We start from the raw sequence: 115,343 nt of genomic DNA on the forward strand, positions 1-115,343 counted from the left end.
CCCGCTCATCCTGCTCCTGGTCGATGCGGGCCAGCTGGACCATCAGCGCGGTGGCAGCAATGGCCAGTTGGTGGCGGTCCGGCTGCGCCGGACCCTGATCTGCTGGTGCCAGAAAAAGCTGTTTCAGCTTCTCAATCATCGGGTTGGGTATCTCGCTGTCTTCAGTACGTTAGCTTCAAGCGGCGTTCGCCAGCCGGCGGACTCGGCTTTCCAGTTCCACCTGGTCGACGGCAAAGCGACGGATGCCATCGGCCAGCTTTTCGGTGGCCATGGCGTCTTCATTGGATTCCCAGCGGAATCGGGCCTCGGTCATCGGCGTCGGGGTGTCGGTGCTGCTCGCCTGCTCCGGGGAAAGATGCCGGGCGAGGTTGCCCTGGTCATCCTGCAGCGATTGCAGCAGCGCCGGGCTGATGGTGAGCCGGTCGCACCCGGCGAGCATCTCGATCTCGCCCGTGTTGCGGAAACTGGCGCCCATCACCACGGTGTTGTAATCGTGGGTCTTGAAGTAGTTGTAGATCCGGGTGACCGAGCGCACCCCGGGGTCGTCCTCCGGGGCGAAGGTATCCTGATCGCTGTTGGCCAGGTGCCAGTCGAGAATGCGGCCGACGAACGGTGAGATCAGGTGCGCGCCAGCGTCAGCACAGGCTGCGGCCTGGGCGAAGGAGAACAGCAGCGTGAGGTTACAGCGAATACCTTCCTTCTCAAGTTGCTCGGCGGCGCGAATACCTTCCCAGGTGGAGGCGATCTTGATCAGCACGCGGCTGGTGTCGATGCCCCGTTGATCGTACAGCTCGACCAGCCGGCGGGCGCGGGCCAGAGTGGCGTCGGTATCGAACGACAGCCGGGCATCCACTTCGGTGGACACCACGCCAGGAATCAGCTGCAGGATCTTCTCACCCGCCATCACCGCCAGCAGGTCGGTGGCATAGCCCAGCTGTTCGGCGTTGCTCCCTGCCAGCCCGCGGGCGCCATTGATGGCAGCATCGAGCATCGGACGATAGGCGTCGGAGGAGGCCGCTTTAAGCAGCAGGGAGGGGTTGGTGGTGGCATCCTGGGGGCGCCACTGGGCGATGGCCTCGAGGTCACCGGTATCGGCCACCACCGTAGTCATGGTCTTGAGCTGGTCAAGCTTGCTGGTCATTCGTTCTGTCATCCTGATCCGTTGCGTTCGCAGATGGGTTGTTACGGAAGGCACCCCGGAACAGCGGAAATCCGCGGCACACGCCTGAGCCTTACAATAACCGGGCAGTTTGACAGGAACAAGAACTATGCCATGGCGCGACCGGACGGGACACTAGGCTGGGGCCGCTTCCTCGGTCGCCTGTTCCGGTACCATCGCCAGGGCCTGTTCGACCACTTCAAGACCGGCTCCGGGGCGATGGGCATTCTCACTGATGTGGCGACGGAAGCGTCGACCGCCGGGTTGGCCGTGGAATAGCCCAAGCAGGTGACGGGTCATGTGGCCCAGATAGACCCCGCGGGCCAGCTCCGATTCGATGAACGGAAACATTGCCCGCAGGGCGTCATGACGTGAGGTGACCGCCGGTGTGTCACCAAAGAAACCCTGATCGACACCCGCCAGCAGCCAGGGGTTGTGGTAGGCCTCGCGCCCCAGCATCACGCCATCCGTGTGAGCTAGGTGCTGGTGGCATTCATCAAAGGTCTTGATGCCACCGTTGATGATGATCTCCAGGTCCGGGTACTTCTCCTTGAGACCATACACCCAGTCGTATTTCAGCGGCGGGACTTCCCGATTTTCCTTGGGGCTCAGGCCATCGAGGATGGCGATGCGGGCGTGGGCAATAAAGGTACGGCAGCCGGCATCCGCGACCTTCTCGACAAATTCACACAGCTCTTCCCAGGACTCTCGGCCATCTATACCGATCCGGTGCTTGACGGTCACCGGCAGGTTCGTGGCTTCAATCATCGCTCGCACGCCGTCTGCAACCTTGTCGGGATGCCCCATCAAACAGGCACCGATCATGTTGTTCTGCACCCGGTCACTGGGGCAGCCAACATTCAGGTTCACCTCATCAAACCCGAACCGCTCCGCCAGCGCCGCGCAGTGGGCCAGCTCCCGGGCATCGCTGCCACCGAGCTGCAGGGCCAGAGGGTATTCCGCTTCGTTGTGCCTCAGAAAGCGTTCAGTATCACCATGAATCAACGCCCCGGTGGTCACCATCTCAGTGTAAAGCAGCGTATGCCGGCTGAGCATCCGCGCCAGGTACCGATAGTGCGAGGTCGTCCAGTCCATCATTGGAGCGACGCAAAACCGCCGAGAGGGCTCGGCGCCTGCTGTGGCGTGGCTTGTGGCTGAACTATCAGCTGCTCTTTTTAACTCGTTATCGGTCATTTACTGCCCAATTTTCCGTTCTAAAAACATCAGTGCTCCGATCATCCTTCAGTTGGAGGGCTGGGAGGACTGTGGCAACCATTAACTCTCGAATCATGACGAATAGCTCCAGACCCTATCGCAAACAGACTGACGTCCGGCGAAGAGGGGCTCTAGTTTATCAGGAAACATGGCGTTTCGGCTGTAGAGCGTTGGCGCAAGGGTAGGCTGCTCCTTAACCCAAGATTGTGATGGCCCTAGCACACCATGACTCCAGTAGTCCAATGCCGGTACGGCCAGGTTAGAACGCCTTGTGGCTACGGAACTTTGGCAAACCATCGGGTTAGAAACCCATGAGTAACCTTTACCGACGCTTCACCAGAATCCTTCCCAAAAAGCCAACGGACAAAGGCCGAGTGATCGCAGTACACAGTGACGGCGTCACGGTCGAGCTGGTGATCGGCGACCACCAGCGGGTAAGGGGCGCCGCTGTTGAATGGATTTACCCAGGAGGTTTGATAGGGGAGCAGGTCGTTAACTACACCGACCACCCACATTGAGATTGGCCCAGATCCATCCCTGGTAGCCACACCACTCGTTAGTTGTCGCGTTCGGCTAGACATCCATGCTGTCAGCCAGTGAGCCGGTACGTTCTGTGTTCGTGGCTCAGGGGGCATTCTACTGATGGGATAGACTCCATTCATAAGAGAGTGACTTGTGTTGCTGTAAGTGATATCGCACAAGCTCTCTATATTGTAGCCATAGAGTACAGTTGCGATAGAAAAAGTAAAATCTAACAAGAACGGTGGATTTACAGAGAATTGGCTTTAGGTCTATAATCTCGCGCACAATTGACAGAGTACTTTCACCAATGGACTGGGGTTAGTAAGACAAGGAAGTTTATGAAATCGCTCAAACTCCCCTCCTTGTATGACCACCAAAGCCCCTGTGTTGAGAATCATAAGGATATTTTGTGTCTACAGCACTTGCGCAGTCGTTGATAGCGAGTTTTTCTGCTAGTAAAGAAGCCGGGGTTTTCAGAAAATTAAGTAAGCCGCTTCTTGTATCAAATCTCAGAGAGAGATGCGAAGAACCTTGGCGAATATACCAGAACAAAACTAGCCTTTGCGGGCCAGCTGCATTTCTGTTTGTTATTGCAAAAAAAGATCCGGAAATATACGTAAAGTATATTATAGATCTCTACCAGACGGGTAGCGCTTCCATTAACGAGTTAAAAGTCGTTGCAGGCCAGGGCTGTAGAGACTACAACCCCATAGTAAAGAATGAAGGCGGCCAGTTTAGGGCCATTTCACCAGCCGACTGGGTCGGTTTGGCAAGCCTCAGAGATTCCGAAAATTCGTTGTTTAACTACGACCACCACTCCGATGAATTCGCTGGTATTACCCTTCCCAGTAATTTGGCATCTTGGTTTAGGAGAGCTGGTTATAACTCAATTGAGAACAGAACCAACGTAGTTTTCGACAAAGGTTTGTCCAACCTCCTTGAAGCCAACAGAAAATATGTTGCAGGACATGAAGTATGTCTCTTTGTAGGGGCTAAGATCCTTTTGGGGATGCCTAAGGGGAAAGCGCCGGCAGACCACTGGGTAGTGATGACATCCCAAATCCAAGTGAATACTGATGCTGATCTTGAGTGCTACCCACCGGAGAGATTGGAAAATCTGGGCGATAGTATTTACGATATGAAAATATATTTTAAGGTCTACACTTGGGGGGAAGGATCGCGCTCCGTTAACTTAGCGAATAGAAGTCTAACCGTTTCTCAATTTCTGGATTATTACTATGGTTATGTCGCAGTCCAAAAATAAAGTATTGGCGGTTCTTTTTTTATTTTTCTTAGCGATTAGTGGGTGCAAAAGCGTTCCAGCTAAGGATCTTTCCTATAAGGTTTTTTTTCATGAAAAAACTTCAGAGGCGCCCACCAGTCATCTGATTTTTAACCATGATGGAAGTCGTCTTCTAAGTGCGCCCCAATACGATACTGTGTCCTTACTAAAAAGCGAGTCTGGGGAGGTGCTAAGCAATCTTAAATTTCAAGACCTTATTTCCGGGCTGATGTTTCTGGATACAGGCGAGATCTTCATTGCAAAATCTAAAGGAAGCATTGAGCTTTGGGACGCTGAACTTTCAAATGTCATAAAATCTCATGATTTTGATGAGTTTGGACGGTACGCTATTATCCATCGAGGCGGTCGATGGGGATTTTATGGTAACCGGTTCTTTTCTTGGGCTGATTCTATTGGCCTAGAAATGGAGCTTGCCATCATTAATGAGGGTCTTTTGACGTTTTTTGGTTCTGAGTATGCTGTTGCTGTCGGTGAACATGACGGTAAGATCGTTACCATTGACCTGGCTGATATGTCCCTAGCTGAATGGAGGGCGCCTGAAAGGCTGATCACTGGTGATCCAAGGTTGCTCAGTCAAACGCTGATCATGATGACAAAAGACGATCATCTTTACGCTTTTGATATAAAGAGCCAGAAAGTTCTTTACGATTTCTCTTTTTTCTTTAGCTCTCCCATATTTATCATGGCCCCTCCCCATGGCGACTGGTTTGCTGCGATGTACGAGTCCGAAGTCGTATTTTACAATGCAGAAACCGGCGAGAAACGGTTTAGCCTCCCTCTCGATTTTCCGTGGAGTGGTGTGACCTCCTCCGATAGAGAGAAGTTATTTATTGGCTCAGAGTTGGGCAGCCTATATGTGGTCGACGTGGCTACACAAAGCGTAGCGGTTGCCAAGCTTTTTGATCAATCAGCCGTTGGTGCAATGACATGGCATGAAGAAACCAATCGCCTGGCGATAGGTACTCGTGAAGGTGAGACCATGGTGATTGAGCTGGAGACGGAGTAAAAAGGCTTAGGAGTCCACAGCAGCCCATTGCCGCACCCGGTCTTCTGGAGCGATGGCCGATCTGTCAGCTGGATGACACCTCTAAAGGATGCGAGGAACAGCACATTGAACAAGGATCGACGTTGTTCTGGCCGCCCGGGCCATCGGGTATCCTCTGTCAGTTGGGCAAAAGGGAAGACTTGACCCCGAAGCTGTACAATATCAACGAACGCGTTCTAATTGCTGTTATTTTATTAAATAAACAAGGAGAGTATTGAATGGTAAATGGTATAGCCCCACAAGTGAGGCCCGCTAATATTGACCAGTTAATCGCTACGATTCAACGAGAGTTCCCAACGGCTGGCATTAGAATAACGGGGCGCGCACGCACTATACGACGCCAAGCCGAATTAATGGCACAGAGAATCCGTGCCAATAGGCAAGAATTTCTTGGTACATACCGAAGAACACAGCACATAACGGAAATGAACCAGTGGTTCCAAGCCAATAGTGGAGCTACATTGCAAAAAACAGTTGCCGAGTTCGAAGCTATAATCAATAGAGCGCGCTCCCGGGGGGCTTTGGTTTCAAATCATTTATCAAACACTGCGAGAGATATTAGCTGGCCTATAGGAACTCCGCAGCAATTAAATTCAATTGAGGCTCGTATTCAAGCGCTAGGCGCTTCTGTTATAAGGGAGCCGAATGCGGCTGGGGGGAGGCACTGGCATGTTGATTGGTAAGTCACGCGTACTACTGTTGATTGTTTTCTTCTTTGCTGGCTGCAAAACAACACAGACCGAAACATTGTCACGAAAACCAAATGAGGCTTGGTGGGTTTCTGAAACGTTTACGCCTAGTGAAGCTAATATTAAAGGAATTCCTGTAACGCAAATAATGCCTGATTGGAAGCTTGCATTATTGGTAAATGAAGATTATTTGGAGGAAAGGTTGTCGGAATCTCAATTCAGAGATATCCAAAAGTCAAAATTGAAATTCGATTTGCAGATAAACTTAGATGACACGGCAAATGAAGAAACAGTAGTTGTTGGCGTTTACGAAGCATCATCCGGTGAGAAAGGAAAATTCATAGCAATATTTCGCGATTCTAAGTTTATAAAGTTATTTTCAGATGCGGGGGATGCTGGGTATAGCTCAATTTTTTTAGAGGGAAATCAGATTCGGTGGTATAAGTGCATGGAATGCGGTGATTTTGATTCAATATTATGGACAGGCTCTGATTATGTGCTGCAATAAATATAACAAGTGACTACGGCGTCAACTGAACCAATCCCCCAATAGAATCGAAGGAAAATAGATTCCTCCCAAAAACCCAAGGGCTGCCACCACCCAGTGGCAGCCCGCTCAACTCCAGATGCTTCAACGGCGCAACGATGCTCCAGTAGCTCCAGAGTAGGCTCGCGGAGTGAGTGGGGCGCCCGGTTGGTACCGGCGCACCTAGTGCGTGAGCCTGTCTGGCATACCCCTACATGATGGCCTTCTGAGACCGCCCCTTACCGCCAAACAGGGTAGGGGGCGAAACCGTGCGGGTTGGCGAACCGGGAATAGGACCGGCAGCCCCGAAGGCCTCTCACACGGCCCGCTTCATAACACCGATCGTGCCTTGTTCTCACCATCCCTCACGCCCCCAACTTCCAAACTCTGTGAACGCCCTTGCCACACGGCGCAGAGCCATATAGCTTTTACCGAACACAACGTCATGAAGCACCGGAGGTTGGTCCTTGACTCGCCAGCAGGCCATTGCCGACCATGGCGACACTGTAGTGGTTCACGGATTCCGGAGCGATGACCGATCTAACACCGGATGCCCCCTCGAAAGGATGTGAGGAACAGCAAGTTGAACCTGGATCGCCTTCTCCCACCCGTTGTTCTGGCCGACCTGGTCATTGGGTATCCACTGTCAGTTGGGCAAAAGGCAAGACCTGATCCCGAAGCTACTCTAAAGGCCAGATAGACCACCATGAAACTGACAACCAAGAGATTCATTCTCCGGGATTTTAGTGACAATGACCTTCCGGAGTTCCTGGCATACCACGCTGATCCGCGCTTAAGGGAACTGTACGGCCCTGGAGAAAACACGCCAGAGCATGCCGCCGAACTTGTTCAGTTATTTAAAGCATGGGCCGCAGAGGAGCCCAGGCAGAATTACCAGCTCGCTATCATTCGGCTGGATGGCCCGTTAGTTGGCTGTGCCGGGCTTCGAATGAAGGATGCCGCTCCAGGCGAAGCCGAGCTTGGTATTGAGCTGGCGCCTGAATACTGGGGCCAGTTCGGTTATGCCGTTGAGATCATGAAGTGCCTGGTGGATTATGGCTTCAGTAATTTTGGCCTGGCCCAGATCATTGGTAGCACCGTCAGTGAGAACACAAAAATCGCTCGGTTGGCGAGCGCATTTGGCGCAACCGCGATAGAGCGTGACACTCCTGCGTGGATGGCAGCGAAAGGGTGGCGGCAGATCGAATGGCAAATCTCCCGATCGAAATGGAGTGAACGGCCTTCTAACGGGCGACTGTAATACTCCCAGGCCCCACCACCACCGGCCTTCACCAAAACCCCGGCGCCCCTCCCGGCACACACACCAGCATCTCTCACACCCCCCAATTCTCAAACTCTGTTGCACGCCCTTGCCACGCCACGCAGAGCCATATAGTGAGGTGGACCCAGCTGAGTTAACTAATAACTGTTTACAATGTTCTGTCGGCGGTCACGAAGGTTTGCCACTTCGGCTTCCAATGACCGGATGTCGTCCTGATAGCGTTGTCGCAGCACCTCCGCTTCCTTCGCCAGACTGTTCTCCCAGGTCGCCCCTGCGAGGTTGTTGTTGGCGTAGGCTTTTTCTCGTTGCCACCGGGCCAATGCAGCATCTCGATTCCGTCTGAGGTCTTCTATCTCGTCCTGTATTCTGGAGATGCGTCGATCAATCTGGGAAACCTCGCGCTCTCGTCCGCGTTGCTCTACGAAGGCCTCGCCAGCCTCAGTGCTTAAGCTTCCACCCACCATGGGTGTCGATCTAACCTCAACCTCCCGGGCATCGTCACCGCAGGGACGATCAGAGAACGTGAGTTGGCCATTCACCTTGCATTGGTACACGGCGCCATAAGATTGTAGTGAGAGGGCTGTAAGGGATATGAGGAGTAAAGTCCGTTTCATTGTTCCACCATTGAATTAGCGTACTGAAATCATTCTTCTATTTTCAGTAGCAACCTATTGCGCCTCAACGATTAAGTAAAGATCGAAACGTAACATACTGGAAAATATTCGCTTTCGGTGACGGTTTGGGTCGCTCGTCAAGGGGCGTTCAAGTTCATTCGAAATGAGCCCTGATGACCGGTATCGTATCGAAACGCTGGCGATGAGTTCATACGGGACCGTGGTCAGGCCTACCTGTCCAGCAGCTCAGCTACGGTCTGGGCAACTGAGCTAGCAGGCACGTTTCGGCTATGCGTTCGAGAACGATCCCCGATTTCCCCGGCAGGTGATATTCTTAATTACCCCAAAGAGCGGCCAGCCCCGAGGATTGTAGCCTTGACCGGATCACCGGTTGGCCTGGTATAAGAAAACACGGAACGAATACGAGGTCTCGCTTCAGTTGGTGAATTATGAAAATAACAAGGTGGTTGTTGATTTTTAGCTCATTGGTTTTGGCGTTACTGCTTTATGTTGCATTTTCAATTTACCTTTACTCATCGAAATCGTCCGGCATGAGTGCTGATGCTGCCATTGTTCTCGGTGCTGCCGTCTGGAATGGAAAACCATCCCCGGTATTTCAGGAAAGAATTAATCATGCAATAAAGCTATACCAATCCGGGCAGGTCAAGAAAGTGGTGTTTACGGGCGGGGTTGGAGTTGGCGACAAAAAGTCTGAAGCTCAAGCGGCGAAAGAGTATGCGGTAAGCCACGGGGTGCCTGCTCGAGATATCCTGCTTGAGGATAGATCAACGATCACACAGGAAAACCTGGCATTCTCATCGCCGTTACTGGCCGCCAATGGCCTTTCTGTGGTTTTGATTGTGAGCGACCCTCTTCACATGAAGCGCGCAATGACAATGGCTGATGATCTTGGCCTCAATGCCTTGCCGTCACCTACGGAGACAAGCCGGTATCAGTCCTATAGCTCAAGAGGCAATATGTTGTTTTCAGAGACGTATTTCTACATTGGCTATAAGCTCAGGCATTTTTAGCTTCAGACGAAGTCCGAGCTGGTAGCCAAGCAAGCGTATGCGGATGGTGACTATGAAGAAGTGGCTTTTGCTGATCGCAGTCTCGTTTTTTATGCCAGGCATTGCGTTCTGTTCGGTAGGTTTTTCGTCTTTACTGGATGCCTCTGATTACGCTCGCCCTCTTCTGCTCTCGATATGGTATCCATCTGAAGCCGATCAGCTTGATGTTGTTGGAGGAAATGCCGTATTTCGGGGGGAGTACGCTGCGCTTGATGGCCCGCTGGTTGGGAGACACCCTCTCATCGTGATCTCTCATGGTGGCTTGCGATCTACCAATGATTCTGGAGCGTGGCTTGGTGCTGCTTTGGCGAAAGCGGGCTTCATCGCTATTGAGGTTAATGCGCCACGTCCGGAAACCCCGGTAGTCGCCGTGAACGAAATATGGCAGCGTCCGCGCGATGTAAGTCGTGCCCTCAGTGCGATTCTGGACAGTCCAGTCTGGGCGGAGCATGTTGATCAGAAAAAGGTTTTCGTTGTTGGTTTTGCCCTTGGCGGAACAGCGGCCTTGTCGGTTGCGGGCGCTGAATTAGACGCAGGAAGCTATTATCAATCCTGTGCTGATGCCGGCCCGGTAGGGGCGGATTGTACATGGTACGCTTCCCATAACGTCGCGTTGAACCAGCTTGATCAGGACGGCTTTGATAAGCCCGGGCACGACGATCGCTTTGCATCTGCGGTATCGATTGACCCCGAGTATCTGGAGGCGTTTTCGCAAGGCAGCGGACCACCGTTAATTCCAACGCTGTTGATCTCTCTGGGCAGCGAAGAACGCAAGACGAGCAACCTGCCGCTTGTTGAGAATGACCTGATCGACAAGGCGACCCGCTCGGATGGGTTTGCCGTGTGCACCGACAGAGGACCTCACATCTTGCTTGAGGAGGAAGGCGATGCTGCTCTGTGTGGCGTGTCTCCAGAGGTTCGTGCTCGCACTCACACACAGATCGTCAATAAGATTTTATCTTTTCTGGCCCGTAGCCTGTGATGGTGGCCATTCAATCGGATATGTTGGTTAACACAAACAAAAATCAGGGAGAGCGAAGTGACCACAAAACATCAAGGGGCCTGTCTTTGCGGGGATGTCCGGTTTGAGCTGGAAGGCGACTTCCAGTCGTTCTATCTCTGCTACTGCCAGTGGTGCCAGAAAGACACCGGTTCTGCCCACGCTGCCAATCTGTTCGCCGCGGCATCGGTACTGACCTGGGTCTCTGGCCGCGACCGCGTCAGGACCTACCGGCACGCCAGCACCCGACATGCCCGGAGCTTTTGTCAGAACTGCGGATCAGCCGTGCCCACGGTTGCCGAGGAACTGGGATTAGTGGTGGTGCCTGCGGGCTCTCTTGATGGTGCGGTCCCGATTGCAGCAACCGCCCGATTGTTTGTCTCCCGGCGGCCGGAGTGGTGTCAGCAACTCGAGGCGGTGCGGGGTTTTGACGCCTTGCCGGAGTAGGCGTTCTGCAGATGCCAGCGGCTGACCCTGCGGAGCCGTTGGCTCCCGCCTCGAGGCTTGATTTGAATCAAGAATGGTTGCGGTAGCAGTCTGTGCAATGGCGAATCGTTGTTATGCTTTATTGAGGGAGTCTTTAAACCGTTCTTCTCTGAGTCTGCTGTCCACACGGGGTGGCGTTGTGCAGTCACACAGGCGCATGGCGACATTCTGGAGGTGCATATGCACGCCCACCGCAGACGTTCCTCACAAGGCCAGTTTGCGCTGAAAGTAACTGGGCTGATGGTGATTGCCGCGCTGTCTTTTGCGATTCCCCTTCTGTTCATTTGAGGAAGCTCCTTGAGCCTCCTTAATTCCCTGTTAAGGTCCAACGGTTTAAGCTAACCCTCTGTTCACCCATCACTGGCTGCCATGAGAATACTGATTGTCGAGGACGACCGGGATCTGGCGTTGGCCATGTCCGAGTATCTGGAGTTGCATCGTATTGAATGTGATTTTGCCTACAACGGCACCAGTGCGATCAATCTGGCTTTGCAGGGAGGGTATGACAGTCTGATTCTCGACAACATGCTGCCCCGGGTGACGGGAATTGAGGTGTGTCGGCAGTTGCGGGCTCAAGGGGTGGATACACCGATCCTGATGTTGACCGCCTGCGATACCGATGCCGACCAGCTGGAGGGCTTCGGTGCCGGTCTCGACGATTACGTGACCAAGCCCTGTGCCATGCCGCTGTTGCTGGCACGATTGAAGGCCCTTTATCGGCGCCAGCATCCGGAGCGGGACCGTCTACAGATTGCAGACCTGACCATCTACCCCCGGGAGCATCGCGCCAGCCGTGGTGGCTACCCTCTCAAGCTGGCGCCGACCAGTTGGCGCATTCTGTTGTTGCTGGCCCGTCGATCGCCGGCGGTGGTGTCAAAGGCCGAGATCGCTCAGCATGTCTGGCCGGATGATGAGGTGGAGGAGGGCACGCTCAATGTGCACCTGCACCAGCTTCGCAAGATCGTTGACAAACCGTTTGAGCGTCCCTTGATCCAGACTCACGTCGGTGTCGGTCTGGCGCTGACGGCGGAGGCGCCATGACCGGCTCCGAACGGCCAGTACCGGCGGTTCGAAGCCTGGCCGCCCAGTCCCGCCGTCAGTTGATCTACCTGGCTTTGGTGATTTTTATCAGCCTGATCGCGCTGGTGGTCACCTTCAGCTTCTATCAGGTGGGCCAGGCCAGCAAGAGTTATATGCGCTCCGAGGCACTGGTTCTGGAGCGGGCCCTGGAAGAAAACCCCGATTACACCTTACCTCGAACCCCCTCATTCAGTGCCTATCGAACCTGGGAAAGCATTCCGCCGGAGATTCGCGGGCTGTTCTCGCCGAACCGGATTCAGCCGTCGGAGCCGATAGAAATCCTGCGCCGGAACCGCGAGGGCGTTCGTGAGTATGGCGCCCTGGTGTACTCGAACGAGCGGCAAACCGGTGGCATCTATCTGATCGAGTTTGAGCCTGCGGACAAGATTGACGCACTGATCACCGACCTGTTCCGTCAGACCCTGATCGATGCAGGGCTGATTGCCGGATTGTTCATGCTGGGCCTGTTTGTGGTGATCTCCTGGCTGTTCAGCAACGCCCTGAAGCCACTCAATTTGCTCGTGGAGTGGTCGGCCCGAATCAAGCAGGACCCGGACGCCGGGGCGGACGCCCGTTTCGCCATCAGCGAACTCAACGAGATTGCCCAGCATCTATTGTCGACCCTTGCGCAGTTGCGGGCCAACAACGAGCGGGAGCAGCAGTTCCTGCGGCACGCCAGCCATGAACTGCGAACGCCGCTGGCGATCATCCAGGCCTCCCTGGATACCCTGGCGGTTCGCACCGCCACCGATGATCCGGGCTATCCCGCCCTGGAACGAGCCCGTCGCGCCAGCGCCAATATGCTGCTGCTGTCCGAGGCGCTGTTGTGGCTGGCCCGGCAGTCATCCAGACCGGCCACCCGGTCTCCGGTGAATCCGGCAGCCCTGTGTGAGGGGCTGATGGCAGACATGCGCTATCTGATCGAGCATAAGCCGATTGAGGTAGAGCTCCATAATCAGGCCGATGTCATTAACATTGAAACGGACCTGTTCCGGATCGTGCTGGCAAATCTGATCCGCAATGCCTTTCAACACGCGGCGGCTGGCACCATCACCCTGTCGGTCACCACCACGTCTGTGACCATCGTAAACCCGGTGGAGCGTGACAGCGTGCCCGCGGATGCCTGCTTTGGGCTGGGGTTGCAGCTGGTGGAGCGTATTGCCGACAAGCTCAGCTGGCAGTTCTCATTCGTTCAACAGGACGCCCAGGCCAAGGCCACCCTGTGCTGGGCAGAGCATATGCCTTAAGGCCCTCTTAATAGCCACTGTCTGACAATAGCTCCAGAGACATCGACTGAATCTGGAGCAACCAAATTGAAGACTCTTTCTGCCTCGACTCTTGCGTTCTCCCTCCTGACTACCCATTCCATCGCCAGCCTTGCCGACTCGCAGGAGGACAGCGGCGAGCTGGCGGTTGGCATTATTGGTTTCAGTGAGCCGTCCATTTACACCGGTGGTGAGCGAAGCGACAACCTGCTGCCATACCTGGCGTGGGAATCGGACAACTGGTTTTTTCGCGACTACACCCTGGGCAGCTACCTGGCGGGAGGTGACAGCTGGTACCTGTCCGCAGCGCTGGGCTATGACGTTTTCGGCGATGTGAACCGCGGCGACAGCCCGCAGCTGAAAGACATGAAGGAACTGGACCCGGTCTACAGCGCGGTGTTCAGTGCCGGCCTGTTCGGCTCGTTGGGCTACCTGAACCTGAGTTATTGGCAGGACATCTCCGACAACCATCGGGGCGGGTCGACGGTATTGCGCTACAGCCTGCCGCTGGAGGCACAGCGATGGACGATAGAGCCCCACCTGTCAGTCACCTATGCCGGCAGTCAGGCAGCCAGGTACTACCTGGGGGTTGAGGCCGACGAAGCCAGGGCCGGACGCCCCGAGTATCGTCCGGATCAGGCCCACCACTACCGGGCCGGCATCAACGTCAGCCGCCTGTTTGGCCGTTCCCACCGGGTGCTGTTTGACCTGAGTCATCGCCGCTTCTCAGGCGAAATTGAGGACAGCCCGATTGTGGACCGCAATACCACCTGGGCCGTCAGCGCCGGGTATGTGTATGAGTTCTAGCATCCGACGTGGCGCCCGCTGGCTGACGCTGATGGCGGCCGTTGCTGTGCTCATCGCCGTGATTATGCTGCTTGGCGCGGTGGAGGATACCGCCGATGTGACACAGGCCGGGGCGGTATCGACTCCCCCGGTGGTGACCGTAGAGCCGCTATCCGTGGGTGACCACCAGGCACGGGTTGAGGTGCTTGCGGAGGTAAAGCCGCGCTGGAATGCTGACCTGAACGCCGAAGTGGGTGGCCTGGTGGTCAAGGTCGACGACCGCGCCCTGGCGGGCAATCGCGTTCAGCAGGGAGACCCGCTGGCGGTGATCGAAGACACCCGTTATCAAGCCGAGCTTGCGGAGGCCGAGCAGCTCTTCCGTGAGGCTCAATTGGCCGCGGAACAGGCGGAGTACGCCAGCCGGGTCGCCCGCAGGCAGTTCAGCCGCGCCGGTGAGCAGCCGCCCAACGACCTGGCACTGCAGTTACCCCAGCTGGACATCGCCAAGGCGGCGGTCGACGCTGCCCAGGCCCGCCTCAACCTGGCCCGGCGCCAATTGCGCCAGACCGTAATACGGGCGCCCTACAGCGGCTATGTGATCCGTCGCTACGTCAGCCCGGGCCAGATGGTGATGACCGGTGATCCGGTGGCCAATCTGATTGGTGATCGCCACCAGGACATCGAAGTGCGTCTGAGCCGGGCCCAGTGGCAGTTGCTGGCCCAGCCCCTGGCGGGGCAGTCGGTGGCGATTCTGGATGACCAGGGCGAGCAGCTGGGCAAGGCCGTGGTGCGACAGGCCGGTGGCTACCTGGATGAGATAACCCGGCAGTACGTTGTACATCTGTCTGATCTGGTGCTTGAGCAGGACGAGTCCCGGGTACTGGTGGGCGATCTGGTGACCGTTCGTTTTGATGGTCGCGTGGTGAGCAACTCCCTCAGCATTCCAGCCACCGCGTTAACGGCGGAAGGGGCATTCTGGTGGGTTGAGGGGGATGACATCCTGGCCAAGAGCCCGGCCAGTGTGGTCGCCCGTCTGGAGGACCGGGTGCTGGTGCAGGCGCCAGAGGCGAGGGCGCAATGGCAGGTGGTGGCCTTGCCGATGGCCTCTTACTTGCCGGGCCAGCGGGTCCGGCCCCGTGTCAGGGAGGTACGGTAATGCACGCACTGACAGGCTGGTTCCTGCGTAACCCGGTTGCCGCCAATCTGTTGATGGCGTTCATTCTGTTCATGGGGCTGGTGACCCTGGGGACTATGCGGATTGAGGGCTTTCCCCGTATCGAACCGGACAGCATCGTGATCACCACCGAATTTCCGGGGGCGCCGCCGGAGCAGGTCGACGCCCTGGTCAGCCAGAAGATCGAAACCGCCCTGGAGGGGCTGGAGGGCGTGCGCAGCCTGTCGTCGGTGTCAGAGGCGGGGCTGTCCACCATCACCGTTCGGCGGGCCGGTGGGCAGGACCTGGACAAGTTACTGGACCGGGTTCGCCTGCGCATGGACGGGGGGATTGATCTGCCGGCCAGGACAAAGCGGCCGAAGATTGATGCCAGCGGGTTCGACTATCCGGCGCTGTACATCAACCTCTATGGCAACACTGACCAAAACACCCTCCACGAACTGTCCAAACGATTGAAACAGGCGCTGTTGGTGGAACCCGAGCTGTCCCGGCTCACCGTGTGGGGGTTGCAGGAGCGCGAACTGCGCATCGAGGTGGATTACCAGAAGCTCCAGCGCCTCGATCTGTCCGTTGCGGATGTGATGGAGCGTATCCGTGCCAGTTCACTGGAATTCCAGGCCGGCTCACTGCGTACCCGGGGCGGGCAGATCTACATCAAGGCGGCGGACCAGGCGACTTATGCGCCGGATTATGGCGCCATTGCCATCGTCTCCGGGGACAATGGCGATTTGGTATCGCTGGCGGATGTTGGCGTGGTGCGGGACGGTTTTGTCGAGGGCGACGAACTGTTCCGCTTCAACGGTCAGCCCACGGTGGGCATGGAAGTGCTGGTTGGCCACCGGGAGAACCTGTTGCGGATCTCCGAAGTCACCCATCGGGTTGTTGAGGCGTATCGTCGCCAGCTGCCAGCGGGCATCGAAGTCAGCATCTGGGGCAACAGCGCCGATTACATCGCCGACCGGCTGGCGCTGTTGACCGACAATGGTCTTCAGGGACTGTTGCTGGTGTTGCTGATCCTGGCTCTGTTCCTGAACGTCAAACTGGCGTTCTGGGTGGCGATGGGGATTCCGGTATCGGTGTTGGGGGCGATTGCCGTGGCCGGCACCGACTGGGTCGATTACTCCCTCAATGACATCACCACCTTTGGTTTCATCATCGCCCTCGGCATCCTGGTGGATGACGCGGTGGTGGTGGGGGAGAGCGTGTTCGAGCAGCGGCGGCTGGATCGGCGGCATCCGTTGATCGCCACCGAAGCCGGCGTGGCGCGGGTGGCGGTGGCCACGGTGTTCGGCGTACTCACCACGGTGGCCGCGTTCTTCCCGATGCTGATCCTCGACAATCCGCTGGGCAAGGTGCTGGCGGGGTTTTCGGGCGTGGTAATCCTGGCTTTGCTGTTTTCCCTGGTGGAAAGCAAGTTGATTCTGCCGGTTCATCTGGCTGGCATTGATCTTGACCGCGCGCCATCCGGACGAGTGGCCCGTGCCTGGGGTGCCCTGCAGCGGCTTGCCCAGGGTGGCCTGGTGGCGGTGCGGGATCACCTCTATGTGCCGGTGCTGGCATTGGCGGTGCGTCACCGCTACGCCGCCCTGGTGCTGTTTGTGGCGGTTGCGGTGTTGGTGTTGGGGCTGACCATGAAGGGACAGGTGAGGACGGTCTTCTTTCCCGAGGTGCCCGGTCAGGTCATCAGCATCAACCTGGAAATGGACCCCAGGGCCCCGTTTGAGCTGACCAGGAACAATGTGGAGCAGATCCGCCAGGCCGGTGAGGTGGTGAATGGGCGTCTCCAGAAGCAGTATGGGCTGGCCGTTGCGCCAATACGCACCGTGTTTGAAGCCATTATCGGTCCCGAATCGGCCCAGCTCTACGCCGAGCTGACGCCGGTGTCCGAGCGCCCGGGGGTTGACCCGCAGCGCATCATCCAGCAGTGGCGACAACAGCTTGGCACCTTGGAAGGGCGTACCGAGCTCTCCTTCAGTGGTGCCGAAGAGGTGGGTGGCGGCTTCCAGATCAAACTGGCCAGCCATGATCCGGTGGCGCTGGCCTCGGCCAGCAAGGCTCTCAGGCGCCATCTGGAGAGCCTGGATGGCGTCCACAACCCCCGGGACTCGATGGTGGAGGGGCAACGAGAGCTGAGAGTGCGGCTTCGTCCCGCGGCCAGAAGTCTGGGGTTTGACCAGCAGAGCCTGGCGGTGCAGCTCGGTTACGCCTTTGGCGGCGCGGAGGTGCAGAAGCTCCAGCGTGGTGACACCGAGCTGAATGTGGTGGTGGTGCGTCGTTCCGGGCAGCGCAACAGCATTGACGACCTGATGAGCAGCTACATCCGCAGTCACGATGGCCAGTGGGTCATGCTGTCGGCGATTGCCGAGATCGAGTCGGTGTTGCAGCCCACCCGGATGGCGCGGGAGAACCGCAAGCAGGTCAATCGGGTATACGCGACCATTGATCGTAACGTGGTGGCGCCGGAGGAAGTCGCCCAGAGCGTCATGACCCAGCTGGTGCCCGAGCTGCGCCAGGCCCATCCGGACCTTGAGGTCACCCTGGCCGGTGGGCTGGAGGAGATGGGTGAACTCCAAGGTGGCCTGAAGAAGGCGCTCTGGCTGGCGGTGGTGCTGATCTACGTGTTGATGGCGGTGCCCCTGAAGTCCTATGGCCAGCCGTTCATTATTCTCGCCATCATTCCGTTCGGGTTTGTGGGCGCCATTCTCGGCCACCTCTATCTGGGGCTGGCGCTGTCGCTGCTCTCCCTGTTCGGCATGCTGGCCCTGGCCGGTGTGGTGGTCAACGACAGCCTGGTGCTGCTGAGTCGCTACAACGACCTGGTGGCAGATGGCATCGCACCCGCCGAGGCGATTCAACAGGCAGCCACCAGCCGTTTCCGCGCCATTTTCCTGACCACGGCGACCACGGTGATCGGGCTGGTGCCGCTGCTGTCGGAAACCTCCGAGCAGGCCCAGTATCTCAAACCCGCGGCTGCGTCCCTGGCCTTTGGTGAGCTGTTCTCGACGGTGTTGATGCTGTTCCTGGTGCCGGTGCTGATCGCCATAGCCCAGGACCTGCCGGCGCGCCGTCACCCTGCAGCCATGTCCCACAACCAACCGGAGTTGCCATGTCGACCCGCATCGTCACCACCCACGAACCCATGACTGTCCGTTGCAAGTGGCGGCTGGGATCGGCCCTGGCCCTGATTCTGCTGGGGCTGGCCATGGTCATACTGCTTGCCGGTGAGGAGAGCTTTGTGCGCCAGGACATCCGTTTTGAACACGACGGCAATCAGCTGCAGGGCGTGCTGGTGATGCCAAGAGGCGATACCGCGCCCAGAGCCTGCATGGTGTTTGTCCACGGTTCGGGAAACATCCCCCGTGATGCCTATGGCTACTATGCGCCGCTGTGGCGGCTGTTTGCCCGGCAAGGCTGGTGTTCGCTGGCCTGGGACAAACCGGGGGTCGGTGATTCATCCGGCGACTGGCGACACCAGTCCATGGCTGATCGGGCTGCGGAAGTGTCCGCTGCAATTGATTTCCTGCGGGAAAGCCGCGGTCTCGGGAAAGGGCCGGTGGGGTTGATCGGGTTCAGTCAGGCGGGATGGGTGCTGCCCAAGGTCGCCAATCAGCGGGATGACGTTGCCTTTGTGATCTCGGTGTCCGGTGCCGTCAACTGGATGGCGCAATCCCGCTATTCCGGCCGCCAGCGTCGCCTCGCCGAAGGCCTGAATGCGGCACAGATCGCGATTGAGGAAGCCGCGTCTGCCCGCGTTGACACTCTGATCCAAAGCGGAGCCCCATACTCGGAGTACCTGGCGCTGGTTGCTGGGGAGCCTGACCAGGAGCCCATGAGCGAAGCCTTCTGGGGGTTTGCCCAGCGTAACTGGAGTGCCGATGTGCGTGATGACCTGCACCGGCTCCGGGTGCCCATGCTGGCGCTGTTCGGTTCCCACGATGCCTACGTTGATCCGGTGGCCAGTTCTGAGGCCTACCGTCAGGCCCTGGCGCGCTCGCAGGCGCCGTTCTTCGAGATCGCCATTATCGACGGCGCCGATCACAGCCTGATGCCGACCAATGAAGTAAAGCCGGCGCACGAGGGCATGGCCGCGTGGTGGCTGTTGCTGAAAATCTGGTTTGGTGGCGATGACCTCTACGCCGACGGCATGAAGGCGCGGTTGGAGCAATGGCTTGGCCGGTTCCCGGAACCACCGGCCGACGCAATGGTCCGGGGTGAGTCGAGATGAAGGTGGCGCTGGTGCTGGCTGGTCTGGTGTGCCTGTTGATCGGGGGCTTTCTGTATCTGGAGTACCGGGCGCTCAGTCTCCCGGAGCTGCCTCCGGTGGTTGATGCCAGGGTAAGCGATACCGAAAGACTTCAGTATCTGGATGAGTGGGTCGATCAGTTGGCGGAGGCCGGCAAGTTCAATGGTGCGATACTGATCGCATCCAACGGTCGCGTGGTGTTCGAGCGTTATGTGGGGGCTGCCGATTTGACTGGTCGCCCGATCACGGCAGAGACCGTGTTTAACCTGGCATCCGTATCAAAACAGTTCACTGCCTTTGCGGTATTGCTTCTGGCCCATGAGGGTCGCCTGTTCCCTGATGATTCGCTGGGCAAGCACATTCCCGAGCTTGCGAGCGTTGGCCGAATCACCCTGAATCACCTGTTAACCCATACCTCCGGTTTGCCGGATTACGCGCTTGACAAGGACCTTGCTGAGCGGATGGAAAGCAGTGGCAGCGTGCTCACTCCGGCGGCGCTGATCGGATGGTTGCAGCAGCCTGAGCAGGCTCCGGTGTTCTCTCCAGAGGCTCATGAGAACTACTCCAACACCAATTACGTATTGCTGGCGGAGGTGATCGCCCGGGTTACCGGCCAATCGTTTGCCGATTTCATGCAGACCCGGCTGTTTGACCCGCTGGGTATGGAGCGCACCGCGGTCGTCAACCGGTTGCGCAATTCCCATCGGTTTGAAAACAGGGCGTATGGATTCCGTAAGCAGTACTTTTATGTCGGTAAGAACACGCCCTACGATCTCAATGCAATGGATGGGACCGCCGGTGATGGCAATATCTACGCGACTGCTCGCGACCTGGTTACCTGGGACGCATCGCTACGGGCAGGGACCCTGTTGCCTGTTGAGGTCTACCACCAGGCCTATCAACCGGTTCGATTGAGTAACGGTGATGTGGTCACGGAGTCTGTGCTTGGCAACACATTGCAGCCGGGCCTGGGTTGGAATGTCCAGGATTTCCCGGTGGTGACTTCCTATGGGCGTTGGCAGGGTTTCTCCAATTTTTACTGGCGGGACCTGGAAACGGGGCGGGTGCTGGTGTTGCTGACAAATTCCGGATTTTTCCTTCGAACCGCACTGATTGGCGAGAGGCTGGTGGAGATCGTGGAATCCGTGGAAGGGTCTGGAGTGATAACACCGTAACCAGCCTGCGGTTGGCAACGCCCTCCTATTGCGAATTCGTTCTTGCGGGTATACGATCCATATATAATTTATATATGGAGTATATGTCTTGGGTATCATCAAGATCTCAGACCAGCTTCACGAGGAACTGCGCAAGGCCAGCTCGGTAATGTCCCGTTCCATCAATGCCCAGGCGGAGTTCTGGATCAAGGTGGGGATGCTCGCGGAGCTCAATCCCACCCTGTCGTTCAATGACATCATCCGCCAGCAGCTGAAGAAAGAGAATGTCGCTGTCGAGGGGCTGCTGGATGAGTAAGGTGATCATCAAGTCGGCGGAAGAGCAGGCATTGATGCGCCAGGCCGGGCAGTTGTTGACCCAGGTTTTCGACATGCTGGACGGCATCGTCAAACCCGGCATCACCACCATGGCGATCAACGATGCCGTGGAACGTTTCATCGTAGACGAGCTGAAGGCCAGGCCCGCCAGCAAGGGGCAGTATGGCTATCGTTATGTGCTGAATGTCTCCGTCAACGATGTGGTGTGCCATGGCATGCCCAGCGTGCGTTACCGCCTGAAGAAGACAGACATCATCAACCTTGATATCACCCTGGAGAAGAACGGGTTTATCTCGGATTCCAGTAAGATGTATGTCATGCCTGAGGCACCGGTTGCCGCCAGGAAGCTGGTCAAAACCACCTATGAGGCCATGTGGCAGGGGATCGGGGCGGTACGTCCCGGTGCCCGGTTGGGGGATGTCGGGGCTGCCATTCAGGCCTGCGCCGAGACTGCCGGCTACAGCATCGTGAAAGACTACTGTGGTCACGGGATTGGCCGCGATATGCACGAGGCACCCCAGGTCCTTCACTACGGCAGACCGGGGACGGGGCTGGAACTGAAACCCGGGATGATCTTCACCATTGAGCCGATGATCAACCGCGGTGGCCCCCAGGTGAAAACCCTCAAGGATGGCTGGACCGTGGTAACGCGGGACCGCTCACTGTCCGCCCAGTGGGAGCACACCATTCTGGTGACCGACACCGGTTATGAGGTGCTGACGTTGCGTTTTGACGAACAGCTTCGGGAGGGTTGATTATGGCTGTGCTACCCATTCTCACCCTGCCGGATAGCCGGTTGCGTCGTCCGGCCCGGCCAGTGACTTCGTTTTCCGATGCCGCCACTTTGGTCCGCGATATGCTGGACACCCTCTACGCCACAACCAACGGCATCGGTCTGGCCGCGGCCCAGGTGGGCCGGCCGGAGGCGGTTGTGGTGATCGACATATCGGCCAATCGCGATCAGCCACTGGTGCTGCTCAACCCTGAGATTACCCACACGCAGGGGCAGCGGGTCGACCAGGAAGGTTGCCTGTCGGTTCCGGACTACACCGCCGAGGTCACCCGTTACGAGACCATAGGGCTCGCCGCGTATGATCTGGAAGGCCAGCGCCGGGAGTGGGTGGAATCCGGATTTCTGGCCACGGTGGTCCAGCATGAGCTTGATCATCTTCAAGGGCGTCTGTTTATCGACCATCTCCCGCCAGTGAAACGTCGACTGGCTCAAAAAAAGCTCGCCAAACAGGGTAGACGGGCGAAGGGGGCCTTGGCATAGTCCTGCCAGAATTGCCTGCATTCCGGTGAGCCGGATGACATCAGGCGACAAGGCGTTGACAGCATAGGCACAGGGAAGGTGGCAAAATGAAAACCATTGGTTTGCTCGGTGGCATGAGTTGGGAGTCCACTCAGAGCTACTATCGGCTGCTCAATGAGGGCGTTCGCGACGCCTTGGGTGGTCTGCATTCCGCCCGCCTTGCCCTGTTCAGTGTCGACTTTGCTGAAATCGAGCGTCTCCAGCATCTGGGAGACTGGGCGGCCACGGCGGAGATTCTTTCGGCGGCCGCGCAATCGGTTCAGGCGGCCGGCGCTGACTTTCTGCTGATCTGCACCAACACCATGCATAAGGTCGCGCCACAGATTCAGGCGCAGCTCTCCATCCCCATACTTCACCTGGCCGACGCCACCGCCCTGGCATTGAAGCAGGACGGCATCCAGCGGGTGGGGCTTCTGGGCACCCGATTCACCATGGAACAGAGTTTCTATCGCGACCGGCTGGTGGCTCAGGGCATTGAGGTTCTGACCCCGGACGACGCCGGGCGGGACCAGGTGCACCGCATCATCTATCAGGAACTCTGCCAGGGGCAGATCCTGGTCAGTTCCCGTGAGCGCTACTGCGATCAGGTGGCCGCGCTGGTTGCTGAGGGGGCCGAGGCCATGGTGCTTGGCTGTACCGAAATTGGCTTGTTGCTGCGCCCACAGGACGTTGCCACGCCGCTGTACGATACGACCGTTATTCATGCCCGCGAAGCGGTGTCGGTGGCGTTGGGCCGTAGTCCTTTGCCGGACTTTGTTGTCTAGCCGGCCTTTCCCGTTATCCCTACAACAACGATTTTCTTAATTACACCAAGGAGTTGCCATGAAGTGCCCCAAGTGTCGAACGGTTGACCTGAGCCCGACCAAACTTGAGGACGGCCTGCCCGCCATGGGCTGTCCCCAGTGTGAGGGGGCGGCGCTGTCGATTCTGTATTACCGCGAATGGGCCGAGAGGAACCAGCCCGTAGCGACTGATGCCGTACCAGACAGCGATGTGGTGGAGGACAGTGATACCCGTACCGCCATGGCCTGTCCCAAATGCAGCCGTTTGATGACCAAGTTTGCCATCACCGGATCGTTGCGCAATCGCATCGACCTGTGCGGGTCCTGCGATGAGGCCTGGCTCGATCATGGCGAATGGGGCGTTCTCAAGACCCTGGAACTGGCTAACCGGCTTCCCAAGGTGTTCACCGAGCAGTGGCAGCGCAAGGTTCGCACCGAGAAGCGTGAGGCCGCCCGCATGGAGCGTTTGCAGGACCAGGTAGGTGAGGGCGATGCCGCCCGGGCTGAAGAGGTGCGCAACTGGCTGAAGTCTCACCCCCGGCGTGGAGTGATTTTGCAGTTCCTGTCGGCGGAGTAGAGACGAAGTCGCCAAAGTAACAAAAAGCTACACATCTAATAGTAATGATAATCGGTTATATTTGTGTCCCGATAATTTTCCCGCGACATCCCGGAAAGCCTTCAATACCGGGCCCTGCGCTCAGCGGCTGCAGGGCCAAAGGCCTCCAAGTGGCGTCATTTCACCTGCAATTGTCGCAAAAACTTAACACTTTGTTCTGAAAATCAACTTGTTCCAAAGATGGACAGAGTTTAATCTTCGCAGTCTCCCCGGGCAGGGCTGTCCAGGGACAAGAAAAGCGTAATCAAAACTGAACTATAGGGACATCTCTATGACAGCTGAGCAAGTTTCCGATAAGAAGATTCTGCCCGCGTTTCTCATGTGCTTTTTCCTCGGTATGTTTGGGATTCACCGATTCTATGTCGGGAAAATTGGCACTGGCATTCTGCAGATTGTGACGCTCGGTGGGTTGGGCATCTGGGCCCTGATCGACTGGATCATGCTGATGTGTGGCGCGTTTACCGACAAGCAAGGCAACAAGCTGACCGAATGGACTTGAAGCACTGATTCGATGGATGAGGCCGCTGTTCTGCGAGGGAACTGGCGGCCTTGTTCTTTTCAGGGATGAAGCCAACCCAGCACAGGTACTGTGAGCATGACTACCGATTCTCCTCAACCCTCTTCCACCACTCCTCCGCCTACGGCAGCGCAATCCACGGCGATCCCGCGGGAAGAGATTCCCCGTAATGAGCCGGTGCTGTTTTCCGGTCAGGCCGGTGAGTTCTTCGGCATCTGGTTCGTCAACAACATCCTGACCTGGATGACCCTGGGTATTTACTCGGCCTGGGCCAAGGTGCGGACTCTGCAGTATTTCTACGGCAACACCGAGGTGGCCGGCGGGCGGTTTGCGTTTACTGCCAAGCCGTTGCAGATTCTCAAAAGCCGCATTATCGCCTTCGGTCTGCTGGTGATTTTCCTGTTTGCCGAGAACAGCCCGGCAACCTGGGCGCTCTACCTCTACCTCGGCTTTGTGGTCACCTACCTGGTGCTGGCGCCGGTGCTGACGGTACTGGTGATGTCGTTCCAGCTGCGCTATTCGGCGTGGCGGGGCATTCCGTTCCGGTTCAACAAGGACTACCGCGGGGCGTATCGGGTGTACCTGCCGCCGCTGTTGCTGATGCTGTTGGTTGGCGGCAGCTTCATGGCGCCTTTCTTCCAGGATGAGATTGCCGCCGCGTTCTCCGGTGACACCGCACCAATTGAAGTGGCTCAGGAACCCGTCTGGGTGGGTCCGGATCTGCCCAAGAACAAGGACGGCCAACTGAAGTCCGCACCTGGCATGAGTTGCGACGAGTACCACCCGAACAAGGTTCCGACGAAGTGCTCGGGCGAAGCGGGTGTGGGTGAGCAGGTATTTGAGGATCTGACCCCCTACCAGTTCATTCCCGCTGGAGTCTTCCTGCTGATTTTGCTGCTTGGAATGCCGTACTTTGATTTTATCAACCAACGATTCCTGGCACGGAACATCCGCTTTGGTGTGGCGGAGGTGACCTACACCGGCCAGGCCAGGGACTATTACCGCATCTACTGGCTCTGGCTGCTGGCATCGGCGTTGTTGGTGACGGCCTGGATCGCTAACGCCGCCTGGGGGGCTGGCAACGCTGGCTTCATCGCGCTGGTGATAGCGACCATCCTGTACTTTCCGCTGACCAAGGCGTACCTCAAGAGTCGCCGCTACAACCTGCTGTTTGGTAAATGTTCGATCGACAACGGCAAGTTCCAGCTCAAGGCGGACGTGCCGTTCCTGCGGCTGGCGTTCGTGCTGATCACCAATACCCTGGCGGTGACGTTCACGTTTGGCCTGATGACGGCCTGGGCCAAGGTGCGCACCGCAAGGGTGATCCTCGATAGCATGTCTCTTGACGTTAATGCGCCGATGGACCAGTTCCTGGCGGCTCAGGAAGAGAAACAGTCTGCGCTGGCGGAAGAAATGGCAGACGTGTTCGATATCGACGTGGCGTTCTGAGCCGATGCCATCGATCACTGGTACCTACTACGACGGCCAGAGTTCCCGGCCTTACCCCACCAGCCTGGAGGTCAACGAGGAGGGCTTTGCCCGGCTGGCGGGTGTGGACCGGGAGCTGGTGCACTTCGGCGAGCTGGATGTGCCATCCCGGGTCGGCAATACCCCCCGTTGTGTCGGCTGGCCTGGCGGTGGCGTGTTTGAGACCACCGATCACGCCACCCTGGATGGTTGGGTGACCCGTTTTGGCACTAGGGGGCGGGATCACATCCTGCATAAGCTGGAGCGTAACCTCTGGGTCATCCTGCCATTGCTGGCGGTTACTGCACTGGTGGTGTACCTGATGGTGACCCGGGCAATTCCCTGGGGGGCGGAGGTAGTGGCTCATCAGCTCTCCGCCGAGTGGTCCGAGGAACTGGGAGAATCGGTGCTCGATCGACTGGATGCGTACTATCTCAACCCGACCACCACCAGCAAGTCGGAGCGTCAGCGTTATGAGCAGTTGCTGAATGAATACGTTCCGGCCGACAGCGACTTCACTTACACCCTGCATTTCCGGGACGGTGGGCTGATTGGTCCTAATGCCTTCGCGCTGCCGAACGGTTCCCTGATTCTGACTGACCAGTTGATTGAGCTGGCCGATTCGGAAGAGGAGGTGCTGTCGGTATTGCTCCATGAGATTGGTCACGTCGAACACCGCCACTCGCTGCGGGGGTTGTTGGAGAGTACCGGCGTGGCGGTGATGTTCACGCTGATGACCGGCGATGCCGAGTTCGTGCAGGAATTTGTCGTGGCCATTCCGCCACTGCTGCTGCAGGCCCAGTTCTCCCGCGACCATGAGTGGGAAGCGGATGGCTATGCCCTGGAGCGGATGCAGGAGGCAGGCCTGGACCCGGGTGCCTTTGCCAGCATGATGGCCAAGCTGGCAAATGTGGCTGAGGAGCAGGACGGTGATGTCTCCGACGAAACGGCGCCTGACGACCGTGAGGTTGCCAAGGACGATGAGTCAACAGAGAAGAATCATTTGCTGGACTACCTTTCGACGCACCCGCCCAGCGAAGACCGTATTCGGCGCTTCCGTGAGGCCTCCCAGCCATGATCGATATCCGTACCTCCCGTCTGCGGCTACGTGAGCTTGTGCCCGAGGATATAGACCCTTTGGCCGACATGTTGGCGGACCCGGAGGTGATGCGGTTTTCCGTAGGTGGGGTCCGTGATCGGGCGGGTACGCAGCAGTTCCTCGACTGGTGCCGGGACTGCTACCGCGATGTCGGCGTTGGCCCCTGGGCGCTGGAGCTTGCGGATACCGGCGACTTTGTCGGTTTCTGCGGCGTGGGCCCTGAAACCGTCGCTGACCGTGAGGAAATCAACCTTGGCTATCGATTGGCGAGACGTTACTGGGGTCGGGGGTTGGCGACAGAGTCAGTCCGCGCGGTGCTGTCGGAGGCGTTTGAGCAACGTCGGTATGACTCGGTGATTGCCATTGTCGAGCCAGACCATGTGGCCTCGATCCGGGTGATCGAGAAAGCCGGCTTTGGTCCGGGCCGGGAGGCCGATTTCAGCGGCCATCGGGTGCGGTTGTTCCGACTCTATCGAGAGCGATGGTGTGATCTGACAGACACTGACAGGGCGATCTGAGTCACGCTCTGGCGCACGGCGGCTGCGGGATCGTTAGGGTTACGACAGAATCAGGTTCTGTAAATCGATCCCCGGAGGCCCATCATGGACGAACGACTTCACGCACTCTCAGACCTGGGTGTGCGTTACCCCATCATGCAGGCCGGTATGCCCGGCGCCGGCAATGTGCGCCTGGCGGCGGCCGTGGCCCGGGCCGGCGGTATTGGCACCCTGGGCCTGCAGGACCTTTCCACCTGGGAGCAAAGCCTCAGCCTGCTGCGACAGCAGGCGGTGGGTCACCCGTTCAATGCCAACCTGTTGTTGCCCTACACCCGCAAGGGTCACGTCGAAGCGGTATTGCGGCAGCACTGTCCTATAGTGACGCTGTTCTGGGGCGCTGCCAAACCCTACCTTCGTCAGCTCCAGCCGGCCGGCTGCTTTGTGTTCCAGCAGGTGGGCTCTCTGAGTGAAGCTGAGAGGGCACTGGAGGCAGGCGTTAACGGATTGATCGTCCAGGGCTGTGAGGCTGGCGGTCATGTGCGGGGTAAGGAGCCTCTGGTCGACCTGTTGCCGGCAGTTCGTGACCTCGCGGGCGAGGTGCCCTGCTTCGCGGCGGGTGGTCTCTACGGTGCTGATGAAGTGACGAAAGCGCGTGCACTGGGTGCTGATGGCGTGTCGACCGGCTCCCGCTTTCTGATGACCCGTGAGAGCGGCGCCCACCCGGCCTACCAGCAGCGACTGGTGGACGCCACCGAAACCATTCGGACCACCCTGTTTGGTTTGGGGTGGGCCACGCCCCATCGGGTGGTGCCCAATGCGGCCACCGAGCGCTGGTGCGATGCTCGGGGCGACGTACCGGGGTGGCTGGATGCCATTAATCGGGCGTTCGGCTTTACCCGTCGCCTGCTACCGTTCAAGGCCGAAGCGGCGATGAGCCAGCGGGCTCACCGCCCGCTGTTTACCAATGCGGTGATGGACGACAGTCTGCCGGCGTCCCTGACGGACAGCTGCGCACTCTACGCGGGCGAGGCCGTGGCCGCGCTGGAGTCGGTGCTGACGGTGGATGAGGTTATGGCCGAACTGAAGTCGGCTTTTCAGGCGCCAGCCTGTTAGGGGGCTACGTATCCAGTTTTACCAGTGATCCTGCTAGGCTAGGCCGGTTTCCCCGACTGCAGGAGTTGTCGATGCCGGTGTTGGTGCAAGCCCTTGTTCCCGTCTTTACCCTGATTGTCCTGGGCTATCTGTTTCGTCGCTGGAACTTCCCCGGGGCCGATTTCTGGTATCACGCTGAGCGCTTTACCTACTACGCCCTGTTTCCGGCGATGCTGGTGTTTAAGCTGGGGCAGGCGCGGATCGAACCCTCCGCCTATGGCGAGATTGCGATTTTGGTGGTGGCGATGCTTGCCGCCATGGTGACCCTGTTGTTGCTTCTGCAGTGGCTGTTCGCCTGGCCCGGGCCGGTGTATTCATCGGTGTTTCAGGGAGGCCTGAGGTTCAACTCCTACGTCGCCCTGGCGTCTGCCGGTATGCTGTTGGGGGACGAAGGCTTGTCGTTGATGGCGATCGTGGTTGCCATCAAAGTCCCGCTGATTAACCTGCTGTGTATTCTGATGTTTTCCCTGGTCGCCAGCCAGGGGCCGATGCGATTGATGCCTGTTCTAAAGGCTATTGGCACCAACCCGCTGATCATCGGCTCGGTGTTGGGGGTGCTGTGGAGCTACTTTCAGGTTGGCTTCCACCCGGTGCTGGCCGGCGTGCTCAAGCCGATGAGTGACATGGCATTGCCGCTGGGGCTGATGACGGTGGGGGCGGGGCTACAGCTCAAGGCTCTGAGAGGAGCGTCCGGCCCGTTCCTGCTGTCGTCGGTCGCCAAGCTGGCGGGATTTCCGTTAATGACCGCCGCCATTCTCTGGGCTCTGGGTATTCAGGGTACCCTGGCTCAGGTCGCCATCCTGCTGACCGCCTTGCCCACCGCCACCTCCGCTTACATCCTGGCCCGCCAGCTTGGCGGGGATGCCCCGCTGATGGCGGGGATCATCAGTGGCCAGACCCTGCTGGCCATGGTCACCATTCCGGTCGTGCTGGCCTTACTCTGGTAGGCAGGCCAGTACCGCGTCCGCCATCGACTGCTGGAACTGGATGTAGCCATCCGCCGTGTCAGGAATCTCCGAGGCCAGCGGGTCCCAGGTGCTGAAGCGCAGGTCCATGCCCTCGGTAATGCTGCGCCACCACTGCTGGTTGAACTGGGGCTCGGTCAGCAGGCAAGGCTGTGTGCTGGCTCTCAGCCGTTCCTGGACGTCGGCAATGTGACGGGCCCCCGGCGAGCGTTCCGGGCTGAGGGTCAGAATGCCGGCGATGGCCAGATCGTAGTGTTCCGCAAAGCGGCGGAACGCATCGTGATAGGTGAACAGGCTGATCTCCCGGGCCGGGACGAGTTGCTGCTGAATACGCCGTTCCGCGCCGGTCAGTGCGATTCGGAAGCGGGCCAGGTTGCGATCCAGTTGGTCGCGGTCGATACCCGGCAGGGTCGCCAGTCGATCTCTCAGTTGTTCCGCCATGGCGAGGCCGAGTTGCGGGTCCAGCCAGATATGGGGATCTTCGCCATGGCTGTGATCGTGAAGATCGTGTCCGCCATGACCACCATGGTTTTCATGTTCTGCATGATCCTCGCCATGCTCGTGATGCGAGGGTTCGTGGTCAGGGGCGTGGTCGTCGTGATGATCGTGATCATCGTGGCTGGCATGGTCATGGCCGTGCTCGACCGGCTCACTGCCTGCCATCAGTGTTAGGGTGCGGTTTTCGAAATCTTCACCAGACAGCATTCGTATGAGGAAGGTTTCCATATCCGGGCCCACCCATACCACCAGGTCGGCTTCTTCCAGTGCCCGCCGCTGCGATGGGCGCATCTGGTAGGTGTGGGGGCTGGCACCGGCGGGAACGAGCGCGGTTACGTTGACGCTGTCTGGAGCAATGGCCCGCACTAACAGTCCCAGTGGTTTTATGGAGGTCACGATGTGGTGATCGGTGTCGGCCTGGATGGCCGTGGAGGTCAGGGCAAGGACGCCCAAGGTGAGGGCTTTGAGAGCGCGCAGCATGTGATGTGTTTACCTGTCCGGCATGTCGTGTGTATGTGGTACGTTATAATATTACATTTAGCGCATCCGTAGAAGTGGCCGGTATCCGCTTATGCGAAATCGTTGATGGGCCGGTATAATGCGGGCTTTTCAACTTACCGGCCAATTCACCGCCGGCTTGTGGCGTCAGCACCTTTCGGGGGCTGGTGCCGGCATCCAGGCCCGGTTGTGCGTAAGGATTGGTCGACAGACAGGATGCACCCATGACCGTTCGTACCCGTATTGCGCCGTCTCCGACCGGGGACCCCCATGTTGGCACTGCCTATGTGGCGCTGTTCAACCTTTGTTTTGCCCGCCAGCACGGCGGCCAGTTCATCCTGCGCATCGAAGACACGGACCAGACCCGCAGTACCGACGAATCCGAGCAGGATATTCTCCGCGCCCTGCGCTGGCTGGGGCTGGATTGGGATGAGGGCCCGGACGTAGGCGGCCCCCACGGTCCCTATCGCCAGTCCGAGCGCAAGGATTCCTACGCCCAGTACGCGCATGATCTGGTTGATAAAGGCCACGCATTTTACTGCTTCCGCACGCCGGAAGAGCTCGACCAGATCCGTGAGGAGCGTAAGGCCCAAGGCCTGAATCCCGGCATCAAGGGGGATCTGGAGTTGCCGGCCGAAGAGGTCCAGCGTCGCCTGGCGGCGGGTGAACCCCATGTTATCCGAATGAAGGTTCCGGATGAGGGCACCTGCGTGATCCAGGATATGCTCCGTGGCCAGATCGAGATTGACTGGGCCCAGGTGGATTGCCAGATTCTGCTGAAGTCCGACGGTATGCCCACCTACCACCTGGCCAATGTGGTGGATGACCATGCGATGGGCATTACCCACGTACTGCGTGGCGAGGAGTGGATCAACTCAGCGCCTAAGCACAAGCTGCTCTACGCGTACTTCGGCTGGGATATGCCGGAGCTCTGCCACCTGCCGCTACTGCGCAACCCCGACAAGAGTAAGCTGTCAAAGCGGAAGAACCCTACCAGCATCAACTTCTACGAGCGCATGGGTTTCCTGCCGGAAGCGGTCATCAACTATCTCGGCCGCATGGGCTGGTCGATGCCGGATGAGCGCGAGAAATTCTCGGTGGCGGAGATGATCCAACACTTCGATATTCAGCGGGTGTCTCTGGGTGGCCCGATCTTCGACGTGGAGAAGCTTCGCTGGCTGAACGGGCAATGGCTGCGGGACGACGTTTCCGACGACGAATTCGTTGCCCGGCTGAAGGACTGGTGGTTCCGTGAAGACACCCTGCGTGACTTGCTCCCGCATGTGAAGGGCCGTACAGAGGTGTTCAGCGATGTCGCACCGATGGCTGCCTTCATGTTCTCCGGCATGCTGGATCTGGCGCCTGAGCAGTTCGCTCACAGCAAGCTGGAAGAGGGTCAGGTGAAGCGGGTGCTGCAGTTCACGCTGTGGAAGCTGGAGGCCCAGCGTCACTGGAGCAAGGAGACTATCTTCGCGGACATCAAGGGGCTGGCCAAGGCGATGGATCTGAAAATGGGGGACTTCATGTTCCCGATCTTCGTGGCCATTGCCGGTACACCGAACTCCTGGTCGGTGATGGACTCCATGGCGCTGCTGGGGCCTGACATGACCCGGGCCAGGTTGCGCCATGCCTTGAATCTGTTGGGCGGTTTCTCCAAGAAGGAAACCAAGCGGGTCGAGAAGGAATTCGCGGCTTTGTGAGTCGCCCGGGGAGTGGCTTCTGCTCAACGATTGAGCGAAAGCCCATCCCCTTAAAAAAAGTGAAAAAAACGGCTTGACGGCTTAGGGGGCGATCCTTAATATACGCAGCCGTTGAGGGGCCATAGCTCAGCTGGGAGAGCGCAACACTGGCAGTGTTGAGGTCAGCGGTTCGATCCCGCTTGGCTCCACCAATTACTAGTCCCCTTCGTCTAGTGGCCTAGGACTCCGCCCTTTCACGGCGGCAACAGGGGTTCGAACCCCCTAGGGGACGCCAATTAGGCAAACCGATCGTGTGGTCGATTCACGTAGTCGATTGATCAACGACGGTCGGTCAGCCAGCGGAAAAGCCGCCTGAGGGCGGTTTTTCTTTTTCAAGCAGCCTTGACTGCTTGAGGGAAGGCAAAGGTTGCGCTTGAGCGACCATCGGGAGTGACCGGTTTTCGGAAATTTCTGAAAAGAGTATTGACGTAACCAGGACGGCTCAGTAACATACGCAGCCTTCTTCGGGGCCATAGCTCAGCTGGGAGAGCGCAACACTGGCAGTGTTGAGGTCAGCGGTTCGATCCCGCTTGGCTCCACCATTTTACTAGTCCCCTTCGTCTAGTGGCCTAGGACTCCGCCCTTTCACGGCGGCAACAGGGGTTCGAACCCCCTAGGGGACGCCAATTTGGCAAGCCGATAGCACTATCGGTGAGCCAGCAAAGAAACCGCCTTCGGGCGGTTTTTTTGTGTCTGTTTTTCAGGGTTGTCGATTCGGAGCCGCACCTGACGGCTCCGATGTTCGGCGACTTTCGAGGGCAGCGAAGGCTATCGTATCGCGATTGCGCCTTTGCCAACCCCTTCATAGGCCTTGATCTGTACCCGATCGTCCGGATAGGCCTGCTTGCACTGGTCGGCGATGTGAGCGGCGATGAATTCCACGGTGGTGTCGGTATCCAGCAGGTAGAGTCGGGATTCCGGCAGCGCCAGGCTGAACTCGCCCTGATTGGCTTCGTAGTCAAATCGCACGTAGCGTTGGCCCTGGCTGTCGACGTAACGGTCGCTGATGTCCTCTTCCGAGCCGATGTAAATATCCCGCCAGCGATCTGCCCAGGCTTTCTCCAGGGCTGGATCGCGATGACCGTTGCGGTCAATGCGAATGGGGGAGCGGTGGCCGTGGGCGATGCGCTGGCAGTTCCCGACGTGCTTCTTGAGGCCGTGCACGTAATGGTAGAAGGGGCCTTCGATGACTTCCTCGCGCAGGGAGATCTCGATGTCCTGAACGTTAACGGGCAATACCGAGCGCAGCTCCTGGCGGAGTAGGGCGGCCACGGCCGAAGGAACCACCCGTTCACCAGCAAGCCAGACCACGGACTCATCCGGGCCCCGATGGTAGATGTGGCTGCCGTCGTCCAGGCGCCAGTTGAAGGCGTGGGGGTCATCCGCATCCGGCACCAGGCCGGGATGGTCCCGGGGGACCACCAGGCGGTGATCTACCCGCTCGTCGATAACCCGTTTAATGGTGCGTTTGACGTTGCTGAAGTCGAACAGCATGCCCTGATCGTCAAGTTCGCCGCCAAGCACCACATCCGCAATCCAGCTTTCGCCCACCAGGCCCCGGACGGGGTCCAGATACGCAAAATCGATAACGGTCAGGTTGTCTACAAAAAGATGGTTCATCAGCAGGGTCCGATCGAGGGGTGTACGTGAGAGACCTGCGAATTCTAGCAAAAATCCCCACGACGTCGCGCCCCCGATGGCCTGCCAGTGCCCCGGACGGGACACTGGCGCTCCCAGGCTGGTGGTTTGTCAGCCGATCAGGTTGGTCAGCCAGGCGATACCCAGGGCAAAAACGCTCAGGCTGACCGCCAGCCCGACGGTGTAGATCTTGGAGCTGGCCGCCCGCTGTTGGGAGACGTAGAGGTCAATGGTGCGCTGGGCGATGTCCTCTGCGGTTTCCCGGGAGATTTCATGGGCCTGCTGGATCGCTTCAGATTGCAGTGTCTGCCAGAACTCCGTGTCGATGGTCTGGACGCTGGTGATGTGGTCCTTAAGCTCGGCCATGTGCTCGCCGGTGAAGCCGCCACTGCTGGCCAGCTCCTTCTTGAGCTCCGAGAGTTCCCGGCCCAGGTTGAGGTTGACCTCGGCTGCCACCTCGTCGCGCAGGTTACGGGTCTGGTCCTCAACGCGCTGGGAAAGGGCGTCGAGGCGTTCGTTCAGGGCTGCCTGCTGGCGTTTGTCGGCCTCGTCCAGAGCTCGTTTGAGGTGATCAAACTGTTCGTCGAACAGTGAGCTCAGCAGTTCATGCAGCCGGTTATTGATGTGGGTCTTGACCGCGGAGCGGGCGATCTGTTCGATCAATTCGCTGGTCAGCGGCACCACCTGGGCTTCGGAGTCGTGGCGGTTGACGGTGGTGTCGGATTTCGGAGCCAGTTCAACAGTGGCGTCTTGCGGCAGTGCAATGCTGTCCTCGGCTGCCGCTTCGTCCAGTGCTGGCTCTTCTGGCGTGGGCTGGGGCGGCTCGGGCAACGTGCCTGCGGTTACGTCGCTGTCCAGTTGATCCAGCACCAGCGCCAGGCCGTCGTCCTGGGGCGGTTTGGTGAGGATGTTGTAGACCCCGAAATTACGGGCCTCATCCATGAATGACTGGGATTTCTTGGACGTGCACATGATAATCGGGATACCCGCGGTGTCCGGGTTGCCCTTGATGGCCTTAATGGCTTCGACGCCGTTCATGCCCGGCATCAGGTGATCCATAAAGATCACATCCGGGCGCTCACTGTGATTGAGGTAGTCCAGGGCTTCCTCGGCCGACCCCGCCATGTTGACCTTCATTTCGCGGCTTTCCAGCAATTTACTGAGCGCAAAGCGCGCGACCTTGGAATCGTCCACCAGAAGTGCATTCTTGATCGCCATGTTTAAACCTCAACCTGTTACAGCATTCGTCATTAGTGCAGGTGTATCCATGCGCTCCTTGCGGACCTGGCCTCCCTGCCTGTTATTGATTTACCAGCCTTCAAGTTCCGGGCACTGGGTGGCCCGATAGCTTTTCTCCCGGTAGCACACCCCCGGCTCTGAGGTGCGGGCGGTGAAGACCTCGCCGGCGGCGGTGGTCAGAGTGACCTTGCCGTAGGGCTCGCCGTGGCGGAAGGTTGCTTCGATCGAGCTGCCATTGGGGTTCAGCAGCAGCCCTTCACCGTGGAACTTGCCGTCAATGTATTGTCCCTGGTACTTCTTGCCATTGGCAAAGACCTCGTCACCACTACCGTGGAAGTCGCCGTTTGAAAAGCCGCCCTCATAGTGGCGGCCATCCGGGTAGGTCAGGGTGCCTTCACCGTGGAACTGGTCGTTCTTGAAGCCGCCGACATACAGCATGCCGTCCGCGGTTGTGAGGGAACCATGGCCGTTGAGACGGTTGTCCTGCCATTGCCCGGTCAGGATGTCACCGTTGGCCCGGTGCAGAGTGCCCTGGCCCTGGAAGCGGTCATTGGCGAATTGGCCAGTGTAGCGGCTGTCGTCTGCAGCCCGGTACTCGCCTTCACCTTCACGCTTACCGTGAGCCCAGTCGCCTTCATAGCGGCCGCCATCGGGATACAAGGCGGTGCCCTTGCCATGGAACAGGCCATCGACAAAGTGGCCCTCATACCTCAGACCGGACTCATCCTGGTAGCTGCCGTCGCCGGTACGGACGTTGCCCTGCCACTGGCCGTCGCGGAACTCCACCCGGGTGTACTTCTCCAGTTTGCCGATCAGGGTCAGGCGGTCGCCGGCGTCGAGGTCAACACGACGGGACCAGGGCTGGTAGCCGTCCTTACTGATTTCAATATCGTACTCGCCGGGGTCCAGGGTCAGATCCAGTCGGGTGGCGCCGTAGAACTCGCCATTGATGGAAACCGCATCGCCGTGAACGTTCGAGCGCAGGGTCAGGTGTCCGGTCGTTGGGCGGGGGGGCGGTTCTGAGATGGCGACCGGGGCAGGTTCAGGCTCGGGTTCGGGCGAGGCGGTGGCTACGCTGGTCTCTGGTGTCGGCTCAAGTTCGGCGGCGGTTACAAAGTCCGGCGACGCCGTCAGCTCCGGCTGTGGTTCCGGATTCACCGTCGAGGCTGAGACTTCCGCGTCCAGCGGCTCAGGGTCCGCTTCAGCGATGGCTGCGGCCTCGGTGCTGGGGGCGGGCTCTGGTGTCGAGGGTTGCTGAGCTTGCCCGGGGGCTCCGGTGGTGGCGTCGTTGCTGGCGGTGTCTTCCCCGGTGGCGGAGGCTGGGGTCTGCGTGTCTGGCGCCTGAGCGTCCGGTGCTGTGCTGGCGGTTTGTGTCGCCGGTTCCGTGGATGCCTGCACCGGTGTCGACTCCGTCATCAGTTGTTGATCCCGGATGGATGCGAAACCGGCGGTCACCAGCAACATGATGGCGAGTGCGTTAAGAAACAAAAGCGGCCTGAAATCGACCATGACAACCTCTACTCCTGAGTTACAGCTTTCCTGCGATGCGATCAGGCTCCGTTCCGCTCTCCTGCAATTGCTTTTGCTGTGTTGCTCGGGAGCGGCGGAGCCTGCGCTGAACCACGTCAATCCATACTAGCGGTTCAACGTAAGTTTATGTAACGAATGGTGACGGGAGTTTGTGAGATTGCTGGACAATTCACACTTTGTCCGGAAGCTGGTCATGGTTGAGCTGTTCCCACGCTCGCATGTAGACGTCTGCTTCGTACTGGTAGGGTGATTTGAAGGGCGTCAGCACGAAATCAAACACCAGGAAGAAGAAGCCGACCGAGAACCAGGCGATGGTCAGGGTGCTCAGGGTGTTGGCCTGGACTTCCGGGTTGGAGTCGACAAACTGGTGCAATAACGGCAGCAGGTCGCCAACCATCACCACCGGGTTGAAGCTGGCGAGTACCAGTGGCAGCCAGAAGGCGAGGAAAATCGGGAAAAAACCAAATGACCACATCACCCGCCGGAGCAGGTATATGGCCATGGCCCGCCAGTAGCGCTGACGCATTTCCGGAACCTTGCGGATGCGCTCAAGGTACAGCCGACGTTCCGCCCAGTAGGCAGCCACATCGGTCGCCTGGGGCGTCGGAGCCTGGGCCGGCTGTGGTGGCAGCGGCGCGTCGGAGTCGTCAAAGTCGGACGTTGGGGAGGAACTGCCTGTGTTCTCTGTGCTCATAGTGGTTGATTGTTCCAGTGTCAGTCACCAACATGCTGTGTCAGGGGCTTACCGTCGATACGGAGCGACGCGATGCGACGTGTTACCCTACAGGGAGCCCGCAGACAACGCCACCAGCCCGACCCGAATTTCAGGGGCTGCCCTGGTGCCGACAATCGGCACCGGTACCTGGCCAAAATATACCAGAGACAGGATAGTTGCATGACAGCAGTCAGTGAACACCCGGTACATCCGGCATTCGAACAGCTCAGGAGTCACCGGATTGACACCCTCAACCTGACCGTCGAGGAGTACCGCCACCGCAAGACGGGAGCCCGTCACCTGCATATGGCTGCGGACAACGACGAGAATGTGTTCTTCGTGGCGCTGCGGACCTTTCCGATGGATTCCACTGGCGTCGCCCATATCCTGGAGCATACCGCCCTGTGTGGCAGCGAGAAGTACCCGGTTCGTGACCCTTTCTTCATGATGATCCGTCGGTCGCTGAACACGTTCATGAACGCGTTCACCAGCAGCGACTGGACCGCCTATCCGTTTGCCAGCAAGAACCGCAAGGATTTCGACAACCTGCTGTCGGTGTATCTGGATTCCGTGTTCTTCTCCAAACTGGACGAGATGGACTTCTCCCAGGAAGGCCACCGACTGGAGTTTGAGACACCGGATGATCCGGAGACGCCGCTGGTATACCGTGGAGTGGTCTATAACGAGATGAAAGGGGCGATGAGTGCGCCGACATCCCAGTTGTGGCAGAACCTCTCCAGCTATCTGTTTCCGACCACTACCTACCACTACAACAGCGGCGGCGAGCCGGACCATATCGTGGACCTGTCCTACGATGAGCTGATTCGGTTCTACCGTCACCACTACCACCCCAGCAACGCGCTGTTTGCCACCTATGGCAACATTCCCGCCCACGAGCACCACGAACGCTTTGAAGAGCTGGCGCTGAGCCGTTTCGATCACCAGCACGTGGAACTGCCGGTACGTGACGAAAAACGGATGTTCGCGCCGCTGAATGTGGAACAGGGCTACGCCATCGGTGAGGACGAATCCGCCGACAACAAAACCCACATCGTGATGGGCTGGCTGCTGGGGCACAGTTTTGATCTGCAGCAGAACCTGGAGGCCCACCTGCTGGCCAACGTGCTGCTTGAGAACAGCGCTTCGCCGCTGATGCGGGCGCTGGAAACGTCGGAGATCGGCCAGTCGCCGTCACCGCTGTGCGGACTGGAGGACTCCAACCGGGAGATGACCTTTGTCTGCGGAATCGAGGGCAGTGAGCCGGGCCGCGATGGCGAATTGGAGCAACTGATTGAAAAGGTGCTCAGCGATGTTGCCGAGCAGGGCGTCAGTCAGGAGCGGCTGGAGGCGATTCTGCATCAGCTTGAACTGCACCAGCGCGAGATTGCCGGAGACCAGTTCCCTTACGGCCTGCAGCTGATCATGAGCGCTATCTCACCGATGGTGCATGGCGGTGATCCGGTGGCGCTGCTGGATCTGGAGCCCGTTCTGGCCCAGTTGCGGGAGAAGATCCGGGAGCCGGATTACGTGCCCAACCTGGTCCGGCGGCTGCTGCTGGACAATCCCCACCGGGTAACGCTGACCCTGCGACCGGACCAGTCCCTGGAGCACCGGCGTCAGGCCGCCATCCAGCAGGCGCTGGCGCAACGCAAGGCCGAGCTCAGCGATGACGACAAACGCCAGATCATCGACAGGGCAGAGGCGCTGGAGGCCCGTCAGCACCGAAAGGATGACGACACCATCCTGCCCAAGGTGGATCTGAGCGATGTACCGCTGCAGACGCCGGAACCGCAATCCCAGGCCGTCGATGGCTTCCCGGCAACGCTGTATGCCCGTGGCACTAACGGTCTGGTGTATCAGCAGGTCATCGTACCGCTGCCGGAACTGAGTGAAGACGAGCTGTTGCTGTTGCCGCTGTACACCACCTGTGTGACCGAGGTGGGCTGTGGCGAGCTGGATTACCTGCAGATGCAGGACCGCATTTCTGCCGAATCCGGTGGTGTGGGTGCCTTCACCTCGGCCCGTGGGCGGATTGACGATGTTCAGGACCTGTCCGGTTATCTGGTGTTCAACGGCAAGGCCCTGGCCCGCAATCGCGAAGCGCTCGGTGATCTACTGGCGGATCTCGCGGTTCATGCCCGGTTCGACGAACAGGAACGCATCCGGGAACTGATCGCCCAGGTTCGGGCCCGTCGCGAGCAATCCGTGACCGGTAGCGGCCACGCCCTGGCGATGGGCGCTGCTTCCCAGGGGCTCAGCTCGGGCGGCTGGCTGGCCTATCGACTTGGCGGTCTGGCGGCCATTCGTGAAATCAAGGCGCTGGATCGGGCGCTGGAAAGTGCGGATGAACTGAAGGCGTTGTGCCAGCGTCTGGCAGACCTTCATGAGCGCCTGCGCCAGCAGGATCGGCAGTTCCTGGTGATTGGGGAAGATGAACAGCTGTCGCCGATGGTGGATCACTTGCGTCAGCGCTGGTCGCAGCCTGACAGCGGCACCGGCAGCCAGTGGTCGTTGGCGCCGGTGGACTACCAGACCCGTCAGGCCTGGCTTACCTCCACTCAGGTGAGCTTCTGCGCCAAGGCATACCCGACCGTAGCGGTGGATCACCCGGATGCGGCGGCCCTGACCGTGCTGGGCGGTTTCCTGCGCAACGGCTACCTGCACCGGGCGATCCGTGAGAAGGGAGGCGCCTACGGTGGCGGTGCTGGTCAGGACAGCATCAATGGCACCTTCCGCTTCTTCTCCTACCGCGACCCCCGGCTGGGCGAAACCCTGGCCGATTTCGATCAGGCTCTGGACTGGTTGCAGACGGAGGATCACGATCTCCAGGCGCTGGAAGAATCCATTCTCGGTGTGATCGGGCAGCTCGATAAGCCGCGCTCACCGGCTGGCGAGGCGCGTCATGCCTTCCAGAACCGCCTGTTTGGCCGCACGCCCGAGCAGCAGGCGCGGTTTCGCGAGCGGGTTCTTGCGGTGACGATGGACGATCTGAAGCGAGTGGCCAGCACCTGGCTGACACCTGAGAAGGCAAGCATTGCAGTGGTGACAAGTGCGGATCGCCGGGCCGAGGCGGAAGCACTCGGACTGAACATCGAAGAGCTGTAACGCGGTCAGCGCCCGTCTCTGGTGAGGCACTCTCTCCGGAGGCGGGCGTACTCTCACATCGCCAGCGGTGCGCCCTTGCCGACTGGTTCTGCTTTTTCCCGGTCTACGCCTCAGCGGTTTCGCCGCAGGCCGGTGGTGACCATGATCCGGGTAGAAATCTCTTCCACCGAATAGGCGGTGGTGTTCATGAACGGAATCCGCTCCCGCCGGTACATCAGTTCAATCTCTTCGATCTCGTGCATGCACTGCTTCAGCGATGAGTACCTTGAATTCGGCCGCCGCTCGTTGCGGATGACCGCCAGCCGTTCCGGCTCGATGGTCAGGCCAAAGATCTTGCCCTTGTGGGGGCGGAGAGCCTCGGGCAGCTGCTCGTCCATCAGATCTTCTTCGGTGATGGGATAGTTCGCTGCCTTGACGCCATATTGCAGTGCAAGGTAGAGGCAGGTAGGCGTTTTGCCACTGCGGGATGCCCCGACCAGGATCAGGTCGGCCTCAGTGTACTGCCGGGTGCGGACACCGTCGTCATTATCGAGGGCAAAGTTGACAGCGTGAATGCGCCGTTCGTAGTTGCTCTCGTTGCTGATGGCGTGGGATTTACCCACGGTGTAGGACGACGATGACTGCAGTTCGGTTTCCAACGGCTGCAGGAAGGTGCCAAAGATATCCACCATAAAGCCATTGGCCTGGCTGATGATGGCGCGGATGTCGTTGTTGACGATGGTGTCGAACACCAGGGGCTTGCTGCCGTCCAGCTCCGCTGCCTGATTGATTCTCTCCACCAGCTCGGTGGCTTTGCCCGTGTCATCGACGTAGGGCACCGTGACCCGCTCGAACTCAATCTTTTCAAACTGGGCCAGCAGGCTGTTTCCCAGGCCTTCGGCGGTGAGGCCTGTGCCATCGGAGATAAAGAAGGCTGTGCGTTTCATAACGTTATCGGAGCTTCCATCGACGCGAAAGCTCTAACTTACCGAATCAAAAGGGGGGAGGGAACCTTTGCGTTGGAGCCGTCCTGCAAAGCCGCGCCTTGGGTGTGGACCGCTTGGAAGGCCCGAGATGATCCAGAGTCAATCAGAGGCGCCTTCACCGAAAGGGGCATTGGCGAAGTAGTGGGCGGGGGAATCCCCCAGAGCACGGCGAAACATGACGATGAAGTTGCTTGGCGATGCATAGCCAAGAGCGTGCGCTACATCCGCAACTGTTGCCCCGCGGGCGAGCATTTCAAGCGCATGGATCAACTGGGCTTGCTGTCGCCATTGCCCGAAGCTCATGCCGGTTTCCTCACGGATGAGCCGGCGCAAGGTACGTGCAGACATTGCACTAGTGGCAGCCCACTGCTCGATCGTACGGTATTTCGCTGGGTCTTCGAGGATCATCCGGGTCAACGACGCCAGACGGGCTTCTTTGGGGATCGGGAGATGTAGGGATTCGTGCGGTGTCCGGCCAATTTCGTCGATGATAACGCTGAGAATACGCTCCTGGTCCGCAACCAATGGATCAAGTTTGCTCCAGCCTATGGTCCTGGTTACCAGTGCCTCCAGCAACTCGCTTACGCCAATCACACAGGGTTTGCCGGGCAAATCCTCGCACACCTCCGGCGTCAGCATCAGCATCCAGCCATTGGGTGCGCTGCTGAATCTGATGACGTGCATGGCTTCCGGTGGAATCCATCCGGCACGGTGGGGTGGCAGTATCCAGGAGCCCTCTTGGGTCTCGACGTGAATAAGGCCCGATTCGACGCTGAACATCTGTCCCCGTCGATGACGGTGCCAGTTGTATGACCGTTCACCCGGTCGTTGCGAATCACTCGAGTTGTCCTTCCACCATCGTGAGATCAGCGGCGGACCACCCAGCCATTCGCTGAACTCATTGTCATGGACGTTGTTGGAGTCGTTCATGCTGGCCACTTTTCAATATTTTTAGTCCATATACGGTTACTCGGGCAAGGAATCTATCAGACAGAATAGCGAATGCAACTCGTTCTCATTATTCATGCTGGTAACAATCTATGTTGGATATTTCTGCTGTTCTCTGCCATGGACGTGCTTCACAGGCCGCTCGTGACCAGCCGTTGCCGACGGCGGTCCTGTGCTGGGTTGGTGTGTTGGCTGCCCCTGGAATTGCTCAGGCGCAACAACCGGTTACGGTCAACCTTGAGCCCATCGTTGTTAAAGGCACACCGCTTGAGGATGCCTCGCCTAATGTCATCGACGAAGGGAAGATCAGGCTGCAGCAACCGACGACGCTCAATGAGCTGTTCTTTAGAAGCAGCGATGTTTCGGTGAGCGGTGGGAACCGCACGACCGCGCAAAAAGTCTACGTGCGTGGTCTCGAAGACACTCGGCTCAACGTCACCATTGACGGGGCCAAGACGTCTGGAACGCTCTCCCCGCATAACGGCAACAATGGCATTGATCCGTTTATTCTCAAGCGCGTGACGGTTGATGCGGGCCCTGGCTCTGCGCTGTCCGGTCCGTCTGCGCTGGGCGGATTGATCGCCTACGAAACCAAGGCGGTTGAGGACTTCCTGTTACCCGATGAACGGTTTGGTGCTGCTGTGCGGTTGTCTGGCCAAACCAATGGCGAGCGGCTGTCTCCTGGCGCGGCGGTCTATGGCATGCCCGACGACCGCATCGGGTTTGTGTTCTACGGTTCCAAAGACAACGCCGATAACTACCGCGCCGGTAACGGCGAGGATGTCACCTACACCGATAACGAACCGCTTAACCTCTTCGCCAAACTGCAGTATCAACCCGCGGAAGCCCATGCCATCAACTTGAGTTCGATCTATCGAGAGGACAATGGCCTGCGCGCCGCCCAGGTGAATTTCGGTGTTGATCCCTCGCACCCTCGCGCCACAGCGGAAGATCAGGAGCACATACAGCGCACCAGTACCGTGTCCTATGAGTACGCCCCAGCCAGCAGCCCCTATGTGAATCTGGTCGCCTCCATTCAGGAGAATGAAACCGAATTGAGGCGATTGCGGGCCAGTAACCAGACGGCGTCATGGCGAAGCCGAGGCGCAAACATCCAGAACCGGTCGACGATCGGACAGTTTTACGTTGTCTATGGCGTTGAGTATTTGTCAGAACGATCCCGCGGGGCGGTTGCTGCGACGGTTGATGAATCGGAAACGGCCAGGAACATCGGCGCCTTCCTTCAGCTGGACTACAGCCTGTCGGAGCAGTGGCAACTCAGCGCTGGCTTGCGCTACGACAACAGCGCCCTGACAGACCTCGCGGGAAACGATTATGACGGCGCCAACGTCAGCCCGAACGTCGGTTTGACGTTCGCACCCATTGGCGGACTGACGTTCTCGGCATCTTGGGCGGAGGCGTTTCGTGGTGTTCAACCCGCACCGGGGCTGAATCTCATGGCGGGCATTGATGCTGGAGCCACTGATACCTCGTTGGAGGGCGAAGTCTCAAGAGCGTTCGAACTGGGTGTTGACTATGTCTGGCGTGAGTTTGTAGTCGGCGTCACCGCATTTCAAACCGACATCGAGGATGTCGTTCTTTTTGGCGGCCGTGGCGGCGCACCTTTTTCCCGCAGCAATGGCGGCAAAGCGGAAATCTCCGGGATAACCGCAAACCTTGGCTATCACTGGCACAACTGGGTTACCCAGGCGTCGTACACGCAGACCGAAACGACGTTGGGTGGGCGCCCGGTCAGCCCGGATGACTGGTACGACGGGTTCGCGCCGCAGGGCGACAAACTCGCGGTCGCCGTGGGGTATCAGTTCCGTCCTGCAGACCTGTACCTGGAATGGAACAGCGTGTTCGTGTTTGCCGAGCGCGACCTGCCGGAAAGCTTCACGTCGGCAGACAAATTGTCTGGTTACCACGTTCATGACGTTTCCCTGTTCTGGCGGCCGCAGGCGCGACAGGAGTTCAGCGTTGCTGTCACGAACCTGCTGGATGAAGCCTATGTGGCACACGGAACGCCCTATAACGTGCCCGGAGGCACGACCAATCTCTATGAAATGGGGCGCAGCGCCCGTTTAACTGCGCTGCTGAGGTTCTAGGAGAGCCTCTGAGTAACTTCGAATCCTGTCCCTGATATCCCGGCAATCTGCTGACCATTAAACGTATTTATGACCACATCCAGGAGAACCCGCTATGTCTGCCAACAGCCAAGATACCGTCATCAAACTGACTGCGATCGGTAAAATCAGCACGAACGCCGATGCGCTCAGTGAGTGTGTGGCCTCAAGCCGACTCAACAGTGATGAGAGCCTGATTGAAGTAAGGCCAGAGTTGGAAGAGGCCCTGACAAACATCCAGCTCGCAACGCACTTGATCGTACTTTACTGGTTCGAACAGGCGGACCGGACTGTGCTGATGCGTACGGTTAGGCCTGGCGAGTCCCTGCGCCGGGGCGTATTTGCAAGTCGCTCGCCGAATCGTCCCAACCCGGTGGCGCTCAGTATCGTCAGGTTGCTGGAGCGGGATGGCAACCGCTTGCGGGTCAGTGGGCTTGATTGCCTCGACGGCACATTGCTCCTGGACCTCAAGCCCTATGTACCGTCTGACGATCGTATTGACGATGCGCGCATCGGCTGGGAAGGGGGCTGTGTCTCGACCTGTCTTTGTAACGAGGAGGTTGAGCAGTAATGTCGACGGGCCGGAACGCGCTCCTTGGTATTGGTGGACTGGGAGGCTTTGTTGTTGCCATGGTCGTTATGTTGGCTGATCAGCCTGATGCAACACTGGCCTCTGCTGGAGAACATGTGCTCGTGATCACCCAAGCGGATGGCGATCAGGGGTTGCTTGCGCCTTTTGCGCATCGTCGTAATGGTCTCGGCTACCTCTACACCAGCTATGTGTTTGACAGCCTGGTGGGGCAAGATGCCCATGGCAAGGTCGCTCCGGCACTGGCTGAATCCTGGCAGGAGTTGGATGGTGGCCTCGCCTACGACATCAGACTCCGGCAGAACGCGCACTGGCATGATGGCGTGCCGGTGACGGCGGCCGATGTTGCTTTCACATTCTCCTACCTGTCATCCCACCCATACCCCTTTGCGACTGTAGAGGGGATTGCATCGGTTACCGTGATCTCTGACACGCAGATTCATCTGACGCTGAAGCAGCGGGACGCGAGCTTTCTGTCCCATACACTGATGGCCTTACCGATACTGCCTGAACACGTTTACGCCGATCAGGCGAGGCCCGAGCGCTTCACCGGATTAGACGCCGCGACCGGAAGCGGGCCTTACAGAATGATCAGTTATGACAAGGTGCAGGGCCGTTACCTGCTTCAGCGCAACAGGGATTACTACGATGGCGCTCCCCGGTATGAGCAACTGGCTCTGGTTCGCATGGCTCCGGATCGCGCGATTGAGGCAATGCGGGCCGACGAGGTGGACATCGTTTCAGACTTGCCCATGGACCGGGTCGAGTATGCCAAAAAGCAGGGGTTGAACGTGGTAACGGCGCTGGGAAATCACCCCGTACGCCTGGTATTCAACAGCGGTGGTTCGATGGGTGACAGAAACCTGCGCCGGGGGATCGCCTATGGCATTGATCGGCAGGCACTGGTGAAGATCGTACACCGTGGTGACGCGGTGATCGCAGAAACCGGGCACTTGCAGCGAGGCTCGCCGTGGTTTTCGGTGCAAAGCCGCCATCGCAATTACGCCTTTGACCCTGAGCAAGCAGCCGTGCTTTTCGAAACGTCGGGCTGGCAATCCGACGACGGAGTCTGGCAGGCAGGCGGGCGTCCTGTTCAGTTGCGCCTGATCACTGACAAACGACATGCCCAGATGGCGACGGTCATCGCCGACCAGTTGGAAAGGCTTGGCATTGGTATTGCCCTCCGCGTTCTCGAGCGCGGTGCGCTGCAAGAGCGAATCGCCAGCGGTGATTACGATCTGCGGCTCTCTTCCAGCAGCGCCATGGGTGATCCAAACGGATTACGGGACCGGGTTCTTGGTGACAATTGGCGAAGCGACCGTTATCCCGACCACCAGGGCGACATCGGGGCCGTTCTGGATGCCCAGGCGAGAGCGTCGGATGCGGTGGAACGAAAAGCCCTTCTGGCGAGATTTCAGACGCTCTATGCAGAAGAGCTGCCCGCCTATATGCTCACCAACCCCTACCTGGCGACCGCCTATAGCAATCGGGTTCATCCTTACTACCTGCCAGACGGCGTCGCCATCGGCATACCGCTGGCGTTGCCCAAGTCAGTCTTTCTGGCTTCGCCTTCTCTCGCGGGCCAATAGCGTGTCGTTCAGTCTGTTAACCGCCGTGTCGAAAGCGTGCGGGCATGCTCAGATACCCGGACTGCTACGCGGGTTTGCGACGCGACTGGCGGTTTTCTCACTGTTGCTGACGCTGACCTTTGCATTGCCCCGGCTGTTGCCGGGTGACCCGGTGGAACTGTTGCATTCATCCGACCTGATGAGAGAACTCACCGCAGCCGAAGAACAGCAGCTCTATCGCTCAATGGGCCTGGAAGGGAGCTGGCTTGATCAGTTTGGGGGGTATATGGCGGCCGTCCTGCAGGGAAATCTGGGGTATTCGATTCAACATGGCGCGGCGGTATCGCAGTTGCTGGCACATGCGTTGCCGTGGACCGGGCTGTTGATCTTGGGCGCGATGCCCATTGCCCTGCTCATCGGAGTAACCGCCGGCATCGAAGCCGGGCGCTGTCCCCACGGTCCGTTCGACCTGATTGCAACTGGCTTGATGACCTGCCTGTCGAGCGTCCCTCCCTTTGCCTGGGCGATTCTGCTTGTGCTGGTATTCGGCGTGATGTGGCCGATATTGCCGCCGGCCGGCGCCCAGTCTGTCATGCCTCCACACGGTGCGGTGCAGCGAGCCATCGACATTGCCTGGCATGCTGTCTTGCCGATGCTGTCCCTCGCGTTGCATGAAGTGGCCAGATTCTATTTTCTGTGCCGCGGTGAGGCCGTTGGCCTGTCGTCGCGCCCGTTTATCGTCAATGCCCGGGCGCGCGGTCTTGGTGGCCTGCGCGAGCGCATCCACTATTACGGTCGCAACCTGCTGCCTGCTGTGCTTGCGCGTTTGAGTGACTCTGTCACTGGCCTCGTTGGTACCGTGGTGTTTGTTGAAATCGTGTTTTCCTATCCCGGGCTCGGTGGATTGATCTATGACGCCATCGGGGATCGAGACTATGTCCTGCTACAGGGAGCGGTGCTGTGGCTCGCCGCTTTCGTGCTGCTGATGAACTGGTTGCTGGATGCCGTCGTCAGCGTACTCGCGCGCAGGGGGTAATGCATGGCTTTTAGAGCGTCGGAGGCCGGTCACCGGAAGGGCGATTGGAGATGGTGGGCGGCGCTGATTGCACTACTGTCGGCCGTCACGTTCGCAGGTCTGTTCACTTCCGAGCCTTACCGGACGAGTACCGATGTGTTGATGCCGCCGTCCACACAGCATTGGCTTGGCACCAATGCTGTTGGTCAGGATGTGTGGACCGGGTTGCTCTTGGCGGCGCCAAATACGGTTGTCATTGCGTTTACCTCCGCTTTTCTGGCTTTGGCCATCGCCGTGTTCTTTGCAATGGCAAGCGCGGTCGGAGTACCACTGGTGAGGGCAGGGATACTGCGCATGGTCGACATGTTTCAGACCATCCCGGCGATACTCTTCCTTCTGCTTGTGGCCGCCTGGGTGCAGCCGGGCATGCTGGGAATTGTGCTGATCATCGGGTTGAGCGCGTGGCAGGACGATGTGCGCGTTATCCGGGCTGCTGTGCTGCGCGAGTCGACGCGGGAGAATGTCCAGTATGTCAGGCATCAGGGTGGGAGCTGGCTCCACTGTGCCCTTCACCATCTGATTCCCGCTGTTTGGCCATTGCTTGTCAGTCTGTATCTTCAGGCAACGCGCCATGCCGTCATGAAAACGGCGGGCCTGGCGTTCCTGGGCCTGACGGACCCGCGCCTCCTGACCTGGGGCGGCATGATGCAGGGTGCGATGGATCATCTTTACGGTGATGCATGGCGTTGGTTGCTTGTTCCGCCGGCTGTGTGTCTGGCCATGTTTCTGTATCTGGTTCTTTCCCTCGGCAAAATTGCAGAGCGGCAATCCATGGCGCGGTCATCGGTGGGCCCATGATTCGGGTTGAGCGTCTTTGCCTCCGGGTGTTCGACAACCTTGTATTGAGGGATATCTCGTTTCAGGTTGACCGTGGTGAAACACTGGCTTTGGTGGGCGAGTCCGGCGGTGGCAAGACCAGTCTGGCACGCTTGATGGCCGGTCTGCTTCATGGTCAGCCGTCCCGCCAACAGCGTGGTTGTGTCAGAGCACCTGGCCGCTTCCGCTGGTCAGGTACGATCCGGTTTGATGGTTTTGAGATTCTGAGAGCCCGCCCCCGGCAGGTACAGGCGTTCCGCGTCCGTGAACTCGGCTGGCTCCCCCAGGCACTGTCAGATGCCCTGAACCCGAACCTTACCGTCATCCAGCACGTTCAGGAGCTGCTGGAGGCCGGTGGTCGCACGTGCGCTGATGCACATGCATTGTGTGCCGCACACCATATTCCTGCCGACCTGCATCATCGCTACCCGTCAGGACTGAGCGGCGGAGAAATCCAACGCGTGCTAGCCGCATTGGCAATGGCGAACAACCCGCGGTATCTCATCCTTGATGAGCCGACGGCGTCGTTGGATCACGGCAATCGCGAGCGTGTAATCGAGTCGTTCGGCAAAGGCCGTGATGAACGATGCCAACTGCTGATAACCCATGACCTGGATCTGGCCCGGAGGATCGCTGATCGCATTGGCGTGCTCCGGAATGGCCGGCTGGTTGAGGTCGGGCCGGTTGCAACCGTGTTCGGCTGTCCCGAGCATGACTATACCCGTAAGCTCCTGGGCATCCGGCATGAAGCAACGTTTTCCGGCTCTTGGTGTGGTGGACGTGCGCAGGCCGCTATTCCGGAGCCCGGTTTGGGGCGGGCTTGCCATCAGCTGGTCCGTGATGGTGTCTCGCCAGACCCTGACTCATCAAAAGAACCGTGCCGTCTTGCTGAAGGTCTGGAGATCCTGGGTCTATCCCACGAGTACAACGGTCAGCCGGTGCTCGAGGATATCTCCCTGTTTGTCCCGATCGGTACGTGTCTTGTCGTGACAGGGAAAAGTGGCTCCGGAAAATCGACCTTGGCCCGCTTGCTGGCGGGGTTTGAGCCGGTTCGGAGAGGGAAAGTCACCTGGCGCAGTCCTTTGCATCGGGAAGGTGCTGGCCGGAGCAGCTTGCGTCCGGTGTTGATCTCTCAGCACCCTCACAGGGCGTTGGCGCCTCATTTCAGTGTTTGCGATGTCCTTGCAGAGGCGTTCCAGCTGGAAAATAACAAGCGCGGTTCTCTGCGGGCAAAAAGTGCCGGCGTTGGTATTGAGCGAATGATCTCGCTTCTTGATCGGGTAGGGTTGCCAACGGCAAAAGCGTTCCTGCAACGCAAGACCGCCGCACTGTCCGGTGGCGAAGCCCAGCGTCTGGTGATTGCGCGGGCCCTTGTGGGTAATCCTTGCTGCCTTGTAGCCGATGAACCCACGTCCGCGCTGGATATGGCATCATGCCAGCAGGTCCTGATGCTGTTGGATGAATTGAAGCGGTCCGGGAAGGTTGCGATCGTCGTTTTTACGCATGATCAGCGTGTTGTGCGGCACCTGGCCGACCAGACTGTCTCGCTGGGAGGCGGGCGGCTGCAGCCACTTTCTGTCGGGCAGCGGATGGCTGATGTTCAAGGGAGCCTCTGATTCACTCCGTATCGCCTCTGCGCGGCTCAGCCCATCGTGGATGCCACACGGAGTTTTTAAGAAGCTCCCTAGGTAAACGCTTCAGGTTACAGTATGATACACCGCAAGTTCGAGCGCTTGGATGAGCCTTACAGGGTAACAGTCCACGAGCGACCCGGTTCTGACTGACAGCGCTCTTTGCTTTTCAGACTCATGGGAGACGCGTTTTGGAAGATTACATTATCTGGTTTGAAAACCTGGGAATGTCCGATGTTGACCGGGTCGGGGGCAAGAATGCATCCCTCGGTGAAATGATCAGTAATCTCGCCAACGCTGGTGTTACCGTTCCGGGTGGATTTGCCACCACGGCCCATGCCTATCGTGAATTTCTGGCCAAAGACGGTCTCAAGGACCGTATCGATAACGCGCTGGATGCCCTCGATATCAATGACGTGAACGAGCTCGCCCGTGTCGGTGCCGAGATTCGACAGTGGGTTATTGATACGCCGTTCCCGGCGCAACTGGAAGAAGCCCTGGAAACGGCCTACGACCAGCTGCGAAACGGCAACGACAATCTGGCTGTTGCGGTGCGTTCCTCGGCCACGGCAGAAGACCTGCCGGACGCTTCCTTTGCCGGTCAGCAGGAAACCTTCCTCAACGTGGTTGGCCTCGACAAGGTCAAAACGTCGGTTAAGGAAGTGTTCGCCTCGCTGTTCAACGACCGCGCGATCTCCTATCGGGTACATCACGGCTTTGATCACAAGCTTGTTGCGCTGTCGGCAGGCATCCAGAAGATGGTTCGCAGTGAAACGGCCGCCGCGGGGGTGATGTTCACCCTGGACACCGAATCCGGTTTCCGTGACGTGGTGTTTGTGACCGGCTCCTACGGTCTCGGTGAAACGGTGGTTCAGGGTGCGGTCAACCCGGATGAATTCTATGTCCACAAGCCCACCCTGGAGGCCGGCCGGCCTGCGGTACTGCGTCGTAACCTTGGCAGCAAGGCCATCAAGATGGTCTACGCCGGCCCGGATTCCGACCATTTCGTGGATACCGTGAAAGTCGAGCAGGAACAGCGAGGCCTGTTCTGCATCACCGACGAGGAAGTGTCCGAGCTGGCCAAGCAGGCCATGATCATTGAGCGGCACTACCAGCGTCCGATGGATATCGAGTGGGCCAAAGACGGTGACGACGGTCGCATCTACATTGTTCAGGCCCGTCCGGAGACCGTTAAGAGCCGTGCGGCGGCCAACGTTATGGAACGTTACCTGCTGAAAGAGCAGGGCAAGGTTCTGGTTGAGGGACGCAGCATCGGCCACAAGATCGGCAGCGGCCCGGTCAAGGTCATCACCAGCATCAACGAGATGGATCGGGTTCAGGCGGGCGATGTGCTGGTGACGGACATGACCGACCCGGATTGGGAGCCGGTGATGAAGCGTGCATCCGCGATTGTGACGGATCGCGGTGGCCGTACCTGTCACGCCGCCATTATTGCCCGCGAGCTGGGTATTCCGGCGGTTGTGGGTTGTGGCGACGCCACCGAAGTGTTGAAGGAAGATCAGGAAGTCACCGTGTCCTGCGCCGAGGGCGATACCGGCATGATCTACGAGGGCAGCCTGGACTTTGAGCTGCGCGAGAACACTGTCGATTCCATGCCGAACATCCCGTTCAAGATCATGATGAACGTGGGTAACCCGGATCGTGCCTTCGACTTCCAGGCGCTGCCAAATGAGGGTGTTGGCCTTGCCCGTCTGGAATTCATCATCAACCGGATGATTGGGGTACATCCCAAGGCACTGCTGAACTTTGACAGCCTGCCGCGGGACATTCACCAGACGGTCGAGAAGCGCATCTCCGGTTACACCTCACCGGTGGATTTTTACGTCGACAAACTGGTTGAGGGGATCTCCACTCTGGCGGCAGCCTTCGCGCCGAAAAAGGTGATCGTGCGCCTGTCAGACTTCAAGTCCAATGAGTACGCCAACCTTATCGGCGGCACGCTGTACGAGCCAGACGAAGAGAACCCGATGCTGGGCTTCCGGGGCGCATCCCGTTACATCTCAGAGAATTTCCGCGACTGCTTTGAGCTGGAATGCCGGGCGCTGAAGAAAGTCCGTGATGAAATGGGGTTCACCAACGTCGAGATCATGGTGCCGTTCGTGCGCACCGTTGGCGAAGCCCAGCAGGTGGTTGAGCTGCTGTCACAAAATGGCCTCAAGCGTGGCGAGAATGGGCTGCGGGTGATCATGATGTGTGAGCTTCCCGCCAATGCGCTGCTGGCAGACCAGTTCCTCGAGCACTTCGATGGCTTCTCCATCGGCTCCAACGACCTGACCCAGCTGACACTGGGGCTGGATCGGGATTCCGGCATCGTGGCGCACCTGTTCGATGAGCGCAACGACGCCGTCAAGGCGCTGCTGTCCAATGCCATCCAGGCTTGCCGCAAGGCCGGCAAGTACGTGGGAATCTGTGGTCAGGGCCCCTCGGATCATCCAGACCTGGCCAAGTGGCTGATGGATCAGGGCATCGATACCGTTTCCCTGAACCCGGATTCGGTGCTGGATACCTGGTTCTTCCTCGCTGATGAGAAGATTGACTGACCGGGGCACCAGAACCCCGGCATATAACGACCTTCAGGAGCCGCCCTGGTCACATGTCGACGGGCAATCATGTCGATGGCTGGGGCGGCTTTGAATCGTCTATACGCAGAGTTAGAAGGAGAGATGAACGGTGCCAATCGTAACACCCGATCTTTGTGATGATTACCCGGAGATTCAGGTCGTCGAGCCTGGGTTCCGGAACTTTGGTGGCGTTTCCGCCTTTGGTGGCGAAATCGTTACCGTCAAATGCTTTGAAGACAACTCGGTGGTCAAGGAGCAGGTCGGTCTGCCTGGCAATGGCCGGGTGATGGTTGTTGACGGTGGCGGCTCCAAGCGCAACGCGCTACTGGGAGATATGCTGGCGGAGAAGGCTGCAAGCAACGGCTGGGCCGGGCTGGTGATCTACGGCTGTATCCGTGATGTCGATGTGATCGGTGATACCCAGCTGGGTGTTCAGGCTTTGGGCACCCACCCCCGAAAGACCGACAAACGCGGTATTGGCGATCTCAATGTGCCGGTGACCTTTGGCGGCGTGACCTTCCATCCCGGTCACTACATCTACGCCGACAACAATGGCATCGTCGTGTCAGAGCAAGCGCTGAACGTCGATTGATCTGAGTTGCACGCCGGTAGCCTGTAAAAAGAGCGATCCATCGGATCGCTCTTTTTCGTTGTAGGGTAGTCGCGGCTCCAACTGCCGAATCAGTGTTTGACCTTGACGATGGTGGTGCCCAGCAAGAAGCCCTCGCCCTCAGGGGTACTGCGAAGGACTTTGCAGATGGTCTCAAAGGGAGGGAACTGTTCGTTGGTTGAGGGCATCAGGGTCTGGATTTCTGTCCCTTCGGCGATTGGCTGCTCCACGTAAAGCTGCATTCCCGTGCCGCTCAGGTCCCTGCAGATCGCCGTGTAGGTCTGGCCTGAACTGTCTGTGATCTGAATTTCCGTGTTCACCTGCATGCGGTGGAAGTCACGTTTCTCTGAGTAGTCTTTCATGGTCATAGACATCACGGTACCTCAAGCGCGTTGTTTTTGTAGTTATAAGATGTACTTCGTCCAGCGTCAAAGAACGCATAGTCATAACGAGACCTGTAAGCCAAATATTTAGTGTTAGCTTGGGTTGCTACACACCATATGTGGTGTTTTGGCTCGGCTCGGCTCGGTCCCGGCTTTTTCCGGGCTGCCCGTGGTGAGACCGGCCGGGCAGCCCTCAGGAAGCCTGTCAGGCCCAGTTATCGGTTTTCTTGCTGGGTTTCAGCAGCGGGATGATCAGTGCCAGCAGTACCCCAAGCAATACCAGGCCAGCGCCCAGCAGCATGAAATCAGATTCGCTCTTGGTTTCCAGGCGCTCCTTCTCGGCGGTGAGAACTTCCACGTCGTTGAGCAGGCGCTGGTTCTCCTCCTGAAGTTCGCGGTTTCGCTTCTCCAGATTGAGGGCGTTGGCGGAGATTGCCTTGATGTTGGCCAGCTCTTCGCTGAGGGATTGGGCGCGGGTCTCAAGGTTGCTTTCTGATGACGCCAGCTGATTGCGTTCCTGCTTCAACTGGGTCAGCTCGGCCTGCAGTGTCTCCAGCCGGCTGCGGGCCTGTTCCAGTTCCTTGTTGGCCCGCTCCAGGCGGTCCCGGGCAATGGGGGTGTCGGTCAGGTAACGGGTTGGCAGCCAGCCTTCGATGCCCTCCCGGGTGCGGACCCGGCTGTAGCCGGAGTCGCTGGTCTCCAGCAGCTCTACCGCTGTGCCACTGCGCAGGCCCCGGTGCAGTATCCGGAACTGGGTGCCCTCACCGCTGCGTACTGGCGCCATGAGCATGTCGTCGATGTACATGGTTCTGGCCTGGGCGGGCAGGTTGATGGCGAGGAGCAGAAAGGCGCAGGCGAGCAGGCGGATAAGCTTCACTGGAGTCAGTTCCTGAGGGATGAATGAAAGCGGTAATTTTGTCATAGCTAACCTTTGGATCAAGGTGAGCCCGATTACAAAAAGCTCATGCGCTCCCGGTCAGGGCAGAACGCGCTTGAATGGTTTAACGGTGACGTTGCTGTAAACGCCGGCATCCACGTAGGGATCGGCATCGGCCCATTGCTGGGCGGCTTCCAGTGACTCGAACTCGGCAATGACCAGGCTGCCGGTAAAGCCCGCGTCACCCGGGTCCTCGGTGTCCAGGGCAGGGTGGGGGCCGGCGATGAGCAGGCGGCCTTCTGCTTTCAGTGCGTCAAGGCGGGCCAGGTGGGCCGGACGGGCGGTTTTTCGGTGGGGCAGGCTGTTCTCTACATCTTCACTGATGATGGCGTAGTACATGTGGGTCTCCAGAGTGTCATCCCGGCAGAGGTGAACCAGTATTGCAGGGGCTGGCCAGGTTGGATCGGGCCAAACGGCAATACAGCCGTTCCCGTGGCTGGTACACTGCCGACGGATTCCTGTAACAGATGAGTAGCCGTGACTATACCCCAAGGGACCTCCCTCTGCATTGATCTTCACTGCCACAGCACTGCCTCTGATGGCACTCTGACGCCCTCGGAACTTGTTGATCGGGCAGCAGCGATGGGCGTGACCCACTTGGCACTTACCGATCACGACACCATCGACGGTCTCACCGAGGCACGGTCGAGGGCGGTTGACGCCGGGCTGGCCCTGATTAATGGCATCGAGCTGTCCTGCGTCTGGCGCCGGCAAACCATTCATGTGGTTGGGCTGGATTTTGATGTCGAGGACAGCCGCTTTCTTGCGCGTTTACAGGCTCAGCACGACAACCGCTGGCGTCGCGCCCACAAGATTGCCGAGCGTCTGGAGCGGAAAGTACCCGAACCTCTGCTGGATCTGGCGACCGAGCAGGCCGGAGGCGATGTCCCTGGTCGTCCCCATTTTGCCAAGGCGCTGATCGCCCAAGGCGTCGTTAAGAACATGAATCAGGCGTTCAGTCGCTATCTTGGCAACGGTAAGCCCGGTGACGTCAAGGCTTTCTGGCCAGAGCTTGAGGAGATTGTTGGCTGGATTACCGACGCCGGGGGGGTTGCCGTGCTGGCCCATCCCCGTAAATACGGTTTGACCGGCAGTAAATTGCGCCAGTTGGTGGCGGATTTCCAGAGCGCCGGTGGCCGGGCGATGGAAGTGGCGACCTCCGGGCAGCAACGCGGCGATCTGTCGTTTCTGGCCGAATTATGTCGAGGTAGTGAGCTGATGGCATCCCAGGGCAGTGATTTCCATTTCCCGGGAGCAAGCTGGTGTGAATTGGGGCGGTTTGAAACCCTGCCTTCAGGGCTCACGCCCGTCTGGCAGGGATTTCGTACCCCATTGTAGGGGAAGGCCCGGAGTCACTTACTCCGGGGCGTGGAACAGCAGGTAAAGGTCGGTGAGTGTGTCAGGAATGGCGTCCGCCATCTGGCGGCTGAGCTTGTCGCTTTCCCGCGCCTTGCGGAAGTCTTCATCATCGAACAGTCCTGACAGAGCCATCATCGGAACCAGCAGGTTGGCGGTCTCATCTTCATCGCCGGTCAGCCATTGCTCCTCATTTTCCAGGAAGGTGTCGACGAAGCCGGCGCACCAGTTCTCCAGCGCGTTCATCGGGTCGCCATCTTCCGGTTCTGGCAGTTCTGGCGGTTGTCCCATGGTCAGCTCGCCGCGCATGGCGTCGGCGAGCTTGGTAACGGCGGAGGAAAACACCTCAGGCACGCCGGAGGATGGCAGCTGGTCCATCCCCGTTGCCAGGCGGAAGATGTCCTCAGCTGTCAGGGACACCGGACCGACCACGCTGGCACAGACGACCCCGTGGAGGCCGAAGAAATCCAGGGCTTCCTCGCCCCAGGGTTCTGCGAACAGGATGTCTTCCAGCGCTTCGATCTCAGTGTTGCTCAGCATGCCTTAGTTCCCCTCGGCTTTCTTGGCAGCTTCTTCTGCTGCTTTCTGACGTTTCCGCACTTCCCTTGGATCGTTGTAGGCGCGGCCTGGTGTTACCGGTGGTTCATCGGCTTTCGGCGCCTTGCTTTCAGCCGGCTTCTCGTCAGCTTTTTCCGCCTTGGTGGCAGGTGTGGCTGCTGCCTCCGGTTTGGCCTCAGGGGCCTTGCTGTCCTTGGCGTCATTGTCCGCAGTTTTCGCGGCTGGCGCTTTGGGCTCAGCGGTCGGTGCCTTGGTCGGTTCAGGCTGGGGCTTGGCTTCCTGCTTGTCGACCTTGCTGTCCGCTGGCTTCACCTCGGCGTTGCGGGCCGGTTTTTTAGTGTCAGCCTCAGCTTTCTCTGCTTGCTGAGTCTGAGCCGGAGTGGTGCCGGCGTCGACTTTTGCGGCAGGCGCCTTGGCTTCGGCTGGTGTGGCCGCAGGCTTGTCTTTCGCTTTGGCTGCGTTGTCGTCGGCGTTCTTTGACGATTCCTTGGTTGCGTCCACCGTATCGCCGGCTTTGCGCTCACCGGCTGCCTTGGTCGCCGGTGACGGCTGCTCGGTAGCGATGTCCTTCTTCGCCTCAGACTTGTCGGCACGGGCCGGTTCCTGGTCCTTGCGGGCGACCGCTTCCTGGCTTTCGGACTTGGCTTCGGCAGGCTTGGCAGAGGGCTTATTCTCGTCAGCCGGTTTGCTGTCGTCCTGCTTGCCTGTCGACGGGGCGGAGTCGGGCTGTTTGTCAGTTTTGGCGGACTGATCCTTCGCCGATTCTTCCGCAGCCTTTGCCAGGGGCTGAGGTGCGCTCTCCTGCTTGCCGGCAGTGTCCGGCTTGCTGGCAGGGGCGGTCTTGGCGTCGTCGGACTTGCCGGTTTCCTGCTGACTGCCAGGCTTGGCGGCTGGCTTGTCCGCTGCCTTGCCTTTGTTGCTGCTCTCAGCTTTATCCTTGCGACCCTGATCCTTGGGCTTGTTGTCATCCTTTGGCTGGGGCTTGGCTACATCGTCCTTGCCGGTATCCTTGCCAAGGTCCTTGCTGGAGTCTGGCTGGGTGTCCTGCTGGTGGCGCTCAACCCGTGCGGTCTTGCGGTTGGCCGGAGTTGACTCTGGTGTCTCGGCAGGAGAGCCGTCGCGGTTGCGCTGGCGACGGGGCTTGCTGCGACGCTTGTCGTCACCCTGAGGCTGGTTGCGCTTGTCATCGCCCTGGCCGCGCTTGTCTTCACCACCTTTCTGGTCGCGTTTGCCGGCGTTGTCCGCCTGGTTGTCCTTCGGCTTGCCGCCGCGGGACTTGCGATCCTGATTGCGGCCACCAGACTTGCGGTCTTCGCCGTCGCGACGGTTGTCGCCCTGCTGGCCCTTGCCACGGCCCTGGCCCTGGCCGCCACCGTCACGCCCGCTGCCTTTACCGCCACGGCTGCGGTTGTCGTCGCTGTTGCGGCCCTGGCCGCCGGACTCCTGTTGCCGGCGCTCCTGGCCGCTGCGCTTGTCCTGGCGGTTGCCTTCGTCTTTGGCGACCCGTGACTTGCGGCGGTCCTGGCGGCCCTGATTGCGACGATCCTGGTTGCGGTCAGCCTGTTGCTGACGGCCTTCTTCCTGTTCGTTTTCCTGCTCACCCTGGAAGAACAGCGCAATCTTGCGACCCAGGCGACGGAACATGCCTTCGTCCGATGTTGGCTCGCTGGCGGCTTGTTCTGCAGCGGCTGGCACAGACGCGGGGCTGGGGGCCGGCGCAGTCGGGCGAATCGCCTTTACGGCCGCTTCCTGGCGTGGTGCCGCCTCGCGGCTGGCGAAGACTTCGATCTCTTCTTCTTCCCGGTCGGAGTATTCCTGGGCTACCTGGTAGCTGGAGACCGGCTCGCTGCTGGTCTCGTCTTCCCGCATCCTTACGATCTCGAAATTCGGGGTTTCCAGGTGGGGCGCAGGCACAACGACAATGCTGACTTCCTGGCGGGCTTCGATGTCGGCCAGTTGCTTGCGCTTCTCGTTGAGCAGGAAGGTGGCGACCACCACCGGCACAATGGCGCGAACCTCGCCGGTCTTGTCCTTGGAGGATTCCTCGTAGATCAGGCGCATGATGCTGAGAGCAAGAGACTCAATGCCCCGGATGGTGCCCTGACCATTACAGCGTGGGCAGACTTCACTGCGGGTTTCGCCGAGTGAGGGCCGCAGGCGCTGGCGTGACATCTCCAGCAGGCCGAAACGGGAAATCTTGCCGACCTGCACCCGGGCGCGATCAAGCTCGAGTGCCTGACGGACCTTGTTCTCCACTTCGCGCTGGTGCTTGGCGGGGGTCATGTCGATAAAGTCGATCACGATCAGGCCGCCCATGTCTCGCAGACGCAGCTGGCGGGCGATCTCTTCAGCGGCCTCCAGGTTGGTCTGCAGGGCCGTCTCTTCGATATCGTGGCCTTTGGTGGCGCGGGAAGAGTTGATGTCGATGGACACCAGGGCTTCGGTGGGATCGATGACGATCGAGCCGCCGGATGGCAGTTTTACTTCGCGCTGGAACGCGGTTTCGATCTGTCCTTCGATCTGGTAGCGGCTGAACAGCGGGATTTCATCCTTGTACAGCTTGATCTTGTTCTCGAACGACGGCATCACCGCGCGAACAAAGTTCAGCACGTCTTCGTAGACCACCTCGGAATCAATCAGTACTTCGCCAATGTCCTGGCGCAAGTAGTCCCGCACGGCGCGGATGATGACGTTGCTTTCCTGGTGAATCAGGAATGGCGCCTTGCGTTTGCCGGCGGCGTCGGTGATCGCTTCCCAGAACTGGACCAGGTAGTCCAGGTCCCACTGCAGTTCTTCGGAGGTGCGGCCAATGCCGGCGGTGCGCACGATGATGCCCATGTTCTTCGGCACCTGCACGTCAGACATGGCTTCCTTCAGCTGGGCGCGTTCTTCCCCTTCGATGCGACGGGAAATACCGCCGGCGCGGGGGTTGTTCGGCATCAGCACCAGGTAGCGGCCGGCGAGGGAGATGAAGGTGGTGAGGGCGGCGCCCTTGTTGCCGCGTTCTTCCTTGTCGACCTGGACAATGACTTCCTGGCCTTCGGACATCACGTCCTTGATATTGATCTTGCCTTCGATCTGGCCGGGCGATTTCTTGAAGTATTCCTTGGAGATTTCCTTCAGCGGGAGGAAGCCGTGGCGTTCAGCGCCGAAATCGACAAAGGCGGCTTCCAGGCTGGGCTCAACCCGGGTAATGCGGCCCTTATAAATATTGGCCTTTTTCTGCTCGCGGGTACTGGATTCGATATCAAGGTCAAACAGCCGCTGGCCATCCACCAGGGCAACGCGCAACTCTTCTGGGTGAGTTGCATTGATCAGCATTCTTTTCATGGAAAGAATTGTTTCCTGTCGGTTGTGTGACAGAAAACCGTGGGGAGGGCATCGGCGAAGACCAACGTACGCACCGCCAAGCCGCAGGGCTGGCGATCAGACCTGTCATAGCTCGGCGAGTGGCCGTTGCATGGATCTGTTACTGCTTGCTGTCACCCGTTCCCCGGGGGGAATCTGGCGGCAGTGATCACTCAGTGTCTTTTTGCGCATGTGGCTCGTAGTCAAGTTCACGCGGGTGCCTGGGTCTCACGTCATATTCGTCTGCTGGACGGCCCGGCCCTGCGTGTCAGTAATCTTTCTTCGCGATGTTGCCCGACGGTTTTCCGCTCGGTTAAACAACTAGCCTCTGCTGTGATGACGCTCCTGGTTGGGAGTCGTTCAGGGCACGTTGGCAAGGGAGGTCGGTTCCTGGCGTCACGCCCGGACGGCCGGAAGCACTGACGATACGTTTACCCTTGGGTTGCTGTATCAAGCTTCGTTGATCCGGGTGAACGCAATCGGCGGACTCACCCCGCTGCCTCGGCGGAGGCACTCTGCGCGCCGAAACCTGTCATGATCGGTTAATCGGCGTTCAAACTGTCAAATAGTGTCGGTATACTTCTGCCGCTCCGGCGGTTGGCATGAAGGCCAGGCCGTATACAAACAGCAGAGCACGCCGGAATATAACAGTAATCCTCTGGGGCATCAATCCCGATCCGGCACGGTGTCCGACCTCCCCATTTTCCGGCATTATTTCAGGTGTTATGAGACCCAATTCCAGACGCAGGCAGCCATCCCATTCGACCCCCAGGCAACCGTCAGATCCGGCTCCGGGCCAGGAGCGTTCAGGGGTTCGCTGGGTGACCGTGGACGACGATACCGCCGGCCAGCGGGTCGATAACTTCCTTCTGGCCCAGTTGCGGGGCGTCCCCAAGAGTGTGGTGTATCGCATTTTGCGGAAGGGAGAAGTGCGGGTGAACAAGGGGCGGGTTAAGCCTGACAGTCGGCTGAAAGCGGGCGACCAGGTCAGGATTCCGCCGGTCACCCAGAAGAAAAAAGAAGCGCCGGTGGTACCGGGAAGCCGGGTTCAGGCGGTCATGGAAAACGCCGTGGTGTTCGAGAATGAGCAGATGCTGGTGGTGAACAAGCCCTCCGGCATCGCGGTTCACGGCGGCAGCGGGCTGGATTTCGGGCTGATCGAGGTGCTTCGGGCAGCCCGTCCGGAGGCGCGTTTTCTGGAGCTGGTGCACCGGCTGGACCGGGATACGTCCGGGTTGGTAATGGTGGCCAAGAAGCGGTCAGCGCTGCGCTTTCTTCAGGATGAGCTGTGCCAGAAGCGGATTCGTAAGCACTACCACGCCCTGGTGGCGGGGGACTGGCCCGATGCGCTTGATCGTATCGACGAGCCGCTGTTGCGATACGAGATGAGTAATGGTGAGCGCCGGGTTCGGGTAGACGCCGAGGGCAAGGCGTCGCTGACGCTGTACCGGGTGCTGGTGCGTTACCCGGGTTATACCCTGGTGCAGGCCTCTCCGGTGACCGGACGGACCCATCAGATTCGGGTGCATAGCACCTGCGCTGGTCACCCCATCGCTGGGGATGACAAATATATGGACGACGCCAGTCTTAAGGCCTTTCGGGCGGCCGGCGGGCAGCGATTGATGCTGCATGCCCGGTCGCTGGAGTTGACCATGCCGGGATCAGAGGAGGCGGTGAGGTTCGAGGCGCCGTATGATGAGGCGTTTGACGCAGTATTGGCGCGGATGGCGCGGCGATGAATTCAGCTATTCGGGGGCAGGTGTGAGTCAGCAGCAAAAGGTTGTTATTTTTGATTGGGATGGAACCGTGGTGGATTCCATTGAGCACATCGCTGATTGCCTTCATCAGGCAGCCACGGATCTCGGGTTTCCGGCCCTGGAGCGGGCGGCCTATCGGGATATCATCGGCCTGGGAATGGTTGAGGCGCTCGAAGCGCTTTATCCGGGCATCAGTCGGGATGAGATGAAGGCTATCCGTGACGGATATGGCAGTTACTTCTTCGCTCGCATGGTGACGCCGAAAGAGGTGTTCGAGGGAATGGCCGACATATTGGTGGATCTCAATGCCGGCGGCCGGCACTGTGCGGTCGCGACCGGCAAAAGTCGGCGCGGACTGGACCGGGCTCTGGAGAGCAGCGAGCTGGGCGGGCACTTCGCGCTGACCCGCTGTGCTGATGAAACCCGCTCGAAACCGGACCCTGCGATGCTGGAGGAGATTCTCGCGCATTTCTCAATCGCCCCCGATGAGGCGGTGATGATCGGGGACACCCGCTATGACCTTGAAATGGCCCGTCGTATCGGCATGCCGTCTATTGGCGTTGAATGGGGTGTTCACGATCGTGAGGAGCTCGGCCGCTACGAACCCCTGGCGGTTGTAAGTGAGGTGGCCGAGCTGCGTGAGGCGCTGGGGCTGTAGCTGTGCTTCGCAATGATATTGGGTTGTGCGTGCGCACAAGGAGTTAACTGTCAATGGAAAGGAAGTAGGAAGAGCTTATGTCTGAATGGGATTCGGGTCGACAATCCGTCGTGGGTGAGAGGCCGGTGCCGCCGACGGGTGTGGCTGGTGCGCCGGAGCAGGGGCGTGACTGGAAGTTGATCGAGAAACTGGTGATGTCGCTGCAGTCTGAGCAGCGCAGGAGCCGGCGCTGGGGCATCTTTTTCAAGCTGCTGACGTTTACCTACCTGTTTGCATTGCTGGCGTTGCTGGTGTTTCCGGCGGGGCAGGGCATGCAACCGTCTGTGGGAGAGCATACCGCGCTGATTGAGGTGACTGGCACCATTGCCGCTGATGAGGACGCCAGTGCGGATAATCTGGTGGGCGCTCTGCGGGAGGCTTTCGAAGAGGAGAAGGCCAAGGCGGTGGTCATGAGGATCAACAGTCCGGGAGGAAGTCCGGTTCAGTCTGGCTATGTGTACGATGAGATTCGCCGGCTGCGGGAAGAGTACCCTGACAAGAAGCTCTACGCGGTGATTGCTGATATCGGTGCGTCTGGTGCCTACTACATTGCGGCCGCGGCGGATCAGATCTATGCCGATAAGGCGAGTCTGGTGGGCTCGATTGGCGTGATTGGTAGCGGCTTTGGCTTTACCGGGCTGATGGAAAAGCTGGGCGTTGAACGTCGGCTTTACACCTCGGGTGAGAACAAGGCCTTCCTGGACCCGTTCTCGCCGGAGAAAGAAGGTGAGGTGGCGTTCTGGGAAGAGGTGCTGGAGACCACCCATGAGCAGTTCATCGCGCAGGTTCGCGCCGGTCGGGGCGATCGTCTGGTGGAAGATGACCGGCTGTTCAGCGGTTTGGTCTGGACCGGCGAGCAGGCGCTGGAGCTAGGTTTGATCGATGCGCTTGGCAGTTCCTCGTACGTCGCCCGGGATGTTGTGGGTGCCGAAGACCTGGTGGACTACACCCGGGGCGGCTCGCGCCTGGAAGAGTTTATCGAGCGCCTGGGCGCCTCTGTGGGCGCCGGTTTTGCCGAGCAGGTGGTTCAGTCCCGGCTGGAGATGCGATAGCGCTCCGCCAGGAGGTCGAGACCCCAGTCTTCCAGCAGGTCGCACAGGGCGATCAGTGGGAGTCCGATCAGGGCGTTGGGGTCGCGGCCATTCAGTGAGCTGAACAGGGTGATGCCCAGGCCTTCCATGCGGAAGCTGCCGGCGCAGTCGTAGGGTTGCTCAACCCTGAGGTAGTGCTCGATGTCCTGTTCAGACAGTGCCCGGAACTGTACGTCAAAAGGTTCGCACAGCACGGCGGCGCGCCCGGATCGGGTGTCCAGCAGGGCGAGACCGGTCAGGAAGCGGACGCTTCTGTCGCGGCAGCGGCGCAGTTGTTCCACGGCGCGGTCGTGGGTGTGCGGTTTGGTCAGGACGGTGCCGTCATCGAGGGTGGCGACCTGATCCGAGCCAATGATCCAGTGGTCGGGAAATCTGGCCCGCAGGGCTTCGGCTTTTTGTCGTGCCAGGCGCTGGACCAGTTTCGTGGCGGATTCGTCCGGCTGGCTGGATTCATCAATATCCGGGCTGGCGCAGTCGAACGGCAAGCCGAATCGTTCCAGCAGCTGTTTGCGGTAGGGCGATGAAGACGCCAGCACAAGTTGGGGTAAGGTCATGATTCGCTCGGGCTCTTGAGGGCTTCGAAGGCGAGCTTACCACAGGGGCTGGGGCGGTATTTGGCGGAGATTTTCGGGTTCGGGGTCAATAATAGTCGATGGTTGACCGAAAATTGAACGCCAGGGCCACGAAGTCTTTGACAGCCGGGGGGTAGAGCCCTAGAATTGCGCGCCTATGTCAAACGCCGAATTGCCCAAGATCGTCGATCCCTACAAACTTGCCGAACAAGGTGAAGTGCTTGAGGGAACGATTCCGCTGAAACAGCTGGACCGCTTCGCCGATTGCATTGTCGGGATGGATGAAGACGGGCACTGTCAGGTCAAGCTGTCATTCTCAATGGATGACGAGCGGCGCCGGATCGTATCGGGACAGCTGGATACTCAGGTACAACTGGAGTGTCAGCGTTGTATGAATCCGATGGATGCGGCACTGACATCCCAGTTTCGTCTGGGGCTGGTGACCAGTGATGAGCAGGCCCAGCAGTTACCCAAGGAGCTCGAGCCGTTTCTGACGGATGAGTTCAATGCAGATCTGTGGACTATGGTGGAAGACGAGTTGTTGCTCGTGCTGCCGCCATTTCCGCTCCACGACCGGGGACAGTGTCCGGCCACGGAGCAGCTGGAGGCGCTGGAAGAGGATGATGCCGAAATGGATTCCGAGGAATCCAAGCGGGACAATCCTTTCAGTGTTCTGGCGGGTCTGAAGACGAAAAAACATTAACGAATGTAGCTGGCGGAACCGCTGCAAGGTGGTTTCGCTGCTGTTTATACGAACGCTAGTTTCAAGGTCAGGAGCATAATCATGGCTGTACAGCAAAACCGGAAAACCCGCTCTAAGCGTGGCATGCGTCGTTCCCACGATGCTCTGAATGCTGCCACTCTGTCCACCGACGCCACCACAGGTGAAGTTCATCGTCGTCACCACGTCTCTCCGGACGGCTTCTACCGTGGCAAGCAGGTAGTTGAAGCGCGCGACGAGTAATCGTTGCGCCTGATACCGCCCTGTGTCTGACGGAACCGTGGTGAAATCGGTCACCCTGGCCGTCGATGCCATGAGTGGCGATCGCGGGGCTGCGGTAGCAGTCAGCGCGGCGCTGGCGGCGGTAACAGAAAACGAGGCCTTGAGCGTCATTCTGGTTGGTATCCGGAGTGAGCTTGAGGCCTTGTTGTATGGGGTGGATCGTGATTCCGGGTCGGCCGGCCATCCCCGAATCAGCATTGCTGAGGCGGTGGATGTGGTGCGGATGAATGAGCGTCCCTCCCACGCCCTGCGGCACAAGCAGAATGCCTCCATGGCAGTGGCGCTGCGGCTGGTTCGGGATGGCGAAGCCCAGGGCTGCGTCAGTGCCGGTAATACTGGCGCGCTGATGGCGTTTGGTCGTTCGATCATCCGCATGTATCCGGGGATTGAGCGCCCCGCCATCACCAAGCTGATTCCCTCCCTTCGCGGTCGCTGTCACGTCCTGGATCTGGGCGCAAATGTCGATGCCAGTGCCGAGAACCTCTACCAGTACGCTCTCATGGGCTCGCTGATGGCGTCTGCGATCAGTGACCTGCCTGAGCCGCGGGTGGCGTTGCTCAACGTCGGCGAAGAGGAGATCAAGGGCAATGAGCAGGTGAGGCTGGCGTCCCATCTGCTGGCTCAGTGCGATACCATCAATTACATCGGCTATGTCGAGGGCAGTGATCTGTTCCGGGATGTGGCGGATGTGGTGGTGTGTGACGGTTTTGTCGGCAATATCGCCCTCAAAACCGGAGAGGGCGTCGCCGGGTTGCTGATCGAGCTGCTGGAGCAGGCATTCAGTCGCGGGCTCTACGGCCGATTCGTTGGCTGGCTGGCGCGTCCGGTGCTTGGGCGCCTGCTGAAGCTGATGGACCCGGCCCGCCACAATGGCGCCAGCCTGCTTGGGCTCCAGGGCGTGGTGATCAAGAGCCACGGTAATGCCAATGAGCGGGCCCTGCTGGCCGCCATTCGGCAGGCAACAAAAGAGGTGGAAATGGAAGTTCCCCGCAGAATCAACGACAGACTGGACGACCTGATGCTGTGATCGATGCCACCCTCTGGCCTGCATTGCGACCAATGTCCTAGCAACTGCAGAGGCCGGCCGGTGGTTGTTGCGGGGCTTGCCTTGTACTATTGGCTAATCTCTCATTCCGCTCACAGACGATAAGATTCCCATCATGAAATCAGCCTTCATTTTTCCAGGTCAGGGTTCCCAGTCCGTTGGCATGCTGGCGGACGCGGCGGGCAACTGGCCGATCGTTGAACAGACATTCTCCGAGGCGTCGGATGTGCTGGGGTATGACCTCTGGCATCTGTGCCAGCATGGCCCTGCCGAAGAACTCAACCGTACCATGGTGACTCAGCCGGCGCTGTTGACGGCCAGTGTTGCACTCTGGCGTCAGTGGCTGGTGGCCGACGGACCACGTCCGGATTTTGTCGCCGGGCACAGCCTGGGTGAGTACAGCGCGCTGGTCGCGGCCGAAAGTCTCAACTTCCTCGATGCTGTCAAGCTGGTGAGCCTGCGGGGCGAGCTGATGCAGGAGGCGGTGCCTGCCGGCGAAGGCAAGATGGCCGCCATTCTGGGTCTGGAAGACAATGACGTGGCAGCAGCCTGCGAACAGGCGGCCGGAGATGACGTGGTGTCCGCGGTGAACTTCAATGCGCCCGGCCAGGTTGTGATCGCCGGTTCGGCGGCAGCGGTTGATCGTGCCATTGAAGCCTGTAAAGAGAAGGGCGCACGCAAGGCCATGCCGCTGCCAGTCAGCGTTCCGTCTCACTGCGCGCTGATGAAGGGGGCCGCGGAGGAGCTGGCCGGTGCACTGGATGAAGTCACCTTTAACGATGCTGTCATCCCGGTGGTGCAGAATGTCTCCGCACTTGCCGGTCAGGATCGCGATACCCTGAAAGCCAACCTCGTTCGTCAGCTTTACTCCCCTGTTCTGTGGACCGATTCCGTGCGCCACCTGGTGTCTGAAGGCGTCTCGGTGGCTGTCGAGTGTGGCTCAGGCAAGGTGCTGGCGGGACTGGCCAAGCGGATCGACCGCGGCCTGGCGGTTCACGGTATTGAACAGCCGGACTTGCTGGCGGCAGCGATTCAGGCTGCTTCGGCAAAATAATGAAGGCGAACGGCGGTTTCAGCATCTACATGAACCATTGTAAGGAAGCTTTCCATGTCACTTGATGGCAAAATCGCGCTGGTTACCGGAGCAACCCGGGGTATTGGCAAGGCAATTGCTAAAGAACTTGCAGGCCAGGGTGCACTGGTCGTGGGGACTGCCACCAGCGAAGCAGGCGCCGAGAGCATCGGTGAAGACCTCGCTGGCGCGGCCACACCCGGCTTTGGCATCGTTATGAACGTGTCGGACCCCGAGAGCATTGAGGCGGGGCTGAAAGCCGTCGCTGAGCGGGCTGGCGCGCCCCACATCCTCGTCAACAACGCCGGTATTACCCGGGACAACCTGTTGATGCGGCTCAAGGATGGCGACTGGTCCGATGTGATCGAAACCAACCTTGCCAGCGTGTTCCGCCTGTCCAAGGCGGTGCTGCGGGGTATGGCCAAGGCCCGCTGGGGCCGGATTATCAACGTCAGCTCGGTGGTTGCCGGCATGGGGAACCCCGGCCAGGCAAACTACTGTGCGGCCAAAGCCGGGGTTGAGGGATTCACCCGCAGCCTGGCGAAAGAAATGTCAAACCGGGGTATCACCGCCAACTGCGTGGCTCCGGGCTTCATCGACACCGATATGACGCGAAAACTGGACGACAAGCAGCGCGAGGCTATGATGGAAGTCATACCTGCGGGCCGTCTTGGGGAGCCGGAAGAAGTCGCTGCCGTGGTGGGCTTTCTTGCCTCGGACGCAGCCGGCTATGTGACCGGCGAAACCATACACGTCAATGGTGGTATGTACATGGGATAAGGCTTGCGCAACAATAGCCGTAATTCCTTGTTGCACAAGGCGTTAGACAGTTTGTTCGCTTGTTTGCGAATAGGCTTTAAACTAAACTGGCAATCCGATATTGCTTGGTTGAAATCAAAGTGAGGAAATTATGAGTACAGTTGAAGAGCGCGTAAAGAAGATCGTCTGCGAGCAGTTGGGCGTTAAGGAGTCCGAGGTTCAGAGCACATCTTCTTTTGTTGAGGATCTTGGCGCTGACTCACTGGACACTGTTGAGCTGGTAATGGCTCTCGAAGAAGAGTTTGAAACCGAAATTCCTGACGAAGAAGCTGAAAAGCTGGCGAGTGTCCAGGACGCAATCGACTACATTGTCGCGCATACCTGATACTCCGCTCGATTAGTTCGCCAAGCAGAAGCCGTCCTGAGCATCGTCCACGGGACGGCTTTTTTATTGGCTGTCATTTTCCCGAGTTTGTCGGTTTATTCAGATAAAGGACGTAGGTGAACGGTGTTATGGCTGAACGACGTGTTGTGATCACAGGTCTGGGCATGCTTTCCCCGCTGGGGAATGATGTCGAATCCTCTTGGCAGGGTATCAAGTCGGGGCGCAGCGGTATTGGCCTGATCGACCGGTTTGACGCTTCCGAGTACAACACCAGGATTGGTGGTGCGGTTCGGGATCTCGATATCAGTGCCTATCTGTCAGCAAAGGACGCTCGCAAGATGGACGCGTTCATCCACTATGGCCTGATTGCCGCTCAGCAGGCGGTGGAAGACGCCAGGCTGGACGCCAGCGATGACCTGGACGTAGACCGGGTCGGTGTCGCTATCGGGTCCGGTATCGGGGGCCTGGAGTTTATCGAGAAGAACGTGCTCGCCCTGAATGAGAACGGCCCGCGCAAGGTGTCACCGTTCTTTGTGCCAGCCTCGGTGATTAACATGATCTCCGGCAATGTTGCTATCAAGCATGGCTACCAGGGCCCCAACATCGCCATCACCACGGCCTGTACCACCGGTACCCATAACATCGGCTATGCCGCCCGCACGATCGCCTATGGCGATGCTGACGTGATGCTCGCCGGTGGCGCCGAGATGGCGACCACGCGGACCGGTGTTGCAGCTTTCTCCGCTGCACGCGCGCTTTCCACCCGCAACGATGAGCCGGAGAAGGCCAGTCGCCCCTGGGATAAAGACCGTGACGGCTTTGTGCTCAGCGATGGTGCCGGCGTACTGGTACTGGAAGAGCTTGAGCACGCCCGTCGTCGTGGCGCCACCATTTACGGCGAAGTGATTGGTTTTGGTATGAGCGACGATGCCTACCACATTACCGCGCCTTCCGGCACCGGTGCCCAGAAAGCCATGCGCAATGCCATGCGCGATGCGGGCCTGGCGCCGGAAGAGGTTGACTACATCAACGCCCACGGCACCTCAACGCAGCTTGGTGATGTGGCGGAAGTGGATGCGGTGAAAGCCGTATTCGGCGACCACGCCCATAAGCTGGCCATGAGCAGCACCAAGTCCATGACCGGTCACCTGCTGGGAGCCGCCGGGGCAGTGGAGGCGATCTTCTCGACACTGGCGGTGCGGGAAGGCGTGTTGCCTCCGACCATCAACCTGGAAAATCCGGGCGAAGGGTGCGATCTCGACTTCGTCGCCAACCAGAGTCGGGAAGCCGATGTGAAAGTGGCGCTGTCCAACTCCTTCGGGTTTGGCGGCACCAATGGCACGCTGATCTTCCGTCGCTTCGAGGATTGAGTGGCCGGTCTGGACGTAATCTGGGCCGACCGCCAGGACCTGCCGGCCAGTGACCGTGGGCTCGCCTACGGTGACGGTCTGTTTGAGACCATTCGGGTTGAGGGCGACCAGCCATTGCTGCTTCGCAGGCACCTGGAGCGACTGGTCGCCGGTGCCCGGAGGCTGGCGATTCCAGTGCCGCCCGATCAGCTCCAGCAGCTGGTTGGGGAGGCCCTAGAGCACTACGGCCGGCCATCGGCCTGGGTGCTCAAGCTGGTTCTGACCCGGGGCAGTGGGGGGCGGGGCTATCGTCCCCCGACCCAGTGCCGGCCCCGACTTGTTCTCTCTTGTCATGCCATGCCGCCCCTGCCGGCGCCGGACGGCGTCACGGCAACAGTGGCGAGCACCCCGCTGGTGGTCAATCCCGAGCTGTCGGGCCTGAAGTCGCTGAATCGTCTGGAGCAGGTGATGGCCAGTCAGAACCAGCCTGCCGAGTCCTATGAGGCGGTGTTTACCGACACCGGCGGACGCTTGCTGGAAGGCACGCGAACCAACCTGTTGCTGCGGTTTGATGGCCAGTGGTGGCAGCCGCCAGCGGAAGGTATTGCTGTCGCCGGGGTTATGGCTGCCGCACTGGCGGACGGATTGACCGCTGCCGGTGAACGCGTGCGGCAAAGGCCATTGCCACTGTCTCTGCTCACCCGGCCAGAGTGTGAGGGGCTGTATCTGACCAACAGCGTGATTGGCGCTGTGCCGGTGCGCAAACTGGGATGTCTGTATTTGCCAATTGATAACACCCTTGCGACAATCTGCGATCCGTTGAAGCTGCCGAAGTAAACCTCTTTTGATCCGTAAACTCGTTGTACTCATTGTATTTTTGGTGGTTCTGGCTGCTGCCGGGTCCGGTCTCTGGGTGTGGCAGGGGTTCAAGACCCTGGAGCAACCGGTTACCCTGGACGAGCCCGTGCTGTTCCACGTGCCTTCCGGTACCGCATTTTCTCAGGTGGCCCGCAACCTGGAACGCCAGGGGCTGGTCACTCGCAGTCTCTGGCTTCGCCTGTATGGCCGGCTGGTACCGGAGCATGCTCGTATCAAGGCTGGCGAGTATGAGTTCGTCGCTGGCATGAGTCCTCGCGATATGCTGATGGCCATGGTCAACGGCGACACCAAAGATTGGTCGATGCAGTTCATCGAGGGCTGGACATTCCGCGATGTGCGGGCGGCGCTGAGTGCCAGCGACAACATCCGCCACGTCACCCGTGACTGGAGTGACGAGCAGATCATGACCGAGCTGGGCGCGCCCGGAGATCACCCCGAAGGCCGCTTCTTTCCGGATACCTACCTCCATACCAGTAATGACTCGGATCTGGATCTGCTGCGACGGTCGTTCGAGGCGATGAACCGCGTGCTGGAGGAAGAATGGGCGACCCGTTCTGACAACCTGCCCTATGACTCCCCCTATGAGGCGCTGATCATGGCGTCTATCGTGGAGCGTGAGACCGGAGTGCCGCATGAGCGTAACGAGATTGCCGGGGTGTTCGTTCGCCGGCTTGCCAAGGGCATGCGGCTGCAGACCGATCCGACGGTGATCTACGGTATGGGTGAGCGTTACAACGGCCGTATCACCCGTCGTGACCTGCGCCAGCACACCCCGTACAACACCTATCGCATTGATGGCCTGCCGCCAACGCCGATCGCATTGCCGGGCCGTGAGGCAATCCATGCGGCCCTGCACCCGGCTGATGGCAACACCCTCTACTTCGTCGCCCGGGGCGATGGCAGCCATAAGTTCTCCCGCAACCTGCGGGAGCACCAGCAGGCGGTGCGCGAGTACCAACTCAATCGCCGTGAGGACTATCGCTCATCACCGGCCCCCGCCAGTCAAGGAGCCGGGCAATGACCTCTCGTGGGCAGTTCATTACTTTCGAAGGTGGTGAAGGGGTTGGTAAATCCACCCAGATCACCCGGGCTGCGGACCTGCTGAAGGCGCGAGGGCTCGACGTGATGGTGACCCGGGAGCCGGGCGGAACCCCGATGGCCGAGGCCATCCGGGAGTTGCTGCTGGCGCCGCGGGACGAGGCCGTGCACGAGATGACCGAGCTGCTGCTGGTGTTCGCCGCCCGGGCGCAGCATCTGCATGGTTGCATTCTGCCGGCCCTGGCGCAGGGCACCTGGGTGCTGTGTGATCGCTTCACCGACGCAACGTTCGCGTATCAGGGGGCGGGACGCGGGCTCAGTCAGCAGCGCATCGCGGCCCTGGAGCAGTTGGTGCAGGAAGATGTGCGGCCTGACCATGTCATCGTACTGGACGCTCCCGTTGCTACCGGCATGGCCCGGGCGGCCCGCCGGGGTGAACTGGACCGCTTTGAGCAGGAAACCGTGGCGTTTTTTGAGCGCATCCGCCAGTGCTACCTGGAGCGGGCCCGGGCATTGCCCGCGCGCTACCATCTGGTGGATGCCGGCCAGGCCCTGGACGCTGTGAGCGAAGACGTCTGCCGGATTCTGAGCCAGCTGCTGCCATAAGAGCCATCGGCTGCGATATATCGTTGGCGTCATCTGCGTACATTTCGCATTGAATCCTGTCGTCTAATGCCACAGACTTGGCCTTTGGCTGCAAGTGAGAAAGGCTTGCATCCGCCCGGTCAGTGATCCTGAGTGTCGGCGGCCAGGTGCTTCCGACGTGCAACTGGTACGCGACACTGCTTTACTGATCGGGGAGTGAATCAATGCGGGCCCAAACCAACAGGGCGGCCCGCGGTACGGTACCCCTGGCCAGGCCTGTTTATGCTCAATGCCCGACTGCTGAAATTGCCGGAAGCGGCCCATCAGCATCGCCATGACTACCACCAACTGGTAATTGGTGTCCGTGGCGAGGCGGAGCTGAGCGTTGATGGCAACGGCTCGCGCCTAGACAACTGGCGGGCCTGTCTGGTGCCAACGGAAGCCCGGCACGATTACCGGGGTGATCACCAGAATCATGTCCTGGTGATCAATCTCGATCCCTACATTCCTTCCCTGAACTCGCCCCGGCATGCCGATTACGATCAACTGGCGCCGATGTTTGAACGCGCCCGTACCGTCAGTCTGGATACCCGGTTGCAGGGGATGGTGCAGTTCTGTGCCACGGAGTTCGATCGCTCACCTGACAACGAGGCCCTGCGCCGTCACCTGTCGGCGAGTATCCTGCATTGCTTGGCGGAGCGGGTGGCTCTCAGCGAGCCCCGGCGTGCCGTCAACCGCGTCGGCCTGAGCCCGGAAACGATTCGTCGTTATGTCATGGAAAACCTGCACAAAAAAGTGACGGTAAAAGACATGGCCAATGTGGCCTGCCTGAGCGTCAGCCGTTTCCATGAAATATTCCGCGAACTCACCGGCGTCTCTCCCCATCAGTTCCTGATCCAGACCCGGCTGGACCAGGCTGTCCAGTTGCTGACCGGCACCCAGTTATCGGTCACCGAGATCAGCTATCGAACCGGATTTTCCAGTCAAAGTGCGTTGACCAACGCTTTGCGAAAACATCGCGGCACAATTCCGTCTAAGCTGAGGAATAGCGAGAACGTTCGCGGGCAATGAGGAGAAATTCCCGAGTATCGGAGGAATTTGCAATAAAACCGTAGCAATTTGTAAGTCACGCCCGGTGTTCCGAACTACCTTTACGGATCAATCGAATCCAGTCAGGGCGTCTTTCGATCGTTACAGGTTTCCTGATCCTCATAGGTAACAATGACAATCAGCCTATCGTGCTCTCCGACGGGTGAACGGGCAGGCCGACCATGGTGTCGGCACTTGGCGTTTTCACCGGGTGGAACACCAGTCGTGGCTTTGGGCCAGCGTCTGGAGGCTTCGAAGCTTTGAGAGGTATCCCATGTTCAATGCACGCAAAGTTCTTGAGCCTGCATTCCAGGAACAGCCCCGCTCCTTCTTCTGGAAGGGGATCACAGACAATTACGCCGTCGACGAGGCGGAATACCTCAACGAACTGATCCCGCTGGCACAGAGCGACGCCGCCGAGCACCGGGATGTCACCGATACCGCCACCCAACTGATCCAGAAGGTTCGCGAGCAGGACGATTCGGTCCACATGGTGGATGCCCTGCTTCAGGAATACAGCCTCGATACCGAAGAAGGCATTCTGCTGATGTGTCTGGCAGAAGCGCTGATGCGAATCCCCGACAAGTACACCGCCGATGCCCTGATTGAAGACAAGATGTCAGTGGCCGACTGGCAGAAGCATGTCGGCCGTAGCGACTCGACACTTGTCAACGCCTCAACCTGGGGCCTGCTGCTCACCGGCCATGTGGTCAAGATGGACCGGCGGCTGGATGGCTCTCCCGCCAATATCTGGAAACGCCTGGTCAAGCGCAGCGGCGAACCGGTGATCCGCAGCGCGATGTACCGAGCGATGGGCATCATGGGCAAGCAGTTCGTGCTGGGGCGGGATATCGACGAGGCGCTCAAGAACGCCCGCGAATACCGTGAGAAGGGGTACACCTACTCCTTCGACATGCTCGGCGAGGCCGCGATGACGCGGGAAGACGCCAATCGCTACCTGCAGGATTACCTCAACGCCATCGAGTCGGTAGGGAACAACCGCTACCCCTCCGGCAATGTGCCGGCGCCCTCCATCTCCATTAAACTGTCGGCGCTGCACCCGCGTTACGAGGTAGCCCAGGAAGAGCGGGTGCTCACGGAACTCTACGACACGGTTCTGGGGCTGCTGAAGCAGGCCCGCGAAAAGAACGTGGCGATCACCATTGATGCCGAGGAAATGGATCGCCTGGAGCTTTCCCTCAGGCTGTTCGAAAGGTTGTTCAAGTCTCCCGAGGCCAAGGGCTGGGGTGGTTTTGGTCTGGTTATCCAGGCCTACTCGAAGCGAGCGCTGCCGGTGCTGTGCTGGCTCACCAAGCTGGCGAAGGAGCAGGGCGATGAGATTCCCATTCGCCTGGTGAAGGGCGCCTACTGGGATACCGAGATCAAAATCTGCCAGCAGCTCGGGCTCGACGGCTATCCGGTATTCACCCGCAAGGAGGCGACCGACACCTCCTACCTGGCCTGTCTGCGTTATCTGCTCAGCGACTACACCGACGGTGCCCTGTATCCGCAACTGGCGAGCCATAATGCCCATACCGTGGCGTCTGTGCTGGCCATGGCTCGTAACAAGGATCGCCGGATCGAGTTCCAGCGCCTCCATGGCATGGGCGATGCGCTCTATAACACGGTGCTGGAAACCCACGACTACCCGGTGCGCATCTACGCACCGGTCGGGGCCCACAAGGATCTGCTGCCGTACCTGGTGCGTCGGCTGCTGGAAAACGGCGCCAACTCCTCCTTTGTCCACCGGCTGGTGGATGCCGCCACTCCGATCGACGATCTGGTGCGCAACCCGGTGCAGGAGCTCCTCAAGTACGATGCCCTGCCCAATGACCGGATACCGCTGCCAAACCAGATTTATGGCGGCGAACGACGCAACTCCAGGGGCGTTAACCTGCACGTGGATGCCGACCTGGCGCCACTGCTGACCGATCTCGAAAAATGGGCCGGCACCCGCTGGGAAGCCGGCCCGATCATAGCCGGCGTCAAGCGCCGGGATGGCGACCAGCAGGAAGTCCGCGCGCCTCACGACCAGAGCCGGCTGGTGGGGCAGGTGACCTGGGCCGGGGAGCAGCATGCCCGCGAAGCTCTGGATATTGCCCATCAGGGCTTTGAGGCCTGGAACGCCCGTCCGGTGGAGGAGCGGGCGCAATGCCTCGAGCGTTACGCTGACCTGATGGAAGAGAACCTGGAAGAGTTGATGGCGATCTGCTGCCGGGAAGCCGGCAAGACGCTCCAGGACGGCATTGACGAAGTCCGCGAAGCGGTGGATTTCTGCCGCTACTACGCGGTGCAGGGGCGGGCCCGGTTCGGTCAGCCAATCGCATTGCCTGGGCCGACCGGAGAGAGCAACGAGCTCTACATGGAAGGGCGGGGGGTATTCCTGTGTATCAGCCCCTGGAACTTCCCTCTGGCAATCTTTACCGGCCAGGTGGTGGCAGCACTGGTCGCCGGCAATGCGGTCATTGCCAAACCGGCGGAACAGACCAGTCTGGTGGCAGGGCGGGCTGTTGAGCTGATGCTGGAGGCCGGCATTCCCGGTGACGTCCTGCAGTTACTGACCGGTGACGGCGCCACCATCGGTGGCGCACTGACGCCGGACCCTCGTATCGCTGGCGTGGCCTTCACCGGCTCAACCCAGACAGCCCATGTGCTCAACCGCACGCTGGCACAGCGCGAAGGCGCCATTGTGCCACTGATCGCAGAAACCGGTGGCCAGAATGCGATGATTGTCGACAGCAGCGCCTTGCCCGAGCAAGTGGTGCAGGACGTACTGCATTCTGCGTTCGCCAGTGCCGGCCAGCGCTGCTCCGCGCTGCGGGTCCTTTACATTCAGAAGGATGTGGCCGAGCGGATGGAAACCCTGTTGGCCGGGGCGATGCAGGAGTTGGCGGTGGGTGACCCGGCTTTCCACAGTACCGATGTGGGGCCGGTGATTGATGAGGAGGCTCAGCGTGGTTTGCAGGAGCACCTGTCGTTTCTGGAGAAGAATGGCCGTTACATCGCCCGCACGCCGATGCCGCCGACCTGCCAGGCCGGGTTCTTCATTCCGCCCTCTGCCTATGGCATCGACAGCATCAGTCAGCTGAGAAAAGAAAACTTTGGTCCGATCCTGCATGTGGTGCGTTACGCCGCGGAGGACCTGGACAAGATCATCGACGAGATTAATGGGGCCGGGTACGGCCTCACCCTGGGCATTCACAGCCGAAGTGAAAGCACCGCCGCTTACATTGAGCGGCGGGTCAAAGTGGGCAACACCTACATCAACCGCAACCAGATTGGCGCGGTTGTGGGGGTTCAGCCCTTTGGTGGTCGGGGCCTTTCCGGCACCGGTCCGAAAGCCGGTGGTCCACATTACCTGCTGCGTTTCGCAACAGAGCGTGCCCGGACCATTAATACCACGGCGGTCGGGGGCAACGCGTCCCTGCTGTCGCTGGGAGTTGAGAAGATCTGACGGACGTTGCTGGCCGGGAGCCTGAGCCCGGTGTGGCACTGACTGTCAGATTCCAGAAAGCCCATAACAAAGAGCGACACAGCGCACTGGGAGATAATTATAATGATTGAAGGCAACATCGGCGTCAGCCTGACCTTTATCTTTTATATCCTGCTCATGCTCGGGGTAGGCTACGTAGCCTATCGCCGAACATCGAACCTGTCAGACTACATCCTGGGTGGCCGGAGTCTTGGCCCCCTGCCGTCGGCCCTGAGTGCCGGTGCCTCCGACATGAGTGGCTGGCTGCTGCTCGGTCTGCCCGGTTACGCCTATGCGGCCGGTTACGAGGCAGTCTGGATTGCCATCGGTCTGTTGGCCGGTACCTGGCTGAACTGGCTCTTCGTCGCCCGTCGCCTGCGGACCTACTCGCTGGCCGCTGGTGACTCGCTGACCCTGCCGTCTTTCTTCGAGAACCGGTTCCACGATACCTCGCGCATCCTGCGGGTGGTTTCCGCGTTCTTTATCCTGCTGTTCTTCCTGTTCTACACCAGTTCAGGTCTGGTAGCTGGCGGTAAGCTGTTTGAAACCGTATTTGGTCTGGACTACACCACCGCGGTGGTTATCGGTACTCTGGCCGTGGTTTCCTACACCTTCTTCGGTGGCTTCCTGGCAGTTGCCTGGACGGACGTTATCCAGGGCCTGCTGATGTTTGCTGCCCTGCTGCTGGTACCGATCATCGCGATCAATGCTGACGGCGGCTGGGGTGCGACCAAAGCAGCCATGGAAGCGAAGAATCCGGAGTTCCTGTCGGCTCTGACAAGCTCTGATGGCTCTCCGATGACCGTAATTGCCATCCTGTCCCTGCTGGGCTGGGGTCTGGGTTACTTTGGTCAGCCGCACATCCTCGCCCGCTTCAAGGCGATTCGCAGCGAAGCCGACATCCCGGCTGCCCGTCGTATCGCGGTGATCTGGAGTGCTCTGGGCCTGTTCGGCGCGCTGCTGGTCGGCTTTGCCGCCATCGGTTACTTCGAGACCCCACTGGAAGACGGCGAGCGCGCCTTCATCCTGCTGGTAGACGCCCTGTTCCATCCGGTCATTGCCGGTATCCTGCTGGCTGCCATTCTGGCTGCGATCATGAGTACCGCAGACTCCCAGCTGCTGGTTTCCTCGTCGGCCCTGGCAGAAGACTTCTACAAGGCGCTGTTCCGTCGCGAAGCCTCCCAGGGCGAGCTGGTCTGGGTTGGTCGTCTGGCCGTTGTTGGTATCGCCGTGATTGCCTGTGCGCTGGCCTTTGATCCGGACAGCAAGGTTCTGGAGCTGGTCTCCTACGCCTGGGCCGGCTTCGGTGCCGCCTTTGGTCCGGCCCTGATCCTGTCGCTGTACTGGAAGCGGATGACCCGCGCCGGTGCGGTTGCCGGTATCGTGGTTGGTGGTGCGACCGTGGTGATCTGGGGCAACATGTCCGGTGGTATTCTCGACCTGTACGAGATCATCCCGGGCTTCATCCTGGCAACGATTGCCATCGTTGCAGTGTCCCTGGCCGGCGGTGAGCCGCCCAAGGAAACCCAGGACGCCTTCGATCAGGCGATGGGCTCCTGATGGCAGCAGGAGGCTGCTGAACGCGGCCTCCACACCTGCTTCTGAAAAGGCGCTCCACGGAGCGCCTTTTTTGTGGCCGACTCTCACACCGATAGCTTATACATAAGTCCAATAGCGGGGTGGCGACATGGCACCGAACGGTCAGGCAAGCTATGTTGTGAACGTAAATTCCCCCCGTTAAATCAAGAGACTGACCCATCGTAGGGCAGGGCTCTGGCAGGCTGCACACACAGTCGTTAATAACAAACACAAGAAGGAACCTGAAAATGACACAGACACGATTTGGCAAGAGCTCCCGCGGTTGGGTCGCGACAGCGGTACTTGGGCTGGCCGGCGCGGCTCAGGGGGCCGGGGACTATGTGATGGGCACCGCCACTACCGGTGGTACCTACTACCCGGTGGGCGTTGCGATTTCGACGCTGATCAAGGTTAAGCTGGAACCCTCGACCGACATCGCGGTCTCCGCCATCAGCTCCGCCGGCTCCGGCGAGAACCTGAAGCTGCTCGATGAGGGCCAGATCCAGTTCGGTATCCTGCAGGGCCTGTATGGTGCGTATGCATGGAACGGCACCGGCCCGGTCGACAAGAAATACGAGGGCCTGCGTTCGGTCTCTATGCTGTGGCAGAACGTGGAACACTTTGTGGTGCGCCAGGAAGTGGCTGAAACCGGCACTATTGCCGACATGACCAACCTCTATGGTGAGAGCTTCTCGATCGGCAAGCGAAATTCCGGCACCGAAGGCTCCGGCCGTTTCATCCTTGGTAAGCTCGGCATCGATGTGGAGCAGGTGGATCTGGCGTATCTCGGTTACGGTCCCAGCGCGGACGCACTGCAGAACGGCAACATCGATGGCATGAACATCCCGGCCGGGGCACCGGCAACTGCGGTCACCCGTGCCTACGCCAGCCTGGGGGATGACATTACTACGCTGTCGTTCACCGACCAGCAGCTGGCGAAAGTGAACAGCGATTTCGAACTCTGGACCCCCTACGTGATTGCCGCGGGCACCTATCCCAACCAGGACGAGGATATCCATACCATTGCCCAGCCCAACATTCTGGCGGTTCGGAACGATGTCTCCGAAGACGATGTCTACCAGATCACCAAGACCATTTATGAGAACCTGCCGTTCCTGAACAACATCCATCCCGCTACCAAGGCGATGGCCCTGGAGAAGGCCATTGCCGGTCTGCCCATGCCGCTGCATCCGGGCGCGCTCCGGTTCTACCGGGAGCAGGGCCTGACCATTCCGGACCGCCTGGTTCAGGAGTGAGGTCGGGTGGATCGTAACCAGTCCGAAGGCGAGCCGCAGCCGGCGGTTCGCGACGACACCGTCAGTGAGGCGGATGAGCGGTTGGGCCATCGGCTGCTGGGGCCGGCAATCTTCCTGCTGGCAATTCTGACCTCGCTGACTCACCTGTACTTCAACACCTTTTCGACGCTGTCGGAGGTGTGGACCTCCGCGTTGCACTTTGGCTTCTTCGGCCTGCTGTGCGCGCTGACCACGCCGATGCTCCGGGGCCGTTCGCCCTCGGGGCGGCGGCTGGTGCTGGGGCTGGACCTGCTGTTCGGGGTCGCCGCAGTCGCTTGTGCCGTCTATGTCATCCTGTTTGAGGACCAGCTCTACCAGCGCGGGGTGAATTTCGACACCGGTGACTGGATCGTCTCCATCACCGCGGTGGTTCTTGTGCTGGAGTTTGCCCGCCGTACCGTAGGCTGGTTCATTCCGGCACTGTGTGTTGTGGCGCTGACCTACGTCGCCTGGTGGGGACAGTATGTCGAAGGCATCTTCAGCTTTCCCGGGCTGACCTGGGAAACGGTGCTGTTTCGTTCCTACATCGGTGGTGAGGGCATGCTGGGCTCCATTGCCCGCATTTCATGGACCTACGTGTTCATGTTCATTCTGTTTGGGGCCTTCCTCGTCAAGTCCGGTGCCGGGGATTTCATCATTGAACTGGCTCGCTGCGCCGCCGGTCGGTTTGTTGGCGGGCCGGGGTTTGTGGCGGTGTTCTCGTCGGGGCTGATGGGATCGGTGTCTGGCTCCAGTGTTGCCAATACGGTATCGACTGGTGTCATTACCATCCCCCTGATGCGCAAGGCGGGCTTTCCGGCACGCTTTGCCGCCGGTGTCGAGGCCGCAGCGTCGACCGGCGGGCAACTGATGCCTCCGGTGATGGGGGCAGGGGCGTTTATCATGGCGTCCTATACTCAGGTGTCCTATCTCACCATCATCGCCGTGGCGGCGCTGCCGGCAATTCTGTATTTCCTCTCGGTGGCGATGTTCGTGCGAGTGGAGGCCCGGCGCAGCCATGCGGTGAAACTGGAGGACGAATCGGCGCCCTCGCTGAAGGAGGTACTGCTCGACGGCTGGCACTTCCTGCTGCCGCTGGTGGTGCTGGTGGCGGCGCTGATCTACGGCTTTACGCCAACCTACGCGGCGGGGATCGCTATCCTTTCGGTCATTGGTGCTTCCTGGCTGTCCCGTCATCCAATGGGCTTGCGGGATATCCTGGACGCCTTGGCGATGGGGTCCCGGAACATCATGACCACGGCAATCCTGCTGATCACGGTGGGCCTGATCGTGATGGTGGTCTCCACCACCGGCATCGGTAATACCTTCTCGCTGATGATTACCGACTGGGCCGGTGGCAGCCTGCTGGTGACCATTGTCCTGGTGGCGCTGGCCTCTCTGGTGCTTGGTATGGGGTTGCCGGTGACCGCGGCCTACATTGTCCTGGCGACCCTGTCTGCACCGGCGATCTACCAACTGATCGCCCAGAGCCAGCTGTTGGAGCTGATGATGGCCGGCGGCTTGCCGGAACAGGCCAAGGCCATCTTCATGTTGGCGGCCCCTGACCGAATGGAGCTGCTCAATGCGCCGATGGACCGGGCGACCGCTGAATCGCTGTTGGCGGTGGTGCCGGATACCTTCTCCAGTCAGTTGCTGGAGCAGGCGCTTTCGCCGGCTACTCTGTCGATGGCGTTGGTGGCGGCTCACATGGTGATCTTCTGGCTATCCCAGGACTCCAACGTGACGCCACCGGTATGCCTGACGGCCTTTGCAGCGGCCGCCATTGCCGGCACCCCGCAGATGCGGACCGGGTTTACTGCCTGGAAGCTGGCCAAGGGGCTTTACATTGTACCGTTGCTGTTCGCCTATTCGCCTCTGATCACCGGGGACTTGACGGAGATGCTGGTGACCTTCGGCTTTGCCCTGTTTGGCATCTACGCCATTGTTGGTGGACTTGAAGGCTTCCTTGAAAATCGTCTGCAGCTTATTGAAAGGCTGTTGATTTTCGTCGCTGGAGGGGTAATGCTTTGGCCTCACGGCCTGATTGGGCTGGATGTTGCAGGGCTGGTGGTGTTCATTGCCCTGTTTGCCTGGAATCGCCGACGGGGTCGCCACACAGGGGGAGCCGTGCCGGCCTGAACGGATAGCCGACATGTCTCTTCTGGAAGTACTGGCGATGCTCGCAGTGGGCGGCATCGCCGGATTTATCAACGTATTGTCCGCAGGCGGGTCCATGCTGACTCTGCCGTTACTGATGTTCCTCGGCTTGCCGCCTCAGGTTGCCAATGGCACCAACCGGGTTGCTGTGACCCTGCAGAGCGTCAGCGCTGTGAGTGGGTTCCGGCGGATGGGGCATGGAAATCTTGCGGTTGGTCTGCGGCTGGCCATTCCCGCGGTGATTGGCTCCCTGGTTGGTGCCTGGCTCGCAACCGGCGTATCCGATGCTGTCTTTGAGGCGGTGCTGGTCACCGCGATGGCCGGGGCCTCGCTGTTCATGCTGCTGCCGCAACCCAAACTCGACACCCGGCCTCTAACGCCGGAGCGGCTGACGCCGACGGTCTACCTGGCAATGTTCCTGATCGGTGGCTATGGCGGGTTCATCCAGGTTGGGGTAGGGGTGCTGTTCATTGTGGTGCTTTACCGGATGCTGCGCATCGATCTGCCCCAGGTCAATGTGCTCAAGGTGTTTATCGTGCTGATGTATACCCTGCCGGCGCTGCTGATCTTCGCGATCAGTGATCAGGTGCGCTGGGCCTTTGGTCTGGTGTTGGCTCTTGGTAATATCACCGGCGCCTACCTGGCGGTCAAGGTCAACATGGGTGAGAAAGGGGCCCAGTGGGTGAAGTGGATTACGCTGGTTGTAGTGGTGGGCATTCTGGTTCGGCTGATGCTGGCCTGACGTGCTCCTGGTTGGCATTGGAGCATCCCTGCCGGCATCGGTGCAGAGGTGCTCCGTTATCCCTTCAGCTGAGTTGTTATAGCGCGAACTTCGCGCTCAGCGCCTCCAGGCGCTCTCTCATGGCTGCATCCACTTCTTCTGGCTTGATGCGCCGGATCACGCTCTTCAACACCTCAATCTCTTCGTTGGTAACGACGCCATCCGCTTCGGCCAGAGCGACCATCTTGTCGAGTTCGTGGGCGTTAAGCTTGCCATCGTCCATAAAGCACTGGATCGACAATAGTGACATATCAATGTGAGCCATCTTCTGTTCCTTGTATGGTCGTTGTAATCACAGGGTTCAGTCCCGCCCCTGTCGGGTAGCGCCATAATCTAGTGAATCCAGCCAGTTGCTGCAAACAAAAAAACCGCGACCAGAGTCGCGGTTTTTTCAGGTGCCCCGCAGCCGACAGCGAGTCGGGTTCCGGGGCAGGGCCTGGCGGTTGACTAACCGGTCGGGCCGGAAGCTCAGCTCACGCTGGCTTCGGCGGCCTTCTTGGTGTAGTCCTCCATCTGGTCGAAGTTGAGATACTTGTAGATCTCGCCAGACATGCTGTTCAGGTCCTTGGCGTACTCCATGTACTCGGCCGGGCTTGGCAGCTTGCCGAGAACCGCACCGACCGCAGCCAGTTCGGCAGAGGTCAGGTAGACGTTGGCGCCATCACCCAGACGGTTCGGGAAGTTCCGGGTGGAGGTGGACAGAACGGTGGACTTGGCGGCCACACGTGCCTGGTTACCCATACACAGGGAACAACCCGGCATTTCGGTGCGAACACCGGCGGTGCCGTAGGTGTTGAAGTAGCCTTCTTCCATCAGCTGTTGCTGATCCATCTTGGTGGGCGGAGACATCCACAGCCGCGTCTTCAGCGGTTCCTTGTTCTGCTCCAGCAGCTTGCCGGCGGCGCGGAAGTGACCAATGTTGGTCATGCAGGAGCCGATGAACACTTCGTCGACCTTGTCGCCAGCCACTTCGGACAGGAACTTGGCGTCGTCCGGATCGTTCGGGCAGCAAACGATCGGCTCTTTGATGTCGGCCAGATCGATCTCGATAACGTGAGAGTACTCGGCGTCCTTGTCGGCGCGCATCAGGCTCGGGTTGGCCAGCCAGTCTTCCATTGCCTTGGCACGACGCTCCAGGGTACGCGGATCGCCATAACCTTCGGCAATCATCCAGCGCAGCATGGTGATGTTGGAGCGCAGGTACTCGGCCACGGAGTCTTCAGACAGGTTGATGGTACAACCGGCCGCGGAACGCTCGGCAGAGGCGTCAGACAGCTCGAACGCCTGCTCAACGGTCAGGTGCTCCAGACCTTCGATTTCCAGGATGCGACCGGAGAATTCGTTGATCTTGCCTTTCTTCTCGACGGTCAGCATGCCCTGCTTGATGCCGTACAGCGGGATGGCGTGTACCAGATCACGCAGGGTGATGCCCGGCTGCATTTCGCCTTTGAAGCGAACCAGCACAGACTCCGGCATATCCAGCGGCATAACGCCGGTAGCGGCGGCGAAAGCCACCAGACCGGAACCAGCCGGGAAGGAGATACCCATCGGGAAGCGGGTGTGGGAGTCACCACCGGTACCGACGGTGTCCGGCAGCAGCATGCGGTTCAGCCAGGAGTGGATGATGCCGTCGCCCGGACGCAGGGCCACACCGCCACGGGTCTGGATGAAGTCCGGCATGGTGTGCTGCATTTCAACGTCAACCGGCTTCGGATAAGCGGCGGTGTGACAGAAAGACTGCATCACCAGATCGGACTGGAAGCCCAGGCAGGCCAGGTCTTTCAGTTCGTCACGGGTCATCGGACCGGTGGTGTCCTGGGAGCCTACTGTCGTCATCTTCGGCTCGCAGTAGGTGCCAGGACGAACGCCTTTGCCTTCTTCCAGGCCGCAGGCCTTGCCAACCATCTTCTGGGCCAGGGAGAAGCCCTTGGTACCGGCTTCCGGATCAACCGGCAGACGGAAGGTGTCGGTGGCGCCCAGGCCGAGCACTTCGCGGGCCTTGTTGGTGAGGCCACGACCGATGATCAGCGGGATACGGCCGCCAGCCTGAACCTCGTCCAGGATCACGTCGGACTTGAAGCTGAACTCGGAGACGGTTTCGCCGGCTTCGTTCAGGATCTTGCCGTCGTAGGGACGGATTTCGATCACGTCGCCCATGTTCATGTCGTCAACAGGCGCTTCGAAGACCAGGGCACCGGCGTCTTCCATGGTGTTGAAGAAGATCGGGGCAACCTTGTTACCGATACAGACACCACCGGCACGCTTGTTCGGCACGCCCGGCATGTCTTCACCGAAGTACCACAGAACCGAGTTGGTGCCGGACTTACGGGAAGAACCGGTACCGACCACGTCACCCACGAAGGCAACCGGCAGGCCCTTGGACTGGATTTCTTCGATCTGCTTGATCGGGCCGGTCACGCCGGGCTCTTCCGGAGTCAGACCGTCACGCTCCATCTTGTACATGGCGCGGGCGTGCAGCGGGATGTCCGGGCGGGACCAGGCATCCGGAGCCGGAGACAGATCGTCAGTGTTGGTTTCGCCAGTGACCTTGAACACGACCATCTTCATGCTCTCGGGAACGGCTTTCTTGTTGGTGAACCACTCGGCATTGGCCCAGGATTCCATGATGCTCTTGGCGACGGCGTTGCCGGCGTCCATTTTTTCCTTCACATCGTTGAAGGCGTCGAACATCAGCAGGGTTTTCTTCAGCTGTTCGCCAGCCAGCTCGGCCAGCTCGGCGTTGTCCAGCAGGTCGACCAGGGTGGCGATGTTGTAGCCGCCCTGCATCATGCCCAGCAGTTGCACGGCTTTCTGCTTGTTGACCAGCGGAGATTCTGCTTCGCCCTTAACGATCGCAGTCAGGAAGGCGGCCTTTACATAGGCGGCTTCGTCAACGCCCGGCGGGATGCGGTTTTCCAGCAGCTCAACCAGGGTTTCTTCCTCGCCGGCCGGCGGGTTTTTCAGCAGTTCAACCAGTGCGGCTGTCTGTTCGGCATTCAGGGGCTTGGGGGGGATGCCCAGAGCCGCGCGTTCTGCAACGTGTTCACGATAGGCTTCTAACACGATATGGACCCTCATCAGTTGGAATATCCCGCGCTTACGGCGTCGCTGCCAGGCAGGAGTGTTATGGCGTAAAGGCCTTGGGAGCCTCTGAGTAGATCCCGGAACGCAAGCCCTGAAGTCTGGATTTCGCCAAGGTTCAAAGACATTGGCGAGAGTCGGTCGGAGGGTGCCGAACCACTTGGAAATGCAGGCTTCAGGGCTCGCAGATACGCTCCAAGAGCTACTCACAGGCTCCCTAACTGGCGCTGCATTCTATAGGAATCCATGATGAAAGTTAAGTTGGACAGTGGTCGGACGGCATTTGTCAATCGTGTATAATCGCGCCCCCTTAGAATTTCCACGGTGATTTTGCCCCCATGACTGCCGCTCTCGACGACATCCACAGCTTCCTTCCCTGTCGCACCCCCAGGGGCTGGATCGACGATGCGCTGGCCCATCAGGACCTACTGCTGATCGACCATGCCCATTGCGAAAAGAAGGCCGCATCCACGGCGCTGAGCCTGATGTACCGCTACGTCGACAACACCGACCTGCTCAACAAGATGTCCCGTCTGGCCCGGGAGGAGTTGCGCCACTTCGAACAGGTGCTGGCGATCATGAAGAAGCGTGGCGTCACCTACGACCACCTGACCCCGGCCCGTTATGCCGCCGGGCTGCGTCAGGCGGTTCGCAGCGAGGACCCCGGTCGGTTGGTGGATGTGTTGATTGTTGGCGCCATCATCGAAGCCCGTTCCTGCGAGCGCTTTGCCGCGTTGGCGCCGTACCTGGACGACAAGCTGGCGGAGTTCTACACCAGCCTGCTGAAGTCAGAAGCCCGCCACTATCAGGATTATCTGAAACTGGCGGAACAGGCCGCCGGCGAGAGCATTGATGATCGGGTGGCGACGTTCCTGGCAATCGAACAGGAGCTGATCGAGGCCCCTGATACCGAGTTCCGGTTTCATAGCGGGCCGTTAGGTGCTTAGCGAGCCATTTCCGACAAGCCGTCGTAATGCTCCAGCTCCCGACACAACGCCATCCAGCGGTCGATACCGGCACTGCGGTACTTCTGTTTGTGGAGGATAAAGTAGAACTGGCGGTCGAAACGGCGGTGTTCCGGCACCGCCAGTTCCACCAGATTTCCCCGCCGGAAGGCATCTTCCAGACACACCCGTGACAGGCAGCCAATACCCAGACCGGCTTCAACCGCGCGCTTGATGGCTTCGGTGTGTTCCAGTTCCAGCAGGATGTTGAGGTCCGGCAGCAGACCATGGAGGCCTCGGTCGGCGGTCTGGCGGGTGCCGGAGCCGGATTCCCGCATGATCCAGGTGGCGCTGCGCAGGTCGTCGTCACTGAGAGTTTTCTGCCGGGCGAGGGCATGGTCGGCGGCACAGAACACCACCAGTTCGTCCGCCAGCCAGGGAATTACTTCCAGCTCCGGGGACTGCAGTTCCCCTTCAATCAACCCAATGTCCAGTTCGAAATCGATCACCCGCTGGGCGATGGTGCGGGTGTTGGCAACTTCCAGCGATACCCGTGGGTGATTGTCAGAGTTCATATAGCGGGCCATCAGTTCCACCGCCAGGTAGTTGCCTATGGTCAAGGTGGCACCTACTTTCAGTGCGCCGACTTCGGTATGTTGCAGGAAGGCCTGTTCCAGTTCGCCAGCCTGCGCCAGCAGCGACTCCACCTTGGGTCGGTAAAGCCGGCCCAGCTCATTCAGTTGTAAGCGTTTTCCGACACGATCAAACAGTTGGATACCGAACTGGTTCTCCAGCTCCTTCAGCGCGCTGCTTGCCGCCGATTGGGACATGGCCAGGGAATCTGCGGCCTTGGTGATGTTCTGGAAGTGGGCGGCGGCCAGGAAGACCTCCAGTTGGCGAAAGCTGTAGCGCATAATCGGTATTCCCGAATAAGGTTATGAAAATATCCCATTTCATCGATAGGTTACATTTGCTGTAGGATGTGTACAATATCGATTTGATAACCATTCGCGATAACGGGCAGCATCATGAGCAACTTGAATAAAGAAACCGTCACCAGTGTCCGCCACTGGAACGACACTCTGTTCAGCTTCACTACCAGCCGGGACCCGGGTTTCCGTTTCAAGAACGGTCACTTCACCATGATTGGCCTGGAAACCGATGGCAAGCCACTGATGCGGGCGTACAGTATCGCCAGTGCCAATTATGAGGAAGAGCTGGAGTTCTTCTCCATCAAGGTACCTGATGGTCCGCTGACGTCCCGGCTCCAGCAGATTGAGGTGGGTGACGAGATTCTGGTCAGCCGCAAGCCCACGGGCACGCTGATTCTGGACAACCTGCTGCCGGGCAAGAACCTGTGGTTGATCTCCACCGGCACCGGTCTGGCGCCGTTCATGAGCATCATCAAGGACCCGGAAGTCTATGAAGCCTTCGACAAGGTCATCCTGACGCACGGCGTACGTTACGTCAGCGAGCTGGCCTACCAGCAGGAGATTACCGAGCTGCCGGATAACGAGTTCTTTGGCGAGATGGTGGACGGCAAACTGCTGTACTACCCGACAGTCACCCGCGAAGAGTTCCGCAACCAGGGCCGCCTGACCGACGCCATGGAGACCGGTAAGCTGACCAGCGACCTGGGTCTGCCGGAGCTGGACCCGGAGAACGATCGTTTCATGATCTGTGGCAGCCCCAGCATGCTGAAGGATACCTGTGCAATCCTGAATGCCAAGGGCTTCAACGAAGCACGACACGGCAACGTGGGTCACTACGCGATCGAGCGGGCTTTCGTCGAGCAGTAAACCTGCTCAGGGGTTCCTGTCCGGCGCCAGCTTTGGCGAGGGGCAGGGCCGTGCGTCCGCCTTACGACAAAACCCCGGGGTTAACAGCTCCGGGGTTTTGTTTTATACACTGGCACCAAGCAATCAGGACGGTGGGTAATGCTGGATACAAGCGCCTCAGACGATCAAGGAGCGGCCATGTCGCCACGGCAGCTTTATCACCAAGCCGGACTCAAGGCGCTGTTGCCCGAGGGTAGGGCAGAGGCCCGGGCGTTGTACCAGCAATTGATCGATGACCATGATTACTCGCCGTATTCTGATGATGCTGCCCGGGCCCTGGACCGACTTGAGGGCAGGGCGGCGTCAGGCTTGTCGGTGACGGCCGGCAACCTGGTTGCGGTGGGATTCTGTATCCTGATCAGCACGATTGTATTTGGCCTGGTAGGGCCCTTGGCTGGAGGACACCTGTTTTCGTTTACCCCAGCGGTGGTGTTCGTTTATGTGGTCGGTCTGGTGCCGGCACTTCTGGCCGGGGTGAGCTTTGGTATCTGGCAATCCTGGTGTCTGTGCCGGGGCCGCCCACTTGGCTCGGGGCTGCTCGCGGGCGCTAGCTGTGGGCTGGCCGCGTTGTCGCTGGTCATGGCTGTGACTGGCTTTCCCAGCCGCTCCGATTTTGCCGGATTTGCGTTTCTGGGGTTTTCCTCCCTGCTTGGCGGTGCTGTTGCTGGCCTGGTGTCGGGACTGTTACTGCGGGGCGTCTTTGATTCGCCCTGATCGACGTCTCTCCGTTTTTCGATGCTGCGCCTCAAGTCTTTCCCGCATCCGGTCGCTGTGTTCTCCGTTAGTTCGGTTTGGTTGATCGGCACGAGTGGTTGAGCTGGCAGAGTGGCTGAGCTGCCCTTATGCTTAGTGGATCAAACCGTTGGGTGCTGAAAACAGTTGCAGGCCGATGTTGGGACGGGGGGCGCGGAAAGCATGGCTTCACCCGCAACCGGCAAGGCTGGAGGTAGTAATGAGCATACGGTCCAGATACCTGCGTGGGGTCTGTGCGGGCCTTGCGCTGCTGGGGGCCACTGGGGTGGCGCTGGCGGAGTGTTCCCGCTCCTTTGTTATCAATCAGGCAGATTGGTTGCCTTACATGTACCGAGATGCCGACGGGCGTCGCGCGGGGCTGGATTACGAGCTGGTGAAAGGTGTCCTGGATCATGCCGGCTGCGATTATGAATTCGTTGATTATCCGTCGAAGCGCGCCCTGGTCAAACTGCAGGAGGGCACCATCGACCTGTTGGCCGGTGCCTCAGTGACGCCGGAGCGTGAGGCCTACAGCCGCTTCACCGTGCCTTATCGCCAGGAGCGGATTGTGCTGCTGGTACGGAGGGAGGATCGGGATCGCCTGCCTACCCAGGAGCTGGGAACCCTTATTGAGGACTTCAACCTGGTATTGGGCGCGATTGCCGGTGGCTATTATGGTCAGGCGTTCGATGGTCTCGACCGGGACGTCCTGATGGAGCGGGATCGACTGGTGATGCTGAACAGCAACCGCCAGCTGCTGAACCTGCTGACAATCGGCCGTATCGATGCGGTGGTGGGTGATGGTGTCAGCCTGCATGTCTCTGCCGCGTCACTGGATCTGGTGGATCAGGTGTCGGTGCATGGCCGCTTTTTGAACCAGGACCCGGTTCACCTGATGCTTAGTAAGCGCACCACCTCCGAGCAGGATCTGGAGATGATCAATCAGGCCATTCGAGAGTACACCGCCAGTGAGGACTACCAGGCACTGATCAATCGCTACCAGTTTGAGATGGTGGTTGAGGCCACACCCTCCGAAGAAATCGAAGACAGCTATCGGGTGCTCGGCCAGTAGGGCACTCACATTCTCCAAAACTAAGGAAGGACTGTACGTTGAACTGGATGGAGTTCACCCTGGCACTGTTGCAGCAGCTGGTTTGGCCAGTATCCATTATCATTTGTCTGGTACTGCTGCGAAGACCGGTTTCCCGCCTGATTCCGATGGCCAAACGGTTCCGTTTCCAGGGCATGGAGGTGGAGTTCCATCAGGAACTGAAAGCTGCCTCCCGCAATGCTCAGGCGGCTTTCCCCGAACTGCTGGCTGATCGCCGTTGCCTGTTGTTGTCCTCGGTTGAGCATCTCCCCAACACTTCCATACTGGAAGCCTGGCGGGCAGTGGACGAGGCGGCGGAAACCCTGGTCCTTCGGCATCGTCCCGGTGTCGACCTGAGCTCCGATACCCGCTACAAAGACATTGAGACACTGCTGATCGCCGAGGACCTTGTCGATACCAAGAAGGCCAAACTGTTCAGCGAGCTGCGCCAGCTGCGAAACAAGGTTGCCCACGCCCGCAGCTTTGAAGTGGGAAAAGCCGAGGCGATGAAGTACATCGAGCTGTGTTTCCGGCTGGTGGAGTACCTGGAGCAGCGGGCCCGCGGTACCGACGCCACCCGGCGCAACCCTGAGGCGTCTTCGGCTTAGACTATTGCCATGAGCGATGGGGGAGCAGATCACCGTGGAATCGTTTGATGAGCTGCTGGCGCGCGTACGGCAGTGCACGATTTGTGAGGCCGAGTTACCGCATCCGCCGCGACCGGTGGTTCAGGCCAGCGAATCGTCACGGATTCTGGTGGTCGGGCAGGCGCCCGGGCGCCGGGTCCATGAGACCGGGCTGCCGTTCAACGACCCCAGCGGAGACCGGCTGAGGGCCTGGATGAACATCGATCGGCAGACCTTCTACGATCCGCAGCGGTTGGCAATATTGCCCATGGGATTCTGTTACCCCGGTACTGGCAAGTCCGGTGATCTGCCGCCGCGACCGGAGTGCGCACCGGCCTGGCGGGAAGTACTGCTGAGCCGCTTGCCCAATATCCGTCTGACGCTGGTGATTGGTCAGTACGCCCAGGCCTACCATCTGTCCGGAGCCAGGCAGTCAGTATCCCAACGGGTTGCCCAGTGGCAGGATTTCTGGCCTGACGTCGTACCGCTGCCCCATCCCAGCCCCCGCAATAATCTGTGGTTACGTCGTCATCCGTGGTTTGAGGCGGATGTCGTACCGGCCATTCAGGCGCGGGTCGCTGAAATATTGGCTGAATCCTAAGCCCGATCAGACCCGGTCAGCTCCGGGACTGACCGATACCCTCCACCAGGTGGTCCACCAGCAACCGCACTTTGCGGGTCAGGTGTCGGTTCTGAGGGTAGAGCGCCCAGATGCCTTCCTCCGGTTCCCGGTACTCAGAGAGCACCTCCAGCAGGGCGCCACTGTCCAGGTGTGACTGCACGTAATAGTCTGGCAACTGAACCAGCCCGATGCCCCGCAGTGCGGCATCGGTCAGACTGTTGCCCGAATTGCAGTGCAGGCTGCCACTGACCCGCACCAGTCGCTCCCGTCCCTGTTCCCGGAAACGCCAAAAATCGTTCGATCCCAGCAGGCAGTTATGACGGCTGAGTTCCGACAGCGTATGAGGGCGGCCATGGGCGCGGATGTAATCCGCTGACGCGCAGACGTGAAGGCTGCGGTTGGCGAGCTTTCGGGCCATCAGCGACGAGTCCTTAAGCCTACCCAGGCGGATTGCGAGATCGAACCCGCCTTCCAGCAGGTCCAGGGTCTGGTTGGTCAGCTGCAGGGTAATCTCCAGTCCTGGGTATTGGGCCAGGAAGGTATTCACCAGCGGCGCAATGTGCTCTTCGCCGTAGGTCACCGGCGCGGTCAGTCGAAGCTGGCCACTGGGGTGACGCTGCAGGTTGGTGACCGCCCGTTCTGCTTCCTCGAGCCCCTCAAGGGCGGTACGGCAGTGGCCGTAATAGAGCTGCCCCGCCTCGGTTAACGAGACCTGACGGGTGGTACGGTGGAACAGCTTGCAGGTGAGCTTCTCTTCCAGGCGACGAACCTGTCGACTGACGCTGGCGGTGGAGATGCCAAGGCGGTGGCTGGCACCGGTAAAGCTGCCGGCGTCGGCTACGGCGAGGAATTCCCGGACACCATCCCAAAGAGCCATTATTGCAATCCTGAAAAAGTGAATTTAGTGATTGGGAGATTATCGCAGATCCTGTCGGCAATATACTCGCAGAGGTGAGTCGGAGCTAATCAGAAGCTCCTTAAACCAAATCTCTTTTACACTGACAGAAGCAAGAGCGTCTTTGAGCCTGACCAGATCGATGTCGGTGGTCAGACGCTCGCCAACAAACGGAACCGAGAGAGGGTAACCGAATGTCTGACCAGTTCATCAAATCCCGCGCCGCCGTCGCGTGGGGACCGAACCAACCGCTGACCATCGAGGAAGTGGACGTGATGTTGCCCAAGGCCGGTGAGGTCCTGGTGCGTATCGAGGCCAGCGGTGTCTGCCACACCGATGCCTTCACGCTGTCGGGTGAGGACCCCGAGGGTATCTTCCCGACCATTCTCGGCCATGAGGGCGGCGGCATTGTGGAACAGGTGGGTGAGGGCGTGACCAGCGTCAAGCCTGGCGATCACGTTATTCCGCTGTATACGCCGGAATGCGGCGTGTGCAAGTTCTGCACCTCAGGCAAAACCAACCTCTGTCAGCAGATCCGCGAGACCCAGGGCAAGGGCCTGATGCCGGACGGCACCACCCGTTTCTACAAGGATGGCCAGCCGATCTATCACTACATGGGCTGTTCCACTTTCTCCGAGTACACCGTGCTGCCGGAAATCGCGTTGGCCAAAGTTAATCCCGAGGCCCCGCTGAAGGAAGTGTGTCTGCTCGGCTGCGGTGTCACCACCGGCATGGGCGCGGTGATGAATACCGCCAAGGTTGAGCAGGGCGACACGGTGGCCATCTTCGGTCTGGGTGGCATCGGTCTGTCAGCCATTATTGGTGCGACCATGGCGGGGGCCAGCCGGATCATCGGTGTTGATATCAACGAGAGCAAGTTTGATCTGGCCCGCAAGCTTGGCGCTACTGATTGCATCAACCCCAACGACTATGACAAGCCAATTCAGGAGGTCATCGTTGAGCTGACCGATGGCGGTGTTGATTACTCATTCGAGTGTATCGGTAACGTCAACGTGATGCGTTCCGCCTTGGAGTGTTGTCATAAGGGCTGGGGCGAGTCTGTCGTCATCGGCGTGGCCGGCGCCGGTCAGGAAATCTCCACCCGTCCCTTCCAGTTAGTGACAGGCCGGGTCTGGCGCGGCTCTGCCTTTGGCGGCGTTAAGGGGCGTTCCCAGCTGCCGGGTATTGTGGAGCAGTATCTTGCCGGCGAGTTCCGTCTGGACGACTTCATCACTCACACCATGGGGCTGGAAGGTATCAACGAAGCCTTTGATCTGATGCATGAGGGTAAGAGCATCCGCAGCGTGATTCACTTCGACCAATAATCGACAACGATTCGACAAGGAGGAAGGCTGGCATGTCAGACGCAACCGTGGCTCTTGAGCTGGTCAGCGAGAACAAGTCGTTCGGAGGCTGGCACAAGCAGTACCGCCACTTTTCCCGGGTGCTGGACTGCACTATGCAGTTTGCCATCTACCTGCCCCCGGCCGCCATGCTGGGGGAGAAAGTGCCGGTGTTGTACTGGCTGTCCGGGTTGACCTGCACCGACGAAAACTTCATGCAGAAGGCCGGTGCCCAGCGGCTCGCGGCGGAACTGGGCATGGCCATCGTGGCGCCGGACACCAGCCCCCGCGGCGAGGGCATTCCGGATGATCCGGACCAGGCCTACGATCTGGGCCTGGGAGCCGGGTTCTATGTCAATGCCACCATGGCGCCCTGGTGCGATCACTACCGCATGTATGACTATGTGGTGGCGGAGCTGCCCGCGCTGGTGGAGGCGCATTTTCCAGTCAGTCAGCACCGCTCGGTGGCGGGGCATTCCATGGGTGGGCACGGCGCTCTGGTCGTAGCTCTGAGGAATCCGCAACGCTACGCTTCGGTGTCAGCCTTCAGTCCGATCAGCAATCCCTGCAATGCGCCCTGGGGCCAGAAGGCGTTCACCGCCTATCTCGGGGATGACAGAGAGGCCTGGCAGAGCTACGACGCCAGCGTGCTGATGGCTAAACAGCAGGACCTTGTTCCGGCGCTGGTTGACCAGGGGCTGGCGGACAGCTTCCTGGAGCGGGAGCTGCAGCCTGAGGCACTACTGGCAGCGGCGAAAGACAGCGGTTATCCGCTGACACTGCGCCAGCATGAAGGCTACGACCACAGCTACTATTTCATCGCCAGCTTTATCGAGGAGCATCTGCGCTTCCATGCCGGCCACCTGCAGAAGGAAGTCTGATCCGGCATTTTGCTGGCCTGGTGCAGTCGGGGCCTGAAAAGTGAAAAGAGCGCGCCTTGTTGGTGCGCTCTTTTTCTTTCTGCACATCCATGGTGCTCTGGCGACATGCCTCACGGCAGATCAGGTTCATCGACGCCCCAAAATTGCGCTGTGAGCCAGTTCACAAAATCAGGCGCAAAGATTGCTTCCTAACTGGTATCGAAGTTCGCCGACAGGCATCGGGGTCTGTCGGTCTGCAGTACCGCCCAGGAGGTAAGAGCAATGAGATTGCACAGCGATGCGATGAACCTGAGTGATCGGGAGCGGGGATGGTTGCCCTGGTTTGGGGCGATGGGCAAGGTTAGGATGGCATGGTCCTGCTACCTGAACCAGGACAGTTACCCGGTGAATGAACAGATTTTTGAGAGTATTGCCCGCACCCGGAGAGAGGTGCTGATTGCCTGGGCCGAGAACAAGTGGACGTTCCTTCGTGGCATGGCGGAAAGCCTGGACAGCCTGCCCCTGGAGCCCGCGCGGGCCATTCTGACGGCCACCGACAGTCGGCTGCGGGAGATTTCCGAGTTGGCCATTGTCAGTAGCGGTGGTGAGGTGCTGGCGTCGACCGTGAGCAACCGGGTCGGCACCCGTGATCTGCCACCAACGGCGGTTGCGCGGGGTGTCCAGGCGCCTTTCCTGCATGGTCCCTATCGGGACCCGGTGACCCAGTCCCTGGGTGCGACCACGTCCCGTTTTCACGACGCCGTTACCCTCATGTTCTATCAACCGATACAGCTTGCTGACGGCAAGCCGGCGGTGCTGTGTGCCCGGGTGCCGAACGACGTAATGAGCGACCTGATCCAGCGGGAGGCGGGGCATGTTTTCGAAGAGTCCGGCGATAACTACCTGTTCATGATCGACAGCCATTTCGATCCGACGATCCCACCGGGCACCGCATTGTCCCGATCCCGCTTCGAAGACGCCACGTTCAGTCATGGCGACAACCTCAAGGACGGAATCGATACCGGATTTGGTACCGTGCGCATTCGCGAGCACACCGAGTTCGAAATCCGTTTTACCGATCCTGCCACCGGCAAACTGCACCCGGGCGTCCGCGAAACCATTGCCAGGGGGGAGAACCTCTACGTCAAGTATCCGGGGTATTCCGACTATCGCCATATACCGGTCATCGGCAAAGGGGTAACGTTCCAGATACCGGGGTCGCCGGACCGCTGGGGCATGATGTGTGAGGGGGATCTGGAAGAGGTCTATCGCAAACGCTCCCTGGGCTATCGGTTGACCAGCCGATTTGCCCTGATGGTGGTGTTGATGTGGTTGGCCAATGTCTCGATGGCGGCGCTGGCAGTGCCACTGTGGCTGGAAGCAGCGGTGAACGCCGGGGTGGCCCTGGTTGCGGTGCTGTTGTTCCGGGCGTCCATGGCCAGGCCATTGGCCCGGCGGCTATCGACCATGGCGGAGGTGATCCGCAACATCGCGGAGGGCGGCGGTAACCTGCGTCAGCGTCTGGATCTTGCCACCATGGCCCGGGATGAAACCGGTGACCTGGCGCGCTGGATCAACAGCTTTATCGACAGTCTTGATGGGATGGTCGGCCAGGTGATCCGATTGGCCACCGAATCCCGGGCCGCCAGTGAACAGTTGATGTCGCAGAACCGCTTTGCCGATGAGCGTATTCGCCAGGTCAGCGGCGACATCGAACAGATGCTTGCCGGTGCCAACCAGCAAAAAGGTGAAATCGACGAGGCTTCGGAAACGGCAGCCAACATGCGATCGGGTCTGCAATTGGTGGTCGCCCGCGCCCAGGAACAATATGCCCGGGTCAGTGAGGAGACCCGGGGGCTGCGGGACGTGATTGATCGCTCAGCCGAGAGCATTCGTGCGGCCAACAGCCGCACCGATGAGATCAGCAAAACCGCGGAAGTGATCAATGACATTGCCGCCCAGACCAATCTGCTGGCGCTCAACGCCGCCATTGAGGCTGCAAGGGCCGGGGAATCCGGTCGTGGCTTTGCGGTGGTAGCCGACGAGGTTCGTCAACTGGCCAGTCGGACGTCCCAGGCCACGGAGGAGATCGGTGAGCGACTGCTGCGGGTCAAGGAAGAAACCCGGAGAGCGGTACAAACCATGGAAGATGGCATGGCGGACATGGCCCGTCGACTGGCGCAGACCGAAGCCGCCGCCGAGGACAGCGACGAATTGACCCAGATGGTGGAGCGGCTGTTCCGCACCATCGAAGGAATTGCTGAAACCAACGGCGTCCAGAGTGCCCAGACTGAAAGTGTCGCCAGCAGTGCTGGCGATATGAATCGAGTGATCTCGGAACTCGAAGACAGCTCCCGGCTGACCCACAGCGCCGCCCACAAACTCAAACACCTGACGGGGCTGTTTCAGGTCAGTGAGGGTGCGACTCACTGACCGCGAATCGCTAGTGTCCCGACTGGTTAATTCGTTGACTTACTGAGCCACTGACAAGCCGAAGAGTTAGGCGTGCTGGTGAAGGTTTGGTGGTTCCAAATCGAGACAGTGCAACGACGCTATTCGGGTTGTCAGTGGCTCCCGAAGGGCTTGTCTCTGAGGGCTCTGAGCCTGTGTTGCCACTGTTTGATGTGGAACCACCACATCGGCACAGCGGCGCCTTGGTCAGAACCCTCAGAGACAAGCAGTAAGTTAACGAATTAACCAGTCGGGACACTGGGTGCTACCGGTTTTCCAGCTCCAGAATGTCGTGAAGCTGCTGGCGGGTGGTGTTGAAGTACTCCTGCCAGGCTTCCCAGTCGTCATTGAACTGCTCGCTCATGGCCTTGAACGCCTCCGCCTGCTCCTGCGAGAACGCCTTGTAGTCTTCAAGGTCTTGGATTTCAGAGACCTTGCGGGCGTGCTCTACGGCGGCATCCGCGTAACGGCGGAATACCAGCACCTGCAGTTCAGTGGCCTTGGTGAACTGTTCAAACAGCGTTTCATTAAACAGTGTGGCCCGCTCAACCAACTGGCGGGATTTTTCCTGGACACTGTCGATCAAATCATTATCCATGGTCGTTATGCTCCAATACCCTGTCAGAAAGGGAGACGTGGGAGACGGCTGTTGTTGTGTGTGACACGATCGGAGCTTTGCTGATAACTCCTTCACTGTGAAAGCCATTGTTGCGCACGCTGATTAGCCACGCTTTGACGGGCATCAATCCCGGGGCGGGCATATGCTTGTTAAAACGTTACTGTCCTTTAATCAGGGGCATCGTAATGACGCGCCGATCCGCATGACGGGTTCGCGGCCAATCAGATCAATTGTGGGAGAGACGCTATGACCGACCGCAAAACGGAACTGCAAACCCTGAAGGCCGACCTGCAGGCACGCCTGCGGCGGCTGCAGGCCCACCAGCGTCGGGAAGACGGCGCCATTAACCGGGATTTCGAAGAGCAGGCGGTAGAGACCCAGAACGACGAAGTGGTCGACGGCCTGGAGCAGGAATCCCGCCTGGAGTTGTCCCAGGTCGAGCATGCCCTGGAACGGATCGACGCCGGCGAGGGGGATGACTGTGAGCGCTGTGGCAACCCGATTGATCCCCGCCGGCTGCAGATACTTCCTTACACCACCTTGTGTGTAAAATGCGCTGAACAGGTCTGAGACTGTCGCATTCAGATAAGGAAAGGGGATGTCCGAGGGATCGGCGGTATTTTCCGCCCGTGGCGTAACCAAGGTCTACCAGCAGGGAGAGGTCGCCGTTCATGCCCTGCGCGGTGTGGACTTTGAACTCAATGCCGGCGAACTGGTGGTGATGCTGGGCGCTTCGGGGTCCGGTAAATCTACCCTGCTGAACATATTGGGTGGACTTGATGTCGCCACCAGCGGTGACGTCCGCTACGGCGAGCTGGTGTTGACCGGCGCCAGTGACCGCGAGCTGACCCGTTACCGTCGGGATTTCGTTGGTTTTGTGTTCCAGTTCTACAACCTCATTCCCAGCCTGACCGCCCGGGAAAACGTGGCCGCGGTCACTGAAATCGCCCGCCACCCGATGACACCGGAATCGGCCCTTGCTCTGGTCGGCCTGAGTGAACGACTGGACCACTTTCCCGCCCAGCTTTCCGGTGGCGAGCAGCAGCGGGTGGCGATAGCAAGAGCGATTGCCAAACGCCCGGATGTCCTGTTGTGTGATGAACCCACCGGGGCGCTGGATTCGGCCACCGGCACCCTGGTGCTGGAGGCGCTTGCCAAGGCCAACCGGGATACCGGTACGGCCACCGTGATCATCACCCACAACGCTGCCATTGCGGGGATGGCGGACCGGGTCCTGACCCTGTCGGACGGGCGGATCAGTGGTGAGTATCGCAACGACGAGCGCTGCGAACCGTCAGCGATCAGGTGGTGACGTCATGTCGGTGCTGCAGACAAAACTCAGGCGGGAGCTGTGGCAACTTCGTAGCCAGGCGCTGGCGATCGCGCTGGTGGTGGCCGGTGGTGTTGCGGTCTGTCTGATGGCCCTGGTCAATTATGGTTCCCTGATTGCCACCCAGCAGCAGTACTATCAGGATTATCGCTTTGGCGACGTGTTTGCCTCGCTGAAACGTGCCCCCGGCCATGTCGAGCGGGCGTTGGCGGCGCTTCCGGGTGTGGAAGAAGCGGCGACGCGAATTGAAGGTGGTGCCAAGCTTGCGGTGGACGGCATGAACGAGCCGATCACGGCCCGCATGATGTCGCTGCCTGAGGGTGGCCGGTCTGGCGTGAACGCCCTGCACCTGAGAGCCGGGCGGCTGCCCGATCCGGCGCGGGACAATGAGGTGGCGGTGCTGGCCGGGTTCGCTGAAACTCATCAGTTGGTGCCCGGCAGCTCACTGGAAGCGGTGATCAACGGACGCTGGCAGGTGCTGCGGGTGGTCGGGGTGGTGGAGTCGCCCGAGTTTGTCTACCTGATTCCGCCGGGCAGTCTGTTGCCGGACTACCAGCGCTACGGTGTGTTGTGGCTGTCTCGTCGTGCCATGGCCGCCGCAATGGATATGACCGGTGCCTTCAATAGTGTCGCCCTGCGCCTGGATGGCAGCCTCAGCCCGCAGCAGGTGATCGAAGCTGTCGACCGACTGCTGGCACGCTATGGCAGTACTGGCGCCTACGCCCGGGCGGATCACCCCTCCCATCGCTTTCTCACCGACGAACTGAACCAGCTCAAGACCATGGCTGTGGTGTTTCCGGTGATCTTCCTCTCGGTGGCCATGTTCCTGCTGCACGTGGTGGTAAGCCGGCTGATTGCCACCCAGCGGGATCTGATCGCGGTACTCAAGGCTTTTGGCTACAACAACCGGACCATCGCCTGGCACTACGGCCAGCTGGTACTGGTGATTGCCGCCCTGGGTGTGGCGATTGGTTGTGCGCTGGGAATCTGGCTGGGCCGGGGCATGGGGGAGCTGTATATGGAGTTCTACCGCTTCCCGTCACTGCTGTTTCGACTGGACCCCCGCTGGGTCATGGCGATTGCCGCTCTGGTTCTGGCTGTTACCTGGCTCGGCAGCTGGCGTACCATCGCCCGGGCTGCGCGCCTGCCGCCGGCTGAAGCCATGCGTCCGCCGGTACCGGAGCGATTCCAGCTGGGGGTTGTGGACCGCCTGCTGAACCTGGTGCGGCTGAGTCAGCCGTCGCGGATGATCCTGCGTCAGCTTACTCGCCATCCCGGCCGTACACTATTGGCGGTGCTCGGGGTGGCGATGGCCACGGCGGTGGTGATGGTGGGCAATTTTCAGTTTGACTCCGTCACCACCATGGTCCACAGCCAGTTCAGCCTGGCGCAGCGACAGGATGTCACCCTGAGCCTGACCGATCCGGTCAACGAGGCGGCGATCAACAGCCTGGTGCGGCAGCCGGGTATACGTTACGCCGAGGGTCGGCGGTCGGTTGCGGTAGAGCTGATCCACGGTCACCGGCGCTGGCGTACCGCGTTGTCCGGATTGCCGGAGGCGGCTCGCCTGCAACGGGTTCTGGATCGCCGCAGCCAACCGGTCAGCGTGCCACCGGGGGGCGTTCTGCTCACCGATTTTCTGGCAACAAAACTGGCGGTGGAGACCGGTGATGTCCTGGAGGTGGCGGTGCTGGATGGCCGTGGCCGGCAACTGACGGTGACGGTGGCCGGTATCACCAGCGAGTACCTCGGAGTGGGGGCCTATATGGCCTTACCGGCGATGAATCGCCTGCTGGGGGAAGGGCCGGTGGTGGATCAGGTGCCGCTGACCCTGGACCCGGAGCGGGCTGAAGACAGCTACCGGCTGTTCCGTACCATGCCGGGGGTTATGGCCACCAACCTGAGGCAGGCCGCCCTCGACAGCTTCAATGACACATTGGGCAAGACCTTCCTGACCTTCACCTTCTTCAATGGCGTCCTTGGCAGCATCATTGCGTTCGGGGTGATCTACAACACCCTGCGGATCTCACTGTCAGAGAAGAGCCGTGAGCTGGCAAGCCTGCGGGTGCTGGGGTACGGCCTGGGCGATGTCTCCCACATCCTGCTGGGGGAACTGGCGGTCATCATCCTGCTGGGCATTCCGCTGGGCTGGCTGCTGGGCAGCGGTCTGGCGCTGGCGATGGTGACAGCGCTGCAGACCGAGCTGTATCGTATTCCGCTGGTCATCTCCTCGCGCACTCTGGCGCTGGCGGCCCTGGTGGTGTTCCTGTCGGCGCTGGCCTCGGGCTGGATTGCCTGGCGCCGGTTGCACCGGCTGGATCTGGTCTCAGCACTGAAAACCCGGGAATAGCATGATGTGGATATGGGCCGGAACGGCCGTAAGAGGGAGTAAGCGATGAAATCAAAGGGCCGCTGGCTGTTCTGGAGTGCGCTGGCTGTGTTGTTGCTGTTGGCCATCTGGCTGGCCTCACGACCGGACCCGCGCTGGGTGGATCTGGTGGAAGCCAGCTCCGGGCCACTCCGTGTCACCATCGTGGAGGAGGGGCGGACGCGGGTGAAAGATCGCTATGTGGTGTCCTCCCCGGTCAACGGTTATCTGCACCGTATTGACCTGGATGTTGGCGATGCCCTGACCGCCGGACAGCCGCTGAGTTGGGTGGACCCGATGCCGGTCAGTGTTCTGGATGCCCGCAGCCGGGCCGAAGCCCAGGCGCGGGTCAAGGCCGCGGAAGCCTCGCTGGAGTCGGTGCGCCAGGAGGTGAGTGCGGCCCAGGCGGATGCCGAGCTGGCGGCCAGCGACTATCAGCGTCTGCTGTCGCTGACCGAGTCCCGCTTTGTCTCGGATGAGCAGTTGCAACAGGCACGTGCTGCCACTTCCCGGGCCCAGGCGGTGGTGCGTTCCGCGCGCTTCCGGCAGGAGGTTGCAGTGCACGAGCTGGCCGCCGCCAGAACCCGGCTTGATATCTCCGCAGGCGCGGCCCCGCAGGGAGAGGTTCTTCATCAGGTGGCGGTGCGGTCGCCGGTCAAAGGCGCGGTGTTGGGCCTGAAGCGGGAACACGAGGGCGTGGTGAACGCTGGTGATCCCCTGGTGGAGGTCGGCGACCCGGCGGCGTTGGAGGTGGTTGTCGAGGTGCTCAGCTTTGATGCGGTCAAACTGTCGCCGGGCATGGCGGTGGAGCTGACCGGGTGGGGCGGCGATGTGCTGGATGCCCGGGTGCACCGGGTGGAGCCAGTGGGCTTCGAGGAAGTTTCGGCACTTGGGGTGGAGGAGCGCCGGGTGCAGGTAATTGTCGACCTGGCTTCTCCAAGGCAGCTGTGGTCAGCGCTGGGGGATGGCTATCGGGTGGATGCCGAGTTCATCCTTTGGCACGGTGAAGACCAGCTTCAGGTGCCCGCATCGGCGGTGTTCCGTGTCGACGACGGTCAGGGGGTATTTGTGGTGAGTGATGGCATCGCCCGGCTGCGCCCGGTGCAGACCGGCCCGGGTAATGGCTTGATGACGGTGATCGAGCAGGGGCTGGCGTCCGGTGAGCGGGTGGTGCGTCATCCCGACCGTGACCTGAGCGAAGGAGATCCGGTCCGTGCCCGCTGAACAGCCTTCTGCCCGGATGCAGGCCTGGGCTGGCTGGCCGGTCTGGCTATGGAGCGGTGTGTTCCTGGCGGTTCTGGTCTGGTCCGGTATCAACCCCAAGGACACCCTGACCTGGGGCCTTGAGGTTGCACCCGCGGTGTTGGGGGCGTTGGTGCTGGCGGTCACCCGTCAGCGCTTTGCACTGACGCCGCTGGTCTACGTGCTCATTCTCATCCACTGTGTGGTGCTGATGGTCGGTGGCCACTACACCTACGCCGAGGTGCCGTTGTTTGATTTCATCCGTGACCAGTTTGAGCTATCCCGCAATCACTACGACAAACTGGGGCATTTCCTTCAGGGGTTCGTGCCGGCCCTGGTCGCACGTGAAATTCTGTTGCGACGGGCGGTGATCCCGTCATCCCGCTGGCGGGCGTTTTTTATTGTCTGCTTCTGCCTTGCCTTGAGTGCCTTCTATGAGTTGATCGAATGGTGGGTGGCGCTAATGAGCGACGAAGCGGCGGAGTCTTTCCTGGGTACTCAGGGTTATGTCTGGGACACTCAATCGGATATGGCGTTTGCCTTGGTCGGCGCAATACTGGCACTGCTGACGCTGGGTCGATGGCACAATCGTCAGCTCGATCGCCTGGGTACCTGTGGTAGGGTCCCTTCGACGTCTGATGCTTGATACGAGGCTCGCTAACTCATTGCCGGGAACAGCGATTCGGGCCATTACCGTAGGCCATGAACCAGTTCTCAGAATCCTTGCCGGCGGCCTCTTCTGCAGGGATAGATTTGAGGAACAGTTATCTTTAGCCCCTGTGTGATTCAGGTATCTTAGCGTAACAGGATGTAACGGCGGTTTGCCGGATTATTCAAACGACAATAGATTTCTTGTCGGCAAACCAACACCGCCGGTATTGTGGCTTTTTCCTGTCGGGGCGTGGTGCCGCGACCCATTGGTCATCGTGGAAGGTTGATGCGATGGCTGCATTTAACTGCGGGGTATTCTCTTAATCATGTTGCTGGTAATGGCAGGCTCCATCATGACCTTGGCAATGGTTCATGAGGCGACGGTTGTCGAGCCTCATGAGCGCGGGGTTGTGGTCATCGAACAGAACGTTGATCCCGGGCCGGTGGATCTTCGCACCGACGTGGTGGTGGAACCCCTGGTCGAGCAGCGTTACCGCAACATCGTCCGCCAGGCCTACGACTACAGCTGCGGCAGCGCCGCCCTCACCACGGTGCTGGCGTATTACCTGGGCCGCAACCTGAACGAGCGTCAGGTGATGGAGGGGTTGCTGCATTATGGCGAGAGTGAGCGCATCGTCGAGCGACGGGCGTTCTCCATGCTGGATATGAAACGCCTCGTTACCGCCCTTGGCTATCCTTCCGGTGGCTTTCGGGCCACCGTTGATGATCTTCTGGACCTCGACCACCCCGCCATCGTTCCCATTCACCACGCTGGTTTCAAGCACTTTGTGGTCCTACGGGCGATCAGGGACGGCCGTGTCTACCTGGCCGACCCTTCGGTGGGCAACATTTCCTTTACCCTGGCCCAGTTTGAAGAGAAGTGGGATGACAATGTTCTGTTCATTGTTTTCCCGGGAAGCGAAAAACCCTTTGATTCCCTGGAGTTAAAAGAAGAAGATCTACGTTTTGTTGATGACCAGACAATGACGCTGTTGGCGAGACAGCAGATACCGGCGTTCCATGAAGCGACCGAAAGACGCATCCAGAATCTCCTGGAGCGACAGAAGAACAATCCGGACGGCAGTGTGGAGAACACCCGCAAACAGCTGCACTACCGTCGCAATTAATTCGGCCCGCCCAGCTTTGGCGGGCACCAGAGCACACTATAAGTAAAAAATAGGGAGCTGGGATGAATCGTTGGTTCGTGCGAGGATGTATCCTGTGGTCAGTGGCCGGGCTGGTGCCTGCCATGGCCGCGGCACAGGAGGAGAACGTGGACCGGGCCAGGGAGGCCCTGGCGCAACAGGCAGGCGATGAGGACGCATCCCAGCAACTGGAGGAGGTGTTCCAGGCGGCGGAAAAGAACTACTCCCTGCAGAAACAGGGCAGTCATTCCCTCAACTACTCGCTGGACTATTCCTACACCGGTGACCAGCGGCTCGATATCGAGATTTCCGACGGCTCGGTACGCAACCTGGATATTGTCCCCTCCGCAACCCACAGTTTTACCAATGCGTTCAGCTACGATTTTGGCCTGCTGGACAATCTGACTGTCGGCGCCCGGGTTCCCCTGGTGGTGAAGTACGATACCCAGGATGAACTGAGTGCCTACGATCTTGGTGATGTTTCTTTTACCGCTCGCTGGCAACCATTGGCCTATGTTCCTGGCAAGGTGTCGATCACCATGTTCGGAACCTTCTCCAGCAAGACCGGCGTCAGCCCCTACGAAATCGATATTGACGACCAGTTGTCCACGGGCAGTGGCTATTACACCTTCTCTGGCGGCGCCAGCTTGTCGAAAGTGCTGGACCCGGTGGTGGTGTTCGGCTCCACCAGCCTGTCCTACAACATGACCGCTTCCGGCCTGAACCAGGTTCGCGGTGCTCGGTTGCTGGAGGAGGTAGACCCGGGCTTTGGTCTGTCCGGCTCCGCCGGTTTTGCCTACTCCCTGTCTTACGATATCTCCCTGAGCGTGTCCGCGCAGGTCAGCTATTCCGATGAAACCCAGCTTTTCTTCAGTGACGGCTCGCAGGCGGTGGCCCAGGACCAGGTGACCGGCTTCCTGAGCATGTCGCTGGGGACCCGGGTGAGCGATACCACCATCGTTAACACCAGCCTGGGAATTGGCCTGACAGAAGACGCGCCGGATTTCTCTCTGGGGATTTCCCTGCCCATTAACATCGCTGGCCTCAAGGACTGATTGACGCCACTGACGTGACACGGGAAGGGAAGGATTTCATGGCAATGTTGAGCCGCAACAAACGAATTCTCGGGATGATGGTCGCCTCGGCGCTGTCCTGCGGCGCCCAGGCGCAGATGGCCCAGAACCTGACCATTCACCCGAAGGCGTTGGCGCTGGGCAACGCGGTCACCGCCGATCCGCCAGGGGTGATGGCGATTCACTACAACCCCGCGGGCCTCGCCAAGCTGGATGATCGTCAGCTGGAAGTGAACCTGATGGCGATCTATCTGGACATTGATGCCGATTTCATCGCGCCGGAAGGCTATGAAATCTTCGGTATCGATGGCCTGGAAACCGACCCGCTGACGGGTAAACAGCGGGACCCGGTCGCCAACAGCCACAGCCACACCAACAACGTCGCGCTGTACGTGCCTGGCTACGGCATCCTCAGAATGCCTCCAGGACCTGCGATGGCGCCCTCGGCGGGCATAAGTATCAAGCCACCGGGCTCCAAGCTGACCTTCGGTAATGCCTTCTATCTGCCTATGGCCGCCGGTTTCTATCGTGATGGCGACGATCCGGCACGCTACCAGCCCCGGGCAACAGCACTGCAACGAACCACCTACCTGTCGCCGACCGTGGCGTACGAGATCAACGATGACTGGGCGGTCGGCCTGGGTATCCACCTCTCTCACATGGGGATCGCCGCTGACCAGAACATGCGGGCTCCCAATATGTTGCTGGGGGTAGCGGAGATTCTGCAGGACGCCTTCAGCTGTGAGACCGGCGACGAACCGCTGCAGCCGTGGATTGCGCTGTGTGGTGGTAACGTCGGCCCCTGGGACGACATCGGCGCGCTTAACATCAACGTGCAGGAAACTCTGTCGCCGACCTACGCCGTGGGGGTGACCTGGGAGCCGAGGGACTGGTTCAGCTGGGGGGCGAGTTACACCTCGGAAGCGGACATGAATCTCAAGGGGACCTTTGAGATTGAGTACACCGAAAACTGGGTCGGATTCTGGCAGCGACTCAACAGTTCGGTGTTGGGGGCGATTACCTCGGCAATTCTCAGTCTGCCTTCCGGGGCGCCGAGAGAGGCGGGGAACGTGTCCATGGATCTGGTCTATCCCCAGCACTTCCAGACCGGTATCAGCTTCGATGTGCATCCCAAACTGACACTGAACGTGGACGTTGGCTGGACGGACTACAAACAGTGGGATGCGTTCGAGTTCCGCTTCGACCGTAACCTGGAATTCCTCAACGCGGCGCGGATACTGTCACCGGAGAACGCCACACCCAGCAGCCTGCGGTTGCCCCTGGGGTTCAAGGATCAGTGGAACTGGGCATTCGGGGTGGAATACCACGCCTCCTCACGACTGGACCTGCGCGCTGGGGTGGAAATCCGGGATTCGGTGATTCCCGATGACCAGCGTCAGGTTATGGCGCCCTTTGGTGGTGCCAACCTCTACAGCGTGGGTATGGGCTACCGTTGGGATAAAGACACCGAAATTGATATGAACCTCAGCTATCTCCATTCGGTAGAGAGCATTCCGGCGGATTCCAGTTGCAACCTGAACTGTGACAACATAACCAACATCATTTACAACCCGTATGCCGGTCTCGACGTCAAGACCTCCCTCCGGGTGGTGATGGCCGGTCTGAGCTTCCGAACCAAGTTCTGAGCCGCCCGGGGTGCCAACGCAAGGGCAATTCGCCATGAAGTCTGCATGTTCCATTCGGCTGGCTGTCCGTGCCAGCCTGCTGGCAGCCGTTTCCGCGCTGCTGGCCGGATGCCAGGGTGCCGCGCCCCAGGGAGACGGGGAGCGCTACTTTACCTGGGTGGATGAGCAGGGGCGGGTGCGTCAGAGCCCGATCCGGGATGAGCGCGATGCGGCGCCCATCGAGACCCTGGCCGCCCAGTCGGCCAGCGAAGGTGAGCAACCAGCACAGCCTGGCGGTCAGCAACCTGAACGCCGTTTGTCCGACAGCGCTTCCTCACAACCGGCGGATCAGAATGTCGGGCCGGGCATGACGCCGGGCTCTGGTACCGACGTCAGTTCGGGTGCTGCCGTGTCTGCAGATGCCAAAGACGGTGAGTACACCCTGGACAACTACCCTGATGGCGATGAGCTGGCAAAACGGGGATTCGTCAGAGAAGGGGAGTCTGGCCCCTATTTCACATGGCGTGATGCTGAGGGCAATCTGCGGGTCAGTCACTATCAGCCGGATACCCGTGAACTGACGGCGACAGCAGCCGATCGGGCGCCCCAGTGGACACCGGCAACGGTGATTCGTTCTGATCGCAACCCTGAAACCGCCCAGGCCAATCCGGAAGCGCTTGCGGTTCTCGGACTGGCGCCATCATCCATTGATCCTCTGACCGCCTGGGCACAAGCCTGCTGCCAGGATCTGGACCAGAGCCAGTCGGTGGCGTGGCAGCCAGACCGTGAATTCCGGGTGGTGATTGACCAGGATGGACCAAGCCACGGGTTCGTGTCTGGCGATAGCCATTACCGCCTGGTTCAGTTACCGGAGTTGCCGGGGCGAAGTGGTTATGGACTGCGGTTGCGATCCTTTGCCATGGATGGTCTGTACGTGCCCTCCATGGCGTTTCTGGACCGGGACCTCCGGCCGTTGCGGGTGATGACCGATCTGGTGGCGGAGTATGTGCCGGAGACCTGGTATCGGCATGGCTACCTGGAGATTCGGGTACCCGTTGCGGCTGCCGCCGATGAGCGCTGGCTGCTGATCTACGACCGCCCCGAGGACCGGGACGGGCAGACCGTCACCGAGACCAAACGCGGCCCCAAAGCGATACCCCATCAGGGAACCGGAACCCTCAGCCTGCAGCGCATTGACCCTTTCTGATCAGTCCTCGGGACGGGTCAGATCCAGCCAGGGCTGGGACAGCCAGAAGAAGCGACCGTTGCCCGCCGGGTAGGTGCAGTTGTAACGAAAGCGCCGGCTGGTAAACGGCTCTGCTGCCTGTATGCGGACGTCGCTGGCGGTCTGTTCGACAGCAATCCGTCCCTGTCCCGAGGCGAAACAGCCAAGGCGATTGGCGTCAAAGGCATCTGGCAGCGCCAGCGCCAGCGTTGGTGGGTTACTCTCCACCACGCCGTCCGGAAGCTCGGCATGATCAAGCGGAAAGGCGCGGCTGTGCAGCTTGTCGGGTAGCGCGTCTGGCTGGCCGTAACGGTTGGCCATGGGGAAGCGCGGCAAACGGGTGCGCCCCGAGCCCTCGCCAATCGCCCCGGAATGCTGCCCGTAGGCCAGCCAGTCTCGCGTTTCCAGCAGTTCCTCCAGCTCGGCACTGAACTCGCCATAAGGGTAGGCGAACAGGGGCACCGTTTGCCCCAGTTCCTGCTCCAGCGTCCGCTGGGCGGTATCCAGGCTGTGATCCACCCGCTGACGCCAAGTCGTGTGGCTTTCCTGCGGGCGCCGAACCAGGTGGCCGTGATCGTGGCTGTGATTCGCCAGGGTAACCCCCGGTTGCCGGGCCAGCTCTGCGAGCTCTGGCCAGCTCAGGTGCCCACTTGCGCCAACCGCCTCGGTGTTTATGAAAATCGTGAACGGCCACTGTCGTTGCTGCAGTAGCGGTACGGCAACGTCCAGCACTGAGCGGTAGGCGTCATCGAAGGTAATTGCCACCTGCTGGGTCTCGTTGAGCTCTCCCGCCAGTGCTGCCCGGGTTCCCGCTTCCAGCTCCACTACCTCCAGGCCCGCGTTGGCAATGGTCTGCAACTGGGATTCAAATAGCTCGGGTGTGGTGCTGGTGGCCGCCGGTGTGGTGGCGCTGATGTGATGGTACTGCAGCACTGTCAGGTCGGCCGAACTGACCTGGGTAACCAGTGCCAGAATCAGTGCGGTTGGCCAGCGCCACGGATGTGACTTTCGCGTTAGTTGCATGCTGTCGGCTTACCTGCTGTCTCGGAAGTGGGTTTTGAAGACCGCAAAGGCATGATTGAGTTCCTGTACCCGCTCAACGTTGCCGCCACGATCCGGGTGGGCCTTCATAACCTCGCGACGAAAACGCTGCTTGACCGGTGGTAGCTCGGTGGGTACCGCTTCGAACCCCAGAACCTCGGCGGCCATCCGCAGTTCGTCATGCGCCGGCGAGGCCTGGCTTTGGCCCGACCAGAACGCGTCCATCATCTGATAGACCGCATCGTCCGAGACCAGGCAGTGGTTCAGGTCGAGGTAGTAGCTTCGCAACGTATCGCCATGGTCTGGCAGCCCCTGGCCGCCCACCACATCGGTCGGCTGCAGCCGAATGGACAGAGGAGAGATGTCGAGCTTCCAGCCCTGGGGAGACAGCTCGTCCCGTAGTCGGTACAGCGAATGAAACAACAGAAAATGAACGGGAAACAGGCGGGCCGGGTCGCTGTAGTCGACATCGCCAATCAGGTTCCAGGGGCGCGCCTGCAGAGTACGGATCAGCGTTAGCTCGGAATGCCCACTTGGGGACTGGCGCAGAATGGTCTCCAGTGCCACCAGCAGGTGCTGGACCTGGTACTGCAAAGGCTCCAGCTGTTCCTGCTCAAGTGTTGATCGGGTTTGCAAGGATTCGGAAGTCATCGCTCTAGGTTAAGCCAGGGATGATGGTCCGGTCTATTGCAGCGTGGCCATTCGCTCCATGCCGCCGAGAAACAGTGCGGTGGCGAAGTGGGCGGCCTGTTCGGGCTCGTGCTGGCTGGAAGCCTCGTCATCGTGGGTTCGTCGGGCTACCCGCAGGCTGAGCTCATAGGCAACCCCGAAGAAGGCGGCGCAGAGGTATTCGACATCGACTTCAGGCAGCAGCTGCTGGTCGATGGCGCCCCGCACATCCTGCTCCAGGGAGCGCATTGCCAGGCCAAGTACGCCGGACCCAAACAGCTCCTTGATGGCCTGGTCATTGCGATGGGCCAGCTCATACACCAGCGGATCGTCGGCGGTGGCCTGGAACAGGGCGAGGTAAGTGGAGCGCACGAAGTCTTCGGTGGAGTTTGCGGCCTGTCGCTGTTCGCTGAGATTGCGGTTGAGCTGCTCCAGAAAGTCCTCGAGCAGTGCGATGAAGATGTCCTGCTTGCTGGCGAAATAGTTGTAGAAGGTGCCGGCCGCCAGCGGGGTGCGGCGGACGATGTCGCGGATGGTGGTGTTCTCAAAGCCTTTTTCACGGAAGCATTCGCGGGCGGCGGTGAGGATGGCGTTGCGGTTGTTGATGCGGTTGATTTCGCGCTTGCCTGGAACCCGGGAGGGCGTCTTCATCATATTCATGGTTGCATCCTGTCCTTGGATTGGTGGCGCGCGTATAATGCCCGCTCACTTTTTCTTACTGTATGTGTTGTTCGCTATGTCCGATGCCATCATGCCTGAAACCGCCTCCATCACTGACCCGTCTGAACCCCAGACCGAATCGCGGGGAGAAGCCGACCGCAAGCAGAAGCTGGAGCTGAACAAGCTCCAAAAGCGCCTGCGTCGGGAGGTGGGGCAGGCCATCGCCGACTTCTCGATGATCGAGGCCGGTGACAAGGTCATGTGCTGCCTCAGTGGCGGCAAGGACTCCTACGCCATGCTCGACATCCTGCTGAATCTGCAGAAGAGCGCACCGGTGTCGTTTGAGCTGATCGCCGTCAACCTGGACCAGAAACAGCCGGGTTTCCCGGAAGAGGTGCTGCCTGACTACCTGGCCAAGCTGGGGATCGAATACCACATCATTGAGAAAGACACGTACAGTATTGTTAAAGAAAAAGTTCCCGAAGGGAAGACCACCTGCGGGCTTTGTTCACGGCTTCGGCGAGGCATTCTCTACAATTTTGCGGAAGAGCACGGCGTTACCAAGATTGCCCTCGGTCACCACCGTGACGACATGCTGGAAACCCTGTTCCTCAACATGTTCTACGGCGGCAAGCTGAAGTCGATGCCGCCGGTGCTGCACAGCGACGATGGCCGCAATACGGTGATTCGCCCCCTGGCCTACGCCCGTGAGAAGGACATCGCCCGTTACGCCGCATTGCGGGAGTTTCCCATCATTCCCTGCAACCTGTGTGGCTCCCAGGAGAACCTGCAGCGTCAGGTGATCAAGGACATGCTGCAGGGCTGGGACCGGCAGCATCCCGGCCGGCTGGAGACCATGTTCCGGGCCCTGTGCAACGTTGAGCCGTCCCATCTGGCGGATACCGACCTGTTTGATTTCCGGAACGGGGAGCGCCGGGCAGGAACGGCTGCGGTCGGTAACGTTGAGCCGGAGGCACCGGACTTCGGTCGCCTGGATGTGCTCAATATCTGATTACGCTGTCGTTTCGCTGGCGAAGTGACGGCCGTACTGAGTGGAACCGCGGAATAGACGCTGAACGCTGGCTTTCTAGAACAGGCTGGCCAGTGGCAGCGTCCAGACTCCGAAAGCAATCAGCAGGATGCCGGAGAGCTGGCGGAAAGTGCGTTGCTGTTTCAGTCGTCGCAGGCTGTTGGCGGCAAAGCCCGTCGCCAGCATGGAAGGCAGCGTCCCCAGACCGAAACAGGCCATGGTCAGTGCCGCGGTGGTAACTGTCGGTTGCAAGGCCGCCCAACCCAGAGTGCTGTAGACCAGGCCGCAGGGCAGCCAGCCCCACAGTGCGCCAAGAGCCAGGGCCTGGCCGGAGTGGTGGACTGGCAGGAAACGCTTGGTCAGCGGCGACAGCCGGTTCCAGATCGGTCCTCCGAGTCGTTCCACGTAGCGGATGCCCTGCCACCACTGGCCCATCGACAGCCCCATCACGATCAGCAGCAGCCCCGCAAGGGTTCGCAGGACCGGTGCCAGCTGTGCCCACTGCGCGGCGGCGTTGGTACTGAGCAGCGCGATCAGTGTGGCCAGCAGCATGTAGCTGCCGATACGGCCTGCGTTGAACGCCAGCAGCATCAGGGTCTGCCGCCAGCGAAAGCCCTGGCCCACCGGCAGCGCCATGGACAGGGACGCACTGATTCCGCCGCACATTCCCAGACAGTGGGTGCTGCCCAAAAAGCCGATCAGAAAGGCGCTGGAATAGCTGAGGTACAACTCTGCCGCCATCAGCTTTTCGGTTCCTCCTCGGAGGAGTCGGTGGCATCGTCCCCGGCCTCTCGCTTGGCGGCCTGGCTCTTGTCGTCGGGACGGACATCCTCGGGAATCATATCGCGGTCGTCATCGTAGAGTATGCGGTGGGCGGGGCCCTCCAGATCGTCGTACTGACCGTTCTTGACCGCCCATGAGAACAGGATCGCGCCCACGGCGACGATGATCAGGGTCAGCGGCACCAGTATCAGCAGGATTTCCACACTTTCACCTCGTTAAAAAAGTCTCGTCCGGGACGGTATCAGGCTGCAGGGTTAACGCCAACCAGCGTGGTTTCGGTGTTGCCGGAATCGTCCTGGCGGCCCAGTCTCAGGGCATTCATCACCACCACCAGTGAACTCAGCGACATGCCAATGGCGGCCAGCCAGGGCGGGATCAGACCGGCGGCCGCCAGTGGCAGGGCGCACAGGTTGTAGCCCAGGGCCCAGGCCATGTTCTGACGGATTACCCGACGGGTCTTGCGACTGGTATCGATGGCCTGTTCCAACTGGCTGAGTTGGCCGTTCAGCAGTACGGCGTCTGCTCGCAGCTGGGTGAGGTCGGCGGCATTGCCCATGGCGACAGCCACTCCGGCGCCGGCCATGGAAGGCAGGTCGTTGAGACCGTCACCCACCATCATGATGTTGTGGCCGTCGGCGCGCAGTTGCTCCAGGCGGGCCAGCTTGTCTTCCGGTGTGGCCTGGCCCTGGGCTTCATCAATGCCCAACAGCTGGGCGATATGGTCGACATGGCCGGAGCGGTCGCCGCTCAGCAGCAGGGTGCGAATGCCCCGCCGCTGCAGGCTGGCGATGGCGGCACGGGCGTCATCACGGGGCTGGTCGTCCAGCACGAAGCGCCCCAGCACCTGGGTGTCTGAGGCCAGCCAGATCTCGATGCCCTGGTGGGAACCAACTTCCGGCAAAGGGGCCGATGTGTGGTCCTGGACGAACTCGCGATGGCCGATGGCGACGGTCTGCCGTTGCCATTGGCCGGTCAGGCCGCCGCCGACGTGGTTGCGGATGTCTGTCACGGGATACGGGCGGAAGCGGTGGAACACCTTGGCAATGGGATGCTCTGAGGCCTGCTCCAGTCCGGCGGCGACGCCGTTCAGGATATCCCGGTCCAGGGCTGCCATGGTTTCGCTGTGTACCAGTGACAGCTCGCCCTGGGTGAGGGTGCCGGTCTTGTCAAAAACGACGGTATCGATGTTGTTCAGGGATTCCAGGGTGTGTCCCCGGGTGGGCAGGAATCCCAGCTTGCGAAGTTTGACCGTTGCACTGGTAATGGCGGTCGGTGTCGCCAGTGAGAGGGCGCAGGGGCAGGTTACCACCAGCACCGACAGGGTGATATCGAAGGCCCGGTCTGAACCGGCCAGCCACCAGCCGATCCATACCAGTGGCGATATGATCAGGATGCGGCTGACAAAAACGCCGGCCACCCGGTCAGCCATGCGGGCAATGGCCGGCTTCTCTGACTGAACCCGGTCGAGAATGCGCAGGATGCCCGACAGACGGGTATTGGCACCGGTTTTCTCGACCCGCACGGTCAGCGGATTCTCGCCATTCACGCTGCCGGCATGGACCGCATCACCCGGCTGACGGGTTTCCGGCAGATACTCGCCGGTGAGCGCGGCTTCGTTGAGGGTGGAGTGGCCGCTGACGATGACGCCGTCCACCGGCAGGGTTTCACCGGGTTTCAGCCGAATGATGTCGCCGGTGGTCAGGTCATGGGTGGCCACCAGTTCGCTCTGGCCATCCGCTTCGCGGGTGGCGACGGACGGCTGGACCCCGGCAAGGGCATTGCCGGTGAGACCGGCCCGGTAGCGCGCCTGCATTTCAATGTACCGTCCCAGCGACAGCAGGAAGGTAAACATGCAGACCGACTCGAAATACACTTCCTCACCCCCGACTACGGTTACCCAGGCGCTGGCGGAATAGGCCAGGCCGATGGCGGTCGCAACGGGCACGTCCATGGTCAGGTGGCGGCTGCGGATGTCCCGCAGGGCATTGCGAAAGAACGGGCGGGCACTGTAAAAGACGACCGGCGTGGCGACCAGCAGGCTGAACCAGCGGAAGAACTGGACAAACTCGGGAGAGAGGTTGTTGATCAACTCAAAGTAGAGCGGGAAGGCCAGCATCATGCTTTGCATGGTGGCGATACCGGCGACACAGAGCCGGATCAGGGCGGAGCGCTTTTCCGCCCTCAGGGCCTGTTCGGCCTCGTCAGCCTGGTAGGGGCGGGCGCGATAGCCCAGCTCGTTGATGGCAATCAGTAGATCGCTCAGCGAGGCCTGGTCGGGGGACCACACCAACCGGGCGCGTTGGGTGGTGTGGTTGACGGTGAAGGACTGCACCCCCGGCCGCTGGCCAAGGTGGTTCTCCAGCAGCCAGATGCAGGCGGCACAGGTGATCCCTTCGATCAGCAGCTGAGCCTCCCGCCCCGCCTTGACCGAAGCGACAAAGCTTTGCTGCACCAGCGGATGATCAAACTCCCGCAACTGGGCAAGCTCGGTCTGAGACAGAATCCGCGGTGTGACGGCAGGCGCGGTCCGGTGCTGATAGAAGCCGTCCAGACCCTCCGCACGGATGGTCTGGCAAACCGATTGGCACCCCAGGCAGCAGAAGTGCCGGGTCTCACCGTCCAGTTCGAGGGTGATCGGCGGGTCGCCATCAGCTGGCTCGCCGCAGTGGAAGCAATCCAATGGAATCACCCGTCCTCGCTGGCTGCCGTCCCCAGGGCCATTGGCATTGCGGCGGGCAGCAGAATCTCACCCTTCAGGCGCCAGTCGTTATCCGGGCTGCGCAGGTCGAGGTACCAGCGACCGTTGATGTCGCGAGGCATGGCGGTGGTGTAGGCATGCTCAGACACCGGGTTGAGCTGAATGGTGCGGTCTTTCTCTTCCAGTGTTGGGTGAAACAGCTTGAGGATCAGATAGGGGTAGGACACCGCTGACTTGTCGCTGGACATGGTTACCCGGATCTCCTGTTCGCCGGAGAAATCAAGAACTGCGCCCAGGCCCAACTCCACC

General features: G+C 59.7%; 103 protein-coding genes, 4 tRNA genes and 1 pseudogene (2 of these 108 cut by a window edge). 78 read left to right on the plus strand and 30 right to left on the minus strand.

Annotation, left to right across the window (positions count from 1 at the left end; translation table 11 throughout):
- The 3 genes from J2887_RS08375 to dusA all read right to left on the minus strand — a co-directional run.
- On the minus strand, positions 1–139 hold the beginning of the coding sequence (locus J2887_RS08375; protein ID WP_227175520.1) for a TerB family tellurite resistance protein. 326 nt of this gene lie to the left of the window's left edge; the window shows 139 of its 465 coding nt (coding positions 1–139); its start codon is at positions 137–139; the stop codon falls past the left edge of the window.
- 36 nt (positions 140–175) lie between these two features.
- A complete protein-coding gene (gene tal, locus J2887_RS08380; RefSeq protein WP_227175521.1) occupies positions 176–1,141 on the minus strand; it encodes a transaldolase in 966 nt (321 codons plus the stop codon).
- Positions 1,142–1,294: 153 nt separating this feature from the next.
- A complete protein-coding gene (gene dusA, locus J2887_RS08385) occupies positions 1,295–2,353 on the minus strand; it encodes a tRNA dihydrouridine(20/20a) synthase DusA (protein ID WP_227175522.1) in 1,059 nt (352 codons plus the stop codon).
- A gap of 952 nt (positions 2,354–3,305) precedes the next feature.
- Between dusA and J2887_RS08390 the strand changes: the two genes are divergently transcribed.
- The 4 genes from J2887_RS08390 (at position 3,306) to J2887_RS08405 (ending at position 7,720) form a co-directional block, all read left to right on the plus strand.
- Positions 3,306–4,160 (plus strand): hypothetical protein, encoded by an 855-nt coding sequence (locus J2887_RS08390; protein ID WP_227175523.1) that lies wholly within the window; start codon positions 3,306–3,308, stop codon positions 4,158–4,160.
- Positions 4,141–5,205 (plus strand): PQQ-like beta-propeller repeat protein, encoded by a 1,065-nt coding sequence (locus tag J2887_RS08395; RefSeq protein WP_227175524.1) that lies wholly within the window; start codon positions 4,141–4,143, stop codon positions 5,203–5,205. The genes J2887_RS08390 and J2887_RS08395 overlap by 20 nt, the downstream gene beginning before the upstream one ends.
- A 708-nt stretch (positions 5,206–5,913) precedes the next feature.
- Complete coding sequence (locus J2887_RS08400) at positions 5,914–6,441, plus strand: hypothetical protein (protein ID WP_227175525.1); 528 nt, start codon at positions 5,914–5,916, stop codon at positions 6,439–6,441.
- 724 nt (positions 6,442–7,165) lie between these two features.
- Positions 7,166–7,720, plus strand: a complete 555-nt coding sequence (locus tag J2887_RS08405; protein WP_227175526.1) for a GNAT family N-acetyltransferase — start codon at positions 7,166–7,168, stop codon at positions 7,718–7,720.
- A 158-nt stretch (positions 7,721–7,878) separates the two neighbouring features.
- Here the strand turns inward: J2887_RS08405 and J2887_RS08410 are convergent, their stop codons facing one another.
- Together J2887_RS08410 and J2887_RS21830 are read right to left on the minus strand one after the other, a co-directional pair.
- Positions 7,879–8,061, minus strand: a complete 183-nt coding sequence (locus tag J2887_RS08410; protein ID WP_227175527.1) for a hypothetical protein — start codon at positions 8,059–8,061, stop codon at positions 7,879–7,881.
- A gap of 156 nt (positions 8,062–8,217) precedes the next feature.
- Positions 8,218–8,355, minus strand: a pseudogene (locus J2887_RS21830) (DUF4124 domain-containing protein); the annotation flags it as partial.
- Positions 8,356–8,804: 449 nt separating this feature from the next.
- Between J2887_RS21830 and J2887_RS08415 the strand changes: the two are divergent.
- The 21 genes from J2887_RS08415 (at position 8,805) to J2887_RS08515 (ending at position 29,338) form a co-directional block, all read left to right on the plus strand.
- A complete protein-coding gene (locus tag J2887_RS08415) occupies positions 8,805–9,386 on the plus strand; it encodes a YdcF family protein (RefSeq protein WP_227175528.1) in 582 nt (193 codons plus the stop codon).
- A 52-nt stretch (positions 9,387–9,438) separates the two neighbouring features.
- Positions 9,439–10,407: an alpha/beta hydrolase family protein gene (locus J2887_RS08420; RefSeq protein ID WP_227175529.1), complete on the plus strand. Its 969-nt coding sequence runs from the start codon at positions 9,439–9,441 to the stop codon at positions 10,405–10,407.
- Between the two features lie 57 nt (positions 10,408–10,464).
- Positions 10,465–10,872 (plus strand): GFA family protein, encoded by a 408-nt coding sequence (locus J2887_RS08425; RefSeq protein WP_227175530.1) that lies wholly within the window; start codon positions 10,465–10,467, stop codon positions 10,870–10,872.
- A gap of 408 nt (positions 10,873–11,280) precedes the next feature.
- Positions 11,281–11,952, plus strand: a complete 672-nt coding sequence (locus J2887_RS08430) for a response regulator transcription factor (protein WP_227175531.1) — start codon at positions 11,281–11,283, stop codon at positions 11,950–11,952.
- A complete protein-coding gene (locus tag J2887_RS08435; RefSeq protein WP_227175532.1) occupies positions 11,949–13,238 on the plus strand; it encodes a sensor histidine kinase in 1,290 nt (429 codons plus the stop codon). Before J2887_RS08430 ends, J2887_RS08435 begins: the two co-directional genes overlap by 4 nt.
- Before the next feature lie 66 nt (positions 13,239–13,304).
- Positions 13,305–14,063 (plus strand): MipA/OmpV family protein, encoded by a 759-nt coding sequence (locus tag J2887_RS08440; RefSeq protein WP_227175533.1) that lies wholly within the window; start codon positions 13,305–13,307, stop codon positions 14,061–14,063.
- Positions 14,053–15,198: an efflux RND transporter periplasmic adaptor subunit gene (locus tag J2887_RS08445; RefSeq protein WP_227175534.1), complete on the plus strand. Its 1,146-nt coding sequence runs from the start codon at positions 14,053–14,055 to the stop codon at positions 15,196–15,198. The genes J2887_RS08440 and J2887_RS08445 overlap by 11 nt, the downstream gene beginning before the upstream one ends.
- Positions 15,198–18,359: an efflux RND transporter permease subunit gene (locus J2887_RS08450; protein ID WP_227175535.1), complete on the plus strand. Its 3,162-nt coding sequence runs from the start codon at positions 15,198–15,200 to the stop codon at positions 18,357–18,359. The genes J2887_RS08445 and J2887_RS08450 overlap by 1 nt, the downstream gene beginning before the upstream one ends.
- Entirely contained in the window at positions 18,323–19,441 is a 1,119-nt protein-coding gene (locus J2887_RS08455) for an alpha/beta hydrolase family protein (protein WP_227175536.1), read from the plus strand. The genes J2887_RS08450 and J2887_RS08455 overlap by 37 nt, the downstream gene beginning before the upstream one ends.
- A complete protein-coding gene (locus tag J2887_RS08460) occupies positions 19,438–20,634 on the plus strand; it encodes a serine hydrolase domain-containing protein (RefSeq protein ID WP_227175537.1) in 1,197 nt (398 codons plus the stop codon). Before J2887_RS08455 ends, J2887_RS08460 begins: the two co-directional genes overlap by 4 nt.
- Before the next feature lie 88 nt (positions 20,635–20,722).
- Positions 20,723–20,929, plus strand: coding sequence for a ParD-like family protein (locus J2887_RS08465; RefSeq protein ID WP_227175538.1), 207 nt, complete (start codon positions 20,723–20,725; stop codon positions 20,927–20,929).
- Complete coding sequence (gene map / locus J2887_RS08470; protein ID WP_227175539.1) at positions 20,922–21,704, plus strand: type I methionyl aminopeptidase; 783 nt, start codon at positions 20,922–20,924, stop codon at positions 21,702–21,704. Before J2887_RS08465 ends, map begins: the two co-directional genes overlap by 8 nt.
- Positions 21,705–21,706: 2 nt before the next feature.
- Positions 21,707–22,222 carry a peptide deformylase gene (def, locus tag J2887_RS08475; RefSeq protein ID WP_227175540.1) on the plus strand — a complete coding sequence of 172 codons (516 nt, stop codon included), beginning with the start codon at positions 21,707–21,709 and terminating at the stop codon, positions 22,220–22,222.
- Positions 22,223–22,308: 86 nt separating this feature from the next.
- The gene (locus tag J2887_RS08480; protein ID WP_227175541.1) at positions 22,309–23,025 is read left to right on the plus strand and encodes an aspartate/glutamate racemase family protein; all 717 of its coding nucleotides are present in this window, start codon (positions 22,309–22,311) and stop codon (positions 23,023–23,025) included.
- 58 nt (positions 23,026–23,083) lie between these two features.
- Complete coding sequence (locus J2887_RS08485; RefSeq protein WP_227175542.1) at positions 23,084–23,620, plus strand: zf-TFIIB domain-containing protein; 537 nt, start codon at positions 23,084–23,086, stop codon at positions 23,618–23,620.
- A 310-nt stretch (positions 23,621–23,930) separates the two neighbouring features.
- Positions 23,931–24,158 carry a TM2 domain-containing protein gene (locus J2887_RS08490; protein WP_227175543.1) on the plus strand — a complete coding sequence of 76 codons (228 nt, stop codon included), beginning with the start codon at positions 23,931–23,933 and terminating at the stop codon, positions 24,156–24,158.
- Between the two features lie 96 nt (positions 24,159–24,254).
- Positions 24,255–25,625: a YjgN family protein gene (locus J2887_RS08495; protein WP_227175544.1), complete on the plus strand. Its 1,371-nt coding sequence runs from the start codon at positions 24,255–24,257 to the stop codon at positions 25,623–25,625.
- Positions 25,626–25,629: 4 nt separating this feature from the next.
- Positions 25,630–26,721, plus strand: coding sequence for a M48 family metallopeptidase (locus J2887_RS08500; protein ID WP_227175545.1), 1,092 nt, complete (start codon positions 25,630–25,632; stop codon positions 26,719–26,721).
- Positions 26,718–27,260: a GNAT family N-acetyltransferase gene (locus J2887_RS08505; RefSeq protein ID WP_227175546.1), complete on the plus strand. Its 543-nt coding sequence runs from the start codon at positions 26,718–26,720 to the stop codon at positions 27,258–27,260. Before J2887_RS08500 ends, J2887_RS08505 begins: the two co-directional genes overlap by 4 nt.
- A gap of 84 nt (positions 27,261–27,344) precedes the next feature.
- The gene (locus J2887_RS08510; protein ID WP_227175547.1) at positions 27,345–28,352 is read left to right on the plus strand and encodes an NAD(P)H-dependent flavin oxidoreductase; all 1,008 of its coding nucleotides are present in this window, start codon (positions 27,345–27,347) and stop codon (positions 28,350–28,352) included.
- A 71-nt stretch (positions 28,353–28,423) separates the two neighbouring features.
- The gene (locus tag J2887_RS08515; RefSeq protein WP_227175548.1) at positions 28,424–29,338 is read left to right on the plus strand and encodes an AEC family transporter; all 915 of its coding nucleotides are present in this window, start codon (positions 28,424–28,426) and stop codon (positions 29,336–29,338) included.
- On the opposite strand, the gene J2887_RS08520 is transcribed toward J2887_RS08515, so the two are convergent.
- Complete coding sequence (locus J2887_RS08520; RefSeq protein WP_227175549.1) at positions 29,327–30,334, minus strand: zinc ABC transporter substrate-binding protein; 1,008 nt, start codon at positions 30,332–30,334, stop codon at positions 29,327–29,329. The two genes, J2887_RS08515 and J2887_RS08520, sit on opposite strands and share 12 nt — an antisense overlap.
- Positions 30,335–30,576: 242 nt before the next feature.
- Here J2887_RS08520 and gltX point away from each other — a divergent pair, with 242 nt between their 5' ends.
- From gltX to J2887_RS08545, 5 genes are all read left to right on the plus strand, one after another.
- Positions 30,577–32,052 carry a glutamate--tRNA ligase gene (gene gltX / locus J2887_RS08525; RefSeq protein WP_227175550.1) on the plus strand — a complete coding sequence of 492 codons (1,476 nt, stop codon included), beginning with the start codon at positions 30,577–30,579 and terminating at the stop codon, positions 32,050–32,052.
- A gap of 115 nt (positions 32,053–32,167) precedes the next feature.
- A tRNA-Ala gene (locus tag J2887_RS08530) sits at positions 32,168–32,243 on the plus strand.
- 7 nt (positions 32,244–32,250) lie between these two features.
- Positions 32,251–32,326: transfer RNA gene (locus tag J2887_RS08535), tRNA-Glu, on the plus strand.
- A 231-nt stretch (positions 32,327–32,557) separates the two neighbouring features.
- Positions 32,558–32,633, plus strand: a tRNA-Ala gene (locus J2887_RS08540).
- A gap of 8 nt (positions 32,634–32,641) precedes the next feature.
- Positions 32,642–32,717, plus strand: a tRNA-Glu gene (locus tag J2887_RS08545).
- A 142-nt stretch (positions 32,718–32,859) separates the two neighbouring features.
- Here the strand turns inward: J2887_RS08545 and J2887_RS08550 are convergent.
- From J2887_RS08550 to J2887_RS08565, 4 genes are all read right to left on the minus strand, one after another.
- Positions 32,860–33,711: a 6-carboxytetrahydropterin synthase gene (locus J2887_RS08550; protein ID WP_227175551.1), complete on the minus strand. Its 852-nt coding sequence runs from the start codon at positions 33,709–33,711 to the stop codon at positions 32,860–32,862.
- A 129-nt stretch (positions 33,712–33,840) separates the two neighbouring features.
- Positions 33,841–34,947: a response regulator gene (locus J2887_RS08555; RefSeq protein WP_227175552.1), complete on the minus strand. Its 1,107-nt coding sequence runs from the start codon at positions 34,945–34,947 to the stop codon at positions 33,841–33,843.
- A 90-nt stretch (positions 34,948–35,037) separates the two neighbouring features.
- Positions 35,038–36,477, minus strand: coding sequence for an MORN repeat-containing protein (locus tag J2887_RS08560; protein WP_227175553.1), 1,440 nt, complete (start codon positions 36,475–36,477; stop codon positions 35,038–35,040).
- Between the two features lie 190 nt (positions 36,478–36,667).
- Entirely contained in the window at positions 36,668–37,192 is a 525-nt protein-coding gene (locus tag J2887_RS08565; RefSeq protein ID WP_227175554.1) for a hypothetical protein, read from the minus strand.
- Positions 37,193–37,393: 201 nt separating this feature from the next.
- On the opposite strand from J2887_RS08565, the gene J2887_RS08570 reads away from it, so the two are divergent.
- Positions 37,394–40,318 carry an insulinase family protein gene (locus J2887_RS08570; RefSeq protein WP_227175555.1) on the plus strand — a complete coding sequence of 975 codons (2,925 nt, stop codon included), beginning with the start codon at positions 37,394–37,396 and terminating at the stop codon, positions 40,316–40,318.
- A gap of 110 nt (positions 40,319–40,428) precedes the next feature.
- Here J2887_RS08570 and J2887_RS08575 read toward each other — a convergent pair whose 3' ends face one another.
- The gene (locus J2887_RS08575) at positions 40,429–41,244 is read right to left on the minus strand and encodes a pyruvate, water dikinase regulatory protein (protein WP_227175556.1); all 816 of its coding nucleotides are present in this window, start codon (positions 41,242–41,244) and stop codon (positions 40,429–40,431) included.
- 138 nt (positions 41,245–41,382) lie between these two features.
- Complete coding sequence (locus tag J2887_RS08580; RefSeq protein WP_227175557.1) at positions 41,383–42,213, minus strand: AraC family transcriptional regulator; 831 nt, start codon at positions 42,211–42,213, stop codon at positions 41,383–41,385.
- A 110-nt stretch (positions 42,214–42,323) separates the two neighbouring features.
- Between J2887_RS08580 and J2887_RS08585 the strand changes: the two genes are divergently transcribed.
- From J2887_RS08585 to rraA, 8 genes are all read left to right on the plus strand, one after another.
- A complete protein-coding gene (locus tag J2887_RS08585; protein WP_227175558.1) occupies positions 42,324–44,339 on the plus strand; it encodes a TonB-dependent receptor domain-containing protein in 2,016 nt (671 codons plus the stop codon).
- A 94-nt stretch (positions 44,340–44,433) separates the two neighbouring features.
- Positions 44,434–44,928, plus strand: coding sequence for a tRNA (N6-threonylcarbamoyladenosine(37)-N6)-methyltransferase TrmO (tsaA, locus tag J2887_RS08590; protein ID WP_227175559.1), 495 nt, complete (start codon positions 44,434–44,436; stop codon positions 44,926–44,928).
- A complete protein-coding gene (locus J2887_RS08595; protein ID WP_227175560.1) occupies positions 44,928–46,535 on the plus strand; it encodes an ABC transporter substrate-binding protein in 1,608 nt (535 codons plus the stop codon). Before tsaA ends, J2887_RS08595 begins: the two co-directional genes overlap by 1 nt.
- Positions 46,536–46,638: 103 nt before the next feature.
- Positions 46,639–47,550, plus strand: coding sequence for an ABC transporter permease (locus J2887_RS08600; RefSeq protein ID WP_227175561.1), 912 nt, complete (start codon positions 46,639–46,641; stop codon positions 47,548–47,550).
- Positions 47,551–47,553: 3 nt separating this feature from the next.
- Positions 47,554–48,387 (plus strand): ABC transporter permease, encoded by an 834-nt coding sequence (locus J2887_RS08605; protein WP_227175562.1) that lies wholly within the window; start codon positions 47,554–47,556, stop codon positions 48,385–48,387.
- Positions 48,384–50,021, plus strand: coding sequence for an ABC transporter ATP-binding protein (locus J2887_RS08610; RefSeq protein ID WP_227175563.1), 1,638 nt, complete (start codon positions 48,384–48,386; stop codon positions 50,019–50,021). Before J2887_RS08605 ends, J2887_RS08610 begins: the two co-directional genes overlap by 4 nt.
- Positions 50,022–50,263: 242 nt before the next feature.
- Positions 50,264–52,597, plus strand: coding sequence for a phosphoenolpyruvate synthase (ppsA, locus tag J2887_RS08615; RefSeq protein WP_394373280.1), 2,334 nt, complete (start codon positions 50,264–50,266; stop codon positions 52,595–52,597).
- A gap of 130 nt (positions 52,598–52,727) precedes the next feature.
- The gene (rraA, locus tag J2887_RS08620) at positions 52,728–53,210 is read left to right on the plus strand and encodes a ribonuclease E activity regulator RraA (protein ID WP_227175565.1); all 483 of its coding nucleotides are present in this window, start codon (positions 52,728–52,730) and stop codon (positions 53,208–53,210) included.
- An 89-nt stretch (positions 53,211–53,299) separates the two neighbouring features.
- Here rraA and J2887_RS08625 read toward each other — a convergent pair whose 3' ends face one another.
- The 3 genes from J2887_RS08625 to J2887_RS08635 form a co-directional block, all read right to left on the minus strand.
- The gene (locus tag J2887_RS08625) at positions 53,300–53,596 is read right to left on the minus strand and encodes a PilZ domain-containing protein (protein ID WP_316973641.1); all 297 of its coding nucleotides are present in this window, start codon (positions 53,594–53,596) and stop codon (positions 53,300–53,302) included.
- A gap of 220 nt (positions 53,597–53,816) precedes the next feature.
- Entirely contained in the window at positions 53,817–54,488 is a 672-nt protein-coding gene (locus J2887_RS08630; protein WP_316973642.1) for a TIGR04211 family SH3 domain-containing protein, read from the minus strand.
- A 99-nt stretch (positions 54,489–54,587) separates the two neighbouring features.
- Entirely contained in the window at positions 54,588–54,887 is a 300-nt protein-coding gene (locus J2887_RS08635) for a YciI family protein (protein ID WP_227175566.1), read from the minus strand.
- Between the two features lie 138 nt (positions 54,888–55,025).
- On the opposite strand from J2887_RS08635, the gene J2887_RS08640 reads away from it, so the two are divergent.
- Positions 55,026–55,886: a PHP domain-containing protein gene (locus J2887_RS08640; RefSeq protein WP_227175567.1), complete on the plus strand. Its 861-nt coding sequence runs from the start codon at positions 55,026–55,028 to the stop codon at positions 55,884–55,886.
- Positions 55,887–55,904: 18 nt separating this feature from the next.
- Here the strand turns inward: J2887_RS08640 and J2887_RS08645 are convergent, their stop codons facing one another.
- Positions 55,905–56,444, minus strand: coding sequence for a YecA family protein (locus tag J2887_RS08645; protein WP_227175568.1), 540 nt, complete (start codon positions 56,442–56,444; stop codon positions 55,905–55,907).
- Positions 56,445–56,447: 3 nt separating this feature from the next.
- Entirely contained in the window at positions 56,448–59,792 is a 3,345-nt protein-coding gene (gene rne / locus J2887_RS08650; protein ID WP_227175569.1) for a ribonuclease E, read from the minus strand.
- Between the two features lie 743 nt (positions 59,793–60,535).
- On the opposite strand from rne, the gene rluC reads away from it, so the two are divergent.
- From rluC to J2887_RS08665, 3 genes are all read left to right on the plus strand, one after another.
- The gene (gene rluC, locus J2887_RS08655; RefSeq protein ID WP_227175570.1) at positions 60,536–61,549 is read left to right on the plus strand and encodes a 23S rRNA pseudouridine(955/2504/2580) synthase RluC; all 1,014 of its coding nucleotides are present in this window, start codon (positions 60,536–60,538) and stop codon (positions 61,547–61,549) included.
- Between the two features lie 22 nt (positions 61,550–61,571).
- Complete coding sequence (locus tag J2887_RS08660) at positions 61,572–62,225, plus strand: HAD-IA family hydrolase (RefSeq protein WP_324197264.1); 654 nt, start codon at positions 61,572–61,574, stop codon at positions 62,223–62,225.
- Between the two features lie 77 nt (positions 62,226–62,302).
- Positions 62,303–63,316: a S49 family peptidase gene (locus tag J2887_RS08665; protein ID WP_227175572.1), complete on the plus strand. Its 1,014-nt coding sequence runs from the start codon at positions 62,303–62,305 to the stop codon at positions 63,314–63,316.
- On the opposite strand, the gene J2887_RS08670 is transcribed toward J2887_RS08665, so the two are convergent.
- Entirely contained in the window at positions 63,292–63,909 is a 618-nt protein-coding gene (locus J2887_RS08670) for a Maf family protein (protein ID WP_227175573.1), read from the minus strand. The genes J2887_RS08665 and J2887_RS08670 overlap by 25 nt on opposite strands.
- A gap of 175 nt (positions 63,910–64,084) precedes the next feature.
- On the opposite strand from J2887_RS08670, the gene J2887_RS08675 reads away from it, so the two are divergent.
- The 16 genes from J2887_RS08675 (at position 64,085) to J2887_RS08750 (ending at position 82,354) form a co-directional block, all read left to right on the plus strand.
- Positions 64,085–64,630 (plus strand): YceD family protein, encoded by a 546-nt coding sequence (locus tag J2887_RS08675; protein WP_227175574.1) that lies wholly within the window; start codon positions 64,085–64,087, stop codon positions 64,628–64,630.
- Between the two features lie 81 nt (positions 64,631–64,711).
- Positions 64,712–64,891, plus strand: coding sequence for a 50S ribosomal protein L32 (gene rpmF / locus J2887_RS08680; RefSeq protein ID WP_227175575.1), 180 nt, complete (start codon positions 64,712–64,714; stop codon positions 64,889–64,891).
- Between the two features lie 40 nt (positions 64,892–64,931).
- Positions 64,932–65,957 carry a phosphate acyltransferase PlsX gene (gene plsX / locus J2887_RS08685; RefSeq protein ID WP_416381913.1) on the plus strand — a complete coding sequence of 342 codons (1,026 nt, stop codon included), beginning with the start codon at positions 64,932–64,934 and terminating at the stop codon, positions 65,955–65,957.
- Positions 65,958–66,090: 133 nt separating this feature from the next.
- A complete protein-coding gene (fabD, locus tag J2887_RS08690; protein WP_324197259.1) occupies positions 66,091–67,029 on the plus strand; it encodes an ACP S-malonyltransferase in 939 nt (312 codons plus the stop codon).
- 54 nt (positions 67,030–67,083) lie between these two features.
- On the plus strand, positions 67,084–67,827 hold the full coding sequence (gene fabG, locus J2887_RS08695) for a 3-oxoacyl-ACP reductase FabG (RefSeq protein WP_227175577.1): 744 nt from the start codon (positions 67,084–67,086) through the stop codon (positions 67,825–67,827).
- Between the two features lie 130 nt (positions 67,828–67,957).
- The gene (gene acpP, locus J2887_RS08700; protein WP_092021478.1) at positions 67,958–68,191 is read left to right on the plus strand and encodes an acyl carrier protein; all 234 of its coding nucleotides are present in this window, start codon (positions 67,958–67,960) and stop codon (positions 68,189–68,191) included.
- Between the two features lie 128 nt (positions 68,192–68,319).
- Complete coding sequence (fabF, locus tag J2887_RS08705) at positions 68,320–69,561, plus strand: beta-ketoacyl-ACP synthase II (protein WP_227175578.1); 1,242 nt, start codon at positions 68,320–68,322, stop codon at positions 69,559–69,561.
- Positions 69,562–70,377: an aminotransferase class IV gene (locus tag J2887_RS08710; RefSeq protein ID WP_227175579.1), complete on the plus strand. Its 816-nt coding sequence runs from the start codon at positions 69,562–69,564 to the stop codon at positions 70,375–70,377.
- Positions 70,378–70,384: 7 nt separating this feature from the next.
- Positions 70,385–71,440 carry an endolytic transglycosylase MltG gene (mltG, locus tag J2887_RS08715; protein ID WP_227175580.1) on the plus strand — a complete coding sequence of 352 codons (1,056 nt, stop codon included), beginning with the start codon at positions 70,385–70,387 and terminating at the stop codon, positions 71,438–71,440.
- Positions 71,437–72,063: a dTMP kinase gene (gene tmk, locus J2887_RS08720; RefSeq protein ID WP_227175581.1), complete on the plus strand. Its 627-nt coding sequence runs from the start codon at positions 71,437–71,439 to the stop codon at positions 72,061–72,063. The genes mltG and tmk overlap by 4 nt, the downstream gene beginning before the upstream one ends.
- A gap of 261 nt (positions 72,064–72,324) precedes the next feature.
- Positions 72,325–73,113 carry a helix-turn-helix transcriptional regulator gene (locus tag J2887_RS08725; protein WP_227175582.1) on the plus strand — a complete coding sequence of 263 codons (789 nt, stop codon included), beginning with the start codon at positions 72,325–72,327 and terminating at the stop codon, positions 73,111–73,113.
- Positions 73,114–73,405: 292 nt separating this feature from the next.
- On the plus strand, positions 73,406–76,585 hold the full coding sequence (gene putA / locus J2887_RS08730; RefSeq protein WP_227175583.1) for a bifunctional proline dehydrogenase/L-glutamate gamma-semialdehyde dehydrogenase PutA: 3,180 nt from the start codon (positions 73,406–73,408) through the stop codon (positions 76,583–76,585).
- Positions 76,586–76,687: 102 nt separating this feature from the next.
- Positions 76,688–78,163 (plus strand): sodium/proline symporter PutP, encoded by a 1,476-nt coding sequence (gene putP, locus J2887_RS08735; RefSeq protein WP_227175584.1) that lies wholly within the window; start codon positions 76,688–76,690, stop codon positions 78,161–78,163.
- Positions 78,164–78,429: 266 nt separating this feature from the next.
- Complete coding sequence (locus tag J2887_RS08740) at positions 78,430–79,437, plus strand: TAXI family TRAP transporter solute-binding subunit (protein ID WP_227175585.1); 1,008 nt, start codon at positions 78,430–78,432, stop codon at positions 79,435–79,437.
- 6 nt (positions 79,438–79,443) lie between these two features.
- On the plus strand, positions 79,444–81,594 hold the full coding sequence (locus tag J2887_RS08745; RefSeq protein WP_227175586.1) for a TRAP transporter permease: 2,151 nt from the start codon (positions 79,444–79,446) through the stop codon (positions 81,592–81,594).
- A 13-nt stretch (positions 81,595–81,607) separates the two neighbouring features.
- Positions 81,608–82,354, plus strand: coding sequence for a sulfite exporter TauE/SafE family protein (locus J2887_RS08750; RefSeq protein WP_227175587.1), 747 nt, complete (start codon positions 81,608–81,610; stop codon positions 82,352–82,354).
- A gap of 76 nt (positions 82,355–82,430) precedes the next feature.
- Here the strand turns inward: J2887_RS08750 and J2887_RS08755 are convergent, their stop codons facing one another.
- Both J2887_RS08755 and J2887_RS08760 read right to left on the minus strand, forming a co-directional pair.
- Positions 82,431–82,658 (minus strand): hypothetical protein, encoded by a 228-nt coding sequence (locus J2887_RS08755; protein ID WP_227175588.1) that lies wholly within the window; start codon positions 82,656–82,658, stop codon positions 82,431–82,433.
- 203 nt (positions 82,659–82,861) lie between these two features.
- A complete protein-coding gene (locus tag J2887_RS08760; protein WP_227176088.1) occupies positions 82,862–85,456 on the minus strand; it encodes a bifunctional aconitate hydratase 2/2-methylisocitrate dehydratase in 2,595 nt (864 codons plus the stop codon).
- Positions 85,457–85,812: 356 nt separating this feature from the next.
- Here J2887_RS08760 and J2887_RS08765 point away from each other — a divergent pair, with 356 nt between their 5' ends.
- The gene (locus tag J2887_RS08765) at positions 85,813–86,421 is read left to right on the plus strand and encodes a tRNA-(ms[2]io[6]A)-hydroxylase (protein ID WP_227175589.1); all 609 of its coding nucleotides are present in this window, start codon (positions 85,813–85,815) and stop codon (positions 86,419–86,421) included.
- On the opposite strand, the gene J2887_RS08770 is transcribed toward J2887_RS08765, so the two are convergent.
- Positions 86,418–87,332, minus strand: a complete 915-nt coding sequence (locus J2887_RS08770; protein WP_227175592.1) for a LysR family transcriptional regulator — start codon at positions 87,330–87,332, stop codon at positions 86,418–86,420. The two genes, J2887_RS08765 and J2887_RS08770, sit on opposite strands and share 4 nt — an antisense overlap.
- A 114-nt stretch (positions 87,333–87,446) precedes the next feature.
- On the opposite strand from J2887_RS08770, the gene J2887_RS08775 reads away from it, so the two are divergent.
- The 5 genes from J2887_RS08775 (at position 87,447) to J2887_RS08795 (ending at position 91,305) form a co-directional block, all read left to right on the plus strand.
- Positions 87,447–88,217, plus strand: coding sequence for a ferredoxin--NADP reductase (locus tag J2887_RS08775; protein WP_227175593.1), 771 nt, complete (start codon positions 87,447–87,449; stop codon positions 88,215–88,217).
- Between the two features lie 138 nt (positions 88,218–88,355).
- Entirely contained in the window at positions 88,356–88,970 is a 615-nt protein-coding gene (locus J2887_RS08780) for a hypothetical protein (RefSeq protein ID WP_227175594.1), read from the plus strand.
- Positions 88,971–89,208: 238 nt separating this feature from the next.
- Positions 89,209–90,060, plus strand: coding sequence for a substrate-binding periplasmic protein (locus J2887_RS08785; protein ID WP_227175595.1), 852 nt, complete (start codon positions 89,209–89,211; stop codon positions 90,058–90,060).
- Between the two features lie 38 nt (positions 90,061–90,098).
- Entirely contained in the window at positions 90,099–90,686 is a 588-nt protein-coding gene (locus J2887_RS08790) for a hypothetical protein (protein WP_228752848.1), read from the plus strand.
- Between the two features lie 34 nt (positions 90,687–90,720).
- The gene (locus J2887_RS08795; RefSeq protein ID WP_228752849.1) at positions 90,721–91,305 is read left to right on the plus strand and encodes a uracil-DNA glycosylase family protein; all 585 of its coding nucleotides are present in this window, start codon (positions 90,721–90,723) and stop codon (positions 91,303–91,305) included.
- 16 nt (positions 91,306–91,321) lie between these two features.
- Here the strand turns inward: J2887_RS08795 and J2887_RS08800 are convergent, their stop codons facing one another.
- Positions 91,322–92,203, minus strand: a complete 882-nt coding sequence (locus tag J2887_RS08800; RefSeq protein WP_227175597.1) for a LysR family transcriptional regulator — start codon at positions 92,201–92,203, stop codon at positions 91,322–91,324.
- 212 nt (positions 92,204–92,415) lie between these two features.
- Between J2887_RS08800 and J2887_RS08805 the strand changes: the two genes are divergently transcribed.
- The 3 genes from J2887_RS08805 (at position 92,416) to J2887_RS08815 (ending at position 96,857) form a co-directional block, all read left to right on the plus strand.
- Positions 92,416–93,546, plus strand: coding sequence for an S-(hydroxymethyl)glutathione dehydrogenase/class III alcohol dehydrogenase (locus J2887_RS08805; protein WP_227175599.1), 1,131 nt, complete (start codon positions 92,416–92,418; stop codon positions 93,544–93,546).
- A gap of 47 nt (positions 93,547–93,593) precedes the next feature.
- Positions 93,594–94,445, plus strand: a complete 852-nt coding sequence (fghA, locus tag J2887_RS08810; RefSeq protein ID WP_324197265.1) for an S-formylglutathione hydrolase — start codon at positions 93,594–93,596, stop codon at positions 94,443–94,445.
- A 261-nt stretch (positions 94,446–94,706) separates the two neighbouring features.
- Entirely contained in the window at positions 94,707–96,857 is a 2,151-nt protein-coding gene (locus J2887_RS08815; RefSeq protein ID WP_227175602.1) for a methyl-accepting chemotaxis protein, read from the plus strand.
- A 283-nt stretch (positions 96,858–97,140) separates the two neighbouring features.
- On the opposite strand, the gene J2887_RS08820 is transcribed toward J2887_RS08815, so the two are convergent.
- Positions 97,141–97,473 (minus strand): phasin family protein, encoded by a 333-nt coding sequence (locus J2887_RS08820; protein ID WP_227175603.1) that lies wholly within the window; start codon positions 97,471–97,473, stop codon positions 97,141–97,143.
- A 267-nt stretch (positions 97,474–97,740) separates the two neighbouring features.
- On the opposite strand from J2887_RS08820, the gene J2887_RS08825 reads away from it, so the two are divergent.
- The 9 genes from J2887_RS08825 (at position 97,741) to J2887_RS08865 (ending at position 108,135) form a co-directional block, all read left to right on the plus strand.
- A complete protein-coding gene (locus J2887_RS08825; protein WP_227175604.1) occupies positions 97,741–98,064 on the plus strand; it encodes a TraR/DksA family transcriptional regulator in 324 nt (107 codons plus the stop codon).
- Positions 98,065–98,092: 28 nt separating this feature from the next.
- The gene (locus J2887_RS08830) at positions 98,093–98,806 is read left to right on the plus strand and encodes an ABC transporter ATP-binding protein (protein WP_227175606.1); all 714 of its coding nucleotides are present in this window, start codon (positions 98,093–98,095) and stop codon (positions 98,804–98,806) included.
- Positions 98,807–98,810: 4 nt separating this feature from the next.
- Positions 98,811–101,174: an ABC transporter permease gene (locus J2887_RS08835; RefSeq protein WP_227175607.1), complete on the plus strand. Its 2,364-nt coding sequence runs from the start codon at positions 98,811–98,813 to the stop codon at positions 101,172–101,174.
- 45 nt (positions 101,175–101,219) lie between these two features.
- Complete coding sequence (locus J2887_RS08840) at positions 101,220–102,416, plus strand: efflux RND transporter periplasmic adaptor subunit (RefSeq protein ID WP_227175609.1); 1,197 nt, start codon at positions 101,220–101,222, stop codon at positions 102,414–102,416.
- 16 nt (positions 102,417–102,432) lie between these two features.
- Positions 102,433–103,080, plus strand: a complete 648-nt coding sequence (locus J2887_RS08845) for a DUF2238 domain-containing protein (RefSeq protein ID WP_227176090.1) — start codon at positions 102,433–102,435, stop codon at positions 103,078–103,080.
- Between the two features lie 331 nt (positions 103,081–103,411).
- Entirely contained in the window at positions 103,412–104,212 is an 801-nt protein-coding gene (locus J2887_RS08850; protein ID WP_227175610.1) for a C39 family peptidase, read from the plus strand.
- Between the two features lie 62 nt (positions 104,213–104,274).
- Positions 104,275–105,285, plus strand: a complete 1,011-nt coding sequence (locus J2887_RS08855) for a transporter (protein ID WP_227175612.1) — start codon at positions 104,275–104,277, stop codon at positions 105,283–105,285.
- A 38-nt stretch (positions 105,286–105,323) separates the two neighbouring features.
- Positions 105,324–106,949, plus strand: coding sequence for an OmpP1/FadL family transporter (locus J2887_RS08860; RefSeq protein ID WP_227175614.1), 1,626 nt, complete (start codon positions 105,324–105,326; stop codon positions 106,947–106,949).
- 34 nt (positions 106,950–106,983) lie between these two features.
- On the plus strand, positions 106,984–108,135 hold the full coding sequence (locus J2887_RS08865) for a MalM family protein (RefSeq protein ID WP_227175616.1): 1,152 nt from the start codon (positions 106,984–106,986) through the stop codon (positions 108,133–108,135).
- Here the strand turns inward: J2887_RS08865 and J2887_RS08870 are convergent, their stop codons facing one another.
- From J2887_RS08870 to J2887_RS08880, 3 genes are read right to left on the minus strand one after another with little or no spacing between them, the layout of a single operon-like run.
- A complete protein-coding gene (locus J2887_RS08870; protein WP_227175617.1) occupies positions 108,136–109,176 on the minus strand; it encodes a polysaccharide deacetylase family protein in 1,041 nt (346 codons plus the stop codon).
- A 9-nt stretch (positions 109,177–109,185) separates the two neighbouring features.
- Entirely contained in the window at positions 109,186–109,830 is a 645-nt protein-coding gene (locus tag J2887_RS08875) for a DNA-J related domain-containing protein (protein ID WP_227175620.1), read from the minus strand.
- A gap of 48 nt (positions 109,831–109,878) precedes the next feature.
- The gene (locus J2887_RS08880; protein WP_227175621.1) at positions 109,879–110,523 is read right to left on the minus strand and encodes a TetR/AcrR family transcriptional regulator; all 645 of its coding nucleotides are present in this window, start codon (positions 110,521–110,523) and stop codon (positions 109,879–109,881) included.
- 91 nt (positions 110,524–110,614) lie between these two features.
- On the opposite strand from J2887_RS08880, the gene ttcA reads away from it, so the two are divergent.
- On the plus strand, positions 110,615–111,535 hold the full coding sequence (ttcA, locus tag J2887_RS08885) for a tRNA 2-thiocytidine(32) synthetase TtcA (protein WP_416381914.1): 921 nt from the start codon (positions 110,615–110,617) through the stop codon (positions 111,533–111,535).
- 75 nt (positions 111,536–111,610) lie between these two features.
- On the opposite strand, the gene J2887_RS08890 is transcribed toward ttcA, so the two are convergent.
- The 4 genes in view from J2887_RS08890 to J2887_RS08905 are tightly spaced (at most 38 nt apart) and all read right to left on the minus strand, a layout consistent with a single transcriptional unit that may run on beyond the window.
- Positions 111,611–112,294, minus strand: coding sequence for a sulfite exporter TauE/SafE family protein (locus J2887_RS08890; RefSeq protein ID WP_227175625.1), 684 nt, complete (start codon positions 112,292–112,294; stop codon positions 111,611–111,613).
- Positions 112,294–112,539 (minus strand): cbb3-type cytochrome oxidase assembly protein CcoS, encoded by a 246-nt coding sequence (gene ccoS, locus J2887_RS08895; protein WP_227175630.1) that lies wholly within the window; start codon positions 112,537–112,539, stop codon positions 112,294–112,296. The genes J2887_RS08890 and ccoS overlap by 1 nt, the downstream gene beginning before the upstream one ends.
- A gap of 38 nt (positions 112,540–112,577) precedes the next feature.
- Positions 112,578–115,025: a heavy metal translocating P-type ATPase gene (locus J2887_RS08900; RefSeq protein WP_227175632.1), complete on the minus strand. Its 2,448-nt coding sequence runs from the start codon at positions 115,023–115,025 to the stop codon at positions 112,578–112,580.
- Positions 115,022–115,343 carry the 3' portion of a FixH family protein gene (locus tag J2887_RS08905; protein WP_227175634.1) on the minus strand. It continues 197 nt past the right edge of the window, so only the last 322 of its 519 coding nucleotides appear in the window; its start codon lies beyond the right edge, outside the window — the gene reads right to left on this strand; it ends in the stop codon at positions 115,022–115,024. Before J2887_RS08905 ends, J2887_RS08900 begins: the two co-directional genes overlap by 4 nt.

It is taken from the genome of Marinobacter sp. CA1, assembly GCF_020546665.1.
Taxonomy (GTDB): Bacteria; Pseudomonadota; Gammaproteobacteria; order Pseudomonadales; family Oleiphilaceae; genus Marinobacter; species Marinobacter xestospongiae.

Bases quoted from the DNA above. Each gene is read 5' to 3' on its own strand.
- def (WP_227175540.1), top strand. From the start codon at position 21,707: ATGGCTGTGCTACCCATTCTCACCCTGCCGGATAGCCGGTTGCGTCGT.
- J2887_RS08450 (WP_227175535.1), top strand. From the start codon at position 15,198: ATGCACGCACTGACAGGCTGGTTCCTGCGTAACCCGGTTGCCGCCAAT.
- J2887_RS08575 (WP_227175556.1), bottom strand. From the start codon at position 41,244: ATGAAACGCACAGCCTTCTTTATCTCCGATGGCACAGGCCTCACCGCC.
- fabD (WP_324197259.1), top strand. From the start codon at position 66,091: ATGAAATCAGCCTTCATTTTTCCAGGTCAGGGTTCCCAGTCCGTTGGC.
- J2887_RS08415 (WP_227175528.1), top strand. From the start codon at position 8,805: ATGAAAATAACAAGGTGGTTGTTGATTTTTAGCTCATTGGTTTTGGCG.
- gltX (WP_227175550.1), top strand. From the start codon at position 30,577: ATGACCGTTCGTACCCGTATTGCGCCGTCTCCGACCGGGGACCCCCAT.
- J2887_RS08490 (WP_227175543.1), top strand. From the start codon at position 23,931: ATGACAGCTGAGCAAGTTTCCGATAAGAAGATTCTGCCCGCGTTTCTC.
- J2887_RS08865 (WP_227175616.1), top strand. From the start codon at position 106,984: ATGAAGTCTGCATGTTCCATTCGGCTGGCTGTCCGTGCCAGCCTGCTG.
- J2887_RS08665 (WP_227175572.1), top strand. From the start codon at position 62,303: ATGTCTGAATGGGATTCGGGTCGACAATCCGTCGTGGGTGAGAGGCCG.
- J2887_RS08645 (WP_227175568.1), bottom strand. From the start codon at position 56,444: ATGCTGAGCAACACTGAGATCGAAGCGCTGGAAGACATCCTGTTCGCA.
- J2887_RS08625 (WP_316973641.1), bottom strand. From the start codon at position 53,596: ATGACCATGAAAGACTACTCAGAGAAACGTGACTTCCACCGCATGCAG.
- J2887_RS08505 (WP_227175546.1), top strand. From the start codon at position 26,718: ATGATCGATATCCGTACCTCCCGTCTGCGGCTACGTGAGCTTGTGCCC.
- map (WP_227175539.1), top strand. From the start codon at position 20,922: ATGAGTAAGGTGATCATCAAGTCGGCGGAAGAGCAGGCATTGATGCGC.
- ttcA (WP_416381914.1), top strand. From the start codon at position 110,615: ATGCCTGAAACCGCCTCCATCACTGACCCGTCTGAACCCCAGACCGAA.
- J2887_RS08585 (WP_227175558.1), top strand. From the start codon at position 42,324: ATGTTGGATATTTCTGCTGTTCTCTGCCATGGACGTGCTTCACAGGCC.
- J2887_RS08495 (WP_227175544.1), top strand. From the start codon at position 24,255: ATGACTACCGATTCTCCTCAACCCTCTTCCACCACTCCTCCGCCTACG.
- J2887_RS08820 (WP_227175603.1), bottom strand. From the start codon at position 97,473: ATGGATAATGATTTGATCGACAGTGTCCAGGAAAAATCCCGCCAGTTG.
- acpP (WP_092021478.1), top strand. From the start codon at position 67,958: ATGAGTACAGTTGAAGAGCGCGTAAAGAAGATCGTCTGCGAGCAGTTG.
- tsaA (WP_227175559.1), top strand. From the start codon at position 44,434: ATGTCTGCCAACAGCCAAGATACCGTCATCAAACTGACTGCGATCGGT.
- J2887_RS08815 (WP_227175602.1), top strand. From the start codon at position 94,707: ATGAGATTGCACAGCGATGCGATGAACCTGAGTGATCGGGAGCGGGGA.
- tmk (WP_227175581.1), top strand. From the start codon at position 71,437: ATGACCTCTCGTGGGCAGTTCATTACTTTCGAAGGTGGTGAAGGGGTT.
- J2887_RS08445 (WP_227175534.1), top strand. From the start codon at position 14,053: ATGAGTTCTAGCATCCGACGTGGCGCCCGCTGGCTGACGCTGATGGCG.
- J2887_RS08430 (WP_227175531.1), top strand. From the start codon at position 11,281: ATGAGAATACTGATTGTCGAGGACGACCGGGATCTGGCGTTGGCCATG.
- J2887_RS08855 (WP_227175612.1), top strand. From the start codon at position 104,275: ATGAATCGTTGGTTCGTGCGAGGATGTATCCTGTGGTCAGTGGCCGGG.
- J2887_RS08595 (WP_227175560.1), top strand. From the start codon at position 44,928: ATGTCGACGGGCCGGAACGCGCTCCTTGGTATTGGTGGACTGGGAGGC.
- J2887_RS08610 (WP_227175563.1), top strand. From the start codon at position 48,384: ATGATTCGGGTTGAGCGTCTTTGCCTCCGGGTGTTCGACAACCTTGTA.
- J2887_RS08780 (WP_227175594.1), top strand. From the start codon at position 88,356: ATGCTGGATACAAGCGCCTCAGACGATCAAGGAGCGGCCATGTCGCCA.
- J2887_RS08830 (WP_227175606.1), top strand. From the start codon at position 98,093: ATGTCCGAGGGATCGGCGGTATTTTCCGCCCGTGGCGTAACCAAGGTC.
- fabF (WP_227175578.1), top strand. From the start codon at position 68,320: ATGGCTGAACGACGTGTTGTGATCACAGGTCTGGGCATGCTTTCCCCG.
- J2887_RS08565 (WP_227175554.1), bottom strand. From the start codon at position 37,192: ATGAGCACAGAGAACACAGGCAGTTCCTCCCCAACGTCCGACTTTGAC.
- J2887_RS08605 (WP_227175562.1), top strand. From the start codon at position 47,554: ATGGCTTTTAGAGCGTCGGAGGCCGGTCACCGGAAGGGCGATTGGAGA.
- J2887_RS08395 (WP_227175524.1), top strand. From the start codon at position 4,141: ATGTCGCAGTCCAAAAATAAAGTATTGGCGGTTCTTTTTTTATTTTTC.
- J2887_RS08740 (WP_227175585.1), top strand. From the start codon at position 78,430: ATGACACAGACACGATTTGGCAAGAGCTCCCGCGGTTGGGTCGCGACA.
- J2887_RS08750 (WP_227175587.1), top strand. From the start codon at position 81,608: ATGTCTCTTCTGGAAGTACTGGCGATGCTCGCAGTGGGCGGCATCGCC.
- rpmF (WP_227175575.1), top strand. From the start codon at position 64,712: ATGGCTGTACAGCAAAACCGGAAAACCCGCTCTAAGCGTGGCATGCGT.
- J2887_RS08770 (WP_227175592.1), bottom strand. From the start codon at position 87,332: ATGCGCTACAGCTTTCGCCAACTGGAGGTCTTCCTGGCCGCCGCCCAC.
- J2887_RS08510 (WP_227175547.1), top strand. From the start codon at position 27,345: ATGGACGAACGACTTCACGCACTCTCAGACCTGGGTGTGCGTTACCCC.
- J2887_RS08515 (WP_227175548.1), top strand. From the start codon at position 28,424: ATGCCGGTGTTGGTGCAAGCCCTTGTTCCCGTCTTTACCCTGATTGTC.
- J2887_RS08420 (WP_227175529.1), top strand. From the start codon at position 9,439: ATGAAGAAGTGGCTTTTGCTGATCGCAGTCTCGTTTTTTATGCCAGGC.
- J2887_RS08870 (WP_227175617.1), bottom strand. From the start codon at position 109,176: ATGCAACTAACGCGAAAGTCACATCCGTGGCGCTGGCCAACCGCACTG.
- J2887_RS08435 (WP_227175532.1), top strand. From the start codon at position 11,949: ATGACCGGCTCCGAACGGCCAGTACCGGCGGTTCGAAGCCTGGCCGCC.
- J2887_RS08725 (WP_227175582.1), top strand. From the start codon at position 72,325: ATGCTCAATGCCCGACTGCTGAAATTGCCGGAAGCGGCCCATCAGCAT.
- tal (WP_227175521.1), bottom strand. From the start codon at position 1,141: ATGACCAGCAAGCTTGACCAGCTCAAGACCATGACTACGGTGGTGGCC.
- J2887_RS08785 (WP_227175595.1), top strand. From the start codon at position 89,209: ATGAGCATACGGTCCAGATACCTGCGTGGGGTCTGTGCGGGCCTTGCG.
- J2887_RS08845 (WP_227176090.1), top strand. From the start codon at position 102,433: ATGCAGGCCTGGGCTGGCTGGCCGGTCTGGCTATGGAGCGGTGTGTTC.
- J2887_RS08635 (WP_227175566.1), bottom strand. From the start codon at position 54,887: ATGTACTACGCCATCATCAGTGAAGATGTAGAGAACAGCCTGCCCCAC.
- J2887_RS08500 (WP_227175545.1), top strand. From the start codon at position 25,630: ATGCCATCGATCACTGGTACCTACTACGACGGCCAGAGTTCCCGGCCT.
- J2887_RS08455 (WP_227175536.1), top strand. From the start codon at position 18,323: ATGTCGACCCGCATCGTCACCACCCACGAACCCATGACTGTCCGTTGC.
- J2887_RS08880 (WP_227175621.1), bottom strand. From the start codon at position 110,523: ATGAATATGATGAAGACGCCCTCCCGGGTTCCAGGCAAGCGCGAAATC.
- fabG (WP_227175577.1), top strand. From the start codon at position 67,084: ATGTCACTTGATGGCAAAATCGCGCTGGTTACCGGAGCAACCCGGGGT.
- J2887_RS08670 (WP_227175573.1), bottom strand. From the start codon at position 63,909: ATGACCTTACCCCAACTTGTGCTGGCGTCTTCATCGCCCTACCGCAAA.
- J2887_RS08480 (WP_227175541.1), top strand. From the start codon at position 22,309: ATGAAAACCATTGGTTTGCTCGGTGGCATGAGTTGGGAGTCCACTCAG.
- J2887_RS08570 (WP_227175555.1), top strand. From the start codon at position 37,394: ATGACAGCAGTCAGTGAACACCCGGTACATCCGGCATTCGAACAGCTC.
- J2887_RS08485 (WP_227175542.1), top strand. From the start codon at position 23,084: ATGAAGTGCCCCAAGTGTCGAACGGTTGACCTGAGCCCGACCAAACTT.
- J2887_RS08840 (WP_227175609.1), top strand. From the start codon at position 101,220: ATGAAATCAAAGGGCCGCTGGCTGTTCTGGAGTGCGCTGGCTGTGTTG.
- rne (WP_227175569.1), bottom strand. From the start codon at position 59,792: ATGAAAAGAATGCTGATCAATGCAACTCACCCAGAAGAGTTGCGCGTT.
- ppsA (WP_394373280.1), top strand. From the start codon at position 50,264: ATGTCCGATGTTGACCGGGTCGGGGGCAAGAATGCATCCCTCGGTGAA.
- J2887_RS08675 (WP_227175574.1), top strand. From the start codon at position 64,085: ATGTCAAACGCCGAATTGCCCAAGATCGTCGATCCCTACAAACTTGCC.
- rluC (WP_227175570.1), top strand. From the start codon at position 60,536: ATGAGACCCAATTCCAGACGCAGGCAGCCATCCCATTCGACCCCCAGG.
- J2887_RS08835 (WP_227175607.1), top strand. From the start codon at position 98,811: ATGTCGGTGCTGCAGACAAAACTCAGGCGGGAGCTGTGGCAACTTCGT.
- J2887_RS08555 (WP_227175552.1), bottom strand. From the start codon at position 34,947: ATGGCGATCAAGAATGCACTTCTGGTGGACGATTCCAAGGTCGCGCGC.
- putA (WP_227175583.1), top strand. From the start codon at position 73,406: ATGTTCAATGCACGCAAAGTTCTTGAGCCTGCATTCCAGGAACAGCCC.
- J2887_RS08775 (WP_227175593.1), top strand. From the start codon at position 87,447: ATGAGCAACTTGAATAAAGAAACCGTCACCAGTGTCCGCCACTGGAAC.
- J2887_RS08755 (WP_227175588.1), bottom strand. From the start codon at position 82,658: ATGGCTCACATTGATATGTCACTATTGTCGATCCAGTGCTTTATGGAC.
- J2887_RS08400 (WP_227175525.1), top strand. From the start codon at position 5,914: ATGTTGATTGGTAAGTCACGCGTACTACTGTTGATTGTTTTCTTCTTT.
- J2887_RS08890 (WP_227175625.1), bottom strand. From the start codon at position 112,294: ATGGCGGCAGAGTTGTACCTCAGCTATTCCAGCGCCTTTCTGATCGGC.
- J2887_RS08765 (WP_227175589.1), top strand. From the start codon at position 85,813: ATGACTGCCGCTCTCGACGACATCCACAGCTTCCTTCCCTGTCGCACC.
- putP (WP_227175584.1), top strand. From the start codon at position 76,688: ATGATTGAAGGCAACATCGGCGTCAGCCTGACCTTTATCTTTTATATC.
- J2887_RS08580 (WP_227175557.1), bottom strand. From the start codon at position 42,213: ATGAACGACTCCAACAACGTCCATGACAATGAGTTCAGCGAATGGCTG.
- J2887_RS08860 (WP_227175614.1), top strand. From the start codon at position 105,324: ATGGCAATGTTGAGCCGCAACAAACGAATTCTCGGGATGATGGTCGCC.
- dusA (WP_227175522.1), bottom strand. From the start codon at position 2,353: ATGACCGATAACGAGTTAAAAAGAGCAGCTGATAGTTCAGCCACAAGC.
- J2887_RS08805 (WP_227175599.1), top strand. From the start codon at position 92,416: ATGTCTGACCAGTTCATCAAATCCCGCGCCGCCGTCGCGTGGGGACCG.
- J2887_RS08850 (WP_227175610.1), top strand. From the start codon at position 103,412: ATGTTGCTGGTAATGGCAGGCTCCATCATGACCTTGGCAATGGTTCAT.
- J2887_RS08520 (WP_227175549.1), bottom strand. From the start codon at position 30,334: ATGCTGCGCGCTCTCAAAGCCCTCACCTTGGGCGTCCTTGCCCTGACC.
- J2887_RS08825 (WP_227175604.1), top strand. From the start codon at position 97,741: ATGACCGACCGCAAAACGGAACTGCAAACCCTGAAGGCCGACCTGCAG.
- J2887_RS08560 (WP_227175553.1), bottom strand. From the start codon at position 36,477: ATGGTCGATTTCAGGCCGCTTTTGTTTCTTAACGCACTCGCCATCATG.
- J2887_RS08550 (WP_227175551.1), bottom strand. From the start codon at position 33,711: ATGAACCATCTTTTTGTAGACAACCTGACCGTTATCGATTTTGCGTAT.
- J2887_RS08460 (WP_227175537.1), top strand. From the start codon at position 19,438: ATGAAGGTGGCGCTGGTGCTGGCTGGTCTGGTGTGCCTGTTGATCGGG.
- J2887_RS08800 (WP_227175597.1), bottom strand. From the start codon at position 92,203: ATGGCTCTTTGGGATGGTGTCCGGGAATTCCTCGCCGTAGCCGACGCC.
- J2887_RS08405 (WP_227175526.1), top strand. From the start codon at position 7,166: ATGAAACTGACAACCAAGAGATTCATTCTCCGGGATTTTAGTGACAAT.